The following is a 114,368-nucleotide window of genomic DNA, read 5'->3' as shown; positions in this document are numbered from 1 at the left end:
ATTCGATGGTCCGCCGCCAGCGCTGGTCGCGGTTTTTCATGGCGCGGCTGAGCAACGCCCTGCCCTTTCGCGTGACGGTTCACGGGGAACTGCCGAAGGAGCCGATGCTCTGGGTCAGCAATCACGTGTCCTGGACCGACATTCCATTGCTGGGCATGCTCACGCCGATGTCGTTCCTGTCCAAGGCCGAAGTGCGCACCTGGCCGGTGGCCGGCTGGTTGGCGGCCAAGGCCGGCAGTCTGTTTATCCGTCGCGGCTCGGGTGACAGCCAGCTGATTCGCAAACAAATGACGCGCCACCTGGCGCAGGAACATCCGTTGCTGATGTTCCCGGAAGGCACCACCACCAATGGCCGTTCGTTGCGTACTTTTCATGGCCGCTTGCTGTCAGCGGCGATTGATTCTGAAGTGAAGCTGCAGCCGGTGGCGATTCGTTACTTGCGTGACGGTGAACTCGATTCCCTGGCGCCGTTCATTGGCGACGATGATTTGCTGTCGCACTTGATGCGCTTGTTCGCCAATGATCGCGGGGAAGTGGAAATCAAAGTGCTCAAGCCGATCGCTTGCGAAGGTCGCGAGCGTGCGGCGCTGGCGTTCGAAGCGCAGCAGGCGGTGCAGAAGGCGTTGTTTGGGGCGATCCCTCAGGCACAACCGGAACCGCTGCGGCCCGCGATCGCGGCCTGACACAAATTCCCTGAAAAAACACAAATCCAATGTGGGAGCGGGCTTGCTCGCGAATGCGGTGTATCAGCTGGCATCAATGCTGAATGACACACCGCATTCGCGAGCAAGCCCGCTCCCACATTTGTTTTATGTCGTTGAATGGTTTTGGGCAAAGTCCTGAAGTTGCGGATAGAACAATCTGAAGTCATCACTCAACGGCTCATACAAACCCCGCAATTCCTGCATCGCCCCCGCCAGCTCCTCCGGCCGCGTCAACCGCCGGGAAATCCCCCGCAGCACTTGCTCCAGCACTTCAAATTCCTGATAAGACCCCAACCAGTCATTCGCCACCATGTGCGGCGCAATCCTCGCCAGCCGTTCCGGCAATTGCGGCTCCGCCGAGAGCACCCGATACACATCCGAAGTGAACCGCTCCAGCGGCTGGTCCGAGTAGAGCGTCCAGTCGCGGGCCAGGCAATGGTCGAAAAACACGTCGAGTACGATCCCGGCGTAACGTCGGCGCGTGATGGAAAACCGCGACAGCGAGGCATCCACCAACGGATGGCGGTCGGTAAACACGTCGATGCTGCGATGCAGCTGGATGGCCGCTTCGATGTCCGGGTCGAACTGCCCTTGCAGCCGTCCCTTGACGAAATCGCCATACAGACTGCCGAGCAATTGACCGGGGCGCTGGCCACCGAGGTGAAGATGTGCGAGATAGTTCATGGGCGCAGCTTAGCACTGCCCCTTTGTATGTTTACAGCCAACGTATCGTTATAACCCGATATACCGATTTATGCGGTCGTCAGACCAAAATCATATTGGTATATCGCGAAGTAGCGATTTAAAGTTCGCCTCATCGCGATATAGCGTTTTACTCATCACGAGCCCAAACCCATGAACATCGACCTCGACGAAATAATAAAAGCCCTGGCACACCCAGTACGCCGAGACATTCTCATCTGGCTAAAAGACCCCAAGACCCAGTTCCCGGAACAGATCCACAACCACGAGTACGGCATTTGCGCCGGACAGATCGATCAACGCTGCGGCCTGTCGCAGTCGACCGTGTCCGCCCATCTGGCGAACTTGCAACGTGCGGGACTGATCAGCAGCCAGAAAGCCGGTCAATGGCACTTCTTCAAACGCAACGAGGACGTAATCCAGGCGTTCCTCGCGGCCATCGTCAAGGAGCTCAGCGCTCCGACAAGGAATTAACCCATGCCCCTCTCGCTCCTCATTCTGGCCTTGAGCGCCTTCGCCATCGGCACCACCGAGTTCGTCATCATGGGCCTGCTGCCCGATGTGGCGGCGGACCTTGGCGTGTCGATCCCCGGCGCTGGCTGGCTGGTGACCGGTTACGCCCTGGGCGTGGCCATCGGTGCGCCGTTCATGGCACTGGCCACCGCCAAATTACCGCGCAAGGCAGCCTTGGTAGCGTTGATGGGCATTTTCATCATCGGCAACCTGCTCTGTGCCATGGCCACCGATTACAACGTGCTGATGTTTGCCCGTGTGGTCACCGCCCTCTGCCACGGTGCGTTCTTCGGTATCGGTTCGGTGGTGGCGGCAGGCCTGGTGCCGGCGAACAAGCGCGCATCCGCCGTGGCCTTGATGTTCACCGGCCTGACCTTGGCCAACGTGCTCGGCGTGCCGCTGGGCACCGCACTCGGCCAGGAAGCCGGCTGGCGCTCGACCTTCTGGGCAGTGACCGTGATTGGTGTAATCGCGCTGATCGGCCTGATCCGCTTCCTGCCGGCCAAGCGCGATGAAGAGAAACTCGACATGCGCGCCGAACTGCGCGCCCTCAAAGGCGCCGGGATCTGGTTGTCCCTGAGCATGACGGCGCTGTTCGCGGCGTCGGTGTTCACCCTGTTTACCTACGTCGCCCCGCTGCTCGGCGATGTCACCGGCGTCTCGCCCAAAGGCGTGACCTGGACCCTGATGCTCATCGGCCTGGGCCTGACGGTCGGCAACATCATCGGCGGCAAGCTGGCTGACAAAGGCCTGGCCGCGACGCTGATCGGCGTCTTCATCTCGATGGCCGTGATCTCGACCGTACTGACCTGGACCAGCGTCGCCCTGATCCCTGCCGAAATCACCCTGTTCCTCTGGGCCACCGCGTGTTTCGCCGCCGTGCCCGCCCTGCAAGTGAACGTGGTGACCTATGGCAAGGCCGCGCCGAACCTGGTGTCGACCCTGAACATCGGCGCTTTCAATATCGGCAACGCCTTGGGCGCCTGGGTCGGCGGCAGCGTCATCGCCCACGGTTTCGGCCTGACCAGCGTTCCACTCGCGGCAGCAGCACTGGCGGTACTCGCCCTGCTGGTGACCCTGATTACTTTCCGTCAGAGCGGTAATCCCGAGCTGGCTCCTGCGACTAACTGATACCTCACGAGGGTTGTACTGAAATGACGACTATTTTCGATCCAATCAAACTGGGCGACATCGAGCTGGCCAACCGCATCATCATGGCGCCACTGACCCGCTGCCGCGCCGACGAAGGCCGCGTGCCGAACGCGTTGATGGCCGAATACTACGTACAACGTGCCTCGGCCGGCCTGATCCTCAGCGAGGCCACGTCGGTCACGCCGATGGGCGTCGGCTACCCGGACACCCCGGGCATCTGGTCCAACGACCAGGTGCGTGGCTGGGCCAACGTGACCAAAGCGATCCACGGCGCGGGCGGCAAGATCTTCCTGCAGCTGTGGCACGTCGGCCGGGTTTCCCACGAGTCGTACCTGAACGGTGAAGCACCGGTCGCACCGAGCGCCATCCAGCCCAAAGGTCATGTCAGCCTGGTTCGCCCATTGGCCGACTACCCAACCCCGCGTGCTCTGGAAACCGCTGAAATCGCCGACATCGTCGACGCGTACCGCACCGGTGCCGAGAACGCCAAGGCCGCCGGTTTCGACGGCGTGGAAATCCACGGTGCCAACGGTTACCTGCTCGATCAGTTCCTGCAAAGCAGCACCAACCAGCGTACCGACCACTACGGCGGCTCCCTGGAAAACCGTGCGCGCCTGTTGCTGGAGGTGACCGACGCCGCGATCGAAGTCTGGGGCGCTGGCCGCGTCGGTGTGCACCTGTCACCACGTGCTGACTCCCATGACATGGGCGACGACAACCTGGCCGAGACGTTCACCTACGTCGCTCGCGAACTGGGCAAACGTGGCATCGCCTTTATCTGCTCCCGCGAGAAAGAAGCCGGCGACAGCCTCGGCCCACAACTCAAGGAAGCCTTTGGCGGCCCGTACATCATCAACGAGCGTTTCACCAAGGACAGCGCCAACGCCTGGCTGGCCAGCGGCAAGGCCGATGCGGTCGCCTTCGGCGTGCCGTTCATTGCCAACCCGGACCTGCCGGCACGCTTGAAGGCTGATGCACCGCTGAACGAAGCGCGTCCTGAGCTGTTCTACGCCAAGGGCCCTGTCGGCTACATCGACTACCCAGTGATGTAAAACGTCCCCCTTGAAATGCAAAAGCCCCGACTCGCAAGAGCCGGGGCTTTTTAGTGCGCCATGGTTATTCACATGACTTCACACGGATTCACACGGGCGACACAAAATCCCTACAAAATACGTAGTTCGCTACCTTTCAACCTGGCGAGCGTGCGTATATAAAAGCATCCCATTGCAATAAGGCGAGCATTAAAGGGATCAACGCTCGCCTGATGGTTGACATAACCGGATCCAATTACGCATTTTGTTTTATTTGCGCAGGCTGGGGCTCAAGCGCAGCATGTCCAACCCTGCATTGACCCAACGCTCGGCTTCCGTGTGCAGCTGAAAACTGTCGGGAGCCAATAGCCACTGATACAGCATGCCATCGATGTAGGCGTGCAAACTGATGGCCGCGCGGTTCGTGTCAAGGTCCTCAGGCATTTGCCCCCGATTCACCGCATTACTCAGGGCCAGGGCGATTCGCACATTGCAATCGAGGCTGACCTCACGACGCTGCTGACGCAGGTCGCACATTTCATCGGTGAATTCGCACTTATGAAACAAAATCTCATTGATGCGTCGGGTTTTCGGGTCCAGGGCAACTTGATGAAACAAATGAATCAGCAGTTTGCGCATGCAGCCCAGCGGATCGAGTTCATCTTCGCTTTCACTGGCCCTGGCCATTTCATCCAGCGGCTCTTTCAAGCTATCGAGCATGGCCTGCACCAGATCCGCCTTGTTGCTGAAATGCCAGTAGATGGCTCCGCGAGTCACGCCGGCCAGGGTCGCGATGTCCGCGAGCGTCGTACGCGCCACGCCCCTTTCATAAAAGGCTTTCTCTGCCGCTTCCAGAATCTGGCTGCGGGTTTCTTGAGCTTCCTCTTTGGTACGACGGACCATGGCAGTAAAACCTCAATCAGGATGCTTCAGCGATGTCTGAACAGCCGCTGAACAAAAGTGGGGCGAGCGCTCTTGGGTCTCGTCCCCGGCTTACAATTCGAACCTTTGACGGGCGTTGGTAACAGGGTGGATACGCAGTCAAGGTGTTTACAAACAACCATGAACGTAAGTATATTCCTTAGCAAGCTACTTATCCACCCGGCACTCATTTTTTACCCTTCCACATTTCTTGTGCGTTTCTTGCGCGCCTGACCCGAGGATTTTCATGCAATTCAAGCCAGCTGTTACCGCTCTGGTCGCCGCCGTCGCCCTGGCATCACTGCTCAGCGGATGCAAAAAGGAAGAAGCGGCACCTGCCGCGCCACCGCCTCAGGTCGGCGTCGTTACCCTGCAACCACAAGCCTTCACCCTGACGTCCGAGCTTCCGGGGCGCACCAGTGCGTTCCGCATTGCCGAAGTTCGTCCTCAGGTCAACGGCATCATTCTCAAGCGTCTGTTCAAGGAAGGCGGCGACGTCAAAGCCGGCCAGCAGCTGTATCAGATCGATCCGTCGGTCTATGACGCTACGCTGAAAAGCGCCGAAGCCAACCTGCAACAGACGAAGTCGATCTCGGATCGCTACAAGCAGTTGGTCAACGAACAGGCTGTCAGCCGTCAGGAATACGACACGGCCGTGGCTAACCGCATGCAATCGGAAGCCGCGCTGCAAACCGCCCAGATCAATGTGCGCTACACCAAGGTCTACGCGCCGATTTCCGGCCGCATCGGTCGCTCGAACGTGACCGAGGGCGCGCTGGTCAGCAACGGCCAGGTCGATGCCATGGCGGTGATCCAGCAACTCGACCCGATTTACGTCGACGTCACCCAGTCGTCGGTCGAGCTGCTTGAGCTGCGTCGCGAACTGGAAAGCGGTCGCCTGCAAAAGGCTGGCGACACGGCAGCGGCGGTCAAGCTGACCCTTGAAGACGGCAGTCAGTACAAACTGGAAGGCAAGCTCGAGTTCTCCGAAGTCTCGGTTGACCAGACCACCGGTTCCGTGACCTTGCGTGCGGTGTTCCCGAACCCGGATCACACGCTGCTTCCAGGCATGTTCGTGCACGCCCAGCTCAAATCCGGTGTGAACGCCGCCGCGATTCTGGCGCCGCAGCAAGGCGTGACCCGGGACCTCAAAGGCACGCCGACCGCACTGGTCGTCGGTCCGGACAACAAGGTTGAACTGCGTCAGCTCAAGGCCAGCCGCACTGTCGGCAGCCAATGGCTGATCGAAGACGGCCTGAAAGCCGGCGATCGCCTGATCACCGAAGGACTGCAATTCGTCAAACCTGGCATCGAAGTCAAAGCCAGTGAAGCGACTAACGTTGGCGCAAAGAACCCGGCCCCCGCACAGGCAGCTGACAAGGCTTCCAGCGGCAAAGGGGAGTAAACCATGTCGAAATTTTTTATCGACCGTCCGATTTTCGCCTGGGTAATTGCCTTGGTGATCATGCTGGTCGGGGCACTCTCGATTCTCAAACTCCCGATCAACCAATACCCGAGCATTGCGCCTCCGGCCATTGCGATCCAGGTGACCTACCCAGGCGCGTCCGCACAAACCGTGCAGGACACCGTGGTTCAGGTCATCGAACAACAGCTCAACGGTATCGACAACCTGCGTTATGTCTCCTCGGAAAGTAACTCCGACGGCAGCATGACCATTACCGCGACCTTCGAGCAGGGCACCAACTCCGATACCGCGCAGGTTCAGGTCCAGAACAAACTGAACCTGGCCACCCCGCTGCTGCCGCAAGAAGTGCAGCAACAGGGTATCCGCGTGACCAAGGCAGTGAAGAACTTCCTGTTGGTGATCGGCGTGGTGTCGCGTGACGGCAGCATGACCAAGGACGACCTGTCCAACTACATCGTGTCGAACATGCAGGACCCGATCTCGCGGACCGCCGGTGTCGGTGACTTCCAGGTCTTCGGTTCCCAGTACGCGATGCGTGTCTGGCTCGACCCGGCCAAGCTGAATAACTTCAACCTGACGCCCGTGGACGTGAAAGCGGCCATCGCTGCGCAGAACATCCAGGTGTCCTCCGGCCAACTGGGCGGCCTGCCGGCTGCACCCGGTCAGCAATTGAACGCCACGATCATCGGCAAGACCCGCCTGCAGACCGCCGAGCAGTTCAACAAGATCCTGCTCAAGGTCAACAAGGATGGCTCGCAAGTGCGCCTGTCCGACGTCGCCGACGTTGGCCTGGGTGGCGAGAACTACAGCATCAACGCCCAGTTCAACGGCGCACCGGCTTCCGGTCTGGCGGTAAAACTGGCCAACGGTGCCAACGCCCTCGACACTGCCAAAGCCCTGCGCAACACCATCAACACGCTCAAGCCGTTCTTCCCGCAAGGGATGGAAGTGGTGTTCCCGTACGACACCACCCCGGTGGTGACCGAGTCGATCAAGGGCGTGGTTGAAACCCTGGTCGAAGCGATCGTGCTGGTGTTCCTGGTGATGTTCCTGTTCCTGCAAAACTTCCGCGCCACCGTCATCACCACGATGACTGTGCCGGTGGTATTGCTGGGTACCTTCGGCATCCTCGCGGCCTTCGGTTTCAGCATCAACACCCTGACCATGTTCGGTATGGTGTTGGCCATCGGCTTGCTGGTGGACGATGCCATTGTCGTGGTGGAAAACGTCGAACGGGTCATGAGCGAAGAAGGCCTGTCACCCAAGGAGGCCACCAAGAAATCCATGGGGCAGATCCAGGGTGCGCTGGTCGGTATCGCCCTGGTGCTGTCGGCGGTTCTGCTGCCGATGGCCTTCTTCAGCGGCTCCACGGGCGTGATCTACAAGCAGTTCTCGATCACCATCGTGTCCGCCATGGCGCTGTCCGTGTTGGTCGCACTGATCTTCACCCCGGCCCTTTGCGCCACCATGCTCAAGGCGATTCCGAAAGGCGAGCACGGCACACCGAAACGCGGCTTCTTCGGCTGGTTCAACCGCAGCTTTGACCGTGGCGTCAAAAGCTACGAGCGTGGCGTGGGTAACATGCTGACGCACAAGGCCCCGTATCTGCTGGCCTACCTGATCATTGTCGTCGGCATGATCTGGCTGTTCACTCGCATTCCAACGGCGTTCCTGCCGGAAGAAGACCAGGGCGTGCTGTTTGCCCAGGTGCAGACCCCGGCCGGTTCCAGCGCCCAGCGCACGCAGGTGGTGATCGATGAGATGCGTTCCTACCTGCTGGATAAGGAATCGAGCGCCGTAGCCTCGGTGTTTACGGTCAACGGCTTCAACTTCGCCGGCCGTGGCCAAAGCTCGGGCCTGGCGTTCATCATGCTCAAGCCGTGGGATCAGCGGGATGCGGAAAACAGCGTGTTCAAACTCGCCGCCCGCGCCCAGCAGCACTTCTTCACCTTCCGTGATGCGATGGTGTTTGCCTTCGCGCCACCGGCGGTACTGGAGTTGGGTAACGCCACCGGTTTCGACGTGTTCCTGCAAGACCGTGCCGGTATCGGTCACGCCAAGTTGATGGAAGCTCGCAACCAGTTCCTCGGCATGGCGGCGCAGAGCAAGGTGCTCTATCAGGTGCGTCCGAACGGTTTGAACGACGAGCCGCAATACCAGTTGGAAATCGACGACGAGAAGGCCAGCGCGCTGGGCCTGACCCTCACCGACATCAACAGCACCCTGTCGATTGCCTTGGGCAGTAGCTACGTCAACGACTTCATCGACCGTGGTCGGGTGAAGAAAGTCTACGTGCAAGGTCAACCCAATTCGCGGATGAGCCCGGAAGACATCAAGAAATGGTATGTGCGTAACGCCGCAGGCACCATGGTGCCCTTCTCGGCCTTCGCCAAGGGCGAGTGGATCTACGGTGCGCCGAAGCTTTCGCGTTACAACGGCGTAGAAGCCATGGAAATCCTCGGCGCCCCGGCTCCGGGCTACTCCACTGGTGAAGCCATGGCGGAAGTCGAAGCCCTGGCGAAGAAACTGCCGGCCGGTGTCGGTATTTCCTGGACCGGTCTGTCGTACGAAGAACGACTGTCCGGTTCACAGGCTCCCGCGCTGTATGCGTTGTCGCTGCTGATGGTGTTCCTGTGCCTGGCGGCGCTGTACGAAAGCTGGTCGATTCCGATCGCGGTGATGCTGGTGGTGCCTTTGGGGATCATCGGGGCACTGTTGGCCACCAGTCTGCGGGGACTCTCCAACGACGTTTACTTCCAGGTGGGCCTGTTGACGACCATCGGTCTGGCAGCGAAAAACGCCATTCTGATCGTCGAGTTCGCCAAGGAACTGCATGAGCAAGGGCGTAGCCTGCGCGAAGCGGCGATCGAAGCGTGCCGGATGCGTTTGCGACCGATCATCATGACCTCGCTCGCCTTCGTCCTCGGTGTGGTACCGCTGGCGATTTCCACGGGTGCCGGTTCAGGTAGCCAGCATGCGATCGGTACGGGCGTTATTGGCGGTATGATCACCGCCACGGTCCTGGCGATCTTCTGGGTCCCACTGTTCTTCGTTACCGTGTCGTCCATTGGCCAGCGCAAAAAAGCCGACCAGGACGATGCAATTGAACCTTCTAAAGAGGCTGGCCAATGAGCAAGTCGCTACTCTCCATCGCAGTTGCCGCCTTCGTGCTGAGCGGCTGCTCGCTGATCCCCGATTATCAGCAACCTGAGGCGCCGGTGGCGGGCCAATACCCGCAAGGCCCGGCGTACTCGCCGGCCCAGGCGCCGAGCCAGGCCGCTGCGGAACAGGGCTGGAAGCAGTTTTTCCATGACCCGGCCCTGCAACAGCTGATCCAGGTTTCGCTGGAAAACAACCGTGACCTGCGTGTTGCGGCCCTGAACATCGACGCGTTCGCGGCTCAGTACCGCATCCAGCGTGCCGATCTGTTCCCGGCTGTTTCGGCCAATGGCACCGGCAGCCGCCAGCGCCTTCCGGCACGTGCCTCGCAGACCGGTGAAGCGGGTATCACCAGTTCCTATTCGGCTACGGTCGGCATCAGCGCTTATGAACTCGATCTGTTCGGTCGGGTTCGCAGCCTCAGCGAAGAAGCCCTGCAGAAGTACTTCGCCACTGAAGAAGGTCGTCGCAGCACGCAGATCAGTCTGGTGGCCAGCGTGGCCAACGCCTACCTGACCTGGCAGGCCGACAAGGAACTGCTGAAACTGACCCAGGACACCCTCGGCGCGTTCGAGGAGAGCTACAAGCTCACCGCACGCAGCAACGAAGTGGGTGTCGCCTCGGCGCTGGACCTGGCTCAGTCGCGTACCTCGGTGGAAAACGCCCGGGCGCAATTGGCCAAGTACACCCGTCAGGTCGCGCAGGATGAAAACAGCCTGGTGCTGCTGCTCGGCACCGGCATCCCGGCCAATCTGCAAGCCGCCAAGCCGCTGGCTGACGACTTGCTGAGCGACGTACCGGCCGGTCTGCCATCCGACTTGCTGCAACGTCGTCCGGATATCCTCCAGGCCGAATACAACCTGAAAGCGGCCAACGCCAACATCGGTGCGGCACGGGCGGCGTTCTTCCCGAGCATCAGCCTGACGGCCAATGCCGGGACCTTGAGCCCTGACCTGTCCGGTCTGTTCAAGGGCGGCTCGGGCACCTGGTTGTTCTCGCCGCAGATCAACTTGCCGATCTTCAACGCCGGCAGCCTGCGCGCCAGCCTGGATTACTCGAAAATCCAGAAAGACATCGGCGTGGCGAACTACGAGAAGTCCATTCAAACGGCCTTCCAGGAAGTCGCCGACGGCCTGGCCGCCCGCCAGACCTACACCGATCAGTTGCAGGCGCAGCGTGATTTCGTCACCGCCAACCAGGACTACTACCGTCTGGCCGAGCGTCGCTACCGTATCGGTGTCGACAGCAACCTGACCTTCCTCGACGCCCAGCGTCAGCTGTTCAGCGCGCAACAGGTGCTGATCACTGATCGCCTGGCGCAGCTGATCAGTGCGGTCAATCTGTACAAGGCACTGGGTGGTGGCTGGAACGAGCAGACGGCGAAAGTCGAACCGCTGAAAGAAGAAGCGCCGAAGATGAAGTTGTTCTGATAGCGCTGTGAAAACATCAAGCCCACCTTTTGGTGGGCTTTTTGTTGGCTGCGGGAAAAGCAGGGTTGTCAGTTCTGGCCTCCTCGCGGGCAAGCCTCGCTCCTGCAATGTCCGCGTCGACTCATATTCCATGCCCCCCGCACAATCCGTAGGAGCGAGGCTTGCCCGCGAAGAGGCCAGCCCAGACAACAAAAACCGCAGACCAACATGCGTTCGATAACCGCCCAAAACCCGCTTTCGCCGATTGAACCCTCCCGTCCATCCCCCGCACCATTCGTCGCACAAGACCAATAACATCAGGTTCGACACCATGCCCCCGCGCCCTGCCCTCTCCGGCTGATCCCGCTCCCGTTTTCACGAAATCGAATCCTTGTCTGCAACCTCCGACGTTGCGGCAGCGCCCCGTTTCATCCCTAACAATTAGAGAGTCCCGAGCCCATGACGCCTTCCACCGCGCAGTATTGTTTCCCCAGCCTGATGGCCATCGCCCTGGCCAGCGCAGCCCTGCCCGCCATGGCCGAGGAATCGGGTTTTGTCGAAGGTGCCAAGGTCAACCTGAACCTGCGCAACTTTTACATCAACCGCAACTTCACCAACCCGACCAAGGCCCAGGGCAAGGCTGAAGAGTGGACGCAAAGTTTCATCCTCGACGCCAAGTCCGGCTTCACCCAGGGCACCGTCGGCTTCGGCATGGACGTGCTGGGGTTGTACTCGGTGAAGCTCGACGGCGGTAAAGGCACGGGCGGGACGCAGTTGCTGCCGCTGGATCATGACGGTCGCCCGGCGGACAACTTCGGGCGCACTAATGTGGCGTTCAAGGCCAGGTTGTCGCAGACCGAAATCAAGGTCGGCGAATGGATGCCAGTGCTGCCGATCCTGCGCTCGGACGACGGCCGCTCCTTGCCGCAAACCTTCCGTGGCGGCCAGATCACCTCGAAAGAAATCGCCGGCCTGACGCTCTATGGCGGCCAGTTCCGCGCCAACAGCCCGCGCGACGACAGCAGCATGAGCGATATGTCGATGACCGGAAAACCGACCTTCACCTCCGACCGCTTCAACTTCCAGGGCGGCGAATACGCTTTCAACGACAAGCGCACCCAGATCGGCCTGTGGAATGCTGAACTCAAGGACATCTACAGCCAGCAATACATGAACCTGATTCACAGCCAGCCCATCGGCGATTGGACCCTGGGCGCCAACCTCGGATTCTTCTATGGCCAGGAAGACGGCAGCGCCCGCGCTGGCGACCTGGACAACAAGACCTGGTCGGGCCTGTTCTCGGCCAAATACGGCGGCCACACCTTTTACGTCGGCCTGCAAAAACTCACCGGCGACAGCGCCTGGATGCGGGTCAACGGCACCAGCGGCGGCACCCTGGCCAACGACAGCTACAACGCCAGTTATGACAACGCCCGGGAAAAATCCTGGCAGGTGCGCCACGACTACAACTTCGTCGCCCTCGGCATCCCCGGCCTGACCCTGATGAACCGCTACATCAGCGGCGACAACGTGCACACCGGCACCATCACCGACGGCAAAGAATGGGGCCGCGAAAGCGAACTGGGCTACACCGTGCAGAGCGGCGCGCTCAAGGACCTCAACGTCAAATGGCGCAACTCGACCATGCGCCGGGACTTCAGTAATAACGAATTTGATGAGAACCGGTTGATCGTCAGCTATCCGATCAGTTTGTTGTAACCACACCGGGCAGCGAGCGAAATCAAAGCCGCTGCCTGTAACCACCTGTCGGCGCAAACTAGCGTTCTGCGAGTTGGCAGATACAGTCAAAAGGTGTGTTTAATTCTCCAGCCCTGAAGTAGGAGCCCCTGTTTTCTTCCGTTATCTCCGGATGCTGTACGCGAAGCTGCCATGACCCATGGAGGTCAGGTATGAGCAAGCGAATAGTTATCGTCGGTGGCGGCGTCGGTGGAACCATGCTGGCCAATCAACTGGCCGGCAAGCTGTATCCAGAAATCCTGCGCGGCGAAGTCTCGATTGCACTGCTGTCCAATTCCCCCGATCACTTCTATAAACCGGCGTTCATGTACGTAGCGTTCAACCTGTTTTTCCAGGAAGAACTCAAGCGTGCGGAGCGTTCACTGTTACGCCCGGAAATCACCTTCAACGTTGAAGAAGTGACACGTTTTGATTTCCCCGGGCAACGCCTGAAAACCCGTAGCGGAAAGGTTTACGACTATGACTTTCTGGTCATCGCCACCGGTTGCATACCCGCGCCGGAACGCATCGAAGGCCTGAAGGAAGCCGGCGACCATTTCTATCAATACGAGCCCGCCAGGCAACTGGCGCAAAAGCTGAGCACCCTCGAAAAAGGCCGCATCTTTATTACGGTGTCCTTTCCGCAAACGCCCAACGTCCCGCATCAATGCGGTATCGCACCCGTTGAAACCACCTTGATGCTCGATGATTTCTTGCGACGTCGTGGCGTGCGGGACAAGGTAGAAATCATCTACACCTACCCGACCACGGCTCAACTGCTGCGTAACTGCCTGTTCCTGCAGCGCCCGACAGGGGAAATTCTGCCGAGTATTTTCGAGCAGAAAAATATCCGCTTTCAACGCGGGTTCACCCTGAAGCGGGTCGATCCGGACAAAAAAATTGCGTACTCCGAAGAAGGTGACGAGCAATCCTTCGACATTCTGATGGCGACACCACCGATCACGGCCGTGGATGCCGTGCTGGAGTCCGGCGCCTCACAAGCGCCCAACAACGAAGGCTGGTTGCCGACCAACCATGAAACGTTGCAGGTCTATGGCCTGGAAAACGTCTACGTCATCGGTGACACCGTCGACCTGCCTGTCAGCAAGGCCGGCGGCGCCTGCCATAACCAGGCCCCTGTCATCGCCAATAACATCGCCGCCGAAATTCGTCTGGGCACCACCATCGCCGTTTACGACGGACGTGTTCAAGCCGTGGCGCAGATGGGGCTGAATGCCGGTATGCCGCTTTGGTATGACTACCAACACGATGTCCTGCCAACCCCGCCCACCAAACTCGGCGGGTTACTCAGACACGGATTCAATCGCGGTCTGTACTGGGCTGTCGCCCGCGGAATGCTTTGACCCTGCACAGGGAGAGGATGAATCGTCATGGACCTGTCAAATGAATCAATCAGCCCCGCCATCAGCCCGGGATTAAACGCGCTGATGGAAAAGCTCAAACCGTTGATTGACGGTGGGCGGCTGGACAACCTGGTGGATCTGCTTTCGCTGGTCAGCGACCTCGTCGATCTGCTGGACCCACCCATGGTGGAAAAACTGGCAGTGCTTTTCGAGAACGCAACCGCGGCCACCTGGAGCGTCAGCAATGCCGTACGCACGGCAAAAGCCGACAGCACAAAAAGCGAACAGCCCCCTGGTGTTTACCAGTTGCTGAAATTACTGCGCGAGCCCGATACACGACGAGGTGTGGGGTTTGCGCTCAAAACCCTCAACGTCATTGGAAGACAACTTTGAACCGCCAGAGAGGACAACCTCATGAGCACCAAACTGCAAACAAGGAAGGGCCCCGCAGACTGGGACGCCACGGCCTACCAGCAATTCTCGCGACTTCGACAACGACCGGTGATCGAGCTACTCGAGCGCGTCGACGTTGAAAACCCAAAACGCATCTACGACCTCGGCTGCGGCACCGGCATTGCGACGCAAGCTCTGGCCAAACGCTGGCCCCGTGCGCACCTGATGGGCATCGACAGTTCGCCGGAAATGCTTCAGGAGGCCCGATGCCTGCCGATCAACGCGCAGTGGAAGCACTGCGATCTGCAGACCTGGCAGCCGGAGCAATCCGCCGACCTGCTCTTTGCCGCCGCGGTGCTGCACTTCATCGACGGGCACGAACAGCTGCTGCCGCGCTTGCTCGGTTATCTCAATTCGGGTGGTTGTCTGGCGGCGCACATGCCCGACTGGCGGGATGCGGTGTGGTATCAGCTGATGCTCGACACCCTCAACAATGGCGGCTCCGACGGTAAACCGCTCGGCTCCCTCCAACTGCGCGAGACGATGGCGGCGCGGCCGTTGCTGTCGCTGGAAAATTACCACCGGCTGCTCTCACCGATTACCCGCACGCTGGATATCTGGGAAACCGAGCAGTTGCAGGTCGTGGACGGCAAGTCGCCGATTTATGACTGGATCAAGGTCTCGGCCTTGCGGGCGGTGATGCAAGGGTTGAAAGATGAGGAACAGGCGCGGTTCATTTATCACTTCATGATGCGGGTGCATGCGCATTACCCGCATGAGAGCGATGGGCGCACGTTGTTTCCGTTCAAGCGGATCTTCATTGTCGCCACTGTGTAAGCCATGACATTGCTTTCGCGGGCAAGCCTCGCTCCTACAGGGGAGTACGCAAAACCTGTAGGAGCGAGGCTTGCCCGCGAAGGCGTCAGCTCAGACAATGCAAAACCCGAAGATCACTCCCGGGATTCAACTCCAAGCTCATCCCAAACCGACTCCGCCAAATGAAACGTCGCATTGGCCGCCGGGATGCCGCAATAGATCGCGCTCTGCATGATCACTTCCTTGATCTCGCCGCGGGTCACGCCGTTGTTGGCGGCGGCGCGCAGGTGCAGTTTGAGTTCTTCGTTGCGGTTCATGCCGATCAGCATCGCGATGGTGATCAGGCTGCGGGTATGGCGCGGCAGGCCCGGGCGGGTCCAGATGTCGCCCCACGCGTGGCGGGTGATCATTTCCTGGAACTCCGAGTTGAACTCGGTCAGCGCGTTCAGGCTGCGGTCGACATGCGCATCGCCAAGCACCGCGCGACGAACTTCCAGGCCTTCGTCGTAACGTTGTTTCTCGTCCACAACAGTCCCCTTAAACAGCTGACAAAAACGTCAGTACCCGTTCGCTGAACGCAGCACCGGCCTGGACGTTGGACAAATGCGCGGCGTAGAACTCGGCGTACTCGGCGCCCTGCACATGCTCCTGGATAAAGTGCCCGCCGGACGGCGGCGTCACCGCGTCTTCAGTGCCGGCGATCACCAGCAGCGGCACCTTGATCGCGGACAGCTGATCACGGAAGTCGGCATCGCGCACGGCCGCGCAATTGGCGGCATACCCTTCAGGCGACGTGGCGGCGAGCATGTCGGTAATCCGCTTCGCGGCAGCCGGGTTGGCCTCGGCAAAGTCCGGGGTAAACCAGCGCGCAATCGACGCATCGCGCAAGGCGACCATCGCCGCCGGACCGTCCCGCAGCACGGTTTCAATCCGTGGGTTCCACACCGACGGATCGCCGATTTTCGCGGCGGTGTTGCACACCACCAGTTTGTTCAGCCGCTCGCCAGCGTTGATGCCCAACCACTGGCCGATCAAACCGCCCATGGACAGACCGCAAAAATGCGCGCGCTCGATGTGCAGCGCATCCAGCAGCGCCAGCACGTCGTGACCCAGTTGCTCGATGCTGTACGGACCCGGCGTGACCAGCGATTTGCCGTGCCCCCGGGTGTCGAAACGCAGCACCCGGAAATGCTTGGAGAACGCGGCGATCTGCGCGTCCCACATGTGCAGGTCGGTGCCCAGCGAGTTGGAGAGCACCAGCACCGGCGCATCGTCCGGCCCATCAATTTGATAGTTCAGTTCGCCCTCGGCGAGTTGTACGAAAGCCACAGCAATCTCCTTCAGGCAGTCAACGCAGAATGTTCAGCCACCGCTCGCTCGACCCAGGCATGGGCCTGACCGAGGTAATGGGCGGGGTCCAGCAGACGATCGAGTTCAGCATCCGACAGTTCGGCGGTCACTTGCGGCTCGTCACCGAGTACCGCTCGCAAATGACGTTGTTCGGCCACCGCACGTTTGCAGCATTGCTCCAGCAGATGGTGCGCGGTGTCGCGGCCGACCCGTTGCGCGAGGACGATGCTCACCGCTTCGGCCAACACAAGACCTTGGGTCAGGTCGAGGTTGCGGGCCATGCGCTCGGCGTCGACTTCCAGTCCATCCGCCACCAGCAACGCTTGCTTGAGGCTGCCGGACACCAGGCAGCAAATCTCCGGCAGTGTTTCCCATTCTGCATGCCACAGGCCCAGGCTGCGCTCGTGCTCCTGAGGCATGGCGCTGAACAGGGTCGAGAGCAAACCGGGTACCCGGGTCGCCGCACCGATCAGCACCGCGGCGCCCACGGGGTTGCGTTTGTGCGGCATGGTCGAGGAACCGCCCTTGCCCGGTGCCGACGGTTCGAACACTTCGCCGGCTTCGGTCTGCATCAACAGGCTGATGTCGCGGCCGAGTTTGCCGAGGCTGCCGGCGATCAAACCGAGCACCGCGCCAAACTCCACCAGGCGATCACGCTGGGTGTGCCAGGGTTGATCCGGCAACGTCAATTTCAGCTCACCGGCCAAGGCTTCGGCAATCGGCATCGCCTGTTCGCCGAGGGCCGCCAGTGTTCCGGAGGCGCCGCCAAATTGCAGCACCAGCAGGCGTGGCTTGAGTTCTTGCAGACGTTGGCGGCTACGAGTGACGGCGCCCAGCCAACCGGCGATCTTCATGCCCAGGGTGACGGGCGTGGCGTGTTGCAACCATGTGCGTCCGGCCAGCGGCGTGGTGACGAAGCGCAGCGCTTGGGTCGCCAACGTTTCGCCCAGTTGCGCCAGATCGCTTTCGATCAGCTCCAGCGCCCGGCGCAGTTGCAGCACCAAACCCGTGTCCATCACGTCCTGACTGGTCGCGCCCAGATGCACATAGCGCTCGGCTTCGGCATCGTTGGCGGCGATCTGTTTACCCAACGCCTTGACCAGCGGAATCGCCGAATTGCCTGCCGTGGCGATCGCCTCGCCGAGGGCTGAAAAGTCGTAACGTCCGGCCACACAAGCCGCTTCGATCGAGGCGACAACCGATTGCGGAATCAAGCCCACCCGCGCCTCGGCCCGGGCCAGAGCCGCTTCGAAATCGAGCATGGCCTGAACCCGGCCCTGATCGCAGAACACCTCACGCATATCGCGGGCAGTGAAATAGGCATCGAACAATTGATTGCCCGGTCGCTGGTTCATAAACAGTCCCTGAAGGCGTGGGCCGGTCGGGCCCACGCGGATGGATCAAAGGTCGTGGTGCAAATACTTGGCCTGTTTCGGCAGGCGCAGGCTGAACAGGAACGCGACCGCCATCATCACCGTCACGTACCAGTAGAAGGAGTTTTCCATGCCTTGGGCTTTGAGGCTCAGGGCCACGTATTCCGCCGAGCCACCGAAGATCGCATTGGCCACCGCATACGCCAGGCCGACACCGAGTGCGCGCACTTCCGGCGGGAACATTTCGGCTTTTACCAGGCCACTGATCGAGGTGTAGAAACTCACGATCGCCAGCGCCACGGTAATCAGCACAAAGGCCAGGAACGGACTGCTGACACTTTTCAGGCTGAGCAGGATCGGCACGGTGCACAGCGTCCCCAATGCACCGAACCACAGCATCGAGTTACGGCGACCGATCTTGTCCGCGAGCATGCCGAACAGCGGTTGCATGCACATGTAAAGGAACAGCGCGCCGGTCATGATGTAGCTGGCGGTCTTGGCGTGCATGCCGGCGGTGTTCACCAGGTATTTCTGCATGTACGTGGTGAAGGTGTAGAAAATCAGCGAGCCGCCGGCGGTGTAACCGAGCACGGTAATAAAGGCTGCTTTGTGGTCGCGGAACAACGCGCGGATGCTGCCGGCGTCTTTGTTTTCGCGCATTTCCTTGCTGGTGGTTTCTTTCAGCGAACGACGCAGGAACAGCGAGATCAACGCCGCCACCGCACCGACCACAAACGGGATCCGCCAGCCGTAGGCACGCAGGTCATCTTCGGTGAGGAACTGTTGCAGGACCACCACCAGCGACACCGCCAGCAACTGCCCGCCAATCAGCGTCACGTACTGGAACGAGGCGAAGAAACCCCGCTGGCCCTTGAGGGCGACTTCGCTCATGTAGGTCGCGGTGGTGCCGTACTCCCCGCCCACCGACAAGCCCTGCAGCAAGCGGGCGAACAACAGCATGATCGGCGCCCAGACGCCGATGTCCTTGTAGGTCGGCAGACACGCGATGAGCAACGAGCCGAAGCACATCATCAGAATCGAGATCAGCATCGAATTCTTGCGCCCGTGCTTGTCCGCGACACGGCCGAAAATCCAGCCGCCGATCGGCCGCATCAGGAACCCGGCCGCGAACACGCCGGCGGTATTCACCAGTTGCACAGTCGGGTTGTCGGACGGGAAAAAGGCCGGCGCAAAGTAGATCGCGCAAAAGGCGTAGACGTAGAAGTCGAACCATTCGACGAGGTTGCCGGACGAGGCGCCGACAATTGCAAAGATGCGCTTGCTGCGCTCTTCACCGGTGTAGTGCGCTGTAGAAGCGGTGGGGGTTGTCATTGTTTTTCACTCTTTGGGGACCATGACAGTCTAGACATACTTTGCAACAGTCCCGTTCCACAGATAGATCAGCAACATATCCCCTGTGGGAGCGGGCTTGCTCGCGAAAGCGGTGTATCAATGCCATTAATGCTGAATGACACCCCGCATTCGCGAGCAAGCCCGCTCCCACATGGGGTTTGTGTTGTTCATTCAGTAATCGAAGAACACCGTCTCGGCATCGGTGCCTTGCAGAATCACATTCCACTGGTACACACCTGATGCATCCTGCTTCGCCAGCAAGGTACTGCGACGTTCAGCCGGCACACATTCCAGCAGCGGATCCTCGACGTTCGCCGGTTCGCCATCGAAGTAGATCCGCGTCAGCAAGTGCTTCACCAACCCGCGAGCAAACACCAGCACCACCAGATGCGGCGCCTGGGTCGAGCCCTTCAGGCCCTCCACTGTGCCTGGCTTGATCGTGGTGAAACGAAAGCGCCCTTCGGCATCCACCGGCACCCGGCCAAACCCTTCGAAATTCGGGTCCAGGGGTTTGGCCTGCTCGTCTTCGGGATGGTCGTACTTGCCGGCGGCATTGGCCTGCCAGACTTCCAGCATCGCGTCGTTGACGACGTCGCCGTTGCCATCGATCACTTGTCCGGTGATCGCCACGCGCTCGCCAAGGGTTTGTTCGACGGTCAGGTCTTCGCGGTTCAGCCAGGTCAGGCCGATGTGGTAATACGGCCCGACGGTGTGGGACGTGGTCGCGTTCAGCGTCATCTTATTTCTCCATCGGCGTGGCTTCGCGGCCGCGCAAGACGATGTCCCAGCGATAACCGAGGGCATAGGAAGGGATGGTTTTTTCCAGATCGAACGTGGCGATCAAACGCTCTTTGGCGCTCGTATCGGGTACGCAGTTGTAGATCGGGTCGTAGGCCAGCAACGGGTCGCCCGGGAAATACATCTGAGTGACCAGCCGCGTCAGAATGCTCGGCCCGAACAGGGAGAAATGGATGTGCGCCGGGCGCCACGCATTGTGGTGATTGCCCCACGGATAAGCGCCAGGCTTGATGGTCTGGAACTGATACCAGCCATCCGCGTCGGTCACGGTGCGGCCGGTGCCAGTGAAGTTCGGGTCCAGCGGCGCGTCGTGCAGGTCGCGGGCATGGTTGTAGCGACCGGCGGCATTGGCCTGCCAGATCTCCACCAGAATCCCCGGCACCGGAAGGCCGTCTTCATCCAGCACGCGGCCGTGAATGATGATGCGCTCACCCAGCGGTTCACCCTGATGCTGGGCGGTCAGGTCGTTGTCCTTCTCGTTGATACGCTCGGCGCCGATGATCGGGCCGGTAATTTCCGACAACGAATGAGGCAAAAACACCAACGGCTTGGACGGCGCGCGACGGTTGGTGGATTGGTAAGTCGGGTGCAGGTACTCCGGCTGGGTGCCTTCCTGTGGGCGACGGTAACCAGGCTTGTCAGTCATTTCGCTTTCCTCTGTTCTTATTAGTCTGCCGAGCGTCAGACGCGTTCGATGGCCAGGGCCAGACCTTGGCCGACACCGACGCACATGGTCGCCAGACCTTTCTTGCCACCCGTTTTTTCAAGCTGATGCAATGCCGTCAGGACCAGACGCGCACCGCTCATGCCCAACGGATGACCCAAGGCAATGGCGCCACCGTTCGGGTTGACCTGAGCCGCGTCGTCCGCCAGCCCCAGCTCACGCAGCACCGCCAAACCCTGGCTGGCGAAGGCTTCATTGAGTTCGATCACGTCGAAATCATTGACCGCCAGACCGAGGCGTTCGGTCAGCTTACGCACCGCCGGCACCGGGCCGATGCCCATCACCCGAGGTGCAACACCGGCGCTCGCCATGCCCAGCACTTTGGCGCGGGCGGTCAGGCCGTGTTTCTTCACCGCTTCGGCGGAGGCCAGAATCAGCGCTGCCGCTCCGTCGTTCACGCCCGAGGCATTGCCGGCGGTGACGGTTTTGTCGGGACCGTTGACCGGTTTCAGCCTGGCCAGGGTTTCCAGGGTGGTGTCAGCGCGTGGATGCTCATCCTGGCTGACGACGGTTTCCCCTTTCTTGTGGGCAATCCGCACTTCAACGATTTCTTCAGCGAAAAATCCTGCGGCTTGCGCGGCGGCCGTGCGCTGCTGACTGCGCAGGGCGAAAGCGTCCTGATCTTCGCGAGAGACTTGGTAATCGTCCGCCACGTTGTCAGCGGTCTGCGGCATCGCGTCGACGCCGTATTGGGCTTTCATCAACGGGTTGATAAAGCGCCAGCCGATGGTGGTGTCTTCCAGCTTCATGTTGCGCGAGAACGCGGCGTCGGCCTTGCCCATCACGAACGGCGCGCGGGACATCGACTCGACACCGCCGGCAATCGCCAGCTCCATTTCGCCGCTGGCGATGGCGCGGAACGCGGTGCCAACGGCATCCATACCCGACGCGCACAGGCGATTGAGCGTGACGCCGGGAATGCTTTCCGGCAGCCCGGCCAGCAGCAGCGCCATGCGTGCGACGTTGCGGTTGTCTTCGCCGGCCTGGTTGGCGCAGCCGAGGAACACTTCGTCCACTGCGCTCCAGTCCACCGATGGGTTGCGCTCCATCAAGGCCTTGATCGGCACAGCGGCAAGGTCGTCGGCACGAACCGCCGACAGGCCACCGCCGAAACGGCCGATGGGGGTGCGAATCGCGTCGCAGATATAAACGTCGCGCATCAGGCTTCTCCGGGTGCTTGGCCGTGGGCGGCGGCGGTGCGGGCTTCCAGATCCCTCAACGCTTTGAGTTCAACCTCGGTTGGCTCGGCGGTGTTTTCAACGGCGTCAGCGAAACGGATTGCCCAACCGGTGGCGGCAATCACTTGCTCGCGGGTCACGCCAGGGTGCAGCGCGGTGACCACAAATTCATGGGTATCCGCTTCCGGTTCCATGATGCACAGGTCGGTGATGATGCCGACCGGACCGGCACCCGGTAGACCGAGACGCTTGCGCGAATCACCGCCCTCGCCGTGTCCGACCGAGGTGATGAAGTCGAGTTTGTCGACAAAGGAACGTGCCGATTGCTTGAGGATGATCAAAACGCTTTTGGCCGAACCGGCAATCTCCGGCGCGCCACCGGCACCCGGCAGGCGCACTTTCGGCGCGTGGTAATCGCCCACCACCGTGGTGTTGATGTTGCCGAAGCGGTCGACCTGTGCGGCGCCGAGAAAACCGACGTCGATGCGCCCGCCCTGCAACCAGTAGCGAAAAATCTCACCGGTCGGCACGACGGTGTCGGCGGTTTCCGCCAGTTCACCGTCACCGATCGACAGCGGCAACACGCTCGGCTTGGCACCGATCGGACCCGATTCGTAGATCAGGACCACGTCCGGCGAAGACGTCAGGCGCGCCAGGTTGGCGGCTTTCGACGGCAGGCCGATGCCGACGAAGCACACCGAACCGTTCTTCAAGCGGCGGGCGGCGGCGACGGTCATCATTTCATTGGTGGTGTAAGTCATTACTTGGCCTCCGAAGCAGCGGCCAGCTTGGCCTGGAACTCGCTGAAGTCAGCGCAGCCGTGGATGTATTCATTAATCCACGCGGTGAAGGTGTCACGGTCGCGGGCAATCGGGTCCCAGGCCTGGTAGAAACGGTTGTCACGTTCGTTGTAACCATGGGCGTAGGACGGATGCGCGCCGCCAGGGACGTGGCAAACCGCACTCAAGGCCCAGGTCGGCAGCACGCAGGAATTCATTGGAGCATTGAGGTCGTCGACGATTTCTTCAACAGTGACGATGCAACGCTTGGCGGCCAGCGCGGCTTCTTTCTGCACGCCGAGAATGCCCCACAGCAGCACGTTGCCTTTGCGGTCGGCTTTCTGCGCGTGAATCACGGTGATGTCCGGGCGCACCGACGGCACCGCAGCCAATACTTCACCGGTGAATGGGCAGGTGACGGTCTTGATCAGCGGGTTGACCTTCGGCAAGTCGGAACCGGCGTAGGCACGCAGCACCGCGAACGGTAGGCCGGAGGCGCCAGCGACGTAGGCATTGGCCAGGTCGGCGTGGCTGTGTTCTTCGATTTCCAGCGCGTGAGGCCACTGCTTCTCGACCGCGTCACGCAGACGGTGCAACGAACCGACGCCCGGGTTGCCGCCCCAGGAGAAAATCAGCTTGCGAGCACAACCGGCGCCGATCAACTGGTCGTAGATCAGGTCAGGCGTCATCCGCACCAGCGTCAGATCTTTCTTGCCCTGACGAATGATTTCATGACCCGCCGCCGTAGGGATCAGGTGAGTGAAGCCTTCGAGCGCGACGGTATCGCCGTCGTTGACGAATTGCTTCACCGCGTCGTGCAGCGAAAGGATTTCAGCCATGGGGCAGGCTCCCGTTTTGTTATGAACCGACAGTGGATGAAAAAGGCGCGAGGTTCAGCGCCGGAATGACTGAAGGTTAAGCCTGTGCAAAACGTCAAACAATCCGATAATCGACTGAGTGTTCGTTTATCGAACAGATTGTTGTCTCACTACCGATCCTTAAAGGCTTCGCGGGCAAGCCTCGCTCCTACAGTTAGGTGGTGTTCGCGAAATCACGGACATCATCATTCCTGTAGGAGCGAGGCTTGCCCGCGAAGAGGCCCTCAAACGCGCCAAAGAATCTGGATCAGACTGTCAGGTCGCATCCGCATGACTGACCATGCCCTTGATCACCACCGCCGTGGTCGCTACCGCCGCCGGAATCACCAGCGCCGTCAGCACCTGTTCAAAATTCCAGCCCAACCCCAGCAGCGTCGCGCCCATCCACGCCCCGAGAATCGCGCCGAAGCGGCCAATCCCCAGCATCCACGAGACCCCGGTCGCGCGCCCCTGGGTCGGATAGAACCGCGCCGCCAACGAAGGCATCGCCGATTGCGCACCGTTGACGCACATCCCGGCCACCAGCACCAAGGTCGCCAAAATCGTGATGTTGCCCAGACTCTGCCCTACCGCGTAGGCAAACACCCCGGCCATCAGGTAGAAAATGCCGATGACCTTGTGCGGATTGAACCGGTCCATCGCCCAGCCCACGCCCACTGCACTCAGCACGCCGCCAAACTGGAACAGCGCCCCAATGAACGCTGCCTGCTCCATGCTCGCGCCACTGTCGCGCATCAATGTCGGCAGCCAACTGGTCAGCAGGTACACAATCACCAGGCCCATGAAGTAGGTCAGCCACAACAACAAAGTGCCGGTGCTGTAGGTGCCGGAGAAAATCACCGCAAACACATTGCGGGCCTTCACGGTTTTCTGTTCCGGCACGCTGAAGCTCGACGCCTGGGCGACGACGACCGGGTCGATCGGCGCGAGGGTTTTGCGCACTTTGTCGGTGCCACGATTGCGGACTACAAGATAGCGCGCCGATTCCGGCAGCCAGAACAGCAAAACGACGGCGAGGATCAACGGCAGAATCCCGCCGATCAGCAACAGACTGTGCCAGCCGAATGCGGGAATCAGCTTGGCCGAGATAAACCCGCCACCGGCCATGCCGAGGTTGAAGCCGCAGAACATGCTGGTCACCAGCAGGGATTTTTTGCGCTCCGGGGTGTATTCCGACAACAGTGTGGTGGCATTCGGCATCCCGGCGCCAAGGCCCAGGCCGGTGAGGAAGCGCAGCACCAACAGTTGATCGACGTTGGTGCTGTACGCCGACGCCAGGCTGAAGGCGCCGAAGACCAGCACCGCGCCGACCAGTACGACTTTTCGCCCAAAGCGGTCAGCCAATGGGCCGGAGCCCAGTGCGCCGAAGACCATGCCGATCAGCGCGGCACTCATTACCGGGCCGAGACTGGCGCGATCGATGCCCCAGTCCTGCGACAAGGCAGGCGCGATGAAGCCCATGGCCGCGGTGTCGAGGCCATCGAGGAAGACAATCAGGAAACACAGGATCACCACTCGCCACTGGTAGCGCGAAATGGGTTGAGCATTGATGAAGGACTGCACGTCGAGGCAGTTTCCTACAGCAGACTGAGGCTGGTTCATTATTTTTATTCCACGCAAGAACGCAGTCGGACAGGTGCCAGCATGGGGCTGGCGCTGCCGCGACATTAGTGATCTTGGGGAAACAGCGTCAATTCGATAAACGCGACTCTGTGCGTTTATCGAACAGCTTAGGCAAATAACTGGGCGCTGAGGTCGCGGCTCGCACTTAACAAGCCTGGCAGGAAACGTTGCTCCAGCTCGTTGCGGCTGACCCGCCCGGCGTGGGTACTGACGTTGAGCGCCGCGACCACCTGGCCGGAAGCGTCGTACACCGGAACGGCAATCGAGCGCAGGCCTTGTTCCAGTTCCTGATCGACGATGCACCAGCCTTGTTGCCGCACTTCCTGCAGACATTCGAGCAACGCCTCGGGGGTGTGCAAGGTTCGGCTGGTCTTGGCCTGGAATTCCGCATGGTCGAGGTATTCGCGCAGCGAGGTGTCGTCCAGTGCCGCGAGCAGGATCCTGCCCATGGACGTGCAATACGCCGGCAACCGCCCGCCCACCGACAGGTCGACGGAAATCAGGCGCTGGGTGGTCGCCGAGCGAGCGATGTACAAAATGTCGTCGCCCTCCAGCGTGGCCATGTTGCAGGCCTCGTGAAGCTGCTCGCTCATGCGGTCCAGATACGGCTGCGCGGACACCGCCAGAGGCGTCGAAGACAGATAGGCATGGCCGAGCGTCAGGACTTTGGGCAGCAGCGAATAGGTTCGACCGTCGGTGGTGGCGTAGCCGAGTTTGATCAGGGTGTGCAGGCAACGTCGCACAGCGGCGCGGGGAATTTCCGTGCGGTGACTGATCTGGGCGATGGTCAGGTGTCGCTTGCGCTCCTGGAACGCTTGAACCACTGCCAGGCCACGGGCCAGGGATGTCATGAAGTCCGGATCGCCGGTCAAGGCCTGGATTCGCTTGGCGGGCGAGGCCACGATCGGCGGTGCCACTGAAGCGAAGGAATTGCGCATTTGATCATTCATATCAGGTCCTTTTCCTACACGGATCAGCGGCTATTACAAGCGGCTTCGAGCCTTGCATACAACCCACTGGCCGCAAGATTGGGCGATTATCGAACCATCGACCGATAATCGCAATCGGCCTCACGGGCGATGACTACCGGCGCGCACTGATTTTCGCGGTGCCCGCTACATGCTTTTATTCTTCACGGATTTAAAGGACTGATGTAACGGGATTAACTTGTTCGGCTTTATGGCGTCAGAAAGACATCGTTGCAATGTGACATCACCCACACCCTAGTTACAGCTGAAAGTTGCGAGTAACAAAACAATCACACAGCTGGAACTACTTTTAACTCCCGAGAGATAGTGTTCTTCGGATCGACCGCTATAATGCACCTCAGTGGCGAAGCGGTTTTTACGTGCCGATTCCGTCACTCGGCAGCCCGGTATCCTATCGTCGCTGCCTGCAGCAAGCGCTTGACGCTCATTTCATATGCTCCGCCAACGCGCTCGCTGAAACAGGTAACTGATGCTACGTCAGCTGTTTTTCTCTGGTGCCGTGGCCGCCTGCAACATGGAAGTATTGTTCGCACGCCGTAAAAAACGATGCTTTTGTCGGGCATTGTCCTTTCGACGAGTGTGGTCAATAGACTCATGCAGCGCGTTTCACCAGAATTTATCTCAACTCATACAGGTAGCACTGTGACGAAAGACGAACTGCGCGCGGAACTTGAGCGCCAGGAACAACGTTACAAGGAAGTTTACGGCGGGGAAGTCACCACCTACGCCGCTCAGCCCGAACCGGAACGCAAACCCTGGCGTAAACGCGCCACCGTTCAGGATCAGGCATTCACCCAGGAATTGCAGAAGATGGAAAAGGAACTCAAAGCCGAAGAGCCATGATCACTTCGGCCTGAATCCTTTCAAGGGTCTGCATCTGCACCCGTTAAAAGCGGGTTGTATCGATGATGCCTTTCGCGCCCGCTACAAGCGGGCAGCGGCCACCTCACCCTGTGGATGAGGAAAATGGCACACGCCTGACCCGCTTCTCAGATATTTCACACAAGCATCCAAGCCTCTCGGCTTCGCGAGAGAAACCCTTGTGGCTGCGGCCTTTTCATCTGAATTCAATGACTTGCAAAACCCGGCAAAAACCTCGGGCATAGGCTATCGTCACAAACTAATTCGTTGAAGAATGTTACCGATGAACACCTAGTGCATCGATTAGCAGTCTTTTCTGGCATAATCGCGCCCCCTTATGACCGGGTCAGAAAACCTTCATGATCGATTTATTCAGCGGACTGGATGCTTGGGTGCTTGTGAGCCTCTTGCTCGCCCTGGCCTTTGTCCTCGCCTTCGAGTTCATCAACGGCTTTCATGACACCGCTAACGCGGTGGCCACCGTTATCTACACCAAAGCCATGCCGCCTCATCTGGCGGTGTTCTTTTCCGGTGTGTTCAACTTTCTCGGCGTACTGCTGGGCGGTGTCGGCGTGGCGTATGCCATCGTCCACCTGCTGCCGGTAGAGCTGCTGATCAATGTGAACACCGGTCACGGGCTGGCCATGGTGTTCTCGCTGCTCGCCGCCGCCATCACCTGGAACCTGGGCACCTGGTACTTCGGTATCCCGGCCTCCAGCTCCCATACGCTGATCGGTTCGATCCTCGGTGTCGGCCTGGCCAACGCGTTGATCAACGACATTCCGTTGGCCGATGGCGTGAACTGGCAGAAGGCGATCGATATCGGTGCCTCCCTGGTCTTCTCGCCGATGGCGGGTTTCCTGGTCGCCGCGCTCATATTGATCGGCCTTAAATGGTGGCGTCCTCTGTCGAAGATGCACAAGACACCGGAACAGCGCCGCAAGATCGACGACAAGAAACACCCGCCGTTCTGGAACCGCCTGGTACTGGTGATCTCGGCCATGGCCGTGAGTTTCGTGCACGGTTCCAACGATGGCCAGAAAGGTATCGGCCTGATCATGCTGGTGCTGATCGGTATCGTGCCGGCGCAGTTCGTACTCGACCTGGGCAGCACGACCTACCAGATCGAACGGACTCGCGACGCGACCCTGCACCTGAGCCAGTTCTACAAGCGTAACGCCGACACCCTGGGCGAATACCTGGCCCTGGGCAAAAGCGTGGAAGGCGATCTGCCGGAGAAATTCCGTTGCAACCCGCAACAGACCGAACCGACCATCACCGCCCTCCTCGGCACCCTTAAAGGTGTAGCGGATTACCACTCGCTGTCGCCGGAAAGCCGCATCGAAGTGCGTCGCTACCTGCTCTGCCTGGACGACACGGCGAAGAAAGTCGGCAAGCTGCCTGGCTTGGCTGCCCGTGAAAAGGCTGACCTGGACAAACTGCGCAAAGACCTGACCACCACCACCGAATACGCCCCGTTCTGGGTGATTCTGGCGGTGGCCCTGGCCCTCGGCCTGGGGACCATGGTCGGCTGGAAACGCGTGGTGCTGACCATCGGCGAGAAGATCGGCAAGCAGGGCATGACTTACTCCCAAGGCATGTCGGCACAGATCACCACCGCGAGCCTGATCGGCATGGCCAACATCTTCAGCCTGCCCGTCTCCACCACCCACGTCCTGTCCTCAGGCGTTGCCGGCACCATGGTCGCCAACAAAAGCGGCCTGCAAGGCGGCACCGTACGGACCATCCTGCTGGCCTGGGTCCTGACCCTGCCCGCGACAGTGGCCCTGTCGGCCGGCCTGTTCTGGCTGGCGTCGAAGGCACTGGGCAGCTGATACATGGCTGCAACGAAAAAGGCGCGTTCCGTGAGGTTCGCGCCTTTTTTATGGCCGAAGAAGCTGTGTAGGAGCTGTGTAGGAGCTGTCGAGTGAAACGAGGCTGCGATCTTTTGATCTTGATCTTTTTAAAAGCAAGATCAAAAGATCGCAGCCTCGTTTCACTCGACAGCTCCTACAGGGAGACTTTATTACCTTTCAGATTTTCGCAGGCAAAAAAAAGGGCAACCGAAGTTGCCCAAAATGCCTTGCGTGCTCATTACATCCAGAAAGAACTACGGTTTGCGCTTATGCGAATCCTTCCAGATAAAAAATCCAAACCCTGCGAAAAACAGAACCATGAGGCCGACTGTCAGCACTCCGGCGATCACCACGTTATCGAAAAACATGACGGCTCTCCTGCACTTGCCCTGTTGCGATAGGGCTAAGTTAACCAATCAGGCAGAAGAGAAAATTGACCGGGATCAATGTCGCCCGAGACAGGGCGTAAAGGAGGGGAAATAACTGACCTGCATCAACCGATGCAGGGTGTTTCAACGCTTTTTCGGCTTGTTCTTCGGTTTCTTCTTGGCTTTGCCCAACGGCATCGCCTGCTCAAACGCCTGGCGCACTTCATTCAGACGCTTTTCATTAAGGTCATGAACCCGCTTGGCGCGTTCAGAATTGAGATCAATCAGCTTGTCGTCTTGGCTCATGGTGCTCAGTACATCGTATGGCAGGTTTGTCGTAATAATGAGGTCTGACGGCAGCGCTGACCAGCCACCCCCTCAAATCTGGATATCGACCCACAACCCCTGGCGCGGCTGATCTTCCATCAACGGCGCCACCGGCACGGTATTGTCGGCATTGAGCTCGACACCCGGAACCGCCAGATGCTCATCCGGATCTTCATCAGCCTCACGACGCCGCCGATCCCGCTCCTGCTTGCGCCGTTGTTCCTCGCGCAGCTGAAAAGCCGCTTCCTCGGGATCACGCTGCTGCAGGTCGATGGTGCTTTCGTTGGAGCTTTCCTGCACCGGCACGACAGGCGGAATATCCGGGCGCTGGCGAATCGGGTCCTGCTGTGACGTGATCGGCACGGCACTCAAGGGGAGCATCGGTGGCAGCATAATTATTTAGTCTCCTGTCAGCAGGCTGTCGGCTGCGGGGATGGCGACTTGAGCCATCGGTCGCAAACTGTGACCGGTTTGGCACGGATTGGTGCCCCGACCGGCAAGCATCGCATCGTTGGACTAACGTAAGACTGCGAGTTTTTATGAGAGTCCTTTGGCCCTGAAGCCCTCATTCCGTTAAGATAGCCCGCTTTTTCAAGGTGGGAGTCAGGCAGCATGGCGCAGCAGTATCAACCGGGGCAACGCTGGATCAGTGACAGCGAAGCCGAGCTGGGTTTAGGCACCGTTCTGGCACAGGACGGCCGCTTGTTGACCGTGCTCTATCCGGCCACTGGCGAGACTCGCCAGTACGCGCTACGGAATGCGCCACTCACCCGCGTGCGGTTCTCACCGGGCGACTCCATCACTCACTTCGAAGGCTGGAAACTGACCGTCCAGGAAGTCGACGACGTCGATGGCCTGCTGGTCTACCACGGCCTCAACGCACAAAACGAAGTGGTTACCCTGCCGGAAACCCAGCTGTCGAACTTCATTCAGTTCCGACTGGCCAGCGACCGTTTGTTCGCCGGACAGATCGACCCACTGGCCTGGTTCTCCCTGCGCTACAACACCCTGGAACACACCAGCCGCCAATTGCAGTCCTCGCTCTGGGGCCTGGGCGGCGTGCGTGCGCAACCGATCGCGCACCAGTTGCACATCGCCCGTGAAGTCGCCGACCGCATTGCGCCGCGGGTTCTGCTGGCCGACGAAGTGGGCCTGGGCAAGACCATCGAAGCTGGCCTGGTGATCCATCGCCAACTGCTCTCGGGCCGCGCCAACCGCGTATTGATCCTGGTTCCGGAGAACCTTCAGCACCAGTGGCTGGTGGAGATGCGCCGCCGCTTCAACCTGCAAGTTGCGCTGTTCGACGAAGAACGCTTCATCGAAAGCGATGCCGCCAACCCGTTCGAAGACACCCAACTCGCGCTGGTTGCACTTGAGTGGCTGGTGGACGACGAGAAAGCCCAGGACGCGCTGTTCGCTGCCGGTTGGGACTTGCTGGTCGTCGACGAAGCGCACCACCTGGTCTGGCACGAAGACAAGACCAGCCCTGAATACACGCTGGTCGAGCAACTGGCCGAAGTCATTCCCGGCGTACTGCTGCTGACCGCCACCCCGGAACAACTGGGCCAGGACAGCCACTTCGCGCGCCTGCGCCTGCTTGACCCGAACCGTTTCCATGACCTGCACGCCTTCCGCGCCGAGAGCGAAAACTATCGCCCGGTGGCCGAAGCCGTTCAGGAGCTGCTGGACAAAGGACGCCTGTCGCCTGAAGCACACAAGACCATTCACGGTTTCCTCGGCAACGAAGGCGAAGCCCTGCTGACCGCCGTGAATGATGGCGACACCGAAGCCAGCGCCCGCCTGGTCCGTGAACTGCTGGACCGCCACGGCACCGGCCGCGTGCTGTTCCGCAACACCCGCGCCGCCGTGCAGGGTTTCCCGGAACGCAAACTGCATCCGTACCCGCTGCCGTGCCCGGACGAATACCTCGAACTGCCGCTGGGCGATCACGCCGAGCTGTACCCGGAAGTCAGCTTCCAGGCCCAGCCGGATGCCAACGAAGAAGAACGCTGGTGGAAATTCGACCCGCGCGTCGAGTGGCTGATCGATCAGTTGAAGATGCTCAAGCGCACTAAAGTGCTGGTGATCTGCGCCCACGCCGAAACCGCCATGGACCTGGAAGACGCCCTGCGCGTGCGCTCCGGGATTCCGGCCACGGTGTTCCACGAAGGCATGAACATCCTTGAGCGTGACCGCGCCGCCGCCTACTTCGCCGATGAAGAGTTCGGCGCGCAAGTGCTGATCTGCTCGGAAATCGGCAGTGAAGGTCGCAACTTCCAGTTCTCGCACCACCTGGTGCTGTTCGATCTGCCGTCGCACCCGGACCTGCTGGAGCAGCGTATCGGTCGTCTGGACCGGATCGGCCAGAAGCACATCATCGAACTGCACGTGCCGTACCTGGAAACCAGTCCGCAAGAGCGTCTGTTCCAGTGGTACCACGAAGCGCTGAACGCGTTCCTCAACACCTGCCCGACCGGCAACGCCTTGCAGCATCAGTTCGGCCCGCGCCTGCTGCCGCTGCTCGAAAACGCTGACGACGGCGAGTGGCAAGCACTGATCGACGAAGCCCGGGCCGAGCGTGAGCGTCTGGAAGCCGAACTGCACACCGGCCGTGACCGTTTGCTGGAACTCAACTCCGGCGGATCGGGCGAAGGCGATCAGTTGGTCGAGGACATCCTTGAGCAAGACGATCAGTTTGCCCTGCCGATCTACATGGAAACCCTGTTCGACGCCTTCGGCATCGACAGCGAAGACCATTCGGAAAACGCCCTGATCCTCAAGCCGAGCGAAAAAATGCTCGACGCCAGTTTCCCGCTGGGCGACGACGAAGGCGTGACCATCACTTACGACCGTAACCAGGCGCTGTCTCGCGAAGACATGCAGTTCATCACCTGGGAACACCCGATGGTGCAGGGCGGCATGGACCTGGTCTTGTCCGGTTCGATGGGCAACACCGCCGTGGCGCTGATCAAGAACAAGGCGCTGAAACCGGGCACCGTGTTGCTGGAACTGCTCTATGTCAGCGAAGTGGTTGCGCCGCGCTCGCTGCAACTGGGCCGTTACTTGCCGCCGGCCGCCCTGCGCTGCCTGCTCGACACCAATGGCAATGACTTGTCGGCCCGGGTGTCGTTCGAGACCTTGAACGACCAGTTGGAAAGCGTGCCCCGTGCCAGCGCCAACAAGTTCATCCAGGCTCAGCGCGATCAACTGACGCCGCGGATCAATGCCGGCGAAGAGAAAATCTTCCCGCGTCACGCCGAGCGAGTTGCCGAAGCGAAACGTCGTCTGGCAGCGGATACCGACGAAGAGCTGGCGCGTTTGACCGCACTGCAAGCGGTCAACCCGACCGTGCGCGACAGCGAACTGGTTGCCCTGCGCAAACAGCGTGAGCAAGGTTTGGCCATGCTCGACAAGGCTGCGTTGCGACTGGAAGCGATTCGGGTGTTGGTGGCGGGTTAAACCGCCCTGCTCTACCCTGCTAAAAAGAAGGCCCGCAGCGATGCGGGCCTTTTTTTGATCGGAAGAACTACAACAATCTCTGTAGGAGCGAGGCTTGCCCGCGAAGAACGATGATGCGGTTCTACAGTTAAATCGCGGTGCCTCCTTCGCGGGCAAGCCTCGCTCCCACAGTGATCTGTGGCTCAACAACAGCCACCAACCCTTCCTTCATCCGCTTGGCATCGCGAACAAAACACCGCGAAGCCAGGAACAGAAACACCATGGTGAAAAACAGCGCCACCGGGATCAGATACATCGCGTCATGCAAGCCGACCGCCTTGAACGCCTCGGTCATCTGCTCGGCGCCTGCTGCGGCCATCGCCGTGTGCGCGAAGTGGTCGGACAAACCGCCCACCACCACCGGCCCCAAACCACCGCCCAGCAAGTACAACCCGGCGAAGAACAATGCCATCGCCGTGGCCCGCAAGCGCGGTTCGACCACATCCTGAATCGCCGTGTAAACACAGGTGTAGAAGTTGTAAGCGAACAGCCAGCCCAGACTGAACACCGCGACGAACACGCCGATTTCGATCCGCCCGGCATGCAGCGCCCACGCCGTACACACCGTCGAGATAATCAGGCTGAACGCCGCAAACAGCAGGCGTCCATTGGCCACCCGCTGGTGAATCTTGTCGGCGACCCAGCCACCGAGCGTCAACCCGAACAACCCGGTCACGCCGACGATCACCCCGGTCGCCACCGCTGCTTCCTGCAACGGCATCAGGAAGTAACGCTGCAGCATCGGCACCAGAAACGAGTTGCAGGCATACGTGGCAAAGTTGAAGCACAGCCCCGCCATCACCAGCCACAGGAAGGTCGGCACCGCCAACACGCGACGGATCGGCCGGTCGATGCGTTCCTGGGAGACTTGCACGCTCTCTGCGGCGCCGCGTTTTGGCTCCTTGATGAAGAACATGAAGATCGCCAGGATCAGACCCGGCACCGCCGCGATGAAGAACGGCGCGCGCCAGCTGTCAAACGCCTTGACCATGGCGCCGATCGTGAAGAAGGCCAGCAGCAGGCCCAGTGGCAGGCCCAGCATGAAAATGCCCATGGCCCGAGCGCGACGGTGAGCCGGGAACAGGTCGCCGATCAGCGAGTTGGCGGCCGGTGCGTAACTGGCTTCGCCGATGCCGACGCCCATGCGCACGATCAGGAACGCCCAGAAATTGCCCACCAACCCGTTGACCGCTGTCAGGCCGCTCCACGCCGCCAGGCCCCAGCCCATCAGTTTGCTGCGCGAACCGGTATCGGCCATTCGCCCCAGCGGCAGGCCGGCAATGGCGTAAACGATGGTGAATGCAGTACCGATGATCCCCAGCTGAAAGTCGCTGAGGTGCCATTCCATGCGGATCGGTTCGATGATGATGGCCGGGATGGTGCGATCGAAGAAATTGAACAGGTTGGCCAGGAACAGCAGGAACAGAATGCGCCAGGCATTCGCCGCTTGGGTCGAGTTCTGCATGGGGTCCGTCTCTTTTATTGTTATTGGGGCCTCGCTGTCCCCGGAACCTCCAATCTAGTCAGGCCCGCCAAAGCTGTCTGTAATTATTCGTAATGCTGATATCAACCCATGGCGCATGTGGGAGCGGGCTTGCTCGCGAAGGGGCCGGTACATTCAATAAAGAGGGCGACTGATCCGCCGCCTTCGCGAGCAAGCCCGCTCCCACATTGGATTTGTGGTGTGAATGAGGTGGGTGTTCCACCGCCATTGGTCGCATAAAAAATATCTTTGCGCCCCTCTTCCCAAGCCAATGGCGAAGCCTAGAATAGCGGCCTTGCCTGCCCCACCAATCCCCCATCCCTCTTTGATTATCGCCCATGTCCGAAGCCAGTCCGTGTCTGAATTGCGGTGCCTGCTGTTCTCATTTTCGCGTGTCTTTTTTCTGGGGTGAATGCACCTCGGCCGGGGGAACGGTGCCTGACGAGTTGGTCGCGCCCATCAGCCCCAGCCGGGTGGCCATGCTGGGCACGGACTGCAAACCCACTCGTTGCATCGGGCTGGTCGGCGAAGTCGGCAGCACTGTTCAGTGCTCGATTTACGACAAGCGTTCCAGCACCTGTCGGGAGTTCGACGCCTCTTGGGCCAATGGCGAGGCAAACGTGGATTGTGATGCGGCACGGGCAGCGTTCGGATTGCCGGCCCTGCAACCTGAATTTGAGCTCCCTTATGAGCAGATCGCCTAAAGGTTGACGCCAGTAATTTCAAAATCATCAGCAGCAATGTGCCACTACCGCTTGCACTCTTTGTATGACCTCTATACTCCAACACATTCGCCAGTTTCATGGTGTCGGCTGGATAAATACGGGGCGTCCGATGGAGTGGCCTGCTTTATATTTTACGAACCAACTGCCAGAGACCGGCCAGGTTATACTCAATTGCGCCCATAACCCCTTTCTGGTGTTGCTCGCTTACGTGGTCGCCTGTGCGACCGGCTTCGCCACGCTGGACATCACCGAACGGGTTGGCCATGCCGAAAAACCCGCGTCCCAACGACTCTGGCGCTGGGTCGGTGCCGGGTGCCTGGCGGGCGGTATCTGGGCCATGCACTTCATCAGCATGCTGGCGTTCCAGGCGCCGATCGAAATCAATTACCAGCTGCCCATCACCCTGATTTCGCTGTTATTTGCATTGACGGCCTCGTGGCTGGCGATGCACACCCTCAGCCATCGTCATGTGAGTTTCTGGCAGACCCTGCGGGCCGCGGTGTGGATCGGCCTGGGTATCGCGACCATGCACTACGTGGGCATGGCCGCCATGCAGTCGAATGCCACGGCTTACTACGACCCTGCCCTGTTCGCCCTCTCCGTCGTCATCGCCATTGGCGCCAGCCTGGCCGCCCTGGTGATTTCCCGTCACCTGCGCGAAGGCAGCGGCGTGGCTCATCAACTGCTCAAATACACCGCCAGCCTGGTGCTCGGGGCCGGCATCGTCAGCATGCATTTCACCGGCATGGCAGCGCTCAGCCTGGTGCTGCCCATCGATAGCGCCCAGCCGCTGCCCGGCGACAACAACCACCTGCAACTGGGATTGACGGTGGCGATGATGACGCTGCTGATTATCGGCAGCAGCATCAGCGCCGCGCTCGCCGACAAGAAGCTGCAACACAAGGAAGGCGACCTGCAGCGGGTCAACACTCTCCTTGGCCAACTGGATCAGGCGCGGCTGTCGCTGCAACAGGTGGCGCACTACGACGCGCTGACCAACCTGATCAACCGCCGTGGCTTCAACCAGATTTTCGTCGAAAAACTGCTCGAGACGACCAACGAAGGCGGGATGCTGGCGGTGATGTTCCTCGACATCGACCACTTCAAGCGGATCAACGACAGCCTGGGCCATGACGCCGGCGACGAGTTGCTCAAGGTCCTGGCCGGCCACATCAAGGACTCGGTACGCAGCCAAGACGATGTGGTGGCGCGCTTTGGCGGGGACGAATTCTGCATCCTCATCGGCCTGCGTGACCGTGAAGAAGCGCGGCAAATGGCCCAGCGCATCATGCTGAAAATGAAAGACCCCATCGAGTTGGCCGGGCGCAGCATGGTCATGACCACCAGCATCGGCATCAGCGTGTTTCCGCAGGACGGCACAACCTGCGAGGAACTGCTGAAAAACGCCGACCTGGCGCTTTATCAATCCAAAGGCAGCGGACGCAACGGGCTGCATTTTTTCAGTCCGCACATGAAAACCCGCGCCACCCTGGAGCTGCAGCTCGAAGAAGAACTGCGGCACGCCCTGCGCAATGACGACGGATTGACCCTGTATTACCAACCGATCTACGACCTGAAAAGCAACCAGGTCACCAAGCTCGAAGCGCTGATTCGCTGGCAACACCCGGTTCACGGGTTGCTGGCACCGGATCGATTCATTGCCATTGCCGAGGCCAACGGCCTGATCGCCGAACTCGACAACTGGGTAATGCTCAAGGCCTGCGGGGATCTGGCCGAACTGTCCCGCCAAGGGCGCGAAGAACTCAAGATCGCCGTGAACTGCTCGCCGCTGAACCTTGCCCGCGAAGAACTGGCCGATGAAATCGAAAACGCCCTGCGCATCGCCGGGGTGTCGCCACAACGGCTGGAGCTGGAGGTCACCGAAAACGCGCTGATGGGCAACGTCGCCAACACCCTGTTGCTGCTGAAGCAGATCCGCTCCCTCGGGGTCTCGCTGTCGATCGACGACTTCGGCACCGGCTATTCATCCCTGGCCTACCTCAAGCGCCTGCCACTGAACACATTGAAAATCGACCGCTCGTTCATTCAGGAAATCCCCAAGGCCACCCAGGACATGGAAATCGTCCACGCCATTATCATCATGGCCCACACCCTGCATTTACAGGTCATCAGCGAGGGCGTCGAAACGCCCGAGCAGTATGAATTTCTCGAACGCCAGGGCTGCGACCTGGTTCAGGGCCACCTGTTCAGCCGTCCGGTGCCTCTGGCCGAGCTGCCGGCGGTGCTGGACGAAATCAATCAGCGCAAACATACGCGCAGTGTCAGTTCTCTGAGTCTGGCGTGCGGTACAACTGCACTAACGTCGACGGATCCTTTTCCAAAAAGCCCTGCCCCCCATGCAGGCGCATCAGTTGTGCGGCCAATCCGCTGATCGGCGTGGCCGAACCCTGTTCCCGGGAGAATTTCACTGCAGTGTCGAGGTCCTTGAGCAGCGTGCGCACGTGCCACTTCACCGGTTCGAAACGACTCTCGGCCATTTGCGGGGCCAGTATCTGCAACGGTTTTGAATCGGCAAAACCTCCCGCCAGCGCTTCGGCGATCAGGCTGGCGTCGACCCCGGAACGCTCGGCCAGCGCCACCACTTCCGCAATCACCAATGCATTGCAGGCAACGATCATCTGATTGCAGGCCTTGGTCACCTGCCCGGCGCCGACACCGCCCATGTGAGTCACCCGTTGACCGAGGTTCAGCAACACTGGCCTGACTCGTTCAAGGTCTGGCGCTTCGCCGCCGACCATAATCGCCAGGCTGCCGGCCTCGGCTCCGACGACCCCGCCAGACACCGGAGCATCCAGCCAGCGCATGCCGGATTGGCTGGCTAGCGCCGAGGCCATTTCCCGCGTTGCTGTCGGTTCCAGACTGGAAAAGTCCACCAGCAGCTGGCCACTTTTAGCGCCCTCGGCAATCCCGGCCGGGCCAAAAACCACCTCACGCACCACCGCCGTGTCCGCCAGGCAGAGCATCACCACATCAGCGTGCTGAGCCAATTCGGCCGCTGTCGCCACTTGCCGGGCGCCGGCCTCGACCAACGCTGCGCACTTGGCCGGATTGCGATTCCACACCGTCAGCGGATACCCCGCCGCCAACAGACGCCGGCACATGGGCAAGCCCATCAGGCCGATTCCGGCAAAACTCAACGAAGGTAGGGTTGACATCATTTAGCCTCCTTTTGATTAAAGATCGCCGAATATTGGCCGATTCATCATGACTAAGGAAAGGATTCCCCCGAGCGACGCTCAGGCTTTGACCCTGACGCTTGGGCAAAATACGCGCTGAATAAAGTCGCGAGTTCCTATTCCGTGAAGGTTCGACGACACCGTGTCGCCGAGCCAACCAGCCCAGGTACATGGCGCCCAATGACTTCTAAAAATAATCCGGCCACTACGGTTTCCGACCTGACACTGAGCCCTGCGGCGAACAGCCCCTCATCGTCGAAGCCATTGATCCCGTCTCGTCCGCTGGGCACCCAGCAATACCTGTATTTCACCGAAACCAACACCGACCGCATCCTCGATAACCTCGATGGCCTGCGCGACATGGTGTTCCCGCGCCCACCGCACCTGGAAGGCGACAACGAACAGCACAACGACCAGGAATTCCCGTCGGTGTGCCTGATCGGCCTGGGACGTTGCGGATCGAACATTGCGCTGGACGTCGCGGAACTGGTGTACAACGCCCGCAAGTTCTACCTCAACGAATTCAACAACGAAGACCGTCTGTCGCCGGACAAACGCTACGCCGAAAAGGGCTACAGCCCGGCGCAGTGGATCCGCAACAACCTGCGCCTGGGCACGAACAAGGCCACCAAACCGGTGTTCCTGGTCGAGCCGCTGGTAATGCTCGGCGACCTGGACAAAGACATCGCCGGTCGCATCCGCTTCTCGCGCAAAGGCGAAAAAAGCGGCTTCCTGCGCGACTACAGCAAAATGAAGATCATGGACTTGTCGGAAGTCCACGCCGGTGGCGCCGGTAACGCGCCGATCCTCGGCCAGTACCTGGCCAAGATCATCCTGAACAAGGACACCCAGCGTTTCTCCAGCCCTGACTGGAAGATGATTCACTCGTACCTGATCGACAGCTGCGGGATCAAGGCCAACCAGTCGCGCCTGTATTTCTCGATCTTCAGTGCCGGTGGCGGTACCGGTTCGGGCATGGCCTCGGAATTCGGCCTGGCCCAGCAGCACTCGTACATGAACAAGACGTTCGACACCAAGCCGATGGATGAACACGACGGCAAGAGCGGTCACTCCTTCGTCTTCGAACCGATCTTCACCAGCGGCATCTGCGTACTGCCGAACATTTCCGATCACCGCAGCGAAATGTCCGAGGCGCTGCACATCAACGCCGGTCGCCTGTTGTGCAAATACCTGTCGGAAGAGTGGGACTTCTCCTACAACTTCGCCAACGAAGACAGCAGCGAAGCCAGCGTCATGGGCCGTATCCGCCCATGGAACGCGATGATGCTGATCTCCAACGACATCATGCGTTATGCCGAAGAAAGCGATGACGGCAACATTCAGAACATCGACGTCAACGCGATGGAAAAGCACGCCAACCAATACATCTCGCAGCAGATCTTCAACATTCTGACGGCGCAAGCGGTCACGACTGACTACGACCAGAACTATTTCCGTCGCGCCGGCATCGACATCGGCGAAACCATTCGCCTCGATGCCAACGACCTGTTCATGAGCCTGGCCGGCCCGGTGGCGATTGCCTACGCCGAATCCGTGGTGCCGGAAACCCCGCCGCCGAGCAGCGACAAATTCAAGGTGTTCGAGAAAGAGCCGCAGCGGCTGAACATCGATGACTTGTTCTTCCGCTCCATCGACCTGCCGCACTTCAACAAAGTGACCCAGGCGATCGAAGGCATCAGCCTGCTGCCGATCGAGTCCAAGCGCTATCGCGCCTCGCTGGAGCAGTACAAGAATTCCGGTTACGACGCGGCCGCGTTGCACGACCTGCACTTCTTCAAGAATTGCTCGTCGGTGGTATCGATTGTCTCGCTGCCGAAAGACTACAAGCTGTCCTACATGGACTTGAACCGGTTGAAGACCCACCTCAACAGCCTGTTCCCGAACACCACGCTCAAGCGTTATGCGCTGGTAATCGGTGCTTCGGCCAACTTGTCGCTGACCACGCTGATCGCCAAGAGCCCGTGCCTGTCGGACGACTTCCTGACGCTGATCGTGGCCTTCATCAAGCGTTGCTTCGCGAAAAACCCGTACCGTTTCGACGACACGCTGGATAACTCGATCCTGGACTTCATCATCAATGAAGACTTCGACGAAGACCTGATCGACGACTTGCTCAATGAGTTCGAGAACCCGGCGAAGATCCTCGACACCAACTGGTACGCGATCAAACCGATGTACGAGAAGAAGTACCGCGAGCTGATCAACGACAAGGACAAGTTTGTCTCGATCAACGACATTCGCCTGTCGCGCGATTGCGTGAAGAAGGCGATCAAGTACCTGCGCGAGATCTACCGTCACCGGATTGGCAAGACCAAGGTTATTTCGCTGAATAACCATACGGGCAAGACTTTCTAAGCAAGTCGCGGTACCGAGTCGCCCCCTTCGCGAGCAAGCCCGCTCCCACATTCAACCGTATTTCTTCAGAAGGAATACGGTTGAATGTGGGAGCGGGCTTGCTCGCGAAGGCGGTCTGACATTCACCACAAAACCCACCGTCTGACTCACAATCAGAAACAATTAAGCAGCCCGAAGGCTGCTCAATAAACTGTTCCCGTTACGTTTACGTCACCCTCGCCAGGACCCTTCTGTGGCCTTTCTCTACGGCAACGTGCCATCACGCTACTCACCTACACACTTTTAGTTGCGCATTCGGCGCACCAATAAAGTGCGCGGTGTCAGCTCGTCGCCCTTTCCTGGATCAGAATCCACGGTGAAACGACCACAGCCCATAGCTCCGGGTCGCGTTCAAAAAGATCCAGCGCCCGCGTTTCAGACAGCTTGGCGACCCTGTCGGCAGCCAGCCAGGCAGCCACTTTCTCGCCTTCGTCCGTCGCCACGGCCTCTGCTGCGGCGATCAAATCCAGGCCTGGATCGACCCACAATAGGGCACCCCTGGCGAAGAAGGGCTCCAACTCTTTCCACGTAATAGATGCGGTTTCACCAAGCAGCTTGGCATAGAGGGTGCTAGGTTCTTGATTCATGGGCGCTGTCCGGAAAAGAAATCGACGCGAATGATAACGTCGGTGGTCTGGCAGAAAAACCCGGATGCAATTGAGTCACCGAATGAAAAGAGCAGGAAAGCCAGGGAATGCTGCTGAATCAAGCAATTAGCCAGCTAACATCCCGCCGCGATTCTGTCTTTTTCTTTCAATAAAGCGACACCCTCAGGGTTTGCCCCCCGGCGCCAGCTTCCCAGGCTAACAATTGGCGCTCTACACTGTACCGGTACAGTTGCCGGGGGCATTTTCCGGAGGATATCGAAGATATCTGACCCGGTTCTGCTGCTACGGCGCCAGGACTATAAAAACTACAACAGTAAGAGTGGAGCACTATGACTAAGGCTACTAAGCAGATTTCCAAACTGTTTGCCGCTATGGTTCTGGCCGGGGTTGCCAGCCATTCGTTCGCAGCTGACACCATCAAGATCGGCATCGCCGGCCCTAAAACCGGCCCTGTAGCCCAATACGGCGACATGCAGTTCAGTGGCGCCAAAATGGCCATCGAACAGATCAACGCCAAAGGCGGCGTAGACGGCAAGCAACTGGTCGCCGTTGAATACGATGACGCCTGTGATCCAAAACAAGCGGTAGCGGTAGCGAACAAAGTCGTCAACGACGGCGTCAAGTTCGTGGTCGGTCACCTGTGTTCCAGCTCCACCCAACCGGCTTCGGACATCTACGAAGACGAAGGCGTGATCATGATCACCCCGGCTGCCACCAGCCCGGACATCACCGCCCGTGGTTACAAAATGGTGTTCCGCACCATCGGTCTGGACAGCGCCCAGGGCCCTGCCGCCGGTAACTACATCGCCGACTTCGTAAAACCGAAGATCGTTGCTGTTCTGCACGACAAACAGCAATACGGTGAAGGCATCGCCACCGCCGTTAAAACCACTCTTGAGAAGAAAGGCACCAAGGTTGCCGTGTTCGAAGGCATCAACGCCGGCGACAAGGACTTCTCCTCGATCATCGCCAAGCTCAAGCAAGCCAACGTCGACTTCGTCTACTACGGCGGCTACCACCCGGAGCTGGGCCTGATCCTGCGTCAATCCCAGGAAAAAGGCTTGAAAGCCAAGTTCATGGGTCCGGAAGGCGTGGGTAACGACTCCATTTCGCAGATCGCCAAAGACGCTTCCGAAGGTCTGCTGGTAACCCTGCCGAAATCCTTCGACCAGGATCCGGCCAACATCGCCCTGGCTGACGCGTTCAAGGCGAAGAAAGAAGACCCGAGCGGTCCGTTCGTGTTCCCGGCCTACTCGGCTGTGACCGTGATTGCTGACGGCATCAAGGCTGCCAAGTCCGAAGACACTGCCAAAGTGGCTGCTGCCATCCACGCAGGCACCTTCAAGACGCCTACCGGCGACTTGGCCTTCGATGACAAGGGCGACCTGAAAGACTTCAAATTTGTGGTTTACGAGTGGCACTTCGGCAAACCAAAAACTGAAGCCAAGCCTCAGTAAGGCGTTGCCTGACTGACTGCCAATAAAGCCCACGGCGTGCCGTGGGCTTTGTTTTACGAACGTATTGGGCCGCGCTGGCGTGATCCGCCAGTCTCCCCACCTGAAAATCTCAAAACCGTCATCAGCGGTTCGCTGGCAAACCTCGCGTTCGAAGTGGATGCAGATCCACGGGGCTCGAGCGGGAAAATGACTCCACCAGTGAAATGCGTATCAGGTTTTTAGGAGCGCTGTAATGCCTGACATCTATCACTTCTTCCAACAGCTGGTTAATGGTCTGACCATTGGCAGTACGTATGCCCTGATCGCCATCGGCTATACGATGGTTTACGGCATCATTGGAATGATCAACTTCGCCCACGGCGAGGTGTACATGATCGGCTCCTACGTGGCGTTCATCGCCATCGCCGGGCTGACAATGATGGGACTCGACAGTGTTCCGCTGTTGATGACCGCCGCTTTCCTCGCGACCATCGTCGTGACCAGTGCCTACGGTTACAGCATCGAACGGATCGCCTACCGCCCCCTGCGCGGCAGCAACCGTCTGATCCCGCTGATTTCCGCCATCGGCATGTCGATCTTCCTGCAGAACACGGTTCTGCTGGCGCAAGACTCCAAGGACAAATCCATCCCCAACCTGATCCCCGGCAACATTGCCTTCGGGCCAGGTGGCGCACATGAAGTGCTGATTTCCTACATGCAAATCGTGGTGTTCGTGGTGACGTTGATCGCCATGCTCGGCCTGACGCTGTTCATCTCCCGCTCTCGCCTGGGTCGCGCCTGCCGCGCCTGTGCCGAAGACATCAAGATGGCCAACCTGCTGGGTATCAACACCAACAACATCATCGCCCTGACCTTCGTCATCGGTGCCGCCCTGGCGGCCATCGCGGCCGTGCTGTTGAGCATGCAATACGGCGTGATCAACCCGAACGCCGGTTTCCTCGTCGGCCTCAAGGCCTTCACCGCTGCGGTACTGGGCGGTATCGGCAGCATCCCCGGCGCCATGCTCGGCGGGCTGGTGCTCGGTGTCGCAGAAGCCTTCGGTGCCGATATCTTCGGCGACCAGTACAAGGACGTTGTCGCGTTCGGCCTGCTGGTTCTGGTGTTGTTGTTCCGGCCAACCGGCCTGCTGGGTCGTCCGGAGGTTGAGAAAGTATGACTAGGAATCTTAAACAGGCGTTGTTCAGCGCCTTGCTGGTGTGGGCCGTTGCCTACCCGGTACTGGGTCTGAAGCTGACAATCGTCGGCATCAACCTCGAAGTCCATGGCACCAGCACTGCAACGCTGATCACCATCGCCGTCTGCTCGGTGCTGATGTTCCTGCGTGTGTTGTTCGATCAACAGATCAGCTCCGCCTGGCGATCGTCGCCAAGCATGCCGTTGATTCCGGCCAAGGCCAGCAACTTCCTGACCCTGCCGACCACCCAGCGCTGGATCATCATTGCGCTGATCGCCGGTGCCCTGGTCTGGCCGTTCTTCGGCTCGCGCGGTGCGGTGGATATCGCGACGCTGGTGTTGATCTACGTGATGCTCGGCCTCGGCCTGAACATCGTGGTCGGCCTGGCCGGTCTGCTCGACCTCGGTTACGTCGGTTTCTATGCCGTCGGTGCCTACAGTTATGCGCTGCTGTCGCATTACTACGGTCTGAGCTTCTGGATCTGCCTGCCGATCGCCGGCCTGATGGCGGCCACGTTCGGCTTCCTGCTCGGCTTCCCGGTCTTGCGTTTGCGCGGTGACTACCTGGCAATCGTGACCCTGGGCTTCGGTGAAATCATCCGTCTGTTCCTGCGTAACCTGACCGGTCTCACCGGTGGCCCGAACGGCATCAGCAACATCGAGAAGCCAACGTTCTTCGGCCTGACCTTCGAACGTAAAGCGGCCGAAGGCATGCAGACGTTCCATGAGTACTTCGGCCTGGAATACAACTCGATCAACAAGGTGATTTTCCTCTACCTGGTTGCGCTGTTGCTGGCCCTCGGTGCGTTGTTCGTGATCAACCGCTTGCTGCGCATGCCGCTGGGTCGTGCCTGGGAAGCGTTGCGTGAAGACGAAATCGCCTGCCGTGCGCTGGGTCTCAATCCTACGGTCATCAAGCTGTCGGCCTTCACCCTCGGCGCGGCATTCGCCGGTTTTGCCGGCAGCTTCTTCGCTGCCCGTCAGGGCCTGGTGACACCGGAGTCGTTCACCTTCATCGAGTCGGCGATCATTCTCGCCATCGTCGTATTGGGTGGCATGGGCTCGCAGCTGGGCGTGATCCTCGCGGCCGTGGTGATGATCCTGTTGCCTGAAATGATGCGTGAGTTCAGTGAGTACCGCATGTTGATGTTCGGCGCCTTGATGGTGCTGATGATGATCTGGCGTCCTCAAGGCCTGCTGCCCATGCAACGTCCTCACATGGAGCTGCGCAAATGAGCCGCGAGATCCTTAAAGTCGAAAATCTGAGCATGCGCTTCGGCGGCTTGCTGGCGGTCAACGGCGTGGCCCTGACCGTGAAAGAAAAACAGGTGGTTGCGTTGATCGGCCCTAACGGTGCCGGCAAGACCACGGTGTTCAACTGCCTGACCGGTTTCTACAAACCAAGTGGTGGTAGCATCCTGCTGGACGGCGAGCCGATCGAAGGCCTGCCGGGCCACAAGATCGCCCTCAAAGGCGTGGTGCGCACCTTCCAGAACGTGCGGTTGTTCAAGGACATGACGGCGGTCGAGAACCTCTTGATCGCGCAGCACCGTCACCTGAACACCAACTTCCTGTCCGGCCTGTTCAAGACCCCGGGGTTCCGCAAAAGCGAACGCGAAGCCATGGAGTTCGCCGAGTTCTGGCTGGACAAGGTCAACCTCACACAGTTCGCCAACCGTCCGGCCGGCACCCTGGCCTACGGTCAGCAACGTCGTCTGGAAATCGCCCGCTGCATGATGACCCGCCCGCGGATCCTCATGCTCGACGAACCGGCCGCCGGCCTGAACCCGAAGGAAACCGAGGACCTGAAGGCGCTGATCAGCATGCTGCGTGAAGAGCACAACGTCACCGTGCTGCTGATCGAACACGACATGAAACTGGTCATGAGCATTTCCGACCACATCGTCGTGATCAACCAGGGCACGCCTCTGGCCGACGGTACGCCGGAACAGATCCGCGACAATCCTGAAGTGATCAAAGCCTACCTGGGGGAAGCGTAAATGCTGCAATTCGAAAACGTTTCCACCTTCTACGGCAAGATCCAGGCGCTGCACAGCGTCAACGTCGAAGTCCGCCAGGGCGAGATCGTGACCCTGATCGGCGCCAACGGTGCCGGCAAGTCGACCTTGCTGATGACCCTCTGCGGTTCGCCGCAAGCCCACAGCGGCAGTATCCGCTACATGGGTGAAGAGCTCGTCGGCCAGGACTCGTCGCAGATCATGCGTAAAAGCATCGCGGTCGTGCCGGAAGGTCGTCGGGTATTTGCCCGCCTGACCGTGGAAGAGAACCTGTCCATGGGCGGATTCTTTACCAACAAGGGCGACTATCAGGAACAGATGGACAAGGTTCTCGAACTTTTCCCACGCCTGAAAGAACGCTTTGCCCAACGCGGCGGCACCATGTCCGGCGGCGAACAGCAAATGCTCGCCATCGGCCGTGCGCTGATGAGCAAACCCAAGCTGCTGCTGCTCGACGAACCTTCGTTGGGCCTGGCACCGATCATCATCCAGCAGATCTTCGACATCATCGAACAGCTGCGCAAGGATGGCGTGACGGTGTTCCTGGTAGAGCAGAACGCCAACCAGGCGCTGAAAATCGCTGACCGTGCTTACGTTCTGGAGAACGGTCGAGTGGTGATGACCGGCACTGGCGAAGCCCTGCTGACTGATCCGAAAGTGCGTGAAGCGTATCTGGGTGGTTGAGTCTTTGCGGTAAACAGAAAACGGCCTTCGGGCCGTTTTTTTGTGCCCGACACAAACCCTGATGACAAAAAAACCCCTTCATCCCTCGTAGGAGCTGTGTAGGAGCTGTCGAGTGAAACGAGGCTGCGATCTTTTGACTTTGATTTTTTAAAGAACAAGATCAAAAGATCGCAGCCTCGTTTCACTCGACAGCTCCTACACAGCTCCACAGTGGGTTGTGGTGGAGGTCTTACGGCTGCTCATTGAAAAAAAACCACTGTTGGCTGTAACGCATCGCGATGACCTTTCTCTAGAGGGGTAAGCCAGCACAAACGTGGCTTACCAAAACTCAAACAACGGAGAAACATCATGACTGCTACCACCCGCACCCTGTCCGCCACCGCCCTGGTTCTGGCCCTTGGTTCTGCGTTGAGCATGGCCGCTGTCTCCACCGTCCAGGCCGCTGACAACAGCAACATGGAAAAATGTTTCGGCGTGGCCATGAAAGGTCATAACGATTGCGCGGCTGGCGCTGGCACCACGTGCGCAGGCACCGCGAAAACCGACTTCCAGCCAAACGCCTGGAAACTGGTTCCTAAAGGCACCTGCGCCACCACCGAAAGCAAGACCTCGCCGACCGGTTTCGGTCAGATGGAAGCCTTCAAAGCCAAAGCCTGATCCGCCTCCCAGCCTGAGTGTCGACCATGAACCATTCACCGTTCGGGCTCCCGCCCCGCGCCGGGCTGGGGCTCAAGACCGGGCACTTCCGCGAAGTGCTCGGTTCGCAACCGGACATCGGTTTCTTCGAAGTCCACGCCGAAAACTACATGGTGGCCGGCGGCCCGTTTCATCACTACCTGGGGTTGATCCGCGAGCAGTATCCGCTGTCGCTGCATGGCGTAGGCCTGTCCATCGGTGCCGAAGGTCCACTGGACATTCAGCACCTGCAACGCCTTGCCGAGCTGATCGAGCGCTATCAACCCCACTCCTTTTCCGAACACCTGGCCTGGTCCAGCCATGGCCCGGTGTTCCTCAATGACCTGCTGCCGCTGGCCTATGACAACGCCACGCTGAACCGTGTCTGCGAACACATCGACCAGGTGCAAACCACGCTCAAACGCCCAATGCTGCTGGAAAATCCGGCGACGTACCTCGCGTTCAAACGCTCGACGATCGATGAGTCAGACTTCATCAGCGAAGTCATTCGCCGCACCGGTTGCGGGTTGTTGCTGGACGTAAACAACGTCTATGTGTCGAGCATCAATCATCAACGCGATCCTTTGGCCTACATCGACGCCCTGCCCCTCCACGCCGTCGGCGAGATTCATCTGGCCGGATTTGCCGAAGACACCGACAGCCTCGGTGACCGTCTGCTGATCGACGATCACGGCGCACCCATCGACAACGCCGTGTGGGCGCTGTACGCGCAGGTACTGGAGCGCATCGGCCCGATGGCGACGCTGATCGAACGCGACAACCAATTGCCGGCCTTCAGCGTGTTGCACGCCGAGGCGCGTCAGGCCGATGAGTTGTTGCAGTGCGCCGAGGTAGGGTCATGAGCAATCACGCCGATTTCGCAGCCGCCCTGCTCGATCCGGAGCACCCCTGCCCCGATGGATTATTCAGTGTCAATGGCGCCGATCCAGCCAGCCGTTTTGCGGTGTATCGCAACAATGTGCAGGGCTCGCTGATCAACGCGCTGGCAGACAGCTACCCCGTTGTTGTGCAATTGGTCGGCGATGAATTTTTCCGGGCCATGGCCGGGATCTATGTGCAAGGCAGCCCGCCACACAGCCCTTTAATGAATGGCTATGGCCATGATTTCGCAGCCTTCATCGAAGGCTTTGCGCCCGCAGACAGCGTGCCTTATCTGGCCGATGTCGCCCGGCTGGAGCGCCTGCGAGTCATCGCCTATCACGCAGCCGATGCGCAACCTGTCGGCCAGGAGCAGATCGGCGCAGCGCTCGCGGACCAGCAAGCCCTGAGTGAGCTCACCGTCGAACTTCATCCCTCTCTCAACCTGTTGAATTCAGCTTTCGCGGTGGTCGCGATCTGGGCCGCGCATCAACACGAGGGGACGCTGGCGGGGATTGATCTGAACCATGGTCAGAACGCGCTGGTGTTGCGCAACGGTCTGGAGGTCGAGGTCTTTGCCATCGATCAGGGTGCCAGTGCGTTCATCCAGAACCTGCAAGACGGACAGTCGCTGATGCAGGCATTGGAAGCCGCCCCCGCCTTTGATCTCAGCCAAACCCTGGCGCTGCTGATTAGCCGCAACGCCATCACTTACTTGCATAACAACAAGGTATCGCCATGAACATCCGGACCGAATCACAAAACCCCATCGTTCGCGCCATCGCGCTGCTGGAGATGATCCCCCACAGCCTGATCGCCTTTATCGCGCGCTTCTCCATCGCGGCAGTGTTCTGGAAGTCCGGGCAAACCAAGGTCGAAGGCCTGGCCATCGACCTGTTCGACGGCTCCTTCCACCTTGGCGTGCCACATCTGGCTGACTCGACCATCCCATTGTTCCAGAGCGAGTACCACGTGCCGTTGCTGTCCCCGGAACTGGCAGCGCACCTGGCCGCCTTCGCCGAACATTTCTTCCCGATGCTGATCCTGATCGGCTTCGCCACACGGTTTTCAGCGCTGGCCTTGCTGGGCATGACCCTGACCATTCAGCTGTTCGTGTACCCCGATGCTTATCCAACCCATGGCACCTGGGCTGCGGTGTTGCTGTATCTGATGACGACCGGGCCAGGCAAGTTGTCGATCGATCACCTGATCGCCAAGCACTTCTCCCGCTAGAACTCCAGACGATGCAGCCCCCTGTAGGAGCTGTCGAGTGAAACGAGGCTGCGATCTTTTGATCCTGATCTTTTTAAAAGCAAGATCAAAAGATCGCAGCCTCGTTTCACTCGACAGCTCCTACAAGGGTTTGTGTGGGTGATGAGGGTTATCGTTGGAGCCGATCCAGCGCCTCGCCGCTGCGCTTGAACCAGTCGATCAGGTAGTTCGCCAACACTTGCGTGCGTTTCGGCAGCCCGCCCTGATACGGATGCACCAGGTACATCGGCATGCTCCGCGTCTGATAATCACGCAGGAGCCAGCGCAAGCGCCCGTCAGCCAATTCCGTTTGCAGCAGGTAAGAAGGCAACCGCGCAATGCCGGCACCCGCCAGCGCCGCTTTTTTCAGCAAGCTGTAGTGATTGCTGGCAAACGGCCCCGAGACCCGCACCCGCAGCAATTCGTGCTGCTGGTGATAGAGCCATTCTTCGCGACCGCTGTAATGGCTGTTGAGCAGGCAGCGATGTTCGGCCAACGCATGGGGCGTCTGCGGCTCGCCGTACTGTTCGAGGTAGGCCGGGCTGGCGCAGGTCATTTCGTGCCAGGCCAGCAGCGGTCGGGCAACCAGGCGTTCGTCATTGCTGACATCAGCACGAACCGCCAGATCAAAACCGTCGCGGGACAGATCACGGTAGCTGTTGCTCAGATCCAGCTCGATTTGCACTTCCGGGTACTTGCCGGAAAACTCCAGCAACAAGCCATCAAAGAAGGTTTCGCCCAGCGAGACCGGCACCGTCATGCGCACCGGCCCGGCCATGTCGTCCTTCAACCGCGCCAACGCCTGTCGCGCCTTCTCGACTTGCACGACCAGCGCCTGAGCTTGTGGCAACAGCGCCGCGCCCGCCGCCGTCAAACTCAAACGGCGGGTGGTGCGTTGCAGCAGGACCACGCAAAAGCGTGTTTCCAGCAAACTGATGCGCTTGGACAACTGCCCCTTGCTGCAGCCCAATTGCTGCGCCGCCAGGGTGAAACTGCCCGCTTCAATCAACACCGCGAACGCCGCCAGATCATCCATCTCGCTCATGGATTGTTTCCATTTGAAAACCAAAGGTTGCCTATTAGCGCGCTTATCAACAGAAAAAACCACTCTAGACTGCAACCTCGTTCAACCACTTCGAGGAACAACACGATGAAAATTCTTTTGATAGGCGCAGGCGGCACCATCGGTTCAGCGGTCGACAAGGAGCTGTCCCAGCGTCACGAGATCATCCGCATCGGCCGTAACAGCGGCGATTACCATGTGGATATCAGCGACAGCGCCTCGATCCGCAAACTGTTCGAGCAAACCGGCAAGTTCGATGCCCTGGTCTGCGCCGCCGGCAACGTCACCTTCGCGCCGCTGAATGAAATGAGCGAAGAAAGCTTTGCGCTGGGCCTGAAAGACAAGCTGATGGGCCAGGTCAATCTGTTGCTGATCGGCCGCGAATTCGCCAATGACGGCGCCTCGTTCACCTTCACCACGGGCGTGCTCAGCCACGACCCGATTCGCAGCGGCGCCTCGGCAGCATTGGTCAACGGCGCACTGGACAGCTTCGTTCGTGCGGCGGCGATCGAACTGCCTCGCGGCCTGCGGGTGAACTCGATCAGCCCGACCGTGCTGCTCGAAGCGATGGGCAAATACGCGGCGTACTTCCGTGGCTACAAACCTGCTCCCGCAGCGGATGTGGCATTGGCTTACGCAAAAAGTGTCGAAGGCTTGCAAACAGGCCAGACCTTTCACGTGGGCTAGATCGGCACGTTACCCGTAGGAGCGAAGCTTGCTCGCGAAAGCGATGTGTCACTCGCGACGATTCTGGATTTAATGGCCCCTTCGCGAGCAAGCTTCGCTCCTACGGGAGATCGAACATCGTCGGGGTTGTGATGAACGGTCAGGCTGCGTAACGTGGCGGCACTTGTCTGGAGAGCCAAAGATGCGTGTTGCCCGTTCCTTAGTCCTTGTTGCCCTGCTTCCGCTGTTCGCTGGCTGCAGTTTGCTGGATGGCCAGCGCGAAAGTGCCTCCCATGTGGGCCAGACTCGAATGCAGGGTCAGCTGACGGCGGCGGACGGCAAGTTGCTGTTCCAGCCGTGCAATGAACAACGCAGCTATGTGGTCAATGACAGCGGCGGCACCAGCGTCCTGCAAGAGGCCGCGACCCTCGCCGATGACCAGGGCAAGCTGTTCGCCGACGTGCGTGGGCGAATCGTCGACAGCCGCCTCGATCTTGAGCAGCTGTACCGCGTCGAACGCTCGGGCACCGCGTGCGACGATCCCAATTTCAAACTGCTGATCCTGCGCGCTGCCGGCCACGGACCTGAGTGGAACGTCAAGGTCAGCGGCAAAGGCATGGTCATCGACCGCGCCGGGCAGCCGCCCCTGGCCGTGCCGTATGTTGAAGAACAGCTGGGCGATGGTCGCTTCAATCTCAGCACCGAAGCCAATAACCAGCACATCGAACTGTGGGTTGCGCCGCAACGTTGCGTCGACAGCAGCACCGGCAGCGTCCAGCACATGAGCGCCGAACTGCGCATCGATGGCCAGGTGCAGCGCGGTTGCGGGTATTTCGGCGGCTCGCGTAACGACTGATCGTTTTTGCCTCACGGGACCGGCGTTTGGGGCTTATAATCGCCGCCTTCAAACGCCTTGGCGCAGTTGTGCGCCCCGCGAACCGGATCCTGTCATGTTACGAATCACCGAACTCAAGTTGCCGATCGACCATCCCGATGAAGACCTGCGCCCTGCCATCGTGCAGCGCCTGGGCATCGCCAGCGATGACCTGCTCGATTTCACCTTGTTCAAGCGCAGCTACGATGCGCGCAAAAAGTCCTCTGAACTGTGCTTCATCTACACCATCGACCTCACCGCCAAGGACGAGGCCGCGCTGCTGCACAAGTTCGCCGATGACCGTAACGTCAACGTGGCGCCGGATGTCAGCTACAAAGTGGTCGGCCAGGCGCCGGCTGATCTTGAGCAACGTCCTGTCGTCGTGGGTTTCGGCCCGTGCGGGATTTTCGCCGGGCTGCTGCTGGCGCAAATGGGCTTCAAGCCGATCATCCTCGAGCGCGGCACCGAAGTGCGCCAGCGCACCAAGGACACTTGGGGCCTGTGGCGTAAAAGCGTGCTCAACCCCGAGTCCAACGTGCAATTCGGCGAGGGCGGCGCGGGGACATTCTCCGACGGCAAGCTCTACAGCCAGATCAAGGACCCGAAATTCATCGGTCGCAAAGTCCTGCATGAGTTCGTCAAGGCCGGCGCGCCGGAAGAAATCCTCTACGTCAGCAAGCCGCACATCGGTACGTTCCGTCTGACCGGCGTTGTGGAAAACATGCGTGAGCAGATTCGCGCGCTGGGCGGCGAAGTGCGCTTCCAGCAGCGGGTCACCGACGTGTTGATCGAGGACGGCCAACTGGTCGGCGTCGAACTCAATGGCGGCGAACAGATTCATTCGAAACACGTAATTCTGGCCTTGGGTCACAGCGCCCGGGACACCTTCCGCATGCTTCACGGCCGTGGTGTGTTCATGGAAGCCAAACCGTTCTCGGTGGGCTTCCGCATTGAACACCCGCAGTCGCTGATCGACCGCGCGCGCCTCGGCAAATACGCCGGCCACCCGAAACTCGGGGCGGCTGACTACAAACTGGTGCACCACGCCAAGAACGGCCGCTCGGTGTACAGCTTCTGCATGTGCCCGGGCGGCACCGTGGTGGCGGCGACGTCCGAGCCGGGCCGCGTGGTCACCAACGGCATGAGCCAATACTCGCGTAACGAGCGCAACGCCAACTCCGGGATCGTCGTCGGGATCACCCCGGAAGTCGATTACCCGGGTGGCCCGCTGGCGGGTATCGAGTTGCAGGAACGCCTGGAATCCCACGCTTATGTGCTGGGCGGCAGCAACTACGAAGCGCCGGCGCAATTGGTCGGTGACTTCATCGCCGGCAAGCCGTCCACCGAGTTGGGCAGTGTTGAACCGTCCTACAAACCGGGCGTTGCCTTGGGTGATCTGTCGCTGGCGCTGCCTGCGTTTGCCATTGAAGCCATTCGTGAAGCCTTGCCGGCATTCGAGAAGCAGATTCGCGGTTACTCGCTGCACGACGCGGTGTTGACCGGGATCGAGACGCGCACCTCGTCGCCGCTGCGGATTACCCGCAACGAGTCAATGCAGAGCCTGAACGTGAAAGGTCTGTTCCCGGCGGGCGAAGGCGCGGGTTATGCGGGCGGGATTCTGTCGGCGGGTGTCGACGGGATTCGCATCGCGGAAGCCGTGGCCCGCGACATCCTCGGCCTCGAGGCCTGATCGGCATTTTCTGACACACCAAAAAACCCTGTAGGAGCGAGGCTTGCCCGCGAAGAAGTTGACGCGGTCTTCCTGAAAGACCGCATTATCGTTCTTCGCGGGCAAGCCTCGCTCCTACAGGGTCAGCGACTTAGATATTGGCGCGCAGCACGGTGTCAGGCAGCGCCTCACCCCGCTCCACACTCGCCGCCACCACATCCATCAAACCACTCAACTCATATCCCTGAGCCTTGAGCCAGTCCTGGTCGTAATAGCTGGTCTCATAACGCTCGCCGCCATCACACAGAATCGCCACGATAGACCCCGACTCCCCCGCCGCCGCCATCTGCCCGGCCGCCATCAAGGAGCCGATCAGGTTGGTCCCGCTTGACCCGCCGACACGCCGTCCCAAATGCTGCGCCAGGTAATGCATGGCCGCCAGCGACAACGCGTCCGGCACCTTGACCATCGCATCGATCACCTTCGGCAGGAACGACGCCTCGACCCGTGGCCGGCCAATGCCTTCAATCCGCGAACCGTGATCCAGTCGCAGTGTGGCATCACCGGTCTTGTAGTAGTCGAAGAACACCGAACGCTCGGCATCGGCGCACAGCACGCGGGTGCAATGCTGGCGATAACGCACGTATCGGCCGAGGGTCGCGGTGGTGCCGCCGGTGCCGGGGCTGGAGATCAGCCAGCTCGGCTCCGGGTGCTGCTCGAAACGCATTTGCTGGAAGATCGACTCGGCGATGTTGTTGTTTGCGCGCCAGTCGGTGGCGCGTTCGGCGTAGGTGAACTGATCGATGAAGTGACCGTCATGTTCGCGGGCCAGGCGCTCGGACTCGGCGTAGATCTGCGTCGGATCGTCGACCAGATGACTCTTGCCGCCGTAGAAAGCGATCTGCGCGATCTTCTCCTTGGAGGTGCTCGCCGGCATCACTGCAATGAACGGCAAGCCCAGCAACCTGGCGAAGTAAGCCTCGGAAATCGCCGTCGAACCACTGGACGCTTCAATCACCGGCGCACCGGGTTTGAGCCAGCCGTTACACAATGCATAGAGGAACAACGAGCGCGCCAGCCGGTGCTTGAGGCTGCCGGTGGGGTGGCTGGACTCATCCTTGAAATACAGCTCGATGCCCGGAAAACCCGGGAGCGGCAAAGGGATCAGGTGGGTGTCGGCGCTGCGCTGGAAGTCGGCTTCGATAATCCGGATGGCTTCGCGGGCCCACTGTCGGTTGTCGCTCATGATGGTTTTCTCGTGGAATCGGACAAGAGTTCGGCCTTGTCGCAGGGCTCAGCCAATAAGCTTAGGAAAAATCCCACGTTAAGCACAGATACAGCTGAGGCCCAATACGTTCGGCAACTGCTAGGCTCAGGTCCATGCCGGCCCTTCGCGTTGTAACGGCATATAACAAAAAAGAATATAACTTTTGTTTTAACAACTAACGGTACGGGTTAGGGTGTGCCACCTTTTTGATTATTCGATGGAGAGCGACCTTGCCTCTGCGTAGCACTTTCACGCGTTTCTTTCAGTTGGAAGCTGCCAGCGGTCTGCTATTGATCGCCGCGGCAGCCCTGGCCCTGATCATCAACAACTCCCCGTTGTCGTGGCTCTACAGCAGTTTCCTGGAGACGCCGGTGGTGGCGCAGGTCGGTGCGCTGCAAATCGCCAAACCGGCGCTGCTCTGGATCAACGACGGCCTGATGGCCCTGTTCTTCCTGCTGATCGGCCTGGAAGTGAAGCGCGAAGTCCTCGACGGTCAACTGTCGAAACCTTCGCAGATCGTCCTGCCCGGCGCGGCAGCGATTGGCGGCATGGTCGTTCCGGCGCTGCTCTACTGGTTTCTCAACCGTGACAACCCGGCCGCCCTGAGTGGCTGGGCCATCCCGATGGCCACCGACATCGCCTTCGCCCTCGGCGTCCTCGCCCTGCTGGGCAAGCGCGTGCCGGTGTCGCTGAAACTGTTCCTGATGACCCTCGCGATCATCGACGACCTCGGCGCCATCATCGTCATTGCAATCTTCTACTCCGGCACCCTGTCGACGCTTTCGCTGGCATTGGCCGCCTCGTGCATCGTCGCCTTGATCGCGATGAACCGGCTCGGCGTGGTCAAGCTCGGGCCGTACATGATCATCGGATTGATCCTCTGGGTCTGCGTACTCAAGAGCGGTGTCCACGCGACGCTGGCCGGTGTGACCCTGGCGTTCTGCATCCCATTGCGCACGAAAAACGCCGAGCCGTCGCCGCTGCTGACCCTCGAACACGCCCTGCACCCGTGGGTGGCCTACGGCATCCTGCCGCTGTTCGCCTTCGCCAACGCCGGTTTGTCCATGAGCGGCGTGACCATGGAAAGCTTTACCCACCATGTGCCAATGGGCATTGCCGTAGGCCTGCTGCTGGGCAAAACCCTCGGTGTGTTCGGCCTGACCTGGCTGGCCGTGAAAATCGGCATCGCCGCCCTGCCTCAAGGCGCCAACTGGGGCCAGGTGCTGGGTGTAGCGATTCTCTGCGGGATCGGCTTTACCATGAGCCTGTTTGTCGGCTCCCTGGCCTTCGAGCCGGGCGTCAGTGAATACGCCGGGATGGACCGGATGGGCATTTTGACCGGTTCGATTCTGGCGGCATTGATCGGTTATGCGGTGACGGCGGCAGCGAGCCGCAAGCGCACCGCGCTGCCATCCTGAGTGATAGAGAACACTCTTAACGACATTCAGGATTCGTCCTACAGCCACGTTTGACCTCGTTCGTTAACGTCGCACAGCCCCTTGTTTGGGGCTGTCGATGTACGAACGCAAGGAAGATCAGTGGCTGGAAACAAGGAAGTCCCCAGGGTTAAAAACCCACCGTCCGGCGATGGACATCACGTCACTCACCGCTTCATGACGGCCGCCGAACTGGCCGAGCGGGACGCCCGACAAAACGCTTACGATGCGATGCTCGCCAGGCAAGATGCCTTCGAGCGCAGTCGTGAGATCGCCGCAAAAAGGGACGAATCCGTTCGTGCCGGATGCGTCTTCGCCAAGTCCTGCAACCTGCCGGACGCCATCATCGATTACTCGAATCCCTCGGGCATGGTGCCCACCGACAGCCTCAAGGATTACGGGGAAGTCGCCTGGCTTGGCGCCCGTGAAGCAGACGATACCGGGCTGCTGAATCTAGAAACCATCAGCGGCAGCACCGTCTCGCTTGGCATTGGCCGACTTGCGCTGAGTGCCCCGGCGCTCGCTGCTCCGGTCGCAGCCATCGGCGCTGCCGGGGCCACCGCGTTGGCCACGGTGGTCGCGTTGTTCTGGACGCCGAGTCTGGTCGACAGCGCGCTTTATACCGAAGATCAACTACGTACCCTGAAGCAGGCCCGCACCCGCGTTCGCCTGCAAGTTGAACAACAGGCTGATGGCAGTCTCAAGGGCTACGCCTTCTACACCGGCAAGAACCGCGGCTGGGAAATGGTTGATGTTGTGCAGTTCACGCTGCGTGAAAGCCAGCAGGTGGCGGATCTGGGGGATGGGGTTGAGCTGATCTGGACACCGGCTGTGGATGGTTCGGACATCCTTGGGATTCCGGCATTGGAGGCTGCACCGCAAGCGCCGCATATTTGGGTGTATCCGCCGACGAAAGCGGCTGACAGCATCATCGTCGATCCGGTTTATCCGCCTGATTACAAGGATTTCATTCTTGTGTTTCCGGCGAATTCTGGCGTCAGGCCGTTATACGTAGTGGTCGCAAAGCCTTTCAACGTTGACCATCGATATCACACACCGCCTAAAAATTTGCCAGCATTCCCCGATGCCATTCCCGTCCGGACCAAAGGAAATCGAAAACGTTGGGAAAGCAAAAAGCGAATTTATGAGTGGGATTACCAACATGGCGCCGTCGAAGTCTACAACTGGGCGGGAGATCACTTGGGGGAGTTTAATGCCGAAACGGGCGAACAGACCGATGATGCGAAACCTGAAAGGCGAACTTACACAAAGTAATGATGAGGAACAAAAATGATATTTATTTTACTCACTGGTTTTTTCCCCGAACCGAATCCCGTCAATTCATTGCAATACGAAAAGGATGTGCCACAAGCCTTAGAGACAGCAGTGCTGAACGTAATGGGCTGGTCTACTTTGTGGGATGTCCCGATGGGTGAGCACCCACTTTCTCCCGACCAATCCAGAGAAATCATGGGCTTAGTGGGCGCTCCCTTTAAGGAAGACTTGGTGTACTACATGGGACTTTGTAACAACGATTGATTGTATGGAATCGGGCAACACTGAAAGCTCCAGACACAAAAAACCCCAACCAGTCACCCGGTCGGGGTTTTCTTTTACCGCTCGTTCCCGCTTAGTGCGAAACGCGGCTCGTACCATCCACAGTAGCAATCCGCACCCGCTCGCCAACACGGAACACTTCGTTCTCCTGAACCTGCTGCACATAGGCGCGCATGCTGCCGTCGTCTTCACGCACGGTAATTTCAACGCCTTGAGTGCGGGTCAGGCCTTCTTCGGTGGCAGAACCGAGCAGGCCGCCAGCCACGGCGCCGATGACTGCAGCGACGATGCTGCCTTTACCACCGCCAATAGCGCTGCCGCCAACACCGCCGACCACTGCGCCCGCTGCGCCGCCGATCGGGGTCTTGGTGCCTTCGATTTTCACCGGACGCAGGGATTCGATGGTGCCCATGCGAACGGTCTGCACACGACGCGCTTCGTCACGGGAATAGGAGTCACCGGTCAGGCTCGATTGGCAGCCAGTGAGCAACATCGCCATCGTGGAAAAGGAAGCAACCAGCAGAACAGACTTACGCATAGCATCAACTCCAAAGGACAGGTATTCATTAAACTCCGCAGCTTGACGCGTGTCACGGCATCGCCGGGATAAAAATGGTTTCATTCAGGCCCGGTACAGGCGCCTCGGACTCACCACACAGTAGCGGCAAACTGAAAAATCTGCGCCACTGACCCAAGGATTTTCATGGATTACTTCATCATTGTCGTCACCACGGTCGCCGGTTTGTACTTCCACTGGTGGCTGTACGTGCGGATCAAACGCTGGATGGACCGCGATCTGGCGTTGGCACTGGCGGGTAACGACGAGCAGAAAAAAGCGTTCATGCTCGAACAACTGGCAAGCGCTCAGGCGCAGAAGATCAAGCGCCGGGACCTGCCGCAGTGGCTTGAAGCCGCTGCGGCGGGCTATCCCGATCGGTAGACTGCCTAGGGTGCCAGACGTTCAAGAATCCAGTTGGCGCCTTGCAAACGGTAGTTGAGGCGATCGTGCAGGCGGCTCGGACGGCCTTGCCAGAACTCGATGCGCTCGGGTAGCAAGCGGTAACCGCCCCAGTGTTCCGGGCAGTGCGGTTGGGTGTCGCTGAAACGTTGCTCGGTGTTCTTGAGCAGCGCTTCCAGCTCGGCACGGTCGGCGATCACGCGGCTCTGGGGCGACGCCCAGGCACCGAGACGACTGCCCAGCGGGCGGACCTGAAAATAAGCGTCGGACTCTTCAGCAGTGACCTTCGCAACGCGCCCTTCGATGCGCACCTGGCGCTCCAGGCTCGGCCAGAAAAACGTCATGGCAGCGAACGGGTTCGCCGCCAGATGCTGGCCTTTGGCGCTGTCGTAGTTGGTGAAGAAGGTGAAGCCCTCCTCGTCCAGGCCCTTGAGCAGCAGAATTCGGCAATGCGGCCGACCGTCCTGATCGACCGTGGCCAGGGTCATGGCATTGGCCTCCACCGGCGGTTGCTCGGTTTTCACCGCGTCGGCGAACCACTGATGGAACAGCCCGAACGGCTCGGCCGGGGCTTGCGCCTCGGTCAGGCCATCACGGGTGTAGTCGCGACGCATATCAGCCAGGCCCTGGGTCATGGCGCATTCCTTTTGGTTAACGAGTTACTTTTTAACCGCATCGGCGGCAACGACTTTCTTGTCAGCTGCGGCGGCTTTGGCTGGCGCAGTCTTCTTCGCCGGGGTTGCGGTTTTAGCCGGTGTTTTCTTCGCGGGAGCCTTGGCAGCTTTCTTGGCCGGGGCTTTTTTCGCAGCAGGCACATCCGCTTTCTTCGCGGCGGGTGCCGGGGTCACCGGCTTGACCACTGGCTTGACGTCTGTGGCAGCGACCAGCCTCACTGGCGCCGGCGCCGGCATGTTGTACTTGCTCAGCAGCGCGACCATGGTATTTTGCGGAGTGACCAGCAATTCCACACGACGGTTCAGGGCACGACCTTCATTGCTGTCGTTGGCTGCGCGAGGGGCTTCGCCACCCATGCCGCGCAGCATCAGGCGATCACGCTGCAAACCGCTGAGGCGGAAGATCGCCGCCACGGCTTGTGCACGTTCCTGACTCAGCTTGACGTTGGCCGGTGCGGCACCCGAGGTATCGCTGTGACCGAGTACCAGCACGGCAGTCTTTGGATCGACTTCAAGGATTTTCGCGACACGGGTGAACGGGCCTAGGGTCACCGGCAGCAGCATGGCTGGACGATCCGGGTTGAACGAGCCTTCTACCGGCGCGGTGACAACCAACACGTTTTCACGACGCTCGAGTTGCAGGTTGCTGTCCTTGATCGCTTCGCGCAGGCGTGGTTCGTAATCGTCGAGCCAGGCTTGAGTGACTTTCGGATCCGGCATCGGCACAACCTTGGCGGTCGGTTGTTCTTTACCACCGAACGGCCACCACCATTTGCCACCGGCATCGGCTTCAGCCTTGGCCACTTCAACCGGTTTGACCTCTGGTTTTGCCTCGGGCTTGGCCAGGGTCTTGTCATCGACTTCATCGGAGCCGAACGGCCAGTACCATGGGCTGGCGCTTTCAGCCTTGGCCACTGGGGCGGCGACGGCAGGTTTCAATGGGGCGGGGGCTGGAGTTGGGGCCGGGGCTTTGGCTGGATCTTTCGCCGCAACTTTGTCGGAGGAGCCAAACGGCCACCAGCTGCTGCCATCCGAATCACTTTGTGGAGTCTGTGCACAACCGGTGATAGCGACACACAGGGCCAAGGCGAGGGTGGTTTTATTGAATGACATTGGATATCCACAAAATGAAGTCATAAAAAATCAGGCCGGCGTGACCCGGATAAACAGACGCTTGGAAAACATAAAGGCCTTCGGGTTCCGGCCCTGGAACCCGAGAGTGCGTTTTACAGACAAGTGGCCAGTACCCGCGCAAGCTTCTGCGCGCGCGGATCCATCAAGACGTACGGCCCCAGGGTATTTGTCACAAATCCAAAGGCCACATCGTGTTCCGGGTCAGCAAAACCGATGGAGCCACCAGCGCCCGGATGGCCGAATGCCCGTGGACCAAGGCCGTAGGTGGCATTGGGAACATCCGGTTGATCGAGCATGCAACCCAGGCCAAAACGGGTCCGGGTCAATAAAGTCTTGTCTTCGCCGAGGCTGTGTTCGCGGGTCAGCTCCTCGAGCATCTCGCTTTCCAGCAGGCTGCCGTCGAGCAGGCCGGCGTAGAAACCCGCGAGGCTACGGGCGTTGCCGTGGCCATTGGCGGCCGGTTGTTGCATCCGGCGCCATTCGGGTTTGTTGGTGCTGGTCATGATCGACGGCGGGTTGGTGAACGCCCGGGTCGTCATGGCGGTCGGCTCGCGCATGGTCACTTGCAGCAAGCGCTGGGCCGCGGCATCGCCGACGTTGCCCTTGCCACGGGCGATGTGCGCCACGCGGTGGAACTCTTCGTCCGCCAGGCCGACATGGAAATCCAGCCCCAAAGGCTTCGCGACCCGCGCCACAATCGAGGCGCCCGGCCCACGACCGTCGGCACGGCGCAGCAACTCGCCCATCAGCCAGCCATAGGTGATCGCCGCGTAACCGTGGCCCTCGCCCGGTGTCCACCATGGCGTTTCGGCGGCCAGGGCATCGACCATGGTGTGCCAGTCGTAAAGCGCTTCGGGCGCCAGCAACTCGCGAAGTGCCGGCAGGCCGGCCTGATGGCAGAGCAACTGACGCAAGGTGACGGATTCTTTGCCGGCAGCGGCGAATTCGGGCCAGTAGCGCGCCACCGGAGCATCCAGTTGCAGCTTGCCTTCGGCCACCAATTGCAGGGCGGTGACGGCGGTGAAGGTCTTGGTGCAGGAGAACAGGTTGGCGATGGTGTCGCTGTGCCAGGCTTCGAGGCCATCCTTGTCGGAAGTACCGGCCCAGAGGTCGAGGACGGTTTCGCCACCGACCCGAATGCACAACGCCGCGCCACGTTCCTGAGGATCGTCGAACAACGCCGCGAACGCTTCGCGTACGGCTTCGAACTTAAGCTCGTAATGACCCTGAATCTGCACCCGCAACTCCCCGAATTCTACAAAGTGGTCCGCATTGTTCCAGCCCTTGGGGGATTTGGGAACAGGTGCGGGCTGGGCGGTCGGTTGCCCATGGATTGGATCAGAAATGTGTGGCGCCTTTGAGGGCCCCTTCGCGGGCAAGCCTCGCTCCTACAGGGGATGCGTAATCCTGTAGGAGCGAGGCTTGCTCGCGATGAACGATAACGCGGTCTAACAGGACTCAGTGGCCATTAGCCGAATGCCCGCCCGCATGACCAGCGTCCTTCCCCGGGCCTTTGCCGGCTTCAGCCTTTCGCCCGCCCTCTGCGTCGTGGCTGGCTTTGTCAGCTTCCGCCTTGGCCTTCTCGGCCTCTTTACCCAACTGATCGACGGTCGCCAGGTTGCTCTTGCGCACGCTGTCGACAAAGCCCTGGAACGGCAGATCGGTAATGCCCACCAGGCCAAAGTGACCGTTCTCGCCATCCAGCAGGCGGCCAGTCACCGGTTGATCGAGGTACTGGAACCAGTGCACGCCGACAATCGACGGTTCGCTCAGCGCCTGTTTGAGGAAGTTGGCATAGGCCGGGCCACGGTCTTCTTCCTTGGCCAGTTGCGTCACACCGCCCCAGAACGGGCCGCGATCCGCCGAGCCGAAGTTGAACTCGGTGATCAGCACCGGTTTGTCCAGGCTGCGCAATTTGGCGAAGTCATAGCCGTCCTGCGGTTTCAGGGTGTACATGTTGAAGCTCACCACGTCGCAATACTGCGCGCAGGACTCAACGGCTTCCGGGGTGCTGAGGGCGAAACGACCGCCCAGCAACAGCTGGTTCGGCGCGTGCCACTTGAGCGAATCGGAGAGGGTCTTGAAGTAGGTATCGGCAAAGACCTTCTGGAAGTATTTGAAGTCAGCCTCGATTTCCGGGTGTTCGGCGCTCGGCAGCGGCGGCACGAAACCCGGGTCTTCCATCAATTCCCAGGCGGGCAATTCGATGCCCCAGGCTTTGGAAAGGCCGGCCTGATTGCGGTACTTGTCGCGCAATTGCTTGAGGAACGCACGCTTGGCCGGCACGTCAGTGGTCATTTTCAAGGTGCCGTAGGCCAACGCATAACGGGCTTTCGGATCGTCGCCGGGGCCGGCCCAGGCCAGTTCGTTGTCGGCGAAGTAACCGATCAGCCAAGGATCGTCGCGATGGTCGCGGGCGGCGATGGCCACGGCGCGTTCGGTGGCCATGGCGAAGCGCGGGTCAAACGGGTCGGGCATGCCGCCCCACCAATCGGTGCCGGTGCTGATGCTCGCGTAATCGCCGACGATCGACAGCGGCAAGGTGTACGGCACGCGGTCAGCATTGGCCAGCACCGGGGCGCTCCAGTTGCCGACAGTGTTGAAACCCCAGGCTTGCAGGCGATCCAGGGTATGGCTGGCCCAGCGTTTTTCATCTACTACTGCTTTGCAGGGTTCAGCGGGGGCTTGCTCAGCCGCTTTCGCGACGGTCGCTTCCTCTGCGCCGGTCTTGGCGGCTTCGGCGACACCGGATTCGGCAGTCGTTGGCGCGACAGGTTGTTCGGCGGCCTTGTCGGCCGTGGCCTCGACCGCGTCAGCCTTGGCCGCTTCGGCAACGCCCGCCTTGGTGTCGCTGCCCAGCCCGCATGGCGCGCCATACAGGCGCTGCAAGTTAGCGCCATAGAAGTCGTACCAGCGACCGGCGTTATAGCCACGGCCCTGATCAGCGCCGTTGCCGCCACGGTTGTCGCCTTCGCCAAAATGGCTGGCCAGCGGTTCTTCCGGTTTTGGCAGGGATTCAAACATCCACTCGCGGCCGGCGATGTAGGTCTGGTTGACGTCCGGGGTGACGGTGTTGACCCCGAGCGAATAGAACGGATGCCCTTCCGGGGTCACCAGGTACCAGCGGCCGTCACGCTTTTCAGTGCGGAAAAAGCCGCTGGCCTTGAACGCCGGGCCTTTGTTCCAGCCGCCGAACTTGTCCAGGGACGACTTCTCGCGCTCGGCAAGCCAGTTTTTGGTTTGTTGCTGTTCCTTGGCGGCAGCGCTTTTCAGTTGCTCATCGCTACTGACTTTCTCCGGCCATTTGGCCCGGGTCGATTGACCGTAGGCGTCCACCAGGCCGCCATAAGCAGCCTTGGTCACGGCTTCACCGTCCTGCACGCCGAAGCGCTCAAGCAGGATGCTTTGGGCCACTTTCGGCTGATCCATCGACAACGTCACAGACACCACCTGGCTGCGATCCAGCTCACCGGTGCTGCTGGCCAGCAACACGCGTTGGCCGTCAAAGGTCATCGGCATCGGCGGCCCGGCTTTCATGCCCTGGCTCAGCGGCGAAGTCGGTTGCAGCGGCACCAGCAAGGTCTGCGCCGGCCCGGCGGGCAAATCGACCCGACTGATCAGGGTCTTGCCATCGTTGCTCTGGATTTTCACGTACAGGGTCACGGCCCAATCCATCGCGCTCTGGATGCGCAAGCTCATCACGCCGGACTGCGACCAGTCCCAGGCGCCGGTTTGCGGGGTCAGACGCAAGGTCGGTTGCGCCACCGGGTTGAACGTCACCCGTCGCAGCACTTCGCCTTCGGCCGTTTGCTCCGCGTTGGATTGCGGCAGGCTGGCATCCTGAGTCGCCACCTGAACCACATCAGCGGGACGCACAAAGTTGAACAGCGTCTGTTGGCCGGCAGGGGCCGCCAGCAAAGGGGCTGCGAAGATCAAGGCGAATACAGCAGGCAGCGAACGGCGAATCATAGGAACGTGGTTCTCCCTGACGACCCTCAATGGGCCAATGGAAAAGTGGTGACTGAACGATAGACAACGCGGCGGGCTAAAAAGCCCACCGGTGTTTCAGGAAATTTCGCGACGGAATGGCGGCAACGCGTTGAGGATCGCTTTGCCGTAACGCTGGGTAACCAGGCGCCGATCCAGCAGGGTGATGGTGCCGCGGTCTTCTTCGGTGCGCAGCAAGCGACCGCAGGCCTGGACCAGCTTCAGCGAGGCGTCCGGCACGGAGATTTCCATGAACGGATTGCCGCCACGGGCTTCGATCCATTCGGCCAACGCGGCTTCGACCGGGTCATCGGGCACCGAGAATGGAATCTTCGCGATCACCACGTGTTCGCAATACGCACCGGGCAAGTCGACCCCTTCGGCAAAACTCGCCAGGCCGAACAGCACGCTGGAATCACCGCCATCGACCCGCGCCTTGTGCTTGTTCAGGGTTTCCTGTTTCGACAGGTTGCCTTGAATGAACACTTGCTTGCGCCAGTCGCGGTCCAGGCCGTCGAACACGTCCTGCATCTGTTTACGCGAGGAGAAAAGCACCAGGGTGCCACGCGAACCTTCCACCAGCTGCGGCAGATCGCGAATGATCGCCGCGGTGTGGGCTGGTGCATCACGGGGATCGGCTTTCAGGTCCGGCACCCGCAGCACACCGGCATCGGCGTGATGGAACGGGCTCGGGACCACGGCGGTCACGGCTTTTTTCGGCAAGCCGGCGCGCATGCGGAAACGGTCGAACGTGCCGAGCGCGGTCAGGGTCGCCGAAGTCACCAGCGCGCCATAGGCCACGTTCCACAGGTTGCGCCGGAGCATTTCCGCCGCGAGGATCGGGCTCGCGTTGACCTCGATGTCGAACAGCGAACCGCTTTCGGCCAGGGTCAGCCAACGGGCCATGGGCGGGTTGTCTTCCGGGTCTTCAGCGGTAAACGCGACCCACAATTCCCAGTTGCCCGAAGAGCGCGACAACAGGCTGCCGAACAGCGGATACCACTCCTCGGCCTGGTTGCTGGCGATGCCGATGTTGACCTCGCCGTCCATGCCTTCCTTGAGCAGTTCGGTGAGCCGGGTGAACAGGTCGGTCAGACGGGCAAAGCCCTTCTTCAGCTCGACGCCCATTTCTCGCATATGCTCTGGAATCACCCCGCCGACGAAGCGGTGACGCGGCCGTTCACGGCCCTCGACGTCTTCGCCGGGTTTGAAATCGGCGACCTGTTCGCAGGCAGAGAACATGAACTGTTGCTGGGTCTTGATCTCACGGGCCAGTTCCGGCACCTGCTCGATCAACTTGCCCAGGTCACCCGGCAGCGGATGCTGGGCGAGCAATTTAGTGAGGTTCTTGGCGGTGGTTTCCAGCCAGTCGGCGGTGGAACGCAGGCGCGTGTAATGGGCGAAGTGGCCGATGGCCTTATCCGGCAGGTGGTGGCCTTCGTCGAACACGTAGATGGTGTCGCGCGGGTCCGGCAGAACCGCACCGCCGCCCAATGCCAGATCCGCGAGGACCATGTCGTGGTTGGTGACGATCACGTCAACCTTGCCCATGCCTTCGCGGGCCTTGTAGAAGGCGCACTGGCCGAAGTTCGGGCAATGACGGTTGGTGCACTGGCTGTGATCGGTGGTCAGGCGTGCCCAGTCGGCGTCTTCGAGGGCGGTGGACCAACTGTCGCGGTCGCCGTCCCATTTATTGCCGGCGAGCTTCTCGATCATGCTGGTGAACAGCTTCTGACTGGCCTCGTCGACCTCGATCTTGAAGCCTTCTTCTTCAAACAGCTGCGCGGTGGCGGTTTGCGCGTGACCTTCCTGGAGCAACATGTCGAGCTTGGACAGGCACATGTAGCGCCCGCGACCCTTGGCCAACGCGAAGCTGAAATTCAGCCCGCTGTTGCGCATCAGGTCAGGCAAATCCTTGTAGACGATCTGCTCTTGCAGGGCCACGGTGGCCGTGGCGATCACCAGGCGTTTGCCGGCGGCCTTGGCCGTGGGGATTGCCGCCAGGCTGTAGGCCACGGTTTTGCCGGTACCGGTGCCGGCTTCCACCGCGACAATCGCGGGGTCGCCACTGCGCCGGCCTTCGTCGTCGGTGTCGATGTCACCGAGGACCTTGGCAATTTCGGCGATCATCAGGCGTTGGCCGTAGCGCGGTTTGAGGCTCTTGGCCTCTAGAAAACGCGAGTAGGCGCCCTGGATCGTGGTTTTGAGTTCGGTGCTGATCATGGATTGTCGGGCGCAAAAAACGCTGGATAAATTTTCAGTGGTTCGGTTCGGCCGCTATCATACCCCGCTAATTAATCCCGCGCAGAACGGAGTACCTCAATGACACCTTTTGGCATCGTTTACACCCTGCATGTCCTGTCCGCCCTGGTGTGGGTGGGCGGCATGTTTTTCGCCTGGATGGTCTTGCGGCCCGCGGCGATGAAGGCACTGGAAGGCCCCGCGCGGTTGAAGCTGTGGGTGGAAGTGTTTCAAGGTTTTTTCCGCTGGGTCTGGGTCGCGGTGGTGCTGTTGCCGATCAGCGGCGTGGGCATGATTCATCTGCAATACGCCGGGTTTGAGGCCGCGCCGCGTTATGTGCAGGTCATGATGGGGTTGTACGTGGTGATGACCGCGCTGTTTATCCGGATTCAGGTGTTGCTGCTGCCGGAGTTGCGCACGGCGGTGGCCGCGCAGGATTGGCCGACCGGGGCTGCGACGCTTGGGAAAATTCGCAAACTGGTGGGGATCAATTTGATTGTCGGGTTGGTGCTGGTGGCGATTGCTGCGGCACGTCCGATGTTTTAAAAGCTTCGCGGGCAAGCCTCGCTCCCACAGGTTTTGAGTTGTTCAACTCATTTGTGAACGACTCAAAACCTGTGGGAGCGGGCTTGCCCGCGAAGACAATCGATCAGACGACACACATTTCAGAAATTACTTACAACCGCTGAACAGTCACCGCCCCCGCCGCGCCCGCAGGCCCCGGCTGGCCATCAACCCCAGGTCGGCCGCTTTTGCCGCCATCGGCCTCGTAAACGAGGCAGCCCTTGGCCTTGCCGCCGGCACCCGGTTTGCCACCAGGCCCTGCGAGGCCACCGGCACCGCCCGCCACCTGAACCTTGATCTGTTCAACCGGGTAATCACGTGGCACTTCCAGCCTGACCAGCGCACCGGGCGCGCCCGGCTGGCCATCACTGCCGTTGCTGCCATCGGCACCACGCCCCGCCTGGCCCCAGGTGCAACCCGGTGCCTGACCGTTGGCCCCGTCGAGCCCGACAAAACCTGGCGCACCCGCGCCCCCGCGAGCATCAACCGACAACTGTGGCGCATTCAGCGCCTTGATCTGCAAATTCAGGTTACGTCCCGAGCGAGCAGCCTTGAGGTAAGTCCCCGGCGCCCCGCGAGCGGTGATCTGGCTGCCTTCCGACAACTCGGCACGGCTGACTTTCAATTCCAGTGCCTGTTCGCTTGGCACGATGGCGATCCGCGCCTCGCGCCCCAGATGCAATTCGCCGACGGTGACTTCAGTCACGTTCGAAGGAATCAGCAAGGTGCCGTAATCGGCGACTTCCAGGCGTTCAAGCTGCAAGGTGCTGGCGGTGTTGGGCAGGCGCATCAACGAATTGTTTTCGACACTGACTACCTGAGCGCAGGCCAATGGGCTGATGAGTGTGGCGAGCAGACAGAGTTTACGCATGGGAAGCCTTCGATGCGGTCGGAGCCGGGAGGGTTTGCAGGTGGAATACGCCGAAGAACAGGATCTTCAAGCGATCACGCCAAGGGTGGGCGCGACCTCTGAGGCTGCGGAAACAGAACACCGCCTCAAGAAGATGGAGGGCCGCCAGCAAGCCGCCCGCCACATTGACCAACTGATGCAGCGGATTGACAAACGGCATCAGCAGATTGACCAGCACCACCAGCCAGAACAGCAGGGTCAACAACTTCCCCAGCCCCCAAATCACCTTCATACGCCCCCCGTTGAGAATTATTCTTTGCACGCACAGTAACGGCTTCCGCAAGGGATAAGCCAGAGGGCAACAGAAAATTCTTCATGAAGGCCGCCGAATGGCCGTCGGATCAACCTTGATGGTGTCCGACGGCTCTATTTCGGGGCTTAGCGATTAACGTGCAACTCCACCCGACGGTTTTTCGCGCGTCCTTCATCCGTTTCGTTGTCGGCCACCGGCTGGCTTTCGCCCTTGCCTTCACTGGTGAGTTTGTTCGGCGCCAGGCCCTGGCTCAACAGATAGGCCGCGACACTGCTGGCACGACGCTCCGAGAGTGCCTGGTTATAGGCATCCGAACCCACGCTGTCGGTATGGCCGATCACCTTGATGCTCACGACATCGGCGTTTTGCAATTTGGCCATCAACTCATCCAGCTGACTGCGTGCAGCGGGGGTCAGGTCGGACTTATTGAATGCAAACAGCACGTCGCCGGGCAGGGTGATGACTTCGGGTGGCACGGGTTCGGCAGGTTTCACGCTGGCCGGATACTGCGGCAGCGGACAACCATGGTGTTCAACAGGGGTGTTGGCAGGTGTATCGGGGCAACGATCACGTCGATCGAAAACGCCGTCTTCGTCCTCATCGCCATCCTGGGCGTAACAGATCAAGCCACCGGTCAAGATACCGAGCGCTGCTCCACCGCCTGCCCAGCCGGCACTTTCGATCGCACCCAGGCCTCCGCCGACCAGTCCACCGATCACGCTGCAGATCGGCCACGTACGTTGATTGAGGGGGGCAGTGCCATCGCTGTGAGTTGCGCAACCGGTCAACAGGCTGCCTATTAGCAGAACCGGCAAGACGGTCCGTGTGAGAACGCTCATATGGAAAGCTCCTGTGTCACCGGCCCATACCGGTTACACAGGAGTAAAGACCCGCATCCGCGACTGCACAAGCCGCGGAGCGGATGGGGCTTAGCGGTTGATTTTGATTTCCGTGCGACGATTCAGGGCACGGCCGTCTGCAGTTTTGTTATCGGCCACCGGCTGGCTCTCACCGGCACCGGTCACAGACACGAAGCTGCTGCGTGTTACGCCTTGGGAAATCAGGTACTCAACCACCGAGTGAGCACGCTTATCCGACAGTTTCTGGTTGTAGGCATCGCTGCCCACGCTGTCGGTGTGACCGGTCACGGTCAATTGGGCGGTGGAGGCTTCCTGTTTCAGGCGCGTGGCGATTGTGTTGAGTACGTCTTTGTCGGAAGGCGTGAGCGTGGCTTTGTCGAACTGGAAGTGAACATCGCGGATGACAATGACTTCTTCCTTGACCACCACAGCCTCTTCGACCACTGGTGCAGGCACCGGTGGAGGGCAGCCATCGGCATCGACTCTCACGCCTTTAGGCGTGCCCGGGCACTTGTCACGACTGTCCGGCACACCATCACCGTCTTCGTCGCCATCGCCATGCACCCAGCAATACGCCGCCGCCGTACCGCCGACGACCAGCGCGCCATACCCCGCCCATGCCGAGCTCTCGGTCGCACCGAGACCCGCACCGATGACACCGCCGACCGCCGCACAGGTCGGCCAGTCGGTTTTCTGCAAACCTGCGCAACCAGTCAACACACTGGTTAGCAGAACCAAGGGTAATGCTGTCCGAACTATGCTCATCTAGTTTTCTCCTGAGGGATCGGCTTAGAACCGATTCAGGGAGTAAAGACCGGAGTTTTAATCTCCGCCAGCAATAGGCCATTGCTGTTTTGCCCCGTGTTCACGGCAGATCGCCGCTTTTGCAGGAATCCCGCTCTAGGCCCGGACGTTCGGGCAGGCTAGTCTTGGCGCTCTGATTGAGGATCTCTGATGATTGCAGGTATTTCTTCACGCACGCCCCAGCAGGCGTTGGCTGCTTTGCTTGATCGATACGCCCCCGCGCGCCTGTTGTTGATCGGCGCCAGCGAGTTTCCCGCGCTTGAAGCGTTCAAGCTCGCGCACCCGGATTGCTGCGTGGCGCATGCAGCGCCCGGTGCGTTGCCGGCCGAGCTGGCGGCGCGTCGTTTTGACCTGGCGCTAGTGGTCGATTGCCTTGAACACCTGCCAAAGCGTGACGGTCTGAATCTGTTAGGCGGGATTCGTAACCTGAACGCCAGTCGCATCGCGGTGCTGGCGGATCTGCCGGCCAGCGGCTGGCAGGAGACGGATTTCTTTTCCCTGGCCTTGCAAGCCAGCGAACGCTTCCAGCGCGACGAACAAGTGCTGACGCTGTTCACCTACGATCTGCTTGACTATAAACAGGTGCCCGACTGGCTCAATTCGCGGTTCTGGGCCAATCCGGAAAACTTCGGGAAATATTGGTGGTAACGCAATGAGTACATCCATTTGCCCTTGCGGCAGCGGCACCCTGCTCGATGCCTGCTGCGGCCATTACCACGCCGGACATCCGGCGCCATGTGCCGAAGCCTTGATGCGCTCGCGCTACAGCGCCTATGTGCTGGGGCTGATCGACTACCTGGTGGCGACCACCCTGCCCGCGCAACAGGCCGGCCTGGATCGTCAGTCCATCAGCGACTGGAGCGCGAAAAGCACCTGGCTGGGCCTTGAGGTGGAAAGCTCCGAGGTATTCGGCGGTCAACCGGAACACGCGTTCGTCACCTTCACCGCACGCTGGCATGACGGGGGCGGTGAACACAGCCACCGCGAGCGCTCCTCGTTCGTGCAGAACGCCGGGCACTGGTACTTCATCGACCCCACCGTGCAACTCAAGGCCGGACGCAACGATGCCTGCCCGTGCACCAGCGGGCAGAAATTCAAGAAGTGTTGTTACAATTACCTACCTTAAAGATTTGGGCAGGTTTGCGTTGTGGGGAAGGTCTTCAGCTACATCCGATTCAGCAGTGCCAAACAATCAGCAGGCGACAGCTACGCAAGGCAAGTGAAAGCCGCCAAGGCGTTCTGTGATGAAAATGACCTAGAGCTGGCTGACCCTCGTGAATACCTTTTCTTCGATGCAGGCCGCTCAGCATTCAAAGGCAAACACCTTGACGACACTGGCGAGCTAGCTCGATTCCTGAGCTTCGTTGAAGACGGGACCATCCCACCGGGCAGTTATCTTGTCGTCGAATCGCTAGACCGTCTCTCACGCGAAAAGGTGAGGGACGCCCTTCCCCGTTTCCTTGATCTACTGGCTAAAGGTATCAACGTCTACACCAGTGTGGACAAGCGCCTGTACACCAAGGATTACAACGAACTCGATCTAATCATCTCGATTATCTCGATGTCCCGAGCACACGAGGAATCGGCAACCAAGGGTGGCCGGGTATCTTCAGCATGGCGTAATAAACAGAACGATGCGCGTGAAACTGGCAAGCCTCTAGGGAAGCTTCGCCCCCTCTGGCTGGACGTGACACCCGATGGTTACGTACTGAATGCTGCCAACGTTGCCGTTGTACGCCGCATCTTTGAGTTATCCACCAAGGGCTACGGTTCCCGCATCATTGCAGCGACATTGAATCAGGAAGGTATCCCCGCATTCAGTGCTGGCAGGAAGAACTTCAGCGGCCTATGGGGCTTCTCGACCGTGCGTCATATCCTCGGTAGTCGTGCGGTTTTGGGCGAGTATCAACCCCACATCTTCATAGACGGCAAAAGAACTCCAGACGGTGAGCCCGTCAAAGGCTACTTCCCTGCTGTGGTGACTGAGGACGAATACTACCTGGCCCATGCCGCCAGATCGTCCCGCAAAACTCACACCGTCACCAAGAACACCACCAACTTCAACCTGCTTGCTGGAATTCTGAACTGCTACAAATGCGGGGCACTCATGCACCTTCAAGGTCAGCGTGGCCGGAAATATTTCAAGTGCTCCAAGACCACGAGAGGACTGTGTGACGCCGGTATCATCAGCGCCCCACGCACTGAAGCAGTCTTCAAAGAGATTCTAACCAAGGTCGATAGCCTGTCATTGGTGCAGGACAGCTCAGGCAGCTTGCAGAAATCGATTCAGATTCTTGAAGGTCGGCTTGCAGAACTCAAAGGCAAGCAGTTGGAAGCAGAAGCCTCACATACCGAATTCCCGTCCCGCATCACTGCCAAGCTTCTTCACGAGTTGGAAGCCAGCATTGGAATACTTGACGCTGAACGCACATCTCTGACTGAGCAACTGGCAGCAGACAAGGTGATGAACAAAGAGAACTTCTTTGAGAAGCTGGACCTCGTTTCGTTTGAAGGCCGGGTGGCTGCTAACAACCTCATCAAGAGATTGGGTCTTCACATCTTTGTTAACAAGAAAGGCAGAACAGATGAGACGTATTGGGTCAGCAAGAACAACGCCATCCCTACCCTATTCAGCGATGAAGCGACAAACCTGATGTTCTACCTGATGCACAAGGGTGGCAACATCCGCTTCGAAGCAATGATGGATGAGTATATTGACCTTCAGGTAATCCAAGGCGAGATGAACGATGTGGAGGCCATCTTCGAAAAAACTGAATCTTGGGACCAATTGCCACCAGACCTTCTTGCCGCTTTGAAGGCACGTCATGGCGTGACGGAGTAACGAGGTAGCTCCCGCTTTGCTACTCCAACTTCCAACCGCCCTAATAGCCCCGCTCTGCTGGACGCTATAGCGTAGGTGATTACTGCGTTGCTGTTGCAGCGCCAATATCGAAATCCGGGTGTAGGACATATGCACGGCCAACGGCAGTCAGGGTGACGTACCTTCCAGACGTGGCGTATTCGAACGAAACCATTTTCCTCGCCTCCAGAACGTCCAATGCTCCATCTACCTCCAAAAACGTAAGATCAATGTGAGCAGGAAACTCTTTGGTTGGGCACCTCTTGCCAGCACTGCCGTAAATAGCAATCGCACCTATCACCTTGTCTTGATTTTTGGTGAGAGGCGGCACTGATGGGGTTCTCAACTCAGCAATCTTCGCTTGAGCAGCAATCAATTTCTCGCCTGCTGAATTCAGCGACCAAACCAAAATCGCCATCAAGAAGAGCATCATTAACGGAACAATGATGACTACCCAATGCGGGAGCGCCGCAGTCTGATCAAGCCACGTGAAGACTGCCAATGTCCTATCCCAGCCAGTGGAAACTAACGGGCGAAGAAGCGGCCACTGATCCGTCACTAGCATCTTTATGACAGTGCCGACAAAGGCGGAAATAACCGCACCAAAAATCGTCCAACCTAGAAGCTTCTTACGCCTAGTGTTCATCCGCTCACCTGTATCTGATCAATTTCGCGGATGTTAACTGAGTAACTCGACCAGACGCCAACCGATCCGGCGCATCCAAGGGACACAACTATTTGAGCGTCACGAGTGCCCATATCCACCTGCCCCCCGGAGACAAAACCCTCACCTAAGCAAGGGCTACGTTCGTCGGGCACGATAACTTTTGATGTCTACGGTTCAGGGGTGCCCGTTGAGACCATCTCGGAGATGCTTCGGGAATTGCTCGTTTGCGGTGGTCAGTGACAGTGTTGTTGTGGGCTATTGGTGGCTCCGAAAACTCGTTAGAAACCACCGATAAACTCGAGCATAACCTGCACTGTATTCGTCATGTCCTGAGGGATAACCGTCGTTAAGTCCAGTGTTTACGGGCTTACATGGCTGTATGGACTAAGCAGGATGCTTTCTCTCCGCTGATAATTGGTTTCGTACGAACGGGATATTAGATGCGGCTAAACCATCGTTTTTGCGGTATGCCTACATCAATCTATTGGCACATGCAACAAATAACGCTTGACGAATGGTGGCACTTTGACTGATAATTCTCAAATCGACAAAACATACCGAATACGTCCCGCACCCATGCAGTGCCAGATGATCGGCATTGTGCTGTCTAAACATTGGTTGACCACCAACGACGGTCAAAGTTACATCGTGAGATTAACCATGAATCATCCACAAATGATCCAACTCAGAAACGAGGCCGAGCACCGACGCTAACAGAGTTCATTCCTTCAATGAAGATAGAACGATGACGACGATGCCGACCTATGAGTCGGTTTTTTTTGCATCTTTTTTCACTATCTAGGAGGAATCCATGAATCAAAGTAATGAAACGTTCAACATCAAAACCATCCGTGTGCTGCCGCACCTGATCGGAATGCATCTCGACTATTCGCTGGGCGAAGAGGCCCCCCTTTTTAGTTCCTCAGGCGGAACCGGCGGAATCTGTGGCGTGGGCTACAACTCATGGAAGCAACGCAAAGCGTTAGGAATGCCTTACTTCAAGGTTGGGGCGGGAACGCCTTACAAACGCTGGGTAAACATGATGGAACGGTGTTATCGGGAAGACAAGTCAGCCTACGATGACTGCACAGTTTGCCCTAAATGGCACGACTATCAGGAGTTTGCAGCATGGTTTGCTGCACAGCCATATGCTGGCGCTAAAGATGCAGAGCTGGATAAAGACATTCTTGATTCACGGAATAATGTTTACTCGCCAGAGTTCTGCTCGGTGGTTCCCAAGCTGATCAATCAGGTGTTTCGGGACACTCGCAGCCGACGTGGCATTTTACCAATTGGGGTCAGTGCAGCATCCAGTGGAAACGGAGTGGTATCTGTTCTTTCAATGTTCGGCAAACGAGTTGATTTGGGGACATTCCACGACATTACGGAAGCTTTCAAGGTATACCAAGCGACTCACAGAAAGTACTGCAATGAGCTGGCAGACCTCTACGAATCACAGGTTGACGTCCGTGTGATTGAGAGACTACGCACCTACTCGCGCCACATCCGGGATTAAACAGCTGTAACGACGTACCACCGCAGGCAGTTGCTTGCGGTAACCACAACCTAACGAGGCTCATGCCTATGAATTGAAACTTGAACAGGAGAATTGACCATGCAACACGCTTTCGCCTCAAATTTGGTAACCAACGCTGTCAGTACTCAGAGCACCTCCGGCTACCTGCCTCAATTCCAAAATTGCCGCACCAGTATTATTGATGGTTTCAGAATCGATAAGCACACTGGCGAAATCTATGGGCAGTTTGTCGTTTCATCACTCCAAATCAAGATCGAACAGTACCGATGTGGAATTCCACGACCGCCAGCCAGCCCGAGCCAGCACCTGCATCCGATGGATGTCAGGAAAAACGATAATGTGGTGTACGTAGATTTCGGTGTTCCAGCGCCAGCTAAACCAACAACCGTCGTCGATGTTCCCAGCTCCAAACCGACGCGCGGCCCCAAACCGAAGGTATGCTTAAATCCGTTTGCTGCGATCATCAAGGTGGCGATTACTGAGAATGCTCACTGGATCGAAGATGCCGTTATGGCAGGCATGTACATCTCAGTTGAAAGCAGCAATGGCAAACTGAACATCAGGCCGGGCTACGTACGGAAGGTCATCACAATGGCGGTGATTTCAACTGACGCGATTGCAGGCAACCCCGTCTTCCGCAACCATGATCTGGAGCCGGTCAGTGAGCGGTATGGTCGATACCTTGCTGCGGCTGGCCGTGTTGCCCTCCGAAACATCGAACGGTATCTGGACACTCACCCAGCAGAGCAGCAGCGTCTGGAGATGAAGCTTTTTGAGCCCAAAGCATGGGGGGAAGAGTTCGATCTGGATGAAGCGGACTTTGTCGAAGACCCGTTTGGCTCTGTTGGTTAATTACGGCAGGATATAATAAGAGAGCGAAGCGAACGGCGGGCTTTCCACGTGGAGAGAGAACCTCTCGACTTGAGCACAGTGGAACGGCAAAGCCGTAGGGTTAGCACGGGTAGAAAAGGTGGGCTGATGAATGGATAAAAAATCCATCAGCCATCATAGATGGCGATCACTTATAAGCGTCCGCTTACCTCTGACTACTATCCACAGCTTCGCTGTAGTGTTAGCACGATCAAGGCGAAGTCTGCGACTGTCTTTTTCCAGAGAGGCGGATTCATGAATGAATTTAATCCGCCAATCACTTCCTAGCAGAATCACCCTACGGCTACACCGTGCATGCCTCTTGACCTCAATGCTACGCATTGTCTGTGCTAACTCTTCAGTCAGCATTGTTACCGCTTGATCATCTGCATGGTCAATATCAAGTGATGCACCCGCTATTACTTCAACAAAAAGAATGCAGCAACGGTAACTGCGGTTACGGTAATCACGAATATCTGATCGCTACGCAATTTGGTAGCAGCATCATCTGACTTTACTCGCTGGTAGGTCTCTACATCGTTCAGACCTTGCACCTTGTACTCCATGATCTGACTGATCTGCCTATCGATCTTGCGGTTGTGACTGTCGTTGCTCCGCATCGTGACACCCCAGACCAAGAGCCACAGCCCAAATGTCGGGATGCACAACAACAGGTGCAAGATGTGATTGGTGGTTTTCTTCTGGGTAGTCAGTACGAAAATCTGCTCGTTCATGATCCATCCTTGCAGGTGTGCCTACTCGCCGTCAGGCGATTCGTGGACACCAATGTATCAATTAGTGTGTCAACGATTGGTGTGTTCACGATTAGAGCACAACGACCCATCATTCGGGAATGCAACCAAATCAAAATCTCAGAAAGTGCTTCGGACAACGAATCCGCGAGCTTCGCAGCAGCCAAGGCTTCAGTCAGGAAGCTTTCGCTGACCGGTGCGGCTTCGTCCGGACTTATATGTCTCGTATCGAGACTGGTACAGCGAACCCCAGCCTAGATGCAGCCAAGGTGCTTGCAGACGGTCTGGGGGTGTCCTTGTCAGAGCTGCTGAAAGGGCTGTAGCCGTGACTGGAACCTACCGGTTAGGGTTTAGAGAAAAAATTTGAGTTTTGCTCAAAAAAGCGGTGATTTGAAAATCGGCCTCACTAAATACATTGAACAGGACATCAGTTCTGCCCAATTTATTAAGAGGTTCAAGATGGACAATCACATTTGCTTCGGCATTACCCTGAATCCTGCAACAACCCGCTTTCAGGCCATTCAGTTCGACCGCATGATTCGTTGCTGTAAATGCCACTTCATTCAAGGTACTTGGTACGTGTCCATACCTTTGAAAATGGATGGTGGCAGCGGAGCTAATCGGCTTCGCCACATACTGAATACTGCGAGGGAATCTGCTGGTATCAGCACTGTGAGTTATTGGTACTCGCATATGGATGGGCCGAAGGAGCATCAGGTTTTGTAGTAACGACTAGCAGCCTCGTCAGTGGTGATGGGGCTTCTTTATTGGATCAGAGTCATGCCTGCTTCACACCTGCTGCACCTATCCCTTCAACACCGAAGGCCCAGCTATCAGAGAAGTAGACCTATCTGGTAGTTCGATAGCCGCCTGCCAATATCTATCATATACCTATTGCAGATAGCTATGTGATTCAACTATCATTGATCTATCGAATTTAAATTCAAAGGATAGTTCGCTATGAATGCCCACCTCTACCTCCGAGCATCGACCAAAGACCAAGACGCCAACCGTGCAAAAGTCGCCTTGGAGTTGTTCGCTGTCGAGAAGGGGTTGAGCATCGTTGGCGTCCATGCCGAGAACATCAGCGGAACCAAGCTCAACCGTCCTGAGTTGATTGCCTTGCTCGATTCTGCCGAGAAGGGTGACGTGCTATTGGTTGAGTCTGTAGACCGCCTCAGTCGTCTCTCACAGGCTGACTGGGACACTCTCAAGGCCACCATCAAGGCCAAGGGACTTAGGTTGGTAGTGGCTGATCTGCCCACCAGTCACATGCTGGTTGAAGCCAAAGGAATCACTGGGCAAATCATGGATGTGATCAACAACATGCTGATCGACCTGATGGCGACGATGGCAAGGTTGGATCAAGAGAAGCGAGTGGAACGCATCAAGCAAGGGCTGGAGAACAAGCGTATTGCTGATCCTGAATGGAAGCCCGCAGGTAAAGGCAAGAATGCGGCCAAGTGGGCAGAGGTACAGTCTTTAATGCTGGAGCATCCAACCATGTCTGCTGACAAGATCGCCAAGTTGGCTGACTGTGGTGTTGCCACCGTTTACCGGATCAAGCGAGAAACAGCAGTCGCCTGATGCTGGCCTTGGCTACATCAACCTAACCGGGTTATGTGGGGCTTCGTGCCCCCAACTTATTTTTGGTTCCGCTTGACGACTTCAGGCTTGGACGGTGTGCGTCTTGTTTAGCAGCACTGCGGCCTCGACTGTATCCATCCTTACTTTTCCCGCCCCTATACTTGAAAAGGTCGAGCAAGCTCACTTATTTTTGCCGGGAATTTTGGAAGCTGCATTAGAAGTGCAATCCCGATTTTTACGGGGCTTGGAAATTGGATATAGAAACGCACACATACTGGCGGACTCTGCGGCTCTCACAATTCAACTCTAGAACACATACACTACTAAATTTCTATAAAGTGATCAGCGTTCTGAATATGCATCTTAATATTTTGATAATTGATTTTACCAGAACCTCCGCTTGACGAATGCTGCTTCAGTGATACTTCCCACCTCCCGAAAAAAATATACTCTTTATCCTCTCTAATCAGCCCATGTAATTTAGAACCATTTAGGTAAATTTGGGCCGTAGACTTCCATGCTCGTCCAAGAGCATCTCGCTTAATTTCTGGCGAATACAATTCAACAACATGACAATCTTTCACAACCTCAAGCTTTTTTACGCTAAAGATATGACCAGATACAGCCAACGGAATTTCAATATTCCCAACCCCATGCGTTTCGATTAATGATGACAGATTTTTCTCATCATAATAAAAATCGAGCCACTTTATTTTTTTACCATGATAATTTAGGACGACCAGACTGCCAAGCTGATCATCTTCCTCGCAGTAATTTCTAAGTTCAAGTATCTGCCCAAGCGTACGAAGATAATTAGTTAGCGCACCTTTATTAGCATAATTTTTATTTTGATTAAAAGAAGCACCCCATTTTTTTGCTAGCTCATGAATCCGATCTTCGTCCAATACACGAAGAGCCTTGAGAAGCACATGCAAACGAAACTCATAATTCGACTTACCAAGAGCTTCAAAAACCTCAGACTCTGATAATTTTGCTATGAGGTCCAATTGGCCTTCAATGTTATATTTACACCCGACAGCATGAAGGTGATGCTTTTTCAATCTGAAGCAAGGCGCAATTTCAATAGTCTTTGACTGATACTTTCTATTATGTCGCCTAACAAACGAAAGCTCTGCATCACAGGCAATCGAAGAACAGAATATTTTTCCCGCAGGTACTGCTTCGTATTTGAGCGCCGTAACTCGCTCACCAGACTCAACCTTAGCCTCAGGAATCTTACTACCCATTTAAATCAACCCCCGAAAGGCATAAATCAAAGCCAAAACATTAACGTCTCATTTTCAACATTAAATTACCAACTAGGGATATTAAAAAGTCTACCAGAAGGACCATCATCATGAAGCACTCTGACAACTTCATGGTCAGGAAATTTAAATCCAGCCGGGAGGTCTGACTCAATCACAGTCAAAATATACTGAAAACCGTTAATATTTGAGATTGTTCTCACATACTCGATGAACTCTATTTTTTTTCGATCATCTAACGTCTCCAACCCTCCATCATGATACAAAAACCGAACAAATTTCATATCAGAATAGGCAGACATCACCGCCAAATCAAAACCAATACATAGAATTTTTTTATAACTATAGCCGTCACTTTCACCCGTAATTTTTCCATCCGGCCCAATAAGACCTGCAAAATAGTCCAAGTTCCCCTCACCATTTTGCTCGGTTGTTATGACTCCATTTTTACTTAAGACACCAGAAATATAATCTTCAAACCCATCTTTAATTCTATTATATACCCCCTCTTTATCAACAACCACTTCATCCCGATTAATCCGGATCGAGTCAACTACCCGCCCCTTATCGCGAAGTAATTTTCGAGAGCCTTCTTCAAGATTCTTAATAGACTCATTTACCTCAAGACTTTTATTGATCTCCGCGATACTAAAATTAATTTCAGCAAGCCTTTGAGACACTTCTTTATACTTAGAAAAAATATCGTATGAGTTTAGATAAGACAGCTTCTTTGAACGCTCAAAATTTAGTTCACTTGCCCTAACACTTATATCATCAAGATCATGTTCCAACTCTTCTTTTTGCTGTCGAACAAATTCTCTTCGCTCTGAAGTTATTTGCCGGTTGAACTCCACAAGCTCTGAATAGGAACGCTTTATTTGCTCGCCGAATACAACACCCGCCTCTTCAAACAACTGCGAGACCGAGTCGATATTAAAGCGCTCACCCCCTGCCCCCGCTGTCTTCTGAAGTTTTCTAAGGCGTGCCGACAGGTAGTATTTAACCCTATTGATATCTTCAAGCTCAGAATCAATCTCACCAGTCAAGTCTTCTATATGTTTTCTATCTGACTCGTCGAAGTTAAGATTTTCCATCTGCCACTTTAAACTTTTCGCCACATCCATTTTGGCTTGTAAATGCCGATTTAAAATTTCTTCTTGATCGCCCTGAACCGCACCTATTTGTTTTTTCAACTCGATTAACTTAATGCTTAATGCGTCGATCTCATTTTTCAGTTGATAATTTCTGACAAGCGCACTTGCTTCAAACCCTAGAATATGACCCAAATAGGGTTTCCAGAACACATGCTGCCCACGAAACTTATCTAACTTAAAAACCTCCGTATAATCTTCTTGAGATCGGAGGCAATAAGCCACAGCGTCTCTGTAATCCCAAGCTCCTACTACAGCAAGATCAAAATACGAATCCAATATTGTCTTAGCAACGCCAATAGGTTCATCTTCATACTCCCACGACCAACCATCACCCCGATATAATTGCCGACCCTCATCGTGCTTTTTTATAGATATTTTCGTGTTCCTATCAACCCCTCTTCTAATAGTAATATAGCTACCAGAGTTCAATAAAACCTCAATAAAAAAAACGTACTTGGTGAATATCAATGGAAACTTAAACAGGAAAAAATCAGGACTCCTACCTTTCAGAAGACAAAAATCAATCAACTCTGAAAGCTTCGACTTTCCCAAATTGTGGGCATCTTTTTGTAAATTTTCAGGATGAAAAATTTGCCCCAAAATAACGTTGAAGCCATTGCAAAAATCTATAGTCTTAAATTCATTCTCAAAGTTTGAGTAAATCCTTGATATCTTCATATCCCTACATACTCTACAATATCGTTTTTTGGGTGATACTGAATCAAGCCCAACAAAAACAACAAATCCAACGCCCCTTCAAACAAATAAGACGCACGCTCTTCATGAACAGCAAGTTTACCGTATAAATCAGAGTACGCTTGCACTTTGCACTTTTTAAGTACTGACAACAAAAAAGCTGACACTGACAAAATTGTCAAATCAGGATGCGCATTTTTATTCGGCAGCAGCAGCATCTTCCTCACCAATATCGCAATGATAATACATATAATAAATCATTAATCTTGTAAGCGTTTTATTTGATCTAAGATCAGTATCACGCTCCAATAGCAATTCGATTATCTTTTCAAGCACTACATCAAATTTTTGATCAGGGCTTCGCAGCACACAAACTTTAGCAGCAAGCTCTTCAGCACTTTGCATATATAGTTGCTGCAACACCTCATTCTCTGGCATTGCCAAGAAATCTTGCACCTGATACAGCTCACCAATTTTTTTCTTAATTGTACTTCCGTAGGGGCCACTCAGATTATTAATCTGATTTTTACGTTCAAAGCTAACCCTGACAATCTTCCGACCAAGATCGGCCTTACTGATTGCCTTAAGGTTGTTCTTCAGAGAAACTATAATCTCTGCCAACTCATCGGGTTCAATATTCAGCGGCATATCAAACGGATTCAATCCAACATCGCTTGGAATATGCTTAAACCGCTTAAAATAATTTTCAAACTGCTCGACACCTACCAACCCAATATTTGACGAATGCAAACCGGTTTGACCAGATATATAGTCACGAATAGTTAAACTAGCACTCGCCGGCAGTTTTCTATTTGAAAACAAAAAGTAATTCTTTAGCGAATCACTTTTAATCAACTTTACTATTTTTGGAATTTCACCATCAACCTCAGATGAAGCTGTACCAAAAAACTCACCATCTGAAAACTTCTTATTATATGCCGAAGTGTGCTTTGCTTGTATTATCGTGACGCCTGTCCAAGGTTCAGCAGCACTGGGATATAAATTCGCTCTTCCTTCGAATCGCGAATCTCTTCCCCCATCCTTCCCTTCAGAAAACGTTTCCGTTGCAAACCCAAGTAACTCGTAACACAAATGAATCACCAGTGATTCGAACTGCCCAGAGGACAAATGACTGTATTGGAACTTCACCCGCCTACTCCCTGTAGCAATAAAGGCATCAATCCAATTTTAAACGATCAGAACAAAGCTCCGATAATCGCGACCCGATTGAGAAGACTTATTGAGCATCAATAGAATTCACCCCGGCCCTTCTTCCGACAATGCTATTAGTCACGACAACAGCATCACAACGCCATCATCATTACAGAGGCACGCTACGCACCGCAAGGACCTTTCAGCCCCCAGCGACGCAAGCAGAGACCGTTCTCAGCCTGTACAGCCTTACAAAGGGCACGGGGGGGGTATGAATGAATGGGTGGAACAAGAATGGAACGAGCAACCCGGAGATGTTCTTGTGAGCGCTACATAAATATCGTCGCGTAGTGTCCAGCCCGGCTTGCAGAGCTGCTCTCCAATTGCCATAAGGCACTAGGCACTAGGCACTAGGCAGGCGAGCTTACTCGCGAATCTTGGGCAGCATGGTCTCTGCCGATCAGAAATCGAGGAGTAACGTGGGATTTGATGTGAAACGAGGAGGATTTTGAGTGGTACAACTGAGTAGTACAATCGAAAAACAAAAAGCCCCGCAAACCAATGATTTGCCGGGCTTTTCTATGTATGGCGGAGAGATAGGGATTCGAACCGTAGGTACTGTCGCCAGTACAACGGATTTCGAATCCGTTCCGTTCGGTCATTCCGGCCCCCCCCCTAACACCCATCGTTAATTTCAGGGCGGCACGCAGGCCGCCCCCACCCTGTGCAACACCCGTAAAACGGCGAGCCAGATTCTTGAAAGATTATCGCCTCTCCGTCGTCACACATAGTGCAACGAACTTGAGTCAGTCTTCCTTGAATCCCGGTAAGCCCTGAGCAGCACGCCATTCCTTTACAATACGTGTAACGTCTTCTGCTGATCCGCTAGACCCGTTTTCTGGGTAGTAGATGAGGTCGGTGCCGTCTGGGTGACCGGTCATCTCGCAGAATTCATCTAGAAGAACATCTAACACGTCGTCCGTTGCTGCTTTGTTTTCAGCCAGCAGCTTGTGCATGAAGCTGATGAATTCGTCTTCGGTGTAGTCGGTGATATCGTTTTTCATTGTCAGTGTCATCCGTTTCTATGAATGTCGATGTGGTGCTTGGGCGTAACGACGTTCAGGTTATCGACATCGTAGACTTTCCCGCCTCTAGCTACTTCGTCTGCATGGTGGAGTTCGAATGAGCTGCGTTTTCCTGCTCTGTCCCTGTAACGCGCCTTTGGTGCCTTGCCTTCTCGCATCCGGTCAACGTTATTGTCTGTGAATTGTTCCACCAGTCCAGTACCCGCTACCGCCTTCCAGAGTGCACGCCTGAAACTGTCGAAGCTTCCGTAGCTTTTACCCCGTAGCTGGTCGGCAATCTCTGTTGGTATGGGGGCACCGAGCCCAGAACTCGCCCCCGCAAGCCAGATGCCCGTCACGTCTGTCCCTTGCCCCGTAACGGTGCCGGGATCGAGACGGACATTCATCACAATGTATAGCGGCTGTACCCCAGACCCAGCCGGGAACACAAGGATGAAATCTTTGTATTCGTCAGGATAGATCGGGCTAACAATGATGTTATCAGCCTGTTCTGTAGGCGGATAAATCCATATCTGAGGCGCCTGAGGAGCACCCTCTAACGGTGGAATTCCTGACGTGCTGGATGGGTCAACGGCTGGCGTCCAGATCAGTGTTACACCGTCACCAAAGTCTGCCACCTGCTGAGAGCCTTGCTCAACGAACCCCACTACGGGAATCATTTCCCAGTCGGTGCGCTTCTGGGTGTTGTACCCGTATCCCTTCAAGGTACCATCTGCCTGCTGTTCGACATGTATCCGAACCCGTGTGCGGCCTTTCTTGAGGGATTGAAGTTGCTCATCTGTGTACAGGCTGCTATCACCCAAACTGGACGGCCATAGCAGTGCAACAAAACCAGCCAACGCACCAGCAGCAACACCGGTAGTTAGAACCCCGCCAGCAGCACCAGCACTCGCACCCGTTGCAGCACTCCCGCCAGCAACGGCAGCTCCAGCAATGCACAGGCCGCCACAGGACACACCAGCAGCCGTAGCAGCAGCGCCACCCAATAGAAGGGTGCCCAGTGTTGCCGGTATTGCACCGCTAACTTTCTTGAGGGGAATGTTTCCCTGTGCATCCGTTTCACGGCCACCGAGAATGGCAAGCACGCCGTAGTTGCCTACCTTCTCGACAGGGATAAACCCGGCTGGTTTCTTGTGGTCGATCACGCCGTCAGGAAGGTCACAGCTCTTTGCGAACACACAGCCAACGGTGTTGGGCCTGGCGTCTTCCTTCGGTGGGAGGTCGTTGTATTCCGACCAACGTTGGGCATGGATATCAACAGGTTCTGCGCCGCTGTTTCGGTAGCCCTTCGGCGGGTTTGGTACGTATCCACTCACGTTGAGCTTCCTTTTCGTCCTTGGGGAATTCCAGCCCGAGGCTAGACAGAATGACCTTGCCGGGAAGCTCAAGCCTTGGCTGTAGGACAAATCCCAAAAGCCATACTGAAAATTCCCTGATCCATGTCATTTGCTGGGGGGGCGGAGGATATCGGGTTGGCGTCGAGTGTTGAATGGTGGCGACTGGCTACGTTCTTAGACACTGTGGAACCGATTCGGCTTGATAGCATCACCGAAACACGGATGTCGCTCGGGGTTAATGATCAACGCATGAAGAACGTGAACCCATATCAAGCGGCCATACAGACCCACCTGCTCGCCCGCCTTTACTAAAAAGTGAATACGCTTCAGTCAGTATCCGATTGCCTCAACACCAAAGGCTTGCATACCGCCCGTAGTAGCAAGTTCACACCAACAGCGGTACGTCGCCTCATGATCGCTCTCAACGTGTCGTTCTGAGGCCTGTAAAGGCTTCAGGGTGCACAGGGTTACTTTAAGATTAGTCAGCTTTCTGTTTGGCATGGTCGCATACCACTAAGCAGTGCACGCACAAAACCTGCTTTTCCAATTCCCTTTCCAACTTATATTTTGGGCCAGGAATTCAGCCAACTTCAAAGTTGCACACCCGTCGCGGCGCGGGGGCTGAGGTTCTGTATATTTTTTGTGAATGTTTTAGCTCTTGCTAGGGGGGCTCTTCTCATTTGATTCCAGCTTGATGTGTTCCTTCATGAGCTGGAAGAACCGATTAGCCTCTGCTGTTATCGACGTGACATTGTAGAGCGTATCGTAATACCGCCCAACATTCTCTCGAATTGCATTCAAGTCCAGCCCCTTACTGTACTCATCTTCTAAGCGTTTGCGGAATTCAGCAGGAGGCATTTTAAGTTCGACAGCACCATGAGTCATCATGATAATTCGGTATAAAGACTCGTTTAGTGCCGGTTCAAAATAGATTGAGAACAGTGCAAACGTCCCGCCCAACTCAACAATCAATTCTCTAAAGTTAGAATACAGCGTTGCTGCCTTGCCTTTGTGCTCAAGGTGCATATCCCAACTCACTGCTCGGACTTCCTGATTCCCTTTCTCAAAGGCCATTTCTGCAATCGCAGCATTCATCTCGCTACTGGATGCGTGGAGTTGATAAATGTTAATGAGGTCAGTAATTCTAGCCACATCCACCACAGCCTTTTTGAAAACCTCCACTTTCAACTTTGCTTCTTCCTGCATTTGCAGGTATCGCTGTTGTGTCTGCCAAATATCAGATTTGTAAAGCTCAAGCTGTTTCGCGTACTCAACCTTCACTTGTTCAATTTTATTTGTGATGCCGGCTATATCTTCTTTAGTCGCTAGATTTTTGGCTTTCTCTCCAATGTAGCCGGGGAGATAGGTTTTAATGAGCAAGCCTACGATAAAAATTGAGACAAACAACACCACATCAGCTACTAACGAGATATCCATACACCTCTCTCCATCATTTCATCACCCCTTTTTCAGTGCGAACGGCTATTTGCAAGGGTAAGCAGTCTTGTATGCGAGATAAACAAGGTCGCTATCCTGTTCGTGCAGCCTGTCCGGGTGATCTTGGAGATACTTGAATACAATACGCATCCCTTGCCCATTCGTAATGCCGCTAGGAAAGCAGGTTTGGTACAGCGGCGGAAGTTGCTCATTGAGAAGCCTCATGGTGTGCCGCACACCTTGCGTCAACCCTAGACAGAAAGAAGCTCCATAGTAGTCGTTAAGCGTGCCGCCATCCGCAGCTTTGATACCATCTGCACATTGTGTGATTAGCTCGTTTCCGTCCCCGCCTTCAGCCATGGCAGCCCCGCTCGCCAATATCCCAACCAGTGCGACTACTACCGCCATCCCTGTCTTCATGATGATATTCCTGAGTGCGTTAGTAGCAATTGGTGCTCACTGTCTGGCCGTAAGCGGTAGAAGTGCAATGTGTTTGCTTGGGTATCACGTAGGGTTGCGGCGCTGGTTGCTGGTGTTGCTGGCTCTGTGACTTCAGCATCTGCCCGATACGCTGACGCCTTTCCTTTTCTGCTTGTGCTAATTGGTCTGTCGCGACCTTATCCAACTGCACACGGCAGTTCACGTAAGCATCAGAACCGGGTGTTGCCCCGTATGACTGACACTGAGCGTCGTCCTTGGCCGCTTGCAGTTGTTTCGCCGCTGCAAGGTTGTTCAGGCTCTCTTGCCTGTTCACATAACCGTTGGTGCCGGGGAGGCAGTCGTCCCGTGCCACACCCATAGAACAGTCCAGCGGATGGTCAGCACATCCTGCCAGAGCCAACAGTGCAATCGCCCCAATCCATGCCTTCATGATGATTCTCTTTGTGTAGTGGCACGATGTTATCGGGCACCGCGACCTACCGCCAAGCCCGTGCGCATAACTAATTGGCAAGATGATGGCACCTAATGCATCATTGCCCAACGCATGTGGCGACAATCGAGGGTCGAAAATGGAAGCCAGTCAACTGAAAAGTGAGGGTCTTTTCACGATCACAATCGGTTTCGTGCTGATTATAGTCGCGGTGATTTTGTCGAGCGGGTATGACCCGAGAGGTGGGTTACTATGGAGTCTCTCCAACAACATGTACCTTTTCGATATCGCTGTGGGGTGTGATGAGCAAACATTTCATTGCGAAGAAGGTTTCACCCTGATGATACAGACAAAGTATGTCGCATCTGCATTAGGGCTACTACTTATCTATGGTGCAGGGCAATATCTTGGGGTTTTCCCTTCGATAAAATTCTGGAGCAAAAATAGATCCGCTTGTTAAAGTGAAAAAAAACGCCCAAAAACTTACAAGGATGATATCGCATGCATGGCTTTTTAAAAGGTATTGGCAGCATCGCGTTTGGAGTTATAGCCTTTTTAGCACTAATCTTATTGCCAGCGATTTTCTTCATCGGCTTAGCAAAAGCCTCTCTATATATACTCCCATGGGTGGGCGATTTGGCGTGGCTATCCCTTGGAGTTATCATCCTTATCCTTTTACCTCTATCGCTAATCAGAAAGCTGCGTGTTTATACAGGGACTGCCATATACATTGGGTCGTTTGTGTTCGGTCTTCTCTTGTTTTTGTTTAGCCTTTTAACCACATGGTCACTGTGGGGAGGATTCTGGGCATTTATAGGGGTGCTTGGGTTTGGTGGGCTAATCGTGCCATTCGCATTTTTAGCATGTCTTTTAAAAGGGTTCTGGCTGGGAGTTGGCGTTGTTGTGGGGCTCCTCGTGCTGACGTGGGGAGCTAAACTTGCTGGTCTTGCCATTGCAACAAGTGGAGAAAATTAGAGTTAGTTGCTGTTAGTTTTTACCGCTATGACAGCGAAAGTTGCACACCCTTCGCGGCGGTAGCGATGGGACTTCGTACCGAATTGTAGAAGAGGTTCCTGCCAATGCTACTATCCCCACTTTACAGACCGGAGCTAATACATGAGCACAACATGGAAGTTAACGTTGCTTCAGGACTGGATTGAGACTGCTCGGCCAGACGACAAACAGACCGCCGAGTTACCGAAATCGCTTAGCCGGTCAGCGTTCATTCTTCATTACCATCTCAAACTTGCAAGAGATGCGTTTGCAGAGTTTGAGCAACCCGACGGCAGCAGCCATAAGATGCTCACAGCCATGGCAAGCTTTGACCCGAATTTCAGTAGGGCGGCTCTTGTACACGAAGCAAACATCATTGCCACCATCCACACCGTGCGAAACTACGCGGACATTTTCGCCCAGCTTATCAACACGCTGGTGATGCCATTGCCAATAGCTGAGCACAATTGCAGCTTTGGCAGGCTTGCCAGTGATCTACCTGAGTCGGACCTGAAACAGTGCTTGCTAGAGCTGAATTCGTCGTATTGGTTTCGCTACCTTGCAGCATTCAGCAATATCTCCAAGCATCGCCGACTATTACAGAGTAATCCGACCGTATCATTCGACGAAGGCGACCACAAAGACGTGACCGGCTTAAGGGTAGAGGGGTTCTCTTACCAATTCAGCCAAAAAGAAGATGTGGTAGTTTTTCCTCGATGCTGGGGGCATGACCTGCTCGAGGAGGCGTATAGCGTGTACCGCCAGATACTGGTGTTGGGGCAGATGCTGAATCAACACGTCTTGCCCTGATTGCCAGAATGCCTGAACTACACTCCGCCTAGACGCATCAAGCTGGACCGCCCTACCCTCAACGGTGTCTGCACAGGAGAGTTCAGCAATGGCCTCGCACGCTGGTAGTGTTTTGTTGCAGAAGTTCAAGAAGTGTTGTGCGGGGTATTTCGGCAGTTGACGCGAACCCTGTAGCAGCTAGCGAAGCCTGCCCGGCCCGTAGGAGCGAGGCTTGCCCGCGAAGAACGATCACGCGAGGCCCCTGACGGATCGGGGGGACCTTCTTCGCGGGCAAGCCTCGCTCCTACAAGGAAACGTCACCATGACCACCCAGCGGCGCGTGTTTCAGATGCTTACCTTGCTGATGTTTCTGGGGCTCAACGGCTGCGCGTCCTGGTTCGGTGACGATCTGCCGGATCCACAAGTGCATCTGGTCAGAGTCGAAGTCGTGCGCGCCAAGTTGATGGAGCAGAAATTCATCCTGCACTTTCGCGTCGACAACCCCAACGACAGCGACCTGACGGTGCGCGGCCTCGAATACCGCATTCACCTGGGCGACATGTTGCTGGCCGAAGGCGAGCATGAACACTGGTTCACCGTCGGCCCCAAGCGCAGTGCCTATTTCAAGGTGCCGATCCGCACCAACCTGTGGCCCAAGGTGCGGGACGTGGTGAAAATGCTGAAAAAACCCGATCAGCCCATCCCCTATCGGCTGGAAGGTGAAATGGAAACCGGTTTATTCATCGCGCACTACGTGCACCTGGCGCGCAATGGCGTGATAATCCCCGCCGATTTAATTCCGGAGCAAAACCGATGACCCAGCAACCCCATGTCCATGGCCCTGACTGCAACCACGATCATGACCATCACGACCACCATGATCACGACCATGGTCATGTTCACGGCCCGAACTGCGGCCACGCCCACCAGGAACCGGTGCGCAACGCCCTGAAAGACGTCGGCCGCAACGACCCTTGCCCATGCGGCAACGGCAAGAAATTCAAGAAGTGCCACGGCGCTTGATGCTTCGGGCGAAGAACTTCTTCGCCTGCTGAATCGCCTTCGCGAGCAAGCCCGCTCCCACATTGGTTCTGTGTACGACATAAACTCTGTAGGAGCGAGGCTTGCCCGCGAAGACGTCGGCACATTCACTATCAATGTGTCAGTTGTACCGCTTTCGCGGGCAAGCCTCGCTCCTACAGGGGTTTCAGTCAGGCTGCAAAATCTGCGCAGTGCTGACGACCGTCGCATATTCCCCATGCAAATTCCCCAGCGACATCGCATGCACGTCCTCGGCTGAATGCGCATGGCCAAAATAATCGGCCTTGTCGAATGTAAAGCACGCATCCTCCGCCACCCAGGCGTCAAACCCCAGATTCCCGGCCGTTCGCGCCGTGGACTCCACCGAGTTGTGGGTGGCAACGCCAACGATGACCAATTGCTCAATCCCCGCCTCGCGCAAACTCCCCTCCAGCCCGGTCGCGCAAAACGCATCCGGCACCTGCTTCTGAATCAGTTGCTCGCCGGCCAATGGCTGAAAGCGCTCCTGAATCTCCACACCCGATTGCTGCGGCCAGAACACTGAGTCCGGTGAGCGGGACAGGTGCTGCACGTGAATTACCGGGCGCCCGGTTCGCCGCCAATGCCCCAGCAAATCGAGCATTCGCGCCTCGGCGTGAGGATTATTTCGCCGACCGAGCCTGGGCTGCAGGATGCCTTTTTGTTGGTCGATGATGATCAGTACTGCGTTGTTCTTGAGCTCCATGCCGACTTTTCTCACACGAGGTCATTGAATTTCACACACTTCAGCATCACCTCCTCATACAGGCAAGCCATCGAATGCAAACAGGACGACCTGATGCCCGCGGTCGCTGTCCGACCTTACGACGTCACTTGATTTGGAGTACTTCATGATCGACCTGTATTACTGGACCACCCCCAACGGCCACAAAATCTCGATTTTCCTGGAAGAAGCCGGCCTGCCGTACAACGTGCACCCGATCAACATCAGCCAGAACGAGCAATTCCAGCCGCACTTTCTGAAAATCTCCCCGAACAACAGAATTCCGGCCATCGTTGACCATGAGCCCGTCGATGGCGGTGAACCGTTGTCGGTGTTCGAGTCAGGAGCGATTTTGCTGTACCTGGCGGAGAAAACCGGCCAATTCCTGCCCAAGGACCTGCGCGGTCGCCAGCTGGCGCTGCAATGGTTGTTCTGGCAGATGGGCGGCCTGGGACCGATGGCCGGGCAAAATCATCACTTCAGCCAGTTTGCGCCGGAGAAGATTCCGTACGCGATCAAGCGCTACATCGATGAGACGGCTCGCCTGTACGGGGTTCTGGACAAGCAACTGGCCAACAATGAGTTCGTCGCCGGCGACGAGTACAGCATTGCCGACATGGCAATCTACCCGTGGATCGTTTCCCACAAGTGGCAGAGCCAGAACCTGGAGGACTTCCCGAATGTGCTGCGCTGGTTCAATCACATCCAGAACCGTCCGGCGACGGTGAAGGCGTATGCCCTGGCTGCGAAGGTGAATCCGCCTAAATCCTGATGGAAGATCAAGAGATCGCAGCCTCGTTTTACTCGACAGCGCCTACAGGGGAATGTGTTTGCCGATCGTCCGCGTATGCCCGTCGATCGCAATTCATGTAGGAGCTGTCGAGTGAAACGAGGCTGCGATCTTTTGCGTTTGGCGGACAAATCCTGAAATAACCTGATACCCCGCTTGCGCGCCCTCCTCCTGCTCACTAACGTAGCGCCTTTAATGACGCTACCCCCCGCAGGAGCTTTGCCATGGCCTCGCCAGCCCTTACACATTTTCTTCCCCGGTTCGGCGTTGCCGCAGCAGTGGCCGGTGTTTTGAGCCTGACCGGTTGTCAGACCTGGAACACCCAGGACACCCTCCCGCCAACCACCGGCGTGCAGCCGCTCAAGGGCCTGGCGCAGAACGTTTCGGTACGCCGCAATGCCATGGGCATGCCGCTGATCGAAAGCAACAGCTTCCACGACGCCCTGTTCGCCCTCGGCTACGTCCACGCCAGCGACCGCATCACGCAAATGGTCACCCTGCGCCTGCTGGCCCAGGGCCGTTTGTCGGAGATGTCCGGTTCGGACCTGCTGGATGCCGACCGCTATATGCGCGCCGTCAACCTGAAGAAAAGCGCCGGCGAGCTGTACAAGGCGTCTTCACCGCGTCTTAAGCGCTTCTTCGAAGTCTATGCGCGCGGCGTCAACGCCTACTTGTTCCGTTTCCGCGACAAGCTACCGGCCGACCTCGCCGCCACGGGTTACAAGCCTGAGTACTGGCAACCGGAAGATTCGGCGCTGATTTTCTGCCTGCTGAACTTCAGCCAGTCCGCCAACCTGCCGGAAGAAATTGCCGCACTGATGCTGGCCCAGACCGTCACCACCGACAAACTCGGCTGGCTGACGCCGTCCGCGCCCGACGAAAAACTGCCGCTGGGCGAAGCCGAAAAACTCCAGGGCATCAAGCTCAATGGCGCCATCCCGGGCCTGGCCGAGATCAGCAAAGCCACCGCGCAACTGTCCGACCTGAATCTGCTGGGCGCTACCTCGTCGAACAACTGGGCCATCGGCCCGCAACGCAGCCGCAGTGGCAAAAGCCTGCTGGCCAGCGACAGCCATGGCCCGTTGGGTGTGCCATCGTTGTTCAGCTATGTGCAGATTCGCGCACCGAAGTACCAGGCTTCTGGCGTAACGATTGCCGGTTTGCCCATGGTGCTCGGCGGTTTCAACGGCAAAGTGGCGTGGAGCATGACCTCGGTCATGGGCGACAACCAGGACCTGTTCCTGGAAAAAATCAAACGCCAAGGCAACGGCCTCACGTATGAAGTCGGCGGCAAATGGCAGCCGGCGATCGTGCGCAACGAGACCTACTTCGTCAAAGGCCAGCGGCCGACTCGCGAAGTGGTGTACGAAACCCGCCACGGCCCTCTGCTCAACAGCGCCCAGGGCACGACACTGGCCAACGGTTTCGGCCTGGCCTTGCAGACACCGAATTTCACCGACGACAAAACCCTGGACGCGTTTTTTGACCTGTCCCGGGCGCAGACCGTCGAGAAAGCCTCGGACGCCAGCCGCGAAATCCGCGCCATCGCCCTGAACCTGGTGTTCGCCGACGCCAGCAACATCGGCTGGCAGGTCACCGGACGTTACCCGAACCGTCGCGAAGGCGAAGGCCTGCTGCCGTCGCCGGGCTGGGAAGGTCGCTACGATTGGGACGGTTACGCCGACCCGATGCTCCATCCTTACGATCAGGACCCGGCCCAAGGCTGGCTCGGCACCGCCAACCAGCGGGTCATTCCCCATGGCTACGGCATGCAGTTGTCCAATTCCTGGTCGGCGCCGGAGCGCGGCGAACGCCTGGCCGAACTGGCGGGTGTGGGCAAACACGACACGCGCAGCGTGATCGCGATGCAATACGACCAGACCACGACGTTCGCCGCCAAACTGAAGAAAATGTTTGAAGCACCGGGCATGTCCCAACCGCTCAAGCAGGCCATCGAAGCGCTGCCAGTTGCTGACCGCGGCAAGGCTCGCGAGGCGTTTACCCGCTTGATGGCCTTCGACGGCAAACTCAGCCCGACTTCGGCGGATGCGGCGATCTACGAGCTGTTCCTGCAGGAAAGCACCAAACAGATTTTCCTCGATGAACTGGGTCCGGAAAGCAGCCCGGCGTGGAAAGCCTTTATCGCCAACGGCAAGTTGTCCTACGCGGCGCAGGCCGATCATCTGCTGGGCCGTGAAGACAGTCCGTTCTGGGATGACACTCGCACGCCGCAGAAAGAAGACAAGCCGGCAATCCTCGCCCGCAGCCTGGCGGCGGCGATCAGCGCCGGTGACAGCCAATTGGGCGGCGATCACAAAGCCTGGCAGTGGGGCAAATTGCACCGCTACGAATGGAAGAATGCCAGTGGCCAGACCGTTCGTGGTCCATTGGCGGCGGGTGGCGACCACACGACGCTGAACACGGCGGCGTTCACTTGGGGTCAGGACTTCAACACCACGCTGGCGCCGGCCATGCGCTTTATCGTTGACTTCGGCCAGGCGGAACCGTTGATGGGGCAGAACAGCACCGGTCAGTCCGGCAACCCGGCGAGCCCGAACTATCTCGACAGCATTGATCCATGGCTGAAGGGGCAATACATGAGCTTGCCAATGCAGCCGCAGAACTTTGACAAGGCTTATGGGAAGACGCGCTTGACTCTGACTCCGGGCAAGTAAAGGCAAGATCAAGAGATCGCAGCCTCGTTTCACTCGACAGCTCCTACATTGGAATGCGTTTCCCTGTAGGAGCTGTCGAGTGAAACGAGGCTGCGATCTTTTGCTTCTGATCTCTGAAAAAACTATAGAACTTCTGGCTTCGCGCAAACCTCATAGCTAACAAGTCCCTCCATTTTGGTAACGACATGGATCTTGTTATCGCGCGACCTGAAGGCTTGTACTGCCCCGCCGGCGATTTCTATATCGACCCGTGGCGGCCAGTCGAGCGTTCGATTATCACGCATGCTCACGGCGACCATGCCCGTAGCGGCAATCAGCACTACCTGGCGGCCGCGCCCGGCGAAGGGATTTTGCGCGCGCGATTGGGCCAGGACATCAACCTGCAAACCCTGCCCTATGGCGAGCGCTTGCAGCACCACGGCGTCACCCTGAGTTTTCACCCGGCCGGCCATGTCCTCGGCTCCGCCCAAGTGCGTCTGGAATACGGCGGCGAGGTCTGGGTCGCTTCGGGGGATTACAAGATCGAGCCCGACGGCACTTGTGCGCCGTTCGAACCGGTGCGTTGCCATACCTTCATCACAGAGTCGACTTTCGGCCTGCCGATTTATCGCTGGCAACCCCAGGCGCAGGTCTTTGATGAGTTCAATCAGTGGTGGCAGGCCAATGCTACGGTCGACAAAACCAGCGTGCTGTTCTGCTATTCCTTCGGCAAGGCCCAGCGGATTCTCCACGGCATCGACGCCAGTCTCGGCCCCATTTTGGTGCATGGCGCGGTAGAACCGCTAAACCGGGTGTATCGCGACAGCGGCGTTTATATCCCGCCGACGATCTATGCCGGCGATGTCCTGAAAAGCGATCCGATGATGCGCAAAGCGCTGGTCATCGCCCCACCATCGGCCGGCGCCAGCACCTGGATGCGTCGGTTTGGCGATTACAGCGATGGCTTTGCCAGTGGCTGGATGCGACTGCGCGGCACGCGGCGCAGGCGCGGTGTCGACCGTGGCTTTGTGCTGTCCGACCACGCCGACTGGCCCGGCCTGCTCTGGGCCATCGAACAGACCGGCGCGCAACGGGTGATGGTCACACACGGTTCGGTCGGGGTGCTGGTGCGCCATCTTCGCGAACAGGGTCTCGATGCCATGGGCTTCAGCACGGAGTATGGCGACGATGAGGAAGACAACGCCGCCGTCGAAACCGAGTCCGCCGAGGTGCTGCCATGAAGGCTTTCGCCGAGCTGTATGCCGAACTCGACGCTACGACTTCAAGCAACGCCAAACTGGCCGCGATGCAAACCTACTTTGCACTGGCCGCCCCCGAAGACGCCGCGTGGGCGGTGTACTTTTTGTCCGGTGGACGCCCACGGCAACTGGTGCCGGTGCGCGTGCTGCGCGAGCTGGCCGTCGAGTTTTCCGGCCTTGAGCCCTGGCTGTTCGAAGAGAGTTATCAGGCAGTCGGCGATCTGGCGGAAACCATTTCGCTGGTCCTGCCCGAAGCCCGACACAGCTCCACCGACGGGCTGGCGGTATGGATCGAAGACAAACTGCTGCCACTGCGCGGCGAACCCCCGGAAGCCCTCGCGCAGCGTTTGCCCGCGCTCTGGGCGCAACTGGACCGCCACAGCCTGATGCTCTGCATCAAACTCATTACCGGCAGTTTCCGCGTTGGCGTCTCCAAGCTGCTGGTGACCCGCGCCCTGGCGGCCATGGCCGGGCTCGACAGCAAACGCGTGGCCCAGCGGTTGGTCGGTTACACCGACCTGTCCAATCGCCCGAGCGCTGCCAGCTACCTGAAATTGATCGCGGCCGAATCGTCAGACGAACATGCCCAGCGCGGTGGCCAGCCCTACCCGTTTTTCCTGGCCCATGCCCTGTCACACCCGGTCGAGCAATTCGAAGCCGTGCTCGGCCCGGCGAGCCAATGGCAAGTGGAATGGAAATGGGATGGCATTCGCGCCCAGGTGGTCAAGCGCGAGGGACGGTTGTGGATCTGGTCGCGCGGCGAAGAACTGGTGACCGAACGCTTTCCAGAACTCGACAGACTGTTGCACGGCCTGCCTGACGGTACGGTGATCGATGGTGAAATCGTCGCCTGGAAAACCACTCGGCCGAACACCGACGATGCCTTCAACCCGCAATCGCCAGCCGCTCCTGCGGTCATGCCGTTCGCCCTGTTGCAGCAGCGGATCGGCCGCAAAACCCTGGACAAGAAAATTCTTGAGGAAGTGCCGGTGGTGGTCCTCGCCTACGACTTGCTGGAATGGCAGGGCGAGGACTGGCGCAGTCGGCCTCAGGTGAAGCGCCGCGCGCAACTGGATCAGCTCGTCGCCACCTGCAACAACCCGGTGTTACTCGCCTCACCGGTGCTCACCGGCGAAGACTGGTTTGACCTCGCCAAACAACGCGAAGCCTCCCGCAGCCTCGGCGTCGAAGGCATGATGCTCAAGGCCCGGGATGCGCTGTATGGCGTCGGTCGGACCAAGGACATGGGCGTCTGGTGGAAATGGAAAGTCGACCCCTTCAGCGTCGATGCGGTGCTGATTTATGCACAGCGCGGTCATGGTCGCCGGGCGAATCTCTACAGTGATTACACCTTCGCGGTCTGGGACGGCCCGCCGGACGCCAGCGAACGAACCCTGGTGCCGTTCGCCAAAGCCTATTCAGGGCTGACCGACGAGGAAATGCGCCAGGTCGACAGCATCGTGCGCAAGACCACCGTAGAGAAATTCGGCCCGGTGAGCAGTGTGAAACCGAGTCTGGTGTTTGAGCTGGGGTTTGAGGGCATTGCCCTGTCGAAACGCCACAAGAGCGGGATTGCCGTGCGGTTCCCGCGGATGTTGAGGTGGCGGCAGGACAAGTCGGTGGATGAGGCTGACAACCTCGCAACACTGCAAGATTTACTGGGCTAACCCAATCCCCCCTGTGGGAGCGGGCTTGCTCGCGAAAGCGGAGTGTCAGTTGATACAAATGTGCCTGACGCACCGCTTTCGCGAGCAAGCCCGCTCCCACAGGATTTGTGCCATCCTGAACCAAGTTGGTGCAGCTATTTTCAGGCGCCCGATTTCGTGCACAAATCCCCTGTCGCCACTTCTTGTATCACCTTTTAAAACGCTTGTTCGGGACTCTGGTTCGGAAATTGCTACTTTCATTAGGTCTTACGCTTTCCAGTAACAATAATTCTGCGCCACAAGCGCTCATATTGGTTCTTAGGGATTGAATAATGAAAAAAGCATTGCTGACCCTTTCTGCACTGGCGTTGTGCATGGCTGCTGGTTCCGCCATGGCAAAGGAATACAAAGAACTGCGTTTTGGCGTTGACCCTTCCTATGCTCCGTTCGAGTCGAAAGCGGCCGACGGCAGCCTGGTGGGCTTTGACATCGATCTGGGGAACGCAATCTGCGCCGAGCTGAAGGTCAAGTGCAAATGGGTCGAAAGCGATTTCGACGGCATGATTCCGGGCCTCAAGGCCAATAAATTCGACGGTGTGATCTCTTCGATGACCGTCACCGAGGCCCGCGAAAAAGTCATCGACTTCTCCAGCGAGCTGTTCTCCGGCCCGACCGCCTACGTGTTCAAGAAAGGTTCTGGCGTGACCGCAGACGTCGCTTCGCTCAAGGGCAAGACCGTCGGTTACGAACAAGGCACCATCCAGGAAGCCTATGCCAAAGCCGTTCTGGACAAGGCCGGCGTTAAAACCCAGGCCTACGCCAACCAGGACCAGGTCTATGCCGACTTGACTTCCGGTCGTCTCGACGCAGGGATTCAGGACATGCTGCAAGCCGAACTGGGCTTCCTGAAGTCGCCACAAGGTGCTGATTACGATGTCAGCAAGCCTGTCGACAACGCTTTGCTGCCGGCCAAAACGGCTGTCGGTATTAAGAAAGGTAACACCGAGCTGAAAGCGCTTTTGGATAAAGGTATCAAAGCGTTACACGATGACGGCAAATACGCCGAGATTCAAAAGAAACACTTTGGCGATCTGAATCTGTACAGCGGCAAATAATGCCCGGCGCCCATCTCGCGATGGGCGCTTTTTTCATCCGATCAGGTTGCTGATTTATGTTCGAAAACCTATTACAAAACCTGGGGCTCTCAGCCTTCAGCCTCAAGGGCTTCGGTCCGTTGCTGATGGAAGGCACCTGGATGACCATCAAATTATCGGCATTGTCGCTGCTGGTGGCCGTATTGCTCGGCCTGCTCGGCGCCACCGCCAAACTGTCAAAAGTCAAACTGGTGCGGGTTCCGGCCCAGATCTACACCACGCTGATTCGCGGCGTGCCGGACCTGGTGCTGATGCTGCTGATTTTCTACAGCCTGCAAACCTGGTTGACGTCGTTTACCGATTTCATGGAATGGGAATACATCGAGATCAACCCGTTCAGCGCCGGGGTCATCACCCTGGGCTTCATTTATGGCGCGTACTTCACCGAAACCTTCCGCGGGGCGATTCTCGCCGTGCCTCGGGGGCAGGTCGAAGCCGCTACCGCTTATGGCCTCAAGCGCGGCCAGCGTTTTCGAATCGTGGTGTTCCCGCAAATGATGCGTTTCGCCCTGCCGGGTATCGGTAACAACTGGATGGTAATGCTCAAGGCCACCGCGCTGGTGTCGATCATCGGCCTCGCCGACTTGGTCAAAGCCGCGCAGGACGCGGGTAAAAGCACCTATCAACTGTTTTATTTCCTGGTGCTTGCCGCGCTGATCTACCTGGTCATCACCAGCGCTTCCAACTTCGTCCTGCGCTGGCTCGAACGCCGCTACGCCGCCGGCTCCCGGGAGGCCGTACGATGATCGAACTCTTGCAGGAATACTGGAAACCCTTCCTTTATACCGACGGCAACAACATCACCGGCCTGGCCATGACCCTGTGGCTGCTCAGCGCCTCGATTTTCATCGGTTTCCTGGTGTCGATTCCGCTGTCCATCGCTCGGGTGTCGCCGCATTTCTACGTTCGCTGGCCGGTGCAGTTCTACACTTACCTGTTCCGCGGGACGCCGCTGTATATCCAGCTGCTGATTTGCTACACCGGCATCTACAGCCTGGCCGCCATCCGCGCCCAACCGGTGCTGGATGCGTTCTTTCGCGATGCGATGAACTGCACGATCCTGGCTTTCGCCCTGAACACCTGCGCCTACACCACGGAGATCTTCGCCGGGGCGATCCGCAGCATGAACCACGGTGAAGTCGAGGCGGCCAAGGCCTACGGTCTGACAGGCTGGAAGCTGTATGCCTACGTGATCATGCCGTCAGCCCTGCGTCGCTCGTTGCCTTATTACAGCAACGAAGTGATCCTGATGCTGCACTCGACCACCGTGGCGTTCACCGCGACCATCCCGGACATCCTGAAAGTCGCGCGGGACGCCAACTCGGCGACCTTCCTGACTTTCCAGTCGTTCGGCATCGCTGCGCTGATCTACCTGACCGTTACCTTTGCGCTGGTCGGTCTGTTCCGCCTCGCCGAACGCCGATGGCTGGCGTTCCTCGGGCCGACCCACTAGGACCCGTTTTCAGGGATAAAGAGACGAACATGCGCCACCAGATACATGACTTGCTGGCCCCGCTGCCGGGGACCGCACGACAGATTCACAGTTTCCACTTCGGCCCGACATCGGCCAAAGGCAAGATCTACATCCAGTCGTCCCTGCACGCCGATGAAATGCCCGGCATGCTGGTGGCCTGGCACCTCAAGCAGCGGCTCGCGGAACTTGAAGCCTCAGGCCGCCTGCGCAGCGAAATCGTGCTGGTGCCGGTAGCGAACCCGGTTGGCCTGGAACAGGTGCTGATGGACGTGCCGCTGGGCCGCTACGAATTCGAAAGCGGGCAGAACTTCAATCGCTGGTTCGTCGATTTGAGCGAAACGGTGGGCAACGAGATCGAAGGCCAGCTGGGCGATGATCCGCAGCGCAACCTTGAATTGATCCGCGAAAGCCTGCGCAACGCCCTCGCCCGGCAGGCCGCAAGCACTCAACTGCAATCCCAACGCCTGACGCTGCAACGACTGGCCTGCGATGCAGACATGGTGCTGGACCTACATTGCGATTTCGAAGCGGTGGCCCACCTTTACACCACCCCCGAAGCCTGGCCCCAGGTCGAGCCGCTGGCCCGTTACATCGGTGCCGAAGCGAGCCTGCTGGCCACCGATTCCGGCGGTCAGTCGTTCGATGAATGTTTCACCCTGCTGTGGTGGCAGTTGAAAGAACGCTTCGGCGAGCATTTCAACATTCCGCTCGGCAGCCTCTCGGTCACCGTCGAGTTGCGCGGCCAGGGTGACGTCAATCACCCGTTGGCCAGCCTCGATTGCCAGGCGCTGATCGATTACCTGATTCACTTCGGCGCCATTGCCGGCGAACCGGCGCCACTGCCCGAACTGCCCTACCCGGCCACACCACTGGCCGGCGTCGAACCAGTGGCCACGCCCGTCGGCGGTCTGCTGGTGTTCACCGTGCTGCCGGGGGAATACCTCGAGGCCGGGCAACTGATCGCCGAAATCATCGACCCGATCAACGATCGCGTCACCCCCGTTCATTGCACCGCCGCCGGCCTGATGTACGCCCGCTCGCTGCGGCGCATGGCCACTGCCGGCATGGTGATCGCGCACGTCGCGGGCACCGAGGCCTATCGCAGCGGCTACCTACTTTCGCCTTGAGGATGCATGCCCCATGTACAAACTGACCATCGAAGGCCTGCATAAAAGCTATGGCGATCATCATGTGCTCAAAGGCGTTTCACTCAAGGCCAACACCGGCGACGTCATCAGCCTGATCGGCGCCAGCGGCTCGGGCAAAAGTACCTTTCTGCGCTGCATCAACTTTCTCGAACAACCCAACGACGGCGCCATGACCCTGGATGGCCAGAACATCCGCATGATCAAGGATCGCCACGGCATGCACGTGGCCGATCCCGATGAACTGCAAAAAATCCGCACGCGCCTGGCCATGGTGTTCCAGCACTTCAACCTGTGGAGCCACATGACCGTGCTGGAAAACATCACCATGGCCCCGCGCCGGGTGCTGGGTTGCAGCAAAGAGGAAGCCGAAGACCGCGCGCGACGTTATCTCGACAAGGTCGGGCTGGCGGCGCGGGTGGCGGATCAATACCCGGCGTTTCTTTCGGGTGGTCAGCAGCAACGCGTGGCGATTGCGCGGGCATTGGCCATGGAGCCGGAAGTCATGCTGTTCGACGAACCAACCTCGGCGCTCGACCCGGAGCTGGTGGGTGAGGTGCTTCGAGTGATTCAGGGCCTGGCGGAAGAAGGCCGGACCATGATCATGGTGACTCACGAAATGAGCTTCGCCCGCAAGGTATCGAGCCAGGTGTTGTTTCTGCACCAGGGCCTGGTCGAGGAAGAAGGCGCGCCGGAAGACGTGCTGGGCAATCCGAAGAGCGAACGGCTGAAGCAGTTCCTGAGCGGCAACCTCAAGTAAACACATGCCCCCCTGTAGGAGCTGTCGAGTGAAACGAGGCTGCGATCTTTTGATCTTGCTTTTAAAAAGATCAAGATCAAAAGATCGCAGCCTCGTTTCACTCGACAGCTCCTACAATGGGTCCGGTTCGTTCAGATCGTTCAGTGTCATTAAACCTTTGCCCTTGCGCCGCGGTCACTGAAAGAACACTTTCAGAGCGCACACCGCCGGCATGGGATCCTCCCCCGACTACGCAAAACAATGGTTCAGCGCCCGCGACTGGAAGCCGTTCGCCTTTCAGAAACAGGTGTGGACGAGTGTCAAACGCGGCGAGTCCGGATTACTTCACGCCAGCACCGGCGCCGGTAAAACCTATGCAGTCTGGTTTGCCGCGCTCAATCGCTACGCCAAGTCGATCGCTCCTGTAGAACCCCCTCGCAAACGCAAGCCGCTGGCCGAACCGCTGACAGTGCTGTGGATAACCCCCATGCGTGCCTTGGCCGCCGACACCGCTCGCGCCCTGGAAGCGCCGCTGCGCGACTTGCAGATCCCGTGGAGCGTCGGCCTGCGCACCGGCGACACCAGCAGCAGCGAACGCGCGCGACAGAGCCGACGCCTGCCGACCACACTGATCACCACCCCCGAAAGCCTGACCCTTCTGCTCGCCCGTGCCGATGCGCAAACCGCGCTGGCGACCTTGCGCATGGTGGTGGTCGATGAATGGCACGAATTGCTCGGCAACAAGCGCGGCGTACAACTGCAACTTGCTCTCGCCCGTTTGCGCCGATGGAATCCGGATCTGATCGTGTGGGGCGTTTCCGCGACGCTGGGTAATCAGGCCCACGCCGAACAGGTATTGATCCCACAGGGCGGCGGCATCAGCGTGCAAGGCCAGACCTCCAAGGAACTGCGGGTCGACACCTTGCTGCCACCCGCCATCGAGCGATTTCCATGGGCCGGGCACATTGGCCTGAAGATGTTGCCGCAGGTCGTCGCCGAAATAGACTCCAGCCCCAGCAGCCTGGTGTTCACCAACACCCGTGCGCAATCCGAGATCTGGTATCAGGCCTTGCTGGAAGCTCGTCCTGATTGGGCCGGGCTGATTGCCTTGCATCACAGCTCACTGTCGCGAGACACCCGCGACTGGGTCGAGCGAGCGCTTAAGGAAGGTCAACTCAAAGCGGTGGTCTGTACCTCAAGCCTGGACCTGGGGGTAGATTTCCTGCCGGTGGAACGAGTGCTGCAAATCGGTTCGGCCAAAGGCGTGGCGCGCCTGATGCAGCGTGCCGGGCGGTCAGGTCATGCGCCGGGGCGTGTGTCACGGGTCACGCTGGTGCCGACTCACAGCCTGGAACTGATCGAAGCGGCGGCGGCTCAAGACGCCGTGGCGCAACGCCGTATCGAGCCCCGGGAGTCGCCGCACAAACCGCTGGATGTGCTGGTGCAGCATCTGGTCAGCATGGCGTTGGGCGGTGGATTTGTGCCGGATGAGTTGTATGAAGAAGTCCGTGGCGCCTGGGCCTATCGAGACCTCACCGTGGAGGATTGGACCTGGGCACTGGCTTTCGTACGCCATGGCGGACTTTCCCTGACAGCCTATCCGGACTATCGCCGGGTGGAACCGGATGAACACGGCGTGTGGCGCGTACCGGATGCGCGGCTGGCACGACGGCATCGCATGAGCATCGGCACCATCGTCAGCGATGCGAGCATTCAGCTGAAGTTCTGGAGCAAGGGCGGCGGCGGCAAGCAGCTGGGCAGCGTCGAGGAAGGTTTTATTGCGCGGCTCAAACCGGGCGACGGCTTTCTGTTCGCAGGGCGCTTGCTGGAATTGGTCCGGGTGGAAAACATGACCGCCTACGTCAAACGCAGCACCGCGAAAAAAGCCGCGGTGCCGCGCTGGAATGGCGGGCGGATGCCCCTTTCCAACGAACTGGCGCAGGCGGTGGTCGCGCGTTTCAGTGCGGCGGAGCAAGGCGAGTTCATCGGCCCGGAAATGCGGGCGCTGCGTCCGTTGCTGGAGGTGCAGCAACGCTGGTCCGGGCTGCCGACCTCGACGTCGTTGCTGGCCGAAGCGTTGAAATCCCGCGAAGGCTGGCACCTCTTTCTCTACCCCTTTGCCGGGCGCCAGGTGCATCTGGGACTGGCCAGTTTGCTGGCGTGGCGGGTCAGCCAGCAGCAGGCGGTGACGTTTTCCATCGCGGTCAACGATTACGGGCTGGAATTGCTCAGCGCCACGGCTGTGGACTGGTCGCAGGTCTTGAACCCCGGGCTGTTGAGTCCCGAGCATTTGTTGGAAGACGTACTCGCCAGTCTGAATGCCGGAGAACTCGCGCTTCGTCGCTTTAGGGAAATTGCGCGAATTGCCGGGCTGGTGTTTGCCGGCTACCCCGGCGCACCGAAAAGTACGCGGCAGGTTCAAGCCTCCAGCGGGCTGTTTTTCGAGGTGTTCAAGCAGTACGACGCAGGGAATCTGTTACTGGCCCAGGCCGGGGAAGAAGTCCTGCGGGAAGAACTGGATATTCATCGCCTGCAACAGACGTTGGCGCGCATCAATCAGCTGAAACTGGACCTGCATCACCTCAAACGTCCTACACCATTGGGGTTTCCCCTGTTGGTTGAGCGCATGCGGGAAAGCATGAGTTCGGAAAAACTCGCGGACCGTATCCGACGCATGGTCAGCGACCTTGAGAACACCGCCGAAACCGGAAAAATCTGATGAGTACGCCCTATCCCGTGCGACTCGCCGGCGAAGAGCTATGGCTGCTGCCGGAAAAAGCCATCTACTGGCCGGCGCAACAAGCCCTGTTGATCGCCGACGTGCATTTCGGTAAAGCGGCGGCGTATCGCAGCCTGGGTCAGCCGGTGCCCCATGGCACCACCGCCAGCAATATCGCGGTGCTGGACGGGTTGTTGGCCGCCCTGCCCTGCCGTCAGCTGATTTTCCTTGGGGACTTTCTGCACGGGCCTGGCTCCCACGCCACTGGCACGTTAAGCGCACTGGCGGATTGGCGGGCGCGGCACCCGGACCTGCCGATGACGCTGATCCGCGGCAATCACGACAAACGCGCCGGGGATCCGCCAGCCTCATTGAACATACGCGTAGTGCCTGAGCCGTTGTTGCTCGGGCCGTTCGCCTTGCAGCATGAGCCCGATCCCCATCCGCAGCGGCATGTGCTCGCCGGGCATGTGCATCCGGTTTATCGGCTGAACGGCAGAGGTCGGCAGCGTTTGCGCCTGGCGTGTTTCAGATTGGGCGAGCAGATCAGCCTGCTTCCGGCTTTTGGCGCATTTACCGGCGGATATCAGGTCGAGCGGGACGACAGCTGCAGGATTTTTGTCATCGGCGACAACGACATATGGCCAGTCAGCTGACGCCTACCCCATACCCTGTAGGAGCGATGCTTGCTCGCGAAGACGGCGTGTCAGATAAGAATTTGTTGGCTGACACACCGCCTTCGCGAGCAAGCTTCGCTCCTACAGATCTTTGCGCTGATCAGGCTACGGGCGCGGGAGGCGGCTCATCCGGCAGGGTGGGCTCACCGGGCTCGGTAGGTTGTTCGTTGGGGGTATCTGGATCAGGCTGGCCGGGAATGCCCCCTGCCATGCTGATAGGTGGATGTGCCAACAAGGACCAGGCCAAGACGCCAATCTGATTGGGCTCAAGCCTTGCCAGTTCGGCACTTATTTGCGGATCGATCTTCATAAAGCACTCCTGAGCAATGGCCCCGTCCGCTGTACGCGAACCGGGCAGTACACCCAATAGAGTGTCTACCCGCTCAAGAATTCCCGCGACCTGCCAGATGAATGGATCAGGTGCGTGGCAGGGTCACGCCGCGTTGGCCCTGATACTTGCCGCCACGGTCCTTATAGGACACTTCGCACTCTTCGTCGGATTCAAGGAACAGCATCTGCGCCACGCCTTCGTTGGCATAGATTTTCGCCGGCAGGTTGGTGGTGTTCGAGAACTCCAGGGTCACATGCCCCTCCCACTCAGGCTCAAGCGGGGTGACGTTGACGATGATGCCGCAGCGAGCGTAAGTGCTTTTGCCCAGGCAGATGGTCAACACGTTGCGCGGAATACGGAAATATTCGACGGTGCTGGCCAGGGCGAAAGAGTTCGGCGGGATGATGCAGACGTCGCTGTGGATGTCGACGAAGCTGCCGGCATCGAAATTTTTCGGGTCGACAATGGCCGAATTGATGTTGGTGAACACCTTGAAATGACTGGTGCAACGAACGTCGTAGCCGTAACTCGACACGCCGTAGGAGATCACACGGTTATCGTCGCTGCCGCGCACCTGGCGCTCGACGAACGGCTCGATCATGCCGTGTTCCTGCGCCATGCGGCGAATCCACTTGTCCGATTTGATGCTCATGGCGGGTGTCCTGAATAGCGAGGTGGAAAAATTCTGTCCGGCATCTTACCGGGCGCGCGCTCCGGTTCAAAGTCCAGGGCACAATTCTCGCCGATCCCCCGTGATAACTGGGCCTTCGCCTTAATTCATCAGACCGTCAGTCATGAAAACAGAGAAACCTTTGCAGGAAGCATTGGCACGTTCCTGAAAAAGGGTTAAGGTGGCGCCACTGTGCTGCTTGTGTCACTGAGAATCTCTACACGATATGTTGAATTTCGATCCAACCATCTACAAGAATTTTTCCTGCTCTTTGCACTCAGTCTCGGCCAGGGTTCTTCCTGCGTCGCAGTTATCTTTGTTCAAGGAGTTACACCATGTCTAATCGCCAAACTGGTACCGTTAAGTGGTTCAACGATGAAAAAGGCTTCGGCTTCATCACTCCACAATCCGGTGACGACCTGTTCGTTCACTTCAAAGCTATCCAATCCGACGGCTTCAAAAGCCTGAAAGAAGGCCAACAGGTTTCTTTCATCGCTACCCGCGGTCAGAAAGGCATGCAAGCTGAAGAAGTTCAAGTTATCTAACTTGTACTTGCTTTAGTAAAAAGCCCCGCCCTCAAAAGCGGGGCTTTTTTGTGCCTGTGTGTTTTGCAGGCAAAAAAAATCGCAGCCCATGGCTGCGATTTTTTGTGTCTTACCAGGCTACGCCAAACCCTGCGGTGTAACGGGTCTTGTCCAGATCGGCATCGTCGGTGCCGCTGATGATGTCTCGCTCAGCCTTCAGGTTAAGCGATGCCCACTCGGTGACTTTGTAGCGCAAGCCCATTTCGGCATCGAGCGCGTAATCGGCCACGCCCGACAGCGGCTTGCCCACCTCGCCATTGGTGAAGAACTCCACCTTCTTGCCGATCAGGTAGCGGTTGTAGTCCCATTTCATCGCCAGCGAATAGAAGTTTTCCTTGCTGCCGTCGGAGAACTCGTAATCCGTGCGGTTGACCAGCGAGCCCAGCGAGAATGCGCCAAGCTCGTCATCCCAGAACTGGTAACCCGGACCGGTACCGACGGTGCGCTGACGGGAAAGGTCTTCAACTTTGTCTCGCTTGTAGACGACGCGACCTTGCCAGAACCATTTCTCGGTCAGGAAGCGGTCAAGTGAGTATTCGGCGCGCCAGTTGTCAGTGGTGACCACGTCATCCTGGAATTCGCGGTTGTACTCGCCTTCCGCGATGTGCCGCCATCTGCCATGGCGCGCAGTGGTCTTGAAGTCGATGTCGTAGTCATCGGTATCTTTTTCCGCCCGCTGGTAATCCAATGCCGCGTCGATATTGCCCTTCCACACCAGGTCTTCGACCACCGGCTTGGGCTTGAGGATCTGCTGGATACTGGCCAACTCGACCGTCTTGGGCGCCTCGCCATTTTCCAGCGTGACCTTGCCGTCGTCTGCCGCATGCAGCGACTTGGCCTTCTCACCGGTATAGGCATCCTGCTTGACCAGTAACTCCTGATCACTTTCCAGGGTCTTGACCTGTTTCCAGTCGATCGGGACCGCACCGGCGTACTCGGTCTGGATCAGCAATTTACCGCCATCGAACAGCGTGATCTTGCCGCTCAATTTGTCACCGTTCTTCAACCAGACGGTATCAGCGAGCAACGGCGTGGAGGCACTGAGGACAGCGAGGCACAACAGGGTTCTGGACACCATAAGCAGATACAGGCTCGAAGTTTGCGAAAAAAAGTCGGCATTATCCCTGAGAATAAGACCCTAGCAAGGACTGACCCGACTATTTCTATTGAGTTCATTTCTCAATTGCCAATCCAGGACTTACTCTATAAGCGGTAAGGCGAACTTCTTCAGGAACCACGGACGTGACCGACTCATCCGCTGAAACCGACAGTGCGGCGCAAATCCGACGCACGGCGCTCTACTTGACCCTCGCGCAAGTACCCGAAGGCAAAGTGGTGAGCTATGGTCAACTCGCCGAACTGGCAGGGCTGGGTCGCGCCGCCCGCTGGGTCGGACGAACATTGAGCCAACTGCCGGGCGACACCAAATTGCCGTGGCACCGCGTACTCGGTGCCGGCGGTCGGATCAGCCTGCCCGTGGGCAGTCCTTCAGGGGATGAACAGCGGGCGAGATTGCGCTCCGAAGGCGTCAGTATCCTGAACAATCGTGTTGATATTCAGCGCCATGGCTGGCGCCCGGTAGAGCACAGCGGTTAGAGTGCGCGCTTTGTTTCCGTAATTCTTGAGGCAGACTCCAGCCCATGCCCCGTAAAACCTGGCGCGCCGCGCTCGCCGCCTATGCCAGCCCCTCGACGCTTGTGTTGTTGTTGCTTGGTTTCGCCGCCGGCCTGCCCTACATGCTGGTGTTTTCGACGCTTTCCGTCTGGCTGCGTGAGGCCGGTGTGGCCCGCGAAACCATCGGTTATGCAAGCCTGATCGGCTTGGCCTATGCCTTTAAATGGGTCTGGTCCCCGCTGCTCGACCAATGGCGCCTGCCATTTCTCGGCAAGCTTGGTCGACGACGTTCCTGGCTGGTGCTGTCACAGGCACTGGTGATCCTCGGCCTGATCGGGATGGGTTTCTGCGACCCGCAAAAGCATTTGTCCTGGCTGATCGCCATCGCCGTGGTCGTCGCCTTCGCCTCGGCGACGCAAGACATCGCGGTTGACGCCTATCGCCTGGAAATCGCCGACGACACTCGCCAGGCCGCGCTCGCCGCCAGCTATATGTCTGGTTATCGGATCGCCGCATTGCTGGCGACGGCCGGCGCGCTGTTCTTCGCTGAAGGCTTCGGTTCCACCGGCTTCAACTACAAGCATTCGGCCTGGGCCGGCACCTACGTGCTGTTTGGCGCCCTGATGGTCCCGGCGCTGCTGACCACACTGTTCATGCGCGAACCGCCCGTGCCGCTGCGCACTCAATTGCAGGCCGGTCGCTACAGTTTCATGCATCAACTGGTGTCGGTGTTCGTGCTGATCGTGCTGCTGGTGTCCGTGCCGGCCATGTTCACCCAGCTCTACAACACCGACTTCGCCAGCGTGCTGTTCGAAGGCGTGAGCCTGCTCGACCTGCTGCTCGAAGACCGCGCCTTCCTGCGAGCCATCCTCTACACCACGCTCACATTTATGTGCCTGTCGGCCATGGGCCGTCGTGGCCTGGCGCCGGTGCTGACGCCGATCAACGACTTCATTCTGCGTTACCGCTGGCAGGCGTTCCTGTTGCTCGGGTTGATCGCCACCTATCGAATGTCCGATACGGTCATGGGCGTGATGGCCAACGTGTTCTACATCGACCAGGGCTTCACCAAGGATCAGATCGCCAGCGTCAGCAAAATCTTCGGCCTGATCATGACGCTGGTCGGCGCCGGCATGGGCGGCCTGCTGATCGTGCGTTTCGGGATTCTGCCGATCCTGCTGATCGGCGGCATTGCGTCGGCCGGCACCAACCTGCTGTTCCTGATGCTCGCCGACATGGGCGCCAACCTGAACATGCTGATCCTGACCATTTCCCTGGACAACTTCAGCTCGGGCCTGGCGACGTCGGCATTTGTCGCTTACCTGTCGAGCCTGACCAACCTCAAATTCTCGGCCACCCAGTACGCCCTGCTCAGCTCGATCATGCTCCTGCTGCCACGCCTGATCGGCGGCTATTCAGGGGTCATGGTGGAGAAATTCGGTTATCACAACTTCTTCCTGATCACGGCGCTGCTGGGTGTTCCGACCTTGCTGTTGATCGCGCTGCACTGGTTCCAGGAGAGCCGCCGCGCAGGTCCGACGCCGACACCCGAACCGGTGCCGACCCAGGTCGCGGAAGAATCGTAGGACATTTCGCAGAGGGCGCGACGATTCCCGCCCTCGTGCCACACCGCCGACCGCACGCCTGTACGCCAGCGGATCTCGCCCGTACAATGCTCCGTCATTTCTCGTCATCAGCAACCGACAACGGCCAACCATGCGCACCAGTCAATTTTTGCTCGCCACACAGAAAGAAACGCCTTCCGACGCGGTCGTCATCAGCCATCAGCTGATGCTGCGCGCCGGCATGATCCGCAAACTCGCCTCGGGCCTCTACACCTGGCTGCCGATGGGCTTGCGAGTAATGCGCAAGGTCGAAGCCGTCGTTCGTGAAGAAATGAACGCCGCGGGCTCTCTCGAAGTGTTGATGCCGAGTACTCAACCGGCTGAACTGTGGCAGGAATCCGGTCGCTGGGAAGAATACGGCCCTGAATTGCTGCGCTTCAAGGATCGCCACGGTCGTGATTTCTGCGCCGGCCCGACCCACGAAGAAGTCATCACTGATCTGATGCGCAACGAGTTGAGCAGCTATAAACAGCTGCCGATCAACCTGTACCAGATCCAGACCAAGTTCCGTGACGAAATCCGCCCACGCTTCGGTTTGATGCGCGGCCGCGAATTCATCATGAAGGACGCCTACTCGTTCCACGCTGATCAGCCTTCGCTGCAGGTCACCTACGACCGCATGCACCAGGCGTATTGCAACGTGTTCACCCGTCTGGGCCTGAAGTTCCGTCCTGTAGAAGCCGACAACGGCTCCATCGGCGGCGCCGGTTCCCACGAGTTCCACGTGCTGGCCGAGTCCGGCGAAGACGATATCGTCTTCAGCAACGGTTCCGACTACGCCGCGAACATCGAGAAAGCCGAAGCCGTCCCGCGCGAAACCTCCCGCGCCGCGCCGACTGAAGAGCTGCGTCTGGTCGACACACCGAACGCCAAGACCATTGCGCAACTGGTCGAAGGCTTCAACCTGCCGATCGAAAAAACCATCAAGACCCTCGTGGTTCACGCTGAAGAGCAAGGCAAGCTGATTGCCCTGATCATCCGTGGCGATCACGAGCTGAACGAAATCAAGGCCGGCAACCAGCCTGGCGTTGCCAGCCCGCTGGTCATGGCTTCCGAAAGCGAGCTGCGCGACGCCATTGGCGCCGGTGCCGGCTCCCTCGGCCCGCTGAACCTGCCGCTGCCAATCATCATCGACCGTTCCGTCGAGCTGATGAGCGACTTCGGCATCGGTGCCAACATCGACGACAAGCACTACTTCGGCGTGAACTGGGAGCGTGATCTGCCGGTTCCGACCGTTGCCGATCTGCGTAACGTTGTCGCCGGCGACCCAAGCCCGGATGGCAAGGGCACTCTGGAAATCAAGCGCGGCATCGAAGTCGGGCACATCTTCCAGCTGGGCAACAAGTACAGCAAAGCGATGAAGTGCGAAGTGCTGGGCGAGAACGGCAAGCCGGTCACCCTGGAAATGGGTTGCTACGGCATCGGCGTATCCCGCGTGGTGGCTGCGGCCATCGAGCAGAACAACGACGCCAACGGGATCATCTGGAGCGACACACTGGCGCCGTTCCAGGTTGCCCTGGTGCCATTGCGCTACGAAACCGAACAGGTTCGCGAAGCCACCGACAAACTGTATGCAGAACTGACTGCAGCCGGCTTCGAAGTGCTGCTGGACGATCGCGACAAGAAAACCAGCCCGGGCATCAAGTTCGCGGACATGGAGCTGATCGGCATTCCTCACCGGATCGTGGTCAGTGACCGCGGCCTCGCCGAAGGCAATCTGGAATACAAGAGCCGTACCGAACCTGAAGCGCAAGCGCTGCCGGTTGCTGACGTGCTGTCTTTCCTCCAGGCCCGTATCCGCCGCTGACACCAGATAGAGAAGTCATGTTCAAGCGAAACACCTTAGGCCTCGGTGGTGCCGCCCTGTGCGGCACCCTGCTGGTCAGCGGCTGTGCCAATCACATGTCGCAACGCAGCGAGCACGAGGAGCGTGTCGAGCGAAAATTGCTCGATCACAGCCTGCAGATCGATGTCGGCGAGCCCAAGGTGCTTGAGCTTCCGCAACGCCGGGTGAAAATCCACGAGCAGAAGACGTTCGAAGTCACCGAATTCGAAGTCACGCGTCACTATGATCGCTACACGCCTTACCAACCCTGGCGGGAGGTCTACGAGATCCCGCTGGGTGCGGTGGCGGTGGTCGGCGGTGTCGGTGCGAATGTGGTCAACGTGTTCACACTCGGCAACCTGCCGGACAGCGTGACCAAGGATTGGCTGAGTTACGGTTTTGCCGGGCTCAACCCGTTCATGAACGTGCAGTCCAACGGTCGAGCGCAGCAAAACCTGGCCGGGATCGACGAAGTCCAGCTCGACAAACGCACCGAATACTCGAGCCTGCCGTGGAGCGAGCGTCCGGTGGTGGTGAAAGCCGGCAAGGAAACCTTCGATCTGAGCACCGACAAAAACGGTGTTCTGCGCCTGAACCTGCTGGACAGTCCGTTCGCCGAACATGACATCAATCATCTGAGCCGACTGTTGATCAGTGTCGAAGACGGTCAGGACGATGTGCACACCGATTCGTCCCTGGCGGTCAGCAGTGGCTTGCGCGGCAAACTACTCGAAGCGCATGGCCTGATTTATGACGACCTCGAAGACGACGAAGTGAGCCAGTGGGTACACCGGGTCAAGCGCTTGTCGGAACTGGGACTGGAAGAAGAAGCCAGCGAGCTGGAACAAAGCCTGATCGAACTGACCCGCAACGATCCTGAGCTGCAGACCGAATTCCTCAAGTCATTGACCAAGGATGCCGGGCGATTGGTGGCGGATCCAAACCCGAATTAAAGGCAAAAGCTTCGCGGGCAAGCCTCGCTCCTACAAGGAACATACGTTACCTGTAGGAGCGAGGCTTGCCCGCGAAGAGGCCACCACATTCACCGCAAATCTACCGCTCAAACAACTCCATCTGCTCAAACCCACCCCGCAAATCCTCCAGCCTGACCCCAATCCCCAACAACCGCACCGGCTTCCCGCCGCGATTGAACGCCTGCGTCAGCAACAACTGATAACTGCCCAGATCCCGCCCTGCACCGGCCTGTTCCAGCGTGGTCTGGGTAAAGTCATGAAACTTCACTTTGACGAATGGCTTGCCCGGCCGGTAACTGCTGTCGATCCGCGCCATGCGACCGGCCAGGGTTTCCAGCAGCTCGGGTAATTTATCCAGGCAGCTCACCAGATCCGGCAGGTCCACGTCGTAGGTGTTTTCGACACTGATTGACTGGCGACGGCTGTCGTTGTGCACCAAGCGCTCATCAATCCCACGGGCCAGGCTCCAGAGTCTCTCGCCGAAACTGCCGAATTCACGCACCAGCGCCAACTTGTCCCACTCGCGCAAATGCGAGCAATCGACAATGCCGAGCTTGCCCAGTTTGTCGGCGGTGACTTTGCCCACGCCGTGCAGCTTGCTCACGGGCAAACCGCTGACAAAGTCCTCGACCTGATCCGGCGTGATCACAAACAAACCGTTGGGCTTCTTCCAGTCACTGGCGATCTTGGCCAGAAACTTGTTCGGTGCCACGCCGGCCGAGACCGTGATGTGCAATTGATTGGAGACTCGGCGGCGAATGTCCTGGGCGATGCGCGTGGCGCTGCCACCGAAATGCGCACAGTCCGACACGTCGAGGTAAGCCTCATCGAGGGAAAGCGGCTCGATCAGGTCGGTGTAATCGCTAAAGATCGTGTGAATTTCCTTCGA

108 protein-coding genes and 1 tRNA gene (2 of these 109 running past the window's edge) are annotated in these 114,368 nt (G+C 58.1%); 61 read left to right on the top strand and 48 right to left on the bottom strand.

Going from position 1 to position 114,368, the window contains the following annotated elements:
* Nucleotides 1-683, top strand: the 3' portion of a protein-coding gene (locus ACA049_RS06640) for a lysophospholipid acyltransferase family protein (protein WP_438660628.1). The gene continues 109 nt to the left of window position 1, outside the view; 683 of the gene's 792 nt are visible here — the last part of the coding sequence; the start codon falls outside the window, past its left edge; the stop codon is at nt 681-683.
* A gap of 126 nt (nt 684-809) precedes the next feature.
* Here the strand turns inward: ACA049_RS06640 and ACA049_RS06635 are convergent, their stop codons facing one another.
* A complete protein-coding gene (locus ACA049_RS06635; protein ID WP_497334065.1) occupies nt 810-1,388 on the bottom strand; it encodes an acyl carrier protein phosphodiesterase in 579 nt (192 codons plus the stop codon).
* Between the two features lie 171 nt (nt 1,389-1,559).
* Between ACA049_RS06635 and ACA049_RS06630 the strand changes: the two genes are divergently transcribed.
* Genes ACA049_RS06630 through ACA049_RS06620 form a run of 3 tightly spaced genes read left to right on the top strand, consistent with a single transcriptional unit; the run spans nt 1,560 to nt 4,123 of the window.
* Nucleotides 1,560-1,880, top strand: coding sequence for an ArsR/SmtB family transcription factor (locus tag ACA049_RS06630; RefSeq protein WP_497334063.1), 321 nt, complete (start codon nt 1,560-1,562; stop codon nt 1,878-1,880).
* A 3-nt stretch (nt 1,881-1,883) separates the two neighbouring features.
* Entirely contained in the window at nt 1,884-3,050 is a 1,167-nt protein-coding gene (locus ACA049_RS06625) for an MFS transporter (RefSeq protein ID WP_497334061.1), read from the top strand.
* Nucleotides 3,051-3,073: 23 nt separating this feature from the next.
* Nucleotides 3,074-4,123, top strand: a complete 1,050-nt coding sequence (locus ACA049_RS06620; RefSeq protein WP_497334059.1) for an alkene reductase — start codon at nt 3,074-3,076, stop codon at nt 4,121-4,123.
* Between the two features lie 249 nt (nt 4,124-4,372).
* On the opposite strand, the gene emhR is transcribed toward ACA049_RS06620, so the two are convergent.
* Nucleotides 4,373-5,005 (bottom strand): efflux system transcriptional repressor EmhR, encoded by a 633-nt coding sequence (gene emhR / locus ACA049_RS06615; protein WP_497334057.1) that lies wholly within the window; start codon nt 5,003-5,005, stop codon nt 4,373-4,375.
* Nucleotides 5,006-5,270: 265 nt separating this feature from the next.
* Between emhR and emhA the strand changes: the two genes are divergently transcribed.
* The 7 genes from emhA to ACA049_RS06580 all read left to right on the top strand — a co-directional run bounded on the left by emhA (nt 5,271) and on the right by ACA049_RS06580 (nt 15,348).
* The gene (gene emhA, locus ACA049_RS06610; protein WP_497334055.1) at nt 5,271-6,428 is read left to right on the top strand and encodes an efflux RND transporter periplasmic adaptor subunit EmhA; all 1,158 of its coding nucleotides are present in this window, start codon (nt 5,271-5,273) and stop codon (nt 6,426-6,428) included.
* A gap of 3 nt (nt 6,429-6,431) precedes the next feature.
* Nucleotides 6,432-9,581, top strand: coding sequence for an efflux RND transporter permease subunit EmhB (gene emhB, locus ACA049_RS06605; protein WP_497334053.1), 3,150 nt, complete (start codon nt 6,432-6,434; stop codon nt 9,579-9,581).
* A complete protein-coding gene (gene emhC, locus ACA049_RS06600; protein WP_497334051.1) occupies nt 9,578-11,038 on the top strand; it encodes an efflux RND transporter outer membrane subunit EmhC in 1,461 nt (486 codons plus the stop codon). The genes emhB and emhC overlap by 4 nt, the downstream gene beginning before the upstream one ends.
* 438 nt (nt 11,039-11,476) lie before the next feature.
* Complete coding sequence (locus ACA049_RS06595; RefSeq protein ID WP_497334049.1) at nt 11,477-12,736, top strand: OprD family porin; 1,260 nt, start codon at nt 11,477-11,479, stop codon at nt 12,734-12,736.
* A gap of 191 nt (nt 12,737-12,927) precedes the next feature.
* On the top strand, nt 12,928-14,118 hold the full coding sequence (locus ACA049_RS06590; protein WP_497334047.1) for an NAD(P)/FAD-dependent oxidoreductase: 1,191 nt from the start codon (nt 12,928-12,930) through the stop codon (nt 14,116-14,118).
* Nucleotides 14,119-14,145: 27 nt separating this feature from the next.
* Nucleotides 14,146-14,511 carry a helical membrane plugin domain-containing protein gene (locus tag ACA049_RS06585; RefSeq protein WP_497334045.1) on the top strand — a complete coding sequence of 122 codons (366 nt, stop codon included), beginning with the start codon at nt 14,146-14,148 and terminating at the stop codon, nt 14,509-14,511.
* Nucleotides 14,512-14,532: 21 nt separating this feature from the next.
* Nucleotides 14,533-15,348, top strand: a complete 816-nt coding sequence (locus tag ACA049_RS06580; RefSeq protein ID WP_497334043.1) for a methyltransferase domain-containing protein — start codon at nt 14,533-14,535, stop codon at nt 15,346-15,348.
* 113 nt (nt 15,349-15,461) lie between these two features.
* Here the strand turns inward: ACA049_RS06580 and pcaC are convergent, their stop codons facing one another.
* From pcaC to pcaR, 11 genes are all read right to left on the bottom strand, one after another.
* Nucleotides 15,462-15,854, bottom strand: a complete 393-nt coding sequence (gene pcaC / locus ACA049_RS06575; protein ID WP_010462533.1) for a 4-carboxymuconolactone decarboxylase — start codon at nt 15,852-15,854, stop codon at nt 15,462-15,464.
* 10 nt (nt 15,855-15,864) lie between these two features.
* Complete coding sequence (gene pcaD / locus ACA049_RS06570; protein WP_497334041.1) at nt 15,865-16,656, bottom strand: 3-oxoadipate enol-lactonase; 792 nt, start codon at nt 16,654-16,656, stop codon at nt 15,865-15,867.
* Nucleotides 16,657-16,667: 11 nt separating this feature from the next.
* Complete coding sequence (locus tag ACA049_RS06565; RefSeq protein ID WP_497334039.1) at nt 16,668-18,032, bottom strand: 3-carboxy-cis,cis-muconate cycloisomerase; 1,365 nt, start codon at nt 18,030-18,032, stop codon at nt 16,668-16,670.
* A gap of 45 nt (nt 18,033-18,077) precedes the next feature.
* Complete coding sequence (locus ACA049_RS06560) at nt 18,078-19,382, bottom strand: MFS family transporter (RefSeq protein ID WP_497334037.1); 1,305 nt, start codon at nt 19,380-19,382, stop codon at nt 18,078-18,080.
* A 192-nt stretch (nt 19,383-19,574) separates the two neighbouring features.
* Nucleotides 19,575-20,141, bottom strand: a complete 567-nt coding sequence (pcaG, locus tag ACA049_RS06555) for a protocatechuate 3,4-dioxygenase subunit alpha (RefSeq protein WP_497334035.1) — start codon at nt 20,139-20,141, stop codon at nt 19,575-19,577.
* A gap of 1 nt (nt 20,142) precedes the next feature.
* A complete protein-coding gene (gene pcaH / locus ACA049_RS06550; protein ID WP_497334033.1) occupies nt 20,143-20,847 on the bottom strand; it encodes a protocatechuate 3,4-dioxygenase subunit beta in 705 nt (234 codons plus the stop codon).
* Between the two features lie 35 nt (nt 20,848-20,882).
* Entirely contained in the window at nt 20,883-22,088 is a 1,206-nt protein-coding gene (pcaF, locus tag ACA049_RS06545) for a 3-oxoadipyl-CoA thiolase (RefSeq protein WP_497336785.1), read from the bottom strand.
* A complete protein-coding gene (locus ACA049_RS06540; protein ID WP_497334031.1) occupies nt 22,085-22,864 on the bottom strand; it encodes a CoA-transferase subunit beta in 780 nt (259 codons plus the stop codon). Before ACA049_RS06540 ends, pcaF begins: the two co-directional genes overlap by 4 nt.
* A complete protein-coding gene (locus ACA049_RS06535) occupies nt 22,864-23,721 on the bottom strand; it encodes a CoA transferase subunit A (protein WP_059407998.1) in 858 nt (285 codons plus the stop codon). Before ACA049_RS06535 ends, ACA049_RS06540 begins: the two co-directional genes overlap by 1 nt.
* A 294-nt stretch (nt 23,722-24,015) precedes the next feature.
* Nucleotides 24,016-25,362, bottom strand: a complete 1,347-nt coding sequence (pcaK, locus tag ACA049_RS06530; protein ID WP_497334029.1) for a 4-hydroxybenzoate transporter PcaK — start codon at nt 25,360-25,362, stop codon at nt 24,016-24,018.
* A gap of 128 nt (nt 25,363-25,490) precedes the next feature.
* The gene (pcaR, locus tag ACA049_RS06525; protein WP_010462552.1) at nt 25,491-26,333 is read right to left on the bottom strand and encodes a pca regulon transcriptional regulator PcaR; all 843 of its coding nucleotides are present in this window, start codon (nt 26,331-26,333) and stop codon (nt 25,491-25,493) included.
* Between the two features lie 681 nt (nt 26,334-27,014).
* Here pcaR and ACA049_RS06520 point away from each other — a divergent pair.
* Both ACA049_RS06520 and ACA049_RS06515 read left to right on the top strand, forming a co-directional pair.
* Complete coding sequence (locus ACA049_RS06520) at nt 27,015-27,215, top strand: hypothetical protein (protein ID WP_007935837.1); 201 nt, start codon at nt 27,015-27,017, stop codon at nt 27,213-27,215.
* Between the two features lie 377 nt (nt 27,216-27,592).
* Entirely contained in the window at nt 27,593-29,068 is a 1,476-nt protein-coding gene (locus tag ACA049_RS06515) for an inorganic phosphate transporter (RefSeq protein ID WP_219095263.1), read from the top strand.
* A gap of 275 nt (nt 29,069-29,343) precedes the next feature.
* Here the strand turns inward: ACA049_RS06515 and ccoM are convergent, their stop codons facing one another.
* The 3 genes from ccoM to ACA049_RS06500 form a co-directional block, all read right to left on the bottom strand.
* Nucleotides 29,344-29,457: a cytochrome c oxidase subunit CcoM gene (gene ccoM / locus ACA049_RS06510; RefSeq protein ID WP_010462558.1), complete on the bottom strand. Its 114-nt coding sequence runs from the start codon at nt 29,455-29,457 to the stop codon at nt 29,344-29,346.
* A gap of 144 nt (nt 29,458-29,601) precedes the next feature.
* Entirely contained in the window at nt 29,602-29,763 is a 162-nt protein-coding gene (locus ACA049_RS06505) for a hypothetical protein (RefSeq protein WP_007935839.1), read from the bottom strand.
* A 72-nt stretch (nt 29,764-29,835) separates the two neighbouring features.
* Nucleotides 29,836-30,177 carry an aspartate-semialdehyde dehydrogenase gene (locus ACA049_RS06500; RefSeq protein WP_497334027.1) on the bottom strand — a complete coding sequence of 114 codons (342 nt, stop codon included), beginning with the start codon at nt 30,175-30,177 and terminating at the stop codon, nt 29,836-29,838.
* A 219-nt stretch (nt 30,178-30,396) separates the two neighbouring features.
* Between ACA049_RS06500 and rapA the strand changes: the two genes are divergently transcribed.
* On the top strand, nt 30,397-33,243 hold the full coding sequence (gene rapA, locus ACA049_RS06495) for an RNA polymerase-associated protein RapA (RefSeq protein ID WP_497334025.1): 2,847 nt from the start codon (nt 30,397-30,399) through the stop codon (nt 33,241-33,243).
* A 127-nt stretch (nt 33,244-33,370) separates the two neighbouring features.
* On the opposite strand, the gene ACA049_RS06490 is transcribed toward rapA, so the two are convergent.
* Nucleotides 33,371-34,747: a spinster family MFS transporter gene (locus ACA049_RS06490; RefSeq protein WP_497334023.1), complete on the bottom strand. Its 1,377-nt coding sequence runs from the start codon at nt 34,745-34,747 to the stop codon at nt 33,371-33,373.
* Nucleotides 34,748-35,103: 356 nt separating this feature from the next.
* On the opposite strand from ACA049_RS06490, the gene ACA049_RS06485 reads away from it, so the two are divergent.
* The gene (locus ACA049_RS06485) at nt 35,104-35,469 is read left to right on the top strand and encodes a YkgJ family cysteine cluster protein (protein ID WP_497334021.1); all 366 of its coding nucleotides are present in this window, start codon (nt 35,104-35,106) and stop codon (nt 35,467-35,469) included.
* Between the two features lie 130 nt (nt 35,470-35,599).
* Nucleotides 35,600-37,882: a putative bifunctional diguanylate cyclase/phosphodiesterase gene (locus ACA049_RS06480; RefSeq protein ID WP_497334019.1), complete on the top strand. Its 2,283-nt coding sequence runs from the start codon at nt 35,600-35,602 to the stop codon at nt 37,880-37,882.
* Here the strand turns inward: ACA049_RS06480 and ACA049_RS06475 are convergent.
* Nucleotides 37,773-38,669 carry an NAD(P)-dependent oxidoreductase gene (locus ACA049_RS06475; RefSeq protein WP_497334017.1) on the bottom strand — a complete coding sequence of 299 codons (897 nt, stop codon included), beginning with the start codon at nt 38,667-38,669 and terminating at the stop codon, nt 37,773-37,775. The genes ACA049_RS06480 and ACA049_RS06475 overlap by 110 nt on opposite strands.
* Before the next feature lie 198 nt (nt 38,670-38,867).
* Between ACA049_RS06475 and ACA049_RS06470 the strand changes: the two genes are divergently transcribed.
* Complete coding sequence (locus ACA049_RS06470) at nt 38,868-41,063, top strand: hypothetical protein (RefSeq protein ID WP_497334015.1); 2,196 nt, start codon at nt 38,868-38,870, stop codon at nt 41,061-41,063.
* A 320-nt stretch (nt 41,064-41,383) separates the two neighbouring features.
* Here ACA049_RS06470 and ACA049_RS06465 read toward each other — a convergent pair whose 3' ends face one another.
* Complete coding sequence (locus ACA049_RS06465) at nt 41,384-41,689, bottom strand: DUF2288 domain-containing protein (protein ID WP_497334013.1); 306 nt, start codon at nt 41,687-41,689, stop codon at nt 41,384-41,386.
* A 350-nt stretch (nt 41,690-42,039) separates the two neighbouring features.
* Here ACA049_RS06465 and ACA049_RS06460 point away from each other — a divergent pair, with 350 nt between their 5' ends.
* From ACA049_RS06460 to ACA049_RS06420, 9 genes are all read left to right on the top strand, one after another.
* Nucleotides 42,040-43,167 carry a branched-chain amino acid ABC transporter substrate-binding protein gene (locus ACA049_RS06460; protein ID WP_497334011.1) on the top strand — a complete coding sequence of 376 codons (1,128 nt, stop codon included), beginning with the start codon at nt 42,040-42,042 and terminating at the stop codon, nt 43,165-43,167.
* A gap of 232 nt (nt 43,168-43,399) precedes the next feature.
* Nucleotides 43,400-44,323 (top strand): high-affinity branched-chain amino acid ABC transporter permease LivH, encoded by a 924-nt coding sequence (gene livH, locus ACA049_RS06455; RefSeq protein ID WP_497334009.1) that lies wholly within the window; start codon nt 43,400-43,402, stop codon nt 44,321-44,323.
* Nucleotides 44,320-45,576: a high-affinity branched-chain amino acid ABC transporter permease LivM gene (locus ACA049_RS06450; RefSeq protein ID WP_497334007.1), complete on the top strand. Its 1,257-nt coding sequence runs from the start codon at nt 44,320-44,322 to the stop codon at nt 45,574-45,576. Before livH ends, ACA049_RS06450 begins: the two co-directional genes overlap by 4 nt.
* On the top strand, nt 45,573-46,340 hold the full coding sequence (gene livG, locus ACA049_RS06445; protein WP_109628305.1) for a high-affinity branched-chain amino acid ABC transporter ATP-binding protein LivG: 768 nt from the start codon (nt 45,573-45,575) through the stop codon (nt 46,338-46,340). Before ACA049_RS06450 ends, livG begins: the two co-directional genes overlap by 4 nt.
* On the top strand, nt 46,341-47,042 hold the full coding sequence (locus ACA049_RS06440) for an ABC transporter ATP-binding protein (protein WP_109628304.1): 702 nt from the start codon (nt 46,341-46,343) through the stop codon (nt 47,040-47,042).
* 348 nt (nt 47,043-47,390) lie between these two features.
* Complete coding sequence (locus ACA049_RS06435; RefSeq protein ID WP_497334005.1) at nt 47,391-47,699, top strand: BufA1 family periplasmic bufferin-type metallophore; 309 nt, start codon at nt 47,391-47,393, stop codon at nt 47,697-47,699.
* Between the two features lie 26 nt (nt 47,700-47,725).
* On the top strand, nt 47,726-48,580 hold the full coding sequence (gene bufB, locus ACA049_RS06430; protein WP_497334003.1) for an MNIO family bufferin maturase: 855 nt from the start codon (nt 47,726-47,728) through the stop codon (nt 48,578-48,580).
* Nucleotides 48,577-49,338: an HvfC/BufC N-terminal domain-containing protein gene (locus ACA049_RS06425; RefSeq protein ID WP_497334001.1), complete on the top strand. Its 762-nt coding sequence runs from the start codon at nt 48,577-48,579 to the stop codon at nt 49,336-49,338. The genes bufB and ACA049_RS06425 overlap by 4 nt, the downstream gene beginning before the upstream one ends.
* Nucleotides 49,335-49,829, top strand: a complete 495-nt coding sequence (locus tag ACA049_RS06420; protein WP_497334000.1) for a DoxX family protein — start codon at nt 49,335-49,337, stop codon at nt 49,827-49,829. Before ACA049_RS06425 ends, ACA049_RS06420 begins: the two co-directional genes overlap by 4 nt.
* Nucleotides 49,830-49,977: 148 nt before the next feature.
* On the opposite strand, the gene ACA049_RS06415 is transcribed toward ACA049_RS06420, so the two are convergent.
* A complete protein-coding gene (locus tag ACA049_RS06415; protein WP_497333999.1) occupies nt 49,978-50,892 on the bottom strand; it encodes a LysR family transcriptional regulator in 915 nt (304 codons plus the stop codon).
* Nucleotides 50,893-50,997: 105 nt separating this feature from the next.
* Between ACA049_RS06415 and ACA049_RS06410 the strand changes: the two genes are divergently transcribed.
* The 3 genes from ACA049_RS06410 (at nt 50,998) to ACA049_RS06400 (ending at nt 54,140) form a co-directional block, all read left to right on the top strand.
* Nucleotides 50,998-51,597 (top strand): short chain dehydrogenase, encoded by a 600-nt coding sequence (locus ACA049_RS06410; protein ID WP_497333997.1) that lies wholly within the window; start codon nt 50,998-51,000, stop codon nt 51,595-51,597.
* 181 nt (nt 51,598-51,778) lie between these two features.
* Entirely contained in the window at nt 51,779-52,432 is a 654-nt protein-coding gene (locus ACA049_RS06405) for a COG3650 family protein (RefSeq protein ID WP_497333995.1), read from the top strand.
* 94 nt (nt 52,433-52,526) lie between these two features.
* Nucleotides 52,527-54,140, top strand: a complete 1,614-nt coding sequence (locus ACA049_RS06400) for an NAD(P)/FAD-dependent oxidoreductase (RefSeq protein WP_497333993.1) — start codon at nt 52,527-52,529, stop codon at nt 54,138-54,140.
* 130 nt (nt 54,141-54,270) lie between these two features.
* Here the strand turns inward: ACA049_RS06400 and ACA049_RS06395 are convergent, their stop codons facing one another.
* Nucleotides 54,271-55,368: a PLP-dependent cysteine synthase family protein gene (locus ACA049_RS06395; protein ID WP_497336783.1), complete on the bottom strand. Its 1,098-nt coding sequence runs from the start codon at nt 55,366-55,368 to the stop codon at nt 54,271-54,273.
* 248 nt (nt 55,369-55,616) lie between these two features.
* Here ACA049_RS06395 and nhaA point away from each other — a divergent pair, with 248 nt between their 5' ends.
* The 3 genes from nhaA to ACA049_RS06380 all read left to right on the top strand — a co-directional run bounded on the left by nhaA (nt 55,617) and on the right by ACA049_RS06380 (nt 58,361).
* Complete coding sequence (gene nhaA, locus ACA049_RS06390) at nt 55,617-56,804, top strand: Na+/H+ antiporter NhaA (RefSeq protein WP_497333991.1); 1,188 nt, start codon at nt 55,617-55,619, stop codon at nt 56,802-56,804.
* Between the two features lie 120 nt (nt 56,805-56,924).
* A complete protein-coding gene (locus ACA049_RS06385) occupies nt 56,925-58,097 on the top strand; it encodes an S-type pyocin domain-containing protein (RefSeq protein WP_497333989.1) in 1,173 nt (390 codons plus the stop codon).
* A 15-nt stretch (nt 58,098-58,112) separates the two neighbouring features.
* Nucleotides 58,113-58,361: a pyocin S6 family toxin immunity protein gene (locus tag ACA049_RS06380; RefSeq protein ID WP_497333987.1), complete on the top strand. Its 249-nt coding sequence runs from the start codon at nt 58,113-58,115 to the stop codon at nt 58,359-58,361.
* A 91-nt stretch (nt 58,362-58,452) separates the two neighbouring features.
* On the opposite strand, the gene ACA049_RS06375 is transcribed toward ACA049_RS06380, so the two are convergent.
* Nucleotides 58,453-58,917: an outer membrane lipoprotein gene (locus tag ACA049_RS06375; protein ID WP_084321772.1), complete on the bottom strand. Its 465-nt coding sequence runs from the start codon at nt 58,915-58,917 to the stop codon at nt 58,453-58,455.
* A 165-nt stretch (nt 58,918-59,082) separates the two neighbouring features.
* On the opposite strand from ACA049_RS06375, the gene ACA049_RS06370 reads away from it, so the two are divergent.
* On the top strand, nt 59,083-59,319 hold the full coding sequence (locus ACA049_RS06370) for a hypothetical protein (RefSeq protein WP_461979994.1): 237 nt from the start codon (nt 59,083-59,085) through the stop codon (nt 59,317-59,319).
* Between the two features lie 5 nt (nt 59,320-59,324).
* On the opposite strand, the gene pdxH is transcribed toward ACA049_RS06370, so the two are convergent.
* The 5 genes from pdxH to dinG all read right to left on the bottom strand — a co-directional run bounded on the left by pdxH (nt 59,325) and on the right by dinG (nt 67,355).
* A complete protein-coding gene (gene pdxH / locus ACA049_RS06365) occupies nt 59,325-59,972 on the bottom strand; it encodes a pyridoxamine 5'-phosphate oxidase (RefSeq protein ID WP_497333985.1) in 648 nt (215 codons plus the stop codon).
* A gap of 24 nt (nt 59,973-59,996) precedes the next feature.
* On the bottom strand, nt 59,997-61,124 hold the full coding sequence (locus tag ACA049_RS06360) for an OmpA family protein (protein ID WP_497333983.1): 1,128 nt from the start codon (nt 61,122-61,124) through the stop codon (nt 59,997-59,999).
* A 113-nt stretch (nt 61,125-61,237) separates the two neighbouring features.
* On the bottom strand, nt 61,238-62,383 hold the full coding sequence (locus ACA049_RS06355) for a serine hydrolase domain-containing protein (RefSeq protein WP_497333981.1): 1,146 nt from the start codon (nt 62,381-62,383) through the stop codon (nt 61,238-61,240).
* A 220-nt stretch (nt 62,384-62,603) separates the two neighbouring features.
* On the bottom strand, nt 62,604-65,114 hold the full coding sequence (locus ACA049_RS06350) for a beta-galactosidase (RefSeq protein ID WP_497333979.1): 2,511 nt from the start codon (nt 65,112-65,114) through the stop codon (nt 62,604-62,606).
* Between the two features lie 96 nt (nt 65,115-65,210).
* Nucleotides 65,211-67,355, bottom strand: coding sequence for an ATP-dependent DNA helicase DinG (gene dinG, locus ACA049_RS06345; protein WP_017336806.1), 2,145 nt, complete (start codon nt 67,353-67,355; stop codon nt 65,211-65,213).
* Nucleotides 67,356-67,454: 99 nt separating this feature from the next.
* Between dinG and ACA049_RS06340 the strand changes: the two genes are divergently transcribed.
* Complete coding sequence (locus ACA049_RS06340; RefSeq protein ID WP_497333977.1) at nt 67,455-67,919, top strand: CopD family protein; 465 nt, start codon at nt 67,455-67,457, stop codon at nt 67,917-67,919.
* Between the two features lie 130 nt (nt 67,920-68,049).
* On the opposite strand, the gene ACA049_RS06335 is transcribed toward ACA049_RS06340, so the two are convergent.
* The 4 genes from ACA049_RS06335 to ACA049_RS06320 form a co-directional block, all read right to left on the bottom strand.
* Complete coding sequence (locus ACA049_RS06335; protein ID WP_497333975.1) at nt 68,050-68,808, bottom strand: collagen-like triple helix repeat-containing protein; 759 nt, start codon at nt 68,806-68,808, stop codon at nt 68,050-68,052.
* Entirely contained in the window at nt 68,801-69,079 is a 279-nt protein-coding gene (locus ACA049_RS06330) for a DUF1145 domain-containing protein (RefSeq protein WP_497333973.1), read from the bottom strand. Before ACA049_RS06330 ends, ACA049_RS06335 begins: the two co-directional genes overlap by 8 nt.
* A 146-nt stretch (nt 69,080-69,225) precedes the next feature.
* Nucleotides 69,226-69,939, bottom strand: coding sequence for a PA1041 family peptidoglycan-binding anchor lipoprotein (locus ACA049_RS06325; RefSeq protein ID WP_497333971.1), 714 nt, complete (start codon nt 69,937-69,939; stop codon nt 69,226-69,228).
* Nucleotides 69,940-70,029: 90 nt separating this feature from the next.
* Nucleotides 70,030-70,725, bottom strand: a complete 696-nt coding sequence (locus ACA049_RS06320; protein WP_497333969.1) for a PA1041 family peptidoglycan-binding anchor lipoprotein — start codon at nt 70,723-70,725, stop codon at nt 70,030-70,032.
* A 189-nt stretch (nt 70,726-70,914) separates the two neighbouring features.
* On the opposite strand from ACA049_RS06320, the gene ACA049_RS06315 reads away from it, so the two are divergent.
* From ACA049_RS06315 to ACA049_RS06305, 3 genes are read left to right on the top strand one after another with little or no spacing between them, the layout of a single operon-like run.
* Complete coding sequence (locus ACA049_RS06315; protein WP_497333967.1) at nt 70,915-71,412, top strand: DUF6231 family protein; 498 nt, start codon at nt 70,915-70,917, stop codon at nt 71,410-71,412.
* A gap of 4 nt (nt 71,413-71,416) precedes the next feature.
* Nucleotides 71,417-71,890 (top strand): YchJ family protein, encoded by a 474-nt coding sequence (locus ACA049_RS06310; protein WP_497333965.1) that lies wholly within the window; start codon nt 71,417-71,419, stop codon nt 71,888-71,890.
* 21 nt (nt 71,891-71,911) lie between these two features.
* Nucleotides 71,912-73,606: a recombinase family protein gene (locus ACA049_RS06305; RefSeq protein ID WP_497333963.1), complete on the top strand. Its 1,695-nt coding sequence runs from the start codon at nt 71,912-71,914 to the stop codon at nt 73,604-73,606.
* 79 nt (nt 73,607-73,685) lie between these two features.
* Here ACA049_RS06305 and ACA049_RS06300 read toward each other — a convergent pair whose 3' ends face one another.
* Nucleotides 73,686-74,270 (bottom strand): hypothetical protein, encoded by a 585-nt coding sequence (locus ACA049_RS06300; protein WP_497333961.1) that lies wholly within the window; start codon nt 74,268-74,270, stop codon nt 73,686-73,688.
* Between the two features lie 832 nt (nt 74,271-75,102).
* On the opposite strand from ACA049_RS06300, the gene ACA049_RS06295 reads away from it, so the two are divergent.
* A complete protein-coding gene (locus tag ACA049_RS06295) occupies nt 75,103-75,807 on the top strand; it encodes a hypothetical protein (protein WP_497333959.1) in 705 nt (234 codons plus the stop codon).
* Between the two features lie 99 nt (nt 75,808-75,906).
* Complete coding sequence (locus ACA049_RS06290; RefSeq protein ID WP_497333957.1) at nt 75,907-76,680, top strand: hypothetical protein; 774 nt, start codon at nt 75,907-75,909, stop codon at nt 76,678-76,680.
* A gap of 437 nt (nt 76,681-77,117) precedes the next feature.
* Here ACA049_RS06290 and ACA049_RS06285 read toward each other — a convergent pair whose 3' ends face one another.
* Nucleotides 77,118-77,432: a hypothetical protein gene (locus tag ACA049_RS06285; RefSeq protein ID WP_497333955.1), complete on the bottom strand. Its 315-nt coding sequence runs from the start codon at nt 77,430-77,432 to the stop codon at nt 77,118-77,120.
* Between the two features lie 119 nt (nt 77,433-77,551).
* On the opposite strand from ACA049_RS06285, the gene ACA049_RS06280 reads away from it, so the two are divergent.
* Entirely contained in the window at nt 77,552-77,773 is a 222-nt protein-coding gene (locus ACA049_RS06280; protein WP_497333953.1) for a helix-turn-helix domain-containing protein, read from the top strand.
* A 637-nt stretch (nt 77,774-78,410) separates the two neighbouring features.
* On the top strand, nt 78,411-79,037 hold the full coding sequence (locus tag ACA049_RS06275) for a recombinase family protein (protein WP_497333951.1): 627 nt from the start codon (nt 78,411-78,413) through the stop codon (nt 79,035-79,037).
* Between the two features lie 323 nt (nt 79,038-79,360).
* Here ACA049_RS06275 and ACA049_RS06270 read toward each other — a convergent pair whose 3' ends face one another.
* From ACA049_RS06270 to ACA049_RS06225, 10 genes are all read right to left on the bottom strand, one after another.
* On the bottom strand, nt 79,361-80,284 hold the full coding sequence (locus ACA049_RS06270; protein WP_497333949.1) for a hypothetical protein: 924 nt from the start codon (nt 80,282-80,284) through the stop codon (nt 79,361-79,363).
* Nucleotides 80,285-80,349: 65 nt separating this feature from the next.
* Nucleotides 80,350-82,134, bottom strand: coding sequence for a DUF2326 domain-containing protein (locus tag ACA049_RS06265; RefSeq protein ID WP_497333947.1), 1,785 nt, complete (start codon nt 82,132-82,134; stop codon nt 80,350-80,352).
* Nucleotides 82,131-82,370 carry an ABC-three component system middle component 8 gene (locus ACA049_RS06260; protein WP_497333945.1) on the bottom strand — a complete coding sequence of 80 codons (240 nt, stop codon included), beginning with the start codon at nt 82,368-82,370 and terminating at the stop codon, nt 82,131-82,133. The genes ACA049_RS06265 and ACA049_RS06260 overlap by 4 nt, the downstream gene beginning before the upstream one ends.
* Nucleotides 82,351-83,301: an ABC-three component system protein gene (locus tag ACA049_RS06255; protein WP_497333943.1), complete on the bottom strand. Its 951-nt coding sequence runs from the start codon at nt 83,299-83,301 to the stop codon at nt 82,351-82,353. The genes ACA049_RS06260 and ACA049_RS06255 overlap by 20 nt, the downstream gene beginning before the upstream one ends.
* A 589-nt stretch (nt 83,302-83,890) precedes the next feature.
* Nucleotides 83,891-83,980, bottom strand: a tRNA-Ser gene (locus ACA049_RS06250).
* A gap of 130 nt (nt 83,981-84,110) precedes the next feature.
* Entirely contained in the window at nt 84,111-84,368 is a 258-nt protein-coding gene (locus ACA049_RS06245) for a bacteriocin immunity protein (RefSeq protein WP_497333941.1), read from the bottom strand.
* Between the two features lie 8 nt (nt 84,369-84,376).
* Complete coding sequence (locus ACA049_RS06240) at nt 84,377-85,705, bottom strand: pyocin-S2/colicin E7-DNase domain-containing protein (RefSeq protein ID WP_497333939.1); 1,329 nt, start codon at nt 85,703-85,705, stop codon at nt 84,377-84,379.
* A 672-nt stretch (nt 85,706-86,377) separates the two neighbouring features.
* Entirely contained in the window at nt 86,378-87,163 is a 786-nt protein-coding gene (locus ACA049_RS06235) for a hypothetical protein (RefSeq protein ID WP_497333937.1), read from the bottom strand.
* Nucleotides 87,164-87,208: 45 nt separating this feature from the next.
* Entirely contained in the window at nt 87,209-87,583 is a 375-nt protein-coding gene (locus tag ACA049_RS06230; protein WP_497333935.1) for a Rap1a/Tai family immunity protein, read from the bottom strand.
* Nucleotides 87,584-87,602: 19 nt separating this feature from the next.
* The gene (locus ACA049_RS06225) at nt 87,603-88,034 is read right to left on the bottom strand and encodes a hypothetical protein (RefSeq protein ID WP_497333933.1); all 432 of its coding nucleotides are present in this window, start codon (nt 88,032-88,034) and stop codon (nt 87,603-87,605) included.
* 501 nt (nt 88,035-88,535) lie between these two features.
* On the opposite strand from ACA049_RS06225, the gene ACA049_RS06220 reads away from it, so the two are divergent.
* The 4 genes from ACA049_RS06220 to ACA049_RS06205 all read left to right on the top strand — a co-directional run bounded on the left by ACA049_RS06220 (nt 88,536) and on the right by ACA049_RS06205 (nt 90,839).
* Nucleotides 88,536-89,009 (top strand): hypothetical protein, encoded by a 474-nt coding sequence (locus ACA049_RS06220; RefSeq protein ID WP_497333931.1) that lies wholly within the window; start codon nt 88,536-88,538, stop codon nt 89,007-89,009.
* 141 nt (nt 89,010-89,150) lie between these two features.
* A complete protein-coding gene (locus ACA049_RS06215; protein ID WP_497333929.1) occupies nt 89,151-89,837 on the top strand; it encodes a hypothetical protein in 687 nt (228 codons plus the stop codon).
* Nucleotides 89,838-90,138: 301 nt separating this feature from the next.
* Nucleotides 90,139-90,633 carry an LEA/WHy family protein gene (locus ACA049_RS06210; protein ID WP_497333927.1) on the top strand — a complete coding sequence of 165 codons (495 nt, stop codon included), beginning with the start codon at nt 90,139-90,141 and terminating at the stop codon, nt 90,631-90,633.
* The gene (locus ACA049_RS06205) at nt 90,630-90,839 is read left to right on the top strand and encodes an SEC-C metal-binding domain-containing protein (RefSeq protein WP_007906737.1); all 210 of its coding nucleotides are present in this window, start codon (nt 90,630-90,632) and stop codon (nt 90,837-90,839) included. Before ACA049_RS06210 ends, ACA049_RS06205 begins: the two co-directional genes overlap by 4 nt.
* A 184-nt stretch (nt 90,840-91,023) precedes the next feature.
* On the opposite strand, the gene ACA049_RS06200 is transcribed toward ACA049_RS06205, so the two are convergent.
* A complete protein-coding gene (locus tag ACA049_RS06200) occupies nt 91,024-91,581 on the bottom strand; it encodes a cysteine hydrolase family protein (protein WP_497333925.1) in 558 nt (185 codons plus the stop codon).
* A gap of 145 nt (nt 91,582-91,726) precedes the next feature.
* On the opposite strand from ACA049_RS06200, the gene ACA049_RS06195 reads away from it, so the two are divergent.
* From ACA049_RS06195 to pdeM, 11 genes are all read left to right on the top strand, one after another.
* A complete protein-coding gene (locus tag ACA049_RS06195; RefSeq protein ID WP_497333923.1) occupies nt 91,727-92,371 on the top strand; it encodes a glutathione binding-like protein in 645 nt (214 codons plus the stop codon).
* Between the two features lie 242 nt (nt 92,372-92,613).
* Nucleotides 92,614-95,064, top strand: a complete 2,451-nt coding sequence (locus tag ACA049_RS06190) for a penicillin acylase family protein (RefSeq protein WP_497333921.1) — start codon at nt 92,614-92,616, stop codon at nt 95,062-95,064.
* A gap of 185 nt (nt 95,065-95,249) precedes the next feature.
* Entirely contained in the window at nt 95,250-96,284 is a 1,035-nt protein-coding gene (locus tag ACA049_RS06185) for a ligase-associated DNA damage response exonuclease (protein WP_497333919.1), read from the top strand.
* The gene (locus ACA049_RS06180) at nt 96,281-97,969 is read left to right on the top strand and encodes an ATP-dependent DNA ligase (RefSeq protein ID WP_497333917.1); all 1,689 of its coding nucleotides are present in this window, start codon (nt 96,281-96,283) and stop codon (nt 97,967-97,969) included. Before ACA049_RS06185 ends, ACA049_RS06180 begins: the two co-directional genes overlap by 4 nt.
* 311 nt (nt 97,970-98,280) lie before the next feature.
* The gene (locus tag ACA049_RS06175) at nt 98,281-99,063 is read left to right on the top strand and encodes a transporter substrate-binding domain-containing protein (protein ID WP_219096833.1); all 783 of its coding nucleotides are present in this window, start codon (nt 98,281-98,283) and stop codon (nt 99,061-99,063) included.
* A 56-nt stretch (nt 99,064-99,119) separates the two neighbouring features.
* Nucleotides 99,120-99,848 carry an ABC transporter permease gene (locus ACA049_RS06170; RefSeq protein WP_054046997.1) on the top strand — a complete coding sequence of 243 codons (729 nt, stop codon included), beginning with the start codon at nt 99,120-99,122 and terminating at the stop codon, nt 99,846-99,848.
* Nucleotides 99,845-100,555: an ABC transporter permease gene (locus tag ACA049_RS06165; RefSeq protein WP_497333915.1), complete on the top strand. Its 711-nt coding sequence runs from the start codon at nt 99,845-99,847 to the stop codon at nt 100,553-100,555. Before ACA049_RS06170 ends, ACA049_RS06165 begins: the two co-directional genes overlap by 4 nt.
* Nucleotides 100,556-100,584: 29 nt before the next feature.
* Nucleotides 100,585-101,703, top strand: coding sequence for a succinylglutamate desuccinylase/aspartoacylase family protein (locus tag ACA049_RS06160; RefSeq protein WP_497333913.1), 1,119 nt, complete (start codon nt 100,585-100,587; stop codon nt 101,701-101,703).
* Between the two features lie 13 nt (nt 101,704-101,716).
* A complete protein-coding gene (locus ACA049_RS06155; protein WP_109628270.1) occupies nt 101,717-102,481 on the top strand; it encodes an ABC transporter ATP-binding protein in 765 nt (254 codons plus the stop codon).
* Between the two features lie 211 nt (nt 102,482-102,692).
* Nucleotides 102,693-105,179, top strand: coding sequence for a ligase-associated DNA damage response DEXH box helicase (locus ACA049_RS06150; protein WP_497333911.1), 2,487 nt, complete (start codon nt 102,693-102,695; stop codon nt 105,177-105,179).
* Nucleotides 105,179-105,835 (top strand): ligase-associated DNA damage response endonuclease PdeM, encoded by a 657-nt coding sequence (gene pdeM, locus ACA049_RS06145; protein ID WP_497333909.1) that lies wholly within the window; start codon nt 105,179-105,181, stop codon nt 105,833-105,835. Before ACA049_RS06150 ends, pdeM begins: the two co-directional genes overlap by 1 nt.
* Before the next feature lie 121 nt (nt 105,836-105,956).
* Here the strand turns inward: pdeM and ACA049_RS06140 are convergent, their stop codons facing one another.
* Nucleotides 105,957-106,166, bottom strand: a complete 210-nt coding sequence (locus tag ACA049_RS06140) for a hypothetical protein (RefSeq protein WP_109628267.1) — start codon at nt 106,164-106,166, stop codon at nt 105,957-105,959.
* A gap of 106 nt (nt 106,167-106,272) precedes the next feature.
* Nucleotides 106,273-106,839 (bottom strand): dCTP deaminase, encoded by a 567-nt coding sequence (gene dcd, locus ACA049_RS06135; RefSeq protein WP_010462661.1) that lies wholly within the window; start codon nt 106,837-106,839, stop codon nt 106,273-106,275.
* A 353-nt stretch (nt 106,840-107,192) separates the two neighbouring features.
* Here dcd and ACA049_RS06130 point away from each other — a divergent pair, with 353 nt between their 5' ends.
* Nucleotides 107,193-107,402: a cold-shock protein gene (locus tag ACA049_RS06130; protein ID WP_002554837.1), complete on the top strand. Its 210-nt coding sequence runs from the start codon at nt 107,193-107,195 to the stop codon at nt 107,400-107,402.
* Nucleotides 107,403-107,511: 109 nt separating this feature from the next.
* On the opposite strand, the gene ACA049_RS06125 is transcribed toward ACA049_RS06130, so the two are convergent.
* Nucleotides 107,512-108,519 carry a DUF481 domain-containing protein gene (locus tag ACA049_RS06125; protein ID WP_497333907.1) on the bottom strand — a complete coding sequence of 336 codons (1,008 nt, stop codon included), beginning with the start codon at nt 108,517-108,519 and terminating at the stop codon, nt 107,512-107,514.
* 164 nt (nt 108,520-108,683) lie between these two features.
* On the opposite strand from ACA049_RS06125, the gene ACA049_RS06120 reads away from it, so the two are divergent.
* The 4 genes from ACA049_RS06120 (at nt 108,684) to ACA049_RS06105 (ending at nt 113,458) form a co-directional block, all read left to right on the top strand.
* On the top strand, nt 108,684-109,037 hold the full coding sequence (locus ACA049_RS06120; RefSeq protein WP_497333905.1) for an MGMT family protein: 354 nt from the start codon (nt 108,684-108,686) through the stop codon (nt 109,035-109,037).
* A 44-nt stretch (nt 109,038-109,081) separates the two neighbouring features.
* The gene (locus tag ACA049_RS06115) at nt 109,082-110,641 is read left to right on the top strand and encodes an AmpG family muropeptide MFS transporter (RefSeq protein ID WP_497333903.1); all 1,560 of its coding nucleotides are present in this window, start codon (nt 109,082-109,084) and stop codon (nt 110,639-110,641) included.
* A gap of 130 nt (nt 110,642-110,771) precedes the next feature.
* Nucleotides 110,772-112,487 carry a proline--tRNA ligase gene (locus tag ACA049_RS06110; protein WP_497333901.1) on the top strand — a complete coding sequence of 572 codons (1,716 nt, stop codon included), beginning with the start codon at nt 110,772-110,774 and terminating at the stop codon, nt 112,485-112,487.
* A 17-nt stretch (nt 112,488-112,504) separates the two neighbouring features.
* Complete coding sequence (locus ACA049_RS06105) at nt 112,505-113,458, top strand: hypothetical protein (protein WP_497333899.1); 954 nt, start codon at nt 112,505-112,507, stop codon at nt 113,456-113,458.
* 100 nt (nt 113,459-113,558) lie between these two features.
* Here the strand turns inward: ACA049_RS06105 and dinB are convergent, their stop codons facing one another.
* Nucleotides 113,559-114,368 carry the 3' portion of a DNA polymerase IV gene (dinB, locus tag ACA049_RS06100; protein ID WP_109628261.1) on the bottom strand. The gene runs 252 nt beyond the window's last position, so 810 of the gene's 1,062 nt are visible here — the last part of the coding sequence; its start codon lies off the right edge, out of view; its stop codon occupies nt 113,559-113,561.

The sequence above is a fragment of the Pseudomonas sp. LBUM1662 genome, assembly GCF_059695915.1.
This window is presented reverse-complemented; position numbering and strand designations above follow the sequence as displayed.

Excerpts from the sequence above, each read along its gene's own strand:
- ACA049_RS06635 (WP_497334065.1), bottom strand. The coding sequence starts at position 1,388 with ATGAACTATCTCGCACATCTTCACCTCGGTGGCCAGCGCCCCGGTCAA.
- ACA049_RS06630 (WP_497334063.1), top strand. The coding sequence starts at position 1,560 with ATGAACATCGACCTCGACGAAATAATAAAAGCCCTGGCACACCCAGTA.
- ACA049_RS06625 (WP_497334061.1), top strand. The coding sequence starts at position 1,884 with ATGCCCCTCTCGCTCCTCATTCTGGCCTTGAGCGCCTTCGCCATCGGC.
- ACA049_RS06620 (WP_497334059.1), top strand. The coding sequence starts at position 3,074 with ATGACGACTATTTTCGATCCAATCAAACTGGGCGACATCGAGCTGGCC.
- emhR (WP_497334057.1), bottom strand. The coding sequence starts at position 5,005 with ATGGTCCGTCGTACCAAAGAGGAAGCTCAAGAAACCCGCAGCCAGATT.
- emhA (WP_497334055.1), top strand. The coding sequence starts at position 5,271 with ATGCAATTCAAGCCAGCTGTTACCGCTCTGGTCGCCGCCGTCGCCCTG.
- emhB (WP_497334053.1), top strand. The coding sequence starts at position 6,432 with ATGTCGAAATTTTTTATCGACCGTCCGATTTTCGCCTGGGTAATTGCC.
- emhC (WP_497334051.1), top strand. The coding sequence starts at position 9,578 with ATGAGCAAGTCGCTACTCTCCATCGCAGTTGCCGCCTTCGTGCTGAGC.
- ACA049_RS06595 (WP_497334049.1), top strand. The coding sequence starts at position 11,477 with ATGACGCCTTCCACCGCGCAGTATTGTTTCCCCAGCCTGATGGCCATC.
- ACA049_RS06590 (WP_497334047.1), top strand. The coding sequence starts at position 12,928 with ATGAGCAAGCGAATAGTTATCGTCGGTGGCGGCGTCGGTGGAACCATG.
- ACA049_RS06585 (WP_497334045.1), top strand. The coding sequence starts at position 14,146 with ATGGACCTGTCAAATGAATCAATCAGCCCCGCCATCAGCCCGGGATTA.
- ACA049_RS06580 (WP_497334043.1), top strand. The coding sequence starts at position 14,533 with ATGAGCACCAAACTGCAAACAAGGAAGGGCCCCGCAGACTGGGACGCC.
- ACA049_RS06565 (WP_497334039.1), bottom strand. The coding sequence starts at position 18,032 with ATGAACCAGCGACCGGGCAATCAATTGTTCGATGCCTATTTCACTGCC.
- ACA049_RS06560 (WP_497334037.1), bottom strand. The coding sequence starts at position 19,382 with ATGACAACCCCCACCGCTTCTACAGCGCACTACACCGGTGAAGAGCGC.
- pcaG (WP_497334035.1), bottom strand. The coding sequence starts at position 20,141 with ATGACGCTGAACGCGACCACGTCCCACACCGTCGGGCCGTATTACCAC.
- pcaH (WP_497334033.1), bottom strand. The coding sequence starts at position 20,847 with ATGACTGACAAGCCTGGTTACCGTCGCCCACAGGAAGGCACCCAGCCG.
- ACA049_RS06540 (WP_497334031.1), bottom strand. The coding sequence starts at position 22,864 with ATGACTTACACCACCAATGAAATGATGACCGTCGCCGCCGCCCGCCGC.
- ACA049_RS06535 (WP_059407998.1), bottom strand. The coding sequence starts at position 23,721 with ATGGCTGAAATCCTTTCGCTGCACGACGCGGTGAAGCAATTCGTCAAC.
- pcaK (WP_497334029.1), bottom strand. The coding sequence starts at position 25,362 with ATGAACCAGCCTCAGTCTGCTGTAGGAAACTGCCTCGACGTGCAGTCC.
- pcaR (WP_010462552.1), bottom strand. The coding sequence starts at position 26,333 with ATGAATGATCAAATGCGCAATTCCTTCGCTTCAGTGGCACCGCCGATC.
- ACA049_RS06515 (WP_219095263.1), top strand. The coding sequence starts at position 27,593 with ATGATCGATTTATTCAGCGGACTGGATGCTTGGGTGCTTGTGAGCCTC.
- ccoM (WP_010462558.1), bottom strand. The coding sequence starts at position 29,457 with ATGTTTTTCGATAACGTGGTGATCGCCGGAGTGCTGACAGTCGGCCTC.
- ACA049_RS06505 (WP_007935839.1), bottom strand. The coding sequence starts at position 29,763 with ATGAGCCAAGACGACAAGCTGATTGATCTCAATTCTGAACGCGCCAAG.
- ACA049_RS06500 (WP_497334027.1), bottom strand. The coding sequence starts at position 30,177 with ATGCTGCCACCGATGCTCCCCTTGAGTGCCGTGCCGATCACGTCACAG.
- rapA (WP_497334025.1), top strand. The coding sequence starts at position 30,397 with ATGGCGCAGCAGTATCAACCGGGGCAACGCTGGATCAGTGACAGCGAA.
- ACA049_RS06490 (WP_497334023.1), bottom strand. The coding sequence starts at position 34,747 with ATGCAGAACTCGACCCAAGCGGCGAATGCCTGGCGCATTCTGTTCCTG.
- ACA049_RS06485 (WP_497334021.1), top strand. The coding sequence starts at position 35,104 with ATGTCCGAAGCCAGTCCGTGTCTGAATTGCGGTGCCTGCTGTTCTCAT.
- ACA049_RS06480 (WP_497334019.1), top strand. The coding sequence starts at position 35,600 with ATGGAGTGGCCTGCTTTATATTTTACGAACCAACTGCCAGAGACCGGC.
- ACA049_RS06475 (WP_497334017.1), bottom strand. The coding sequence starts at position 38,669 with ATGATGTCAACCCTACCTTCGTTGAGTTTTGCCGGAATCGGCCTGATG.
- ACA049_RS06470 (WP_497334015.1), top strand. The coding sequence starts at position 38,868 with ATGACTTCTAAAAATAATCCGGCCACTACGGTTTCCGACCTGACACTG.
- ACA049_RS06465 (WP_497334013.1), bottom strand. The coding sequence starts at position 41,689 with ATGAATCAAGAACCTAGCACCCTCTATGCCAAGCTGCTTGGTGAAACC.
- ACA049_RS06460 (WP_497334011.1), top strand. The coding sequence starts at position 42,040 with ATGACTAAGGCTACTAAGCAGATTTCCAAACTGTTTGCCGCTATGGTT.
- livH (WP_497334009.1), top strand. The coding sequence starts at position 43,400 with ATGCCTGACATCTATCACTTCTTCCAACAGCTGGTTAATGGTCTGACC.
- ACA049_RS06450 (WP_497334007.1), top strand. The coding sequence starts at position 44,320 with ATGACTAGGAATCTTAAACAGGCGTTGTTCAGCGCCTTGCTGGTGTGG.
- livG (WP_109628305.1), top strand. The coding sequence starts at position 45,573 with ATGAGCCGCGAGATCCTTAAAGTCGAAAATCTGAGCATGCGCTTCGGC.
- ACA049_RS06440 (WP_109628304.1), top strand. The coding sequence starts at position 46,341 with ATGCTGCAATTCGAAAACGTTTCCACCTTCTACGGCAAGATCCAGGCG.
- ACA049_RS06435 (WP_497334005.1), top strand. The coding sequence starts at position 47,391 with ATGACTGCTACCACCCGCACCCTGTCCGCCACCGCCCTGGTTCTGGCC.
- bufB (WP_497334003.1), top strand. The coding sequence starts at position 47,726 with ATGAACCATTCACCGTTCGGGCTCCCGCCCCGCGCCGGGCTGGGGCTC.
- ACA049_RS06425 (WP_497334001.1), top strand. The coding sequence starts at position 48,577 with ATGAGCAATCACGCCGATTTCGCAGCCGCCCTGCTCGATCCGGAGCAC.
- ACA049_RS06420 (WP_497334000.1), top strand. The coding sequence starts at position 49,335 with ATGAACATCCGGACCGAATCACAAAACCCCATCGTTCGCGCCATCGCG.
- ACA049_RS06415 (WP_497333999.1), bottom strand. The coding sequence starts at position 50,892 with ATGAGCGAGATGGATGATCTGGCGGCGTTCGCGGTGTTGATTGAAGCG.
- ACA049_RS06410 (WP_497333997.1), top strand. The coding sequence starts at position 50,998 with ATGAAAATTCTTTTGATAGGCGCAGGCGGCACCATCGGTTCAGCGGTC.
- ACA049_RS06405 (WP_497333995.1), top strand. The coding sequence starts at position 51,779 with ATGCGTGTTGCCCGTTCCTTAGTCCTTGTTGCCCTGCTTCCGCTGTTC.
- ACA049_RS06400 (WP_497333993.1), top strand. The coding sequence starts at position 52,527 with ATGTTACGAATCACCGAACTCAAGTTGCCGATCGACCATCCCGATGAA.
- ACA049_RS06380 (WP_497333987.1), top strand. The coding sequence starts at position 58,113 with ATGATATTTATTTTACTCACTGGTTTTTTCCCCGAACCGAATCCCGTC.
- ACA049_RS06375 (WP_084321772.1), bottom strand. The coding sequence starts at position 58,917 with ATGCGTAAGTCTGTTCTGCTGGTTGCTTCCTTTTCCACGATGGCGATG.
- ACA049_RS06370 (WP_461979994.1), top strand. The coding sequence starts at position 59,083 with ATGGATTACTTCATCATTGTCGTCACCACGGTCGCCGGTTTGTACTTC.
- pdxH (WP_497333985.1), bottom strand. The coding sequence starts at position 59,972 with ATGACCCAGGGCCTGGCTGATATGCGTCGCGACTACACCCGTGATGGC.
- ACA049_RS06360 (WP_497333983.1), bottom strand. The coding sequence starts at position 61,124 with ATGTCATTCAATAAAACCACCCTCGCCTTGGCCCTGTGTGTCGCTATC.
- ACA049_RS06350 (WP_497333979.1), bottom strand. The coding sequence starts at position 65,114 with ATGATTCGCCGTTCGCTGCCTGCTGTATTCGCCTTGATCTTCGCAGCC.
- dinG (WP_017336806.1), bottom strand. The coding sequence starts at position 67,355 with ATGATCAGCACCGAACTCAAAACCACGATCCAGGGCGCCTACTCGCGT.
- ACA049_RS06340 (WP_497333977.1), top strand. The coding sequence starts at position 67,455 with ATGACACCTTTTGGCATCGTTTACACCCTGCATGTCCTGTCCGCCCTG.
- ACA049_RS06335 (WP_497333975.1), bottom strand. The coding sequence starts at position 68,808 with ATGCGTAAACTCTGTCTGCTCGCCACACTCATCAGCCCATTGGCCTGC.
- ACA049_RS06330 (WP_497333973.1), bottom strand. The coding sequence starts at position 69,079 with ATGAAGGTGATTTGGGGGCTGGGGAAGTTGTTGACCCTGCTGTTCTGG.
- ACA049_RS06325 (WP_497333971.1), bottom strand. The coding sequence starts at position 69,939 with ATGAGCGTTCTCACACGGACCGTCTTGCCGGTTCTGCTAATAGGCAGC.
- ACA049_RS06320 (WP_497333969.1), bottom strand. The coding sequence starts at position 70,725 with ATGAGCATAGTTCGGACAGCATTACCCTTGGTTCTGCTAACCAGTGTG.
- ACA049_RS06315 (WP_497333967.1), top strand. The coding sequence starts at position 70,915 with ATGATTGCAGGTATTTCTTCACGCACGCCCCAGCAGGCGTTGGCTGCT.
- ACA049_RS06310 (WP_497333965.1), top strand. The coding sequence starts at position 71,417 with ATGAGTACATCCATTTGCCCTTGCGGCAGCGGCACCCTGCTCGATGCC.
- ACA049_RS06300 (WP_497333961.1), bottom strand. The coding sequence starts at position 74,270 with ATGAACACTAGGCGTAAGAAGCTTCTAGGTTGGACGATTTTTGGTGCG.
- ACA049_RS06295 (WP_497333959.1), top strand. The coding sequence starts at position 75,103 with ATGAATCAAAGTAATGAAACGTTCAACATCAAAACCATCCGTGTGCTG.
- ACA049_RS06290 (WP_497333957.1), top strand. The coding sequence starts at position 75,907 with ATGCAACACGCTTTCGCCTCAAATTTGGTAACCAACGCTGTCAGTACT.
- ACA049_RS06285 (WP_497333955.1), bottom strand. The coding sequence starts at position 77,432 with ATGAACGAGCAGATTTTCGTACTGACTACCCAGAAGAAAACCACCAAT.
- ACA049_RS06280 (WP_497333953.1), top strand. The coding sequence starts at position 77,552 with ATGCAACCAAATCAAAATCTCAGAAAGTGCTTCGGACAACGAATCCGC.
- ACA049_RS06275 (WP_497333951.1), top strand. The coding sequence starts at position 78,411 with ATGAATGCCCACCTCTACCTCCGAGCATCGACCAAAGACCAAGACGCC.
- ACA049_RS06270 (WP_497333949.1), bottom strand. The coding sequence starts at position 80,284 with ATGGGTAGTAAGATTCCTGAGGCTAAGGTTGAGTCTGGTGAGCGAGTT.
- ACA049_RS06265 (WP_497333947.1), bottom strand. The coding sequence starts at position 82,134 with ATGAAGATATCAAGGATTTACTCAAACTTTGAGAATGAATTTAAGACT.
- ACA049_RS06260 (WP_497333945.1), bottom strand. The coding sequence starts at position 82,370 with ATGCTGCTGCTGCCGAATAAAAATGCGCATCCTGATTTGACAATTTTG.
- ACA049_RS06245 (WP_497333941.1), bottom strand. The coding sequence starts at position 84,368 with ATGAAAAACGATATCACCGACTACACCGAAGACGAATTCATCAGCTTC.
- ACA049_RS06235 (WP_497333937.1), bottom strand. The coding sequence starts at position 87,163 with ATGGATATCTCGTTAGTAGCTGATGTGGTGTTGTTTGTCTCAATTTTT.
- ACA049_RS06230 (WP_497333935.1), bottom strand. The coding sequence starts at position 87,583 with ATGAAGACAGGGATGGCGGTAGTAGTCGCACTGGTTGGGATATTGGCG.
- ACA049_RS06225 (WP_497333933.1), bottom strand. The coding sequence starts at position 88,034 with ATGAAGGCATGGATTGGGGCGATTGCACTGTTGGCTCTGGCAGGATGT.
- ACA049_RS06220 (WP_497333931.1), top strand. The coding sequence starts at position 88,536 with ATGCATGGCTTTTTAAAAGGTATTGGCAGCATCGCGTTTGGAGTTATA.
- ACA049_RS06215 (WP_497333929.1), top strand. The coding sequence starts at position 89,151 with ATGAGCACAACATGGAAGTTAACGTTGCTTCAGGACTGGATTGAGACT.
- ACA049_RS06210 (WP_497333927.1), top strand. The coding sequence starts at position 90,139 with ATGACCACCCAGCGGCGCGTGTTTCAGATGCTTACCTTGCTGATGTTT.
- ACA049_RS06205 (WP_007906737.1), top strand. The coding sequence starts at position 90,630 with ATGACCCAGCAACCCCATGTCCATGGCCCTGACTGCAACCACGATCAT.
- ACA049_RS06200 (WP_497333925.1), bottom strand. The coding sequence starts at position 91,581 with ATGGAGCTCAAGAACAACGCAGTACTGATCATCATCGACCAACAAAAA.
- ACA049_RS06195 (WP_497333923.1), top strand. The coding sequence starts at position 91,727 with ATGATCGACCTGTATTACTGGACCACCCCCAACGGCCACAAAATCTCG.
- ACA049_RS06190 (WP_497333921.1), top strand. The coding sequence starts at position 92,614 with ATGGCCTCGCCAGCCCTTACACATTTTCTTCCCCGGTTCGGCGTTGCC.
- ACA049_RS06185 (WP_497333919.1), top strand. The coding sequence starts at position 95,250 with ATGGATCTTGTTATCGCGCGACCTGAAGGCTTGTACTGCCCCGCCGGC.
- ACA049_RS06180 (WP_497333917.1), top strand. The coding sequence starts at position 96,281 with ATGAAGGCTTTCGCCGAGCTGTATGCCGAACTCGACGCTACGACTTCA.
- ACA049_RS06175 (WP_219096833.1), top strand. The coding sequence starts at position 98,281 with ATGAAAAAAGCATTGCTGACCCTTTCTGCACTGGCGTTGTGCATGGCT.
- ACA049_RS06170 (WP_054046997.1), top strand. The coding sequence starts at position 99,120 with ATGTTCGAAAACCTATTACAAAACCTGGGGCTCTCAGCCTTCAGCCTC.
- ACA049_RS06165 (WP_497333915.1), top strand. The coding sequence starts at position 99,845 with ATGATCGAACTCTTGCAGGAATACTGGAAACCCTTCCTTTATACCGAC.
- ACA049_RS06160 (WP_497333913.1), top strand. The coding sequence starts at position 100,585 with ATGCGCCACCAGATACATGACTTGCTGGCCCCGCTGCCGGGGACCGCA.
- ACA049_RS06155 (WP_109628270.1), top strand. The coding sequence starts at position 101,717 with ATGTACAAACTGACCATCGAAGGCCTGCATAAAAGCTATGGCGATCAT.
- ACA049_RS06150 (WP_497333911.1), top strand. The coding sequence starts at position 102,693 with ATGGGATCCTCCCCCGACTACGCAAAACAATGGTTCAGCGCCCGCGAC.
- pdeM (WP_497333909.1), top strand. The coding sequence starts at position 105,179 with ATGAGTACGCCCTATCCCGTGCGACTCGCCGGCGAAGAGCTATGGCTG.
- ACA049_RS06140 (WP_109628267.1), bottom strand. The coding sequence starts at position 106,166 with ATGAAGATCGATCCGCAAATAAGTGCCGAACTGGCAAGGCTTGAGCCC.
- dcd (WP_010462661.1), bottom strand. The coding sequence starts at position 106,839 with ATGAGCATCAAATCGGACAAGTGGATTCGCCGCATGGCGCAGGAACAC.
- ACA049_RS06130 (WP_002554837.1), top strand. The coding sequence starts at position 107,193 with ATGTCTAATCGCCAAACTGGTACCGTTAAGTGGTTCAACGATGAAAAA.
- ACA049_RS06125 (WP_497333907.1), bottom strand. The coding sequence starts at position 108,519 with ATGGTGTCCAGAACCCTGTTGTGCCTCGCTGTCCTCAGTGCCTCCACG.
- ACA049_RS06115 (WP_497333903.1), top strand. The coding sequence starts at position 109,082 with ATGCCCCGTAAAACCTGGCGCGCCGCGCTCGCCGCCTATGCCAGCCCC.
- ACA049_RS06110 (WP_497333901.1), top strand. The coding sequence starts at position 110,772 with ATGCGCACCAGTCAATTTTTGCTCGCCACACAGAAAGAAACGCCTTCC.
- ACA049_RS06105 (WP_497333899.1), top strand. The coding sequence starts at position 112,505 with ATGTTCAAGCGAAACACCTTAGGCCTCGGTGGTGCCGCCCTGTGCGGC.